Here is a 114725-nt window from a genome sequence, read left to right on the forward strand (position 1 = left end):
TGGCATTGACGATTGGCAGCAAGCCTGTGGCCTGGAGATGTTGGCTTCTCTGCTGGGAGATGGCCGTACTTCGCGGCTGGTGCATCTGCTGCGGGAACAGCGGGGCTGGGTGAGGGCCATTGGCTGTTCTTCGCTGGTGCTGAAGGAGGGGGGACTGTTTTGTATCGGCGCTCAGCTGGAGCCGAAGGATGTGGCGCGGGTGGAGGCGACGATCCTGCACGAGATTGAAAAGCTGCAGCAGGATGGCATTGGCCAAGCGGAGTTGGATCGCACCCGGCGTATGCTCATCCATGAGTTTCTGTTCTCCGCCGAGTCCCCCAGCCAATTGGCGGGCATCTATGGCTACTACGAGACGTTGGGCGGGGTGCAACGCATTCAAGAGTACCTGGAGCTGGTGCAATCCTTTACTCCGGCTCAGATCCGGGAGTTGGCCCAGCAGTACTTGTCTCCGGAGGCTTATGTAGTCACCGTTCTCAAGCCGACTGCCCTGGATACAGCGGCGGCTTCGGAGCTGCAACTGGCCTGTCGGTGAGCGCTGCCTCGACGCTCTGGACTCTTGACTTTCGGATTTTGGACGGGATCCCTTGCCTGCATGAACTCTGCTCTGCTTGCCACCCAACGTGGCCGTTTACAGCGCGTCCTTTTGGCCAATGGCATCACGCTGTTGCTGGGCCAGAACCCAACGGTGGAGATCTTAGCTGCCCACTGTTTTTTCCGCGGTGGTAGCCGGGCAGAGCGGCCGCAACAGGCGGGGGTGAGCCACTTGATGGCGGCTGTCCTCACCAAAGGTACGCATCGGCGCAACTCCCAGGCCATTGCTGCTGCGGTGGAATCGCTGGGAGCCTCGCTATCGGTGGACAGTTCTGCCGACTATTTCGAGGTGAGCCTGCGCTGTGTGGCTGCCGATTTCCCGGAGTTGCTGGATTTGCTTGCGGAGACGCTGCGGGATCCCAGTTTTCCTGAAGAGGAGGTGGCGCGAGAGCAGGGGTTGATGCTGCAGGCCATTCGCGCCCAGCAGGAACGGCCTTTCAGCCTAGCTTTCGATCAGGTGCAACAAGCCCTCTATGGGGATCATCCCTACGCCCTGCCGGGGTTGGGACGGCTGGAGACGGTGGGATCCCTGACCCGCGAGGATTTGGTGGCCTATCACGCGGCCTACTGTCGTCCAAATGGAATGGTGATGGTGGTGATCGGCCCAGAGCCGCCGGAGCAAATGGCTGCCCAGGTGGAAGCGGCTTTGGGGGACTGGGTTGTTCCCGGCCCCTCTCCAGAGGATCGGGATGTTCCCCTGCCCCCTCTGAGGGATCCCCAACCGCTGAGGTTGCCCCAGCCCACTCAGCAGACAACAATCTTGATTGGGTTTCGCGGATCCCCTGCTGCTTCTGCGGATTATCCGGCCCTGAAACTGTTGGCCACCTACTTGGGCAGCGGTCTATCCAGCCGTCTGTTCGTGGAACTGCGGGAGCGCTGTGGCCTGGCCTATGAGGTCTCGGCTTTTTTTGCCACCCGCCGGGATCCCGCCCCTTTTGGGGTTTACATGGGCACTGCAGCAGAGAACACCCAGGTGGCTCTGGAACGCCTACAAGCAGAAATCCACCGTCTGCAGGCCAATCCCCTCGATCCGGCAGAGGTGGAAATGGCGCAGCGCAAACTTCTGGGCCAGTATGCCCTCAGCAAACAAACCAATGCCCAGGTGGCTCAACTGGCGGGCTGGTACGAGATTTTGGGCTTGGGCATGGAGTTTGACCGGCAGTATTTGCAGAGGGTCAGGCAACTCACCCCAGAGCAGCTCCACCAAGCCGCAAAGACCTACCTGACCCCCCCGGCCATTGCTCTGGTGGGGCCGGAAGCCGCCTTGGCAGAAGCAGAGCCGATGTTTTAACTGCTACCACTTTTTATAGGGCAGGAACTTACCAGACATAATCACCTTAACACGATCTCCTTTAGGATCCTCTTCCTTTTCTATGTCTAGGGTGAAGTCAATAGCGCTCATGATTCCATCGCCAAACTTTTCATGAATCACGGCTTTGATTGGCATGCCGTAAACTTGAACAATCTCGTAAAAGCGGTAAATTAAGGGATCCGTCGGCACCACTGGCCCTAAGCCTTTCAGTGGGCATTCGGTCAATTGTTTAGCGACAGCGGCGTCCAAGCCTAAGATTTCGGCAATTTTGTTTGCTTCTTCTGCGGAAGCACTGGCCTGACGATAGAAGACCGCTGCAATCCACACCTCATCCCGGCCTATTTTCTCTTCCAAGTCAGCAAAAGTTAATCCCCTTTCAGCTTTGGCTTCCAAAAGCTTTTTGGTGATTTCGGGAATGGCTGTACTCATCATCGACTCCTAAGTTTTAGCTGTGCAGGCAACTCAATCTGGATTTACCACCCAAACCCGAACCCGCGATTCCTCAGTGGCACAGGTTTATTGGGAAAAGTGATGCTCTATTCAGAATCTGCTGCTTTTTTCCTTAATCATACGTAAGGAAGCACTTCTTAGGGCAGGAAGATACGCTATGTCTTCAACTCAATTCTGTAGTTTCAGCTACAGCAAGAACATCAGTCCCGCTATCTCGCTTGCAACATTTCTCTAATCTTTGAGATGCTCTACTTGTAGCTCCTCACTCTGAGGATCCTTGGAAGCGGAGAAAAAGGTGCTAGGCTTTGCGTTCTGCCTGTATCGGCGCCCCCTTCGGCGGCCCCTGCGTACCCACCACGGACTGTGGTCCGTGCGCGAAGGGATCCTGATCCGGCTTACAGATCGGGAGACAGGCTGTCAGGGATATGGGGAAATTGCTCCCATCCCTTGGTTTGGCAGCGAAACCCTGGAGCAGGCTCTGGAGTTTTGTCGGCAGCTGCCCCCTCTTTTGTCGGAGGCGCATATTTTGGGGATCCCAGAAGCACTGCCGGCCTGCCGGTTTGGGTTGGAAGGCGCTTGGCTGGCCTGTCGGGATCCCGATTGGTTGAACAAGGATCTCTCTCTACTCTCTTTCTGTGAACTTTTGGGGGAGACCCTGCCGCCGGAATCTTACAAGGACTCCTACAAGGACTCCGTCCCACTCACGCGGTCGGTGTACAAGCTCAAGGTGGGGAGGGATCCCATGCAGCAGGAGTTGGAGAAGCTGGAGCAATGGCTGGAGCGGTTGCCACCAGGATCCCGTCTGCGTTTGGATGCCAATGGGGGGTTAACGCTTGCGGAGGCCCACCGGTGGCTGATGGTTTGTGATCGGCTCAACCAGGCCTCGCCGGTCAAGATTGAGTTTTTGGAGCAGCCTCTGCCGCCGGATCAGCACGCCCATTTGGTGGAGCTCAGCCGCCAGTACCAAACCCCCGTTGCTTTGGATGAATCGGTGGCCTGCCTGGAGCAGTTGCAAGCGATCCATCGGTCAGGATGGAAAGGGATCCTGGTGGTGAAGCCGTCTCTGGTGGGCTCCTGCATTGCGCTGCGAGAGTATCTCAGCCGCCATCCCGGCCTGGATCTGGTCTTTTCTTCGGCGCTGGAGACTCCCATCGGCGCCTGGCATGGACTGGCCTGGGCGGGATCCCTGCAAGCCAAAACCGCCTCTCCCCGGGCCGTGGGATGGGGGGTAGGGGAGTTTTTCCAGGAAGGGGATCCCCTGACCTTGACCCAGCTCTCAGCCCAGGAGCGGGCTGCCCTCATGCAGGCGGTGTGGGAGCGCTACAGCCGGCCCTAGACTGCGGCGGCCTGTTGTTTGGCGTATTCCTGCCGCAGATAGGCCTGGATAAAATGCATCAGCTCCTCCGGCTCGCCGTTCATAAAGGCCTCGACATTGTAGGTTTCGGCGTTGGTGCGGTGATCTTTGATCAGCTTGTAGGGATCGAAGGTGTAGGTGCGAATACGCCCCCCAAAGCCCTGAGTCACCATCTCGCCGCGAATCTCGGCCAGCTTTTGTCTGCGTTTTTCTTCTTCCATCTCGATCAGCTTGGCCTTCAAGATCTGGATGGCCCGCTCTTTGTTTTGCAGTTGGGAGCGCTCTTCGGTACAGCGCACGGCAATGCCGGTGGGCTTGTGGATCACCCGCACTGCTGTTTCCACTTTGTTCACGTTTTGGCCACCTGCTCCACCCGAGCGGGAGGTCTCGAACTCCAGATCTTCCATCTTCAGCTCATACTCGCTTTCCTCTTCCAGGATCGGCATCACCTCTACGCCGGCGAAGCTGGTTTGCCGTTTGCCGTTGGCGTTGAAGGGGCTGATGCGCTCCATCCGGTGGTTGCCCTTCTCGGCAGAGAGATAACCATAGGCGTAGGGGCCTTCGATCAGCAGGGTGGCGGACTTGATGCCGGCTTCGGCACCTTCGGAGTATTCCGAGAGGCTGACCTTGTAGCCCTGGTTTTCGGCCCAGCGGGTGTACATTTTCAGGAGCATTTCCGCCCAGTCCTGGGCGTCGGTTCCCCCTGCGCCGGCGGTGATGGTGAGGATGGCACCGTTTTTGTCGTAGGGGCCGGAGAGCAGTTGCTGTAGCTCCCACTGGCTCAACTCCCGCTCCACCACTGCCAGGGATCCCGCTGTCTCGGCTAAGAGTTCCGGATCGGGCTCTTCTTGGAGCAGCTCGAGGGCGCTGACGGCATCTTCTAGGCGATCCTTCCAGCGGTGCACCTGATCCCAGGAGGCCTTGAGGCTGTTGAGCTTTTGCAGGTGGCGGCGGGCTGCCTCTACATCATTCCAAAACTGCGGCTGCGAGGCTTCTTGCTCTAGGATGGCAATCTGTTGCTCCAAGTGGGGCAGGTCAAAGATAGTCCTGAGCGTTGCTCAGGCGCAAGGTGAGCGATTCTAGGGTGCGTCTTAGATCGGCAAGTTCCATAGAGAGCAGCAAACTGTTTGCGCGTCGGATCCCATCCTAACCTGTGGGCCGGCAACTCAACCAAGAGATGGAGCCCTTCTGTGGGGCAGTTCCTGGCCGTTCCCATTGCAACAGCATTGCGATCCCTTGTCCATAGCAACAACCCCGCCAGAGGCAGGACGGAGTCCTTTGGCTTCTGCCGAAAGATCCCTGTTGAGGTGGCTCAAGCCTATAGCAGAATAAAGAATTCGGTTTCGGAGGCTGCGATGCTGAAGGTCTTTTCCTTGCTTTCCGGGCTGGTTTTGGCGGGAGGAGTGGCTGCTTTGGCCATCACCAATCCCACCTTAGAAGAGTACAGAACCCATGCAGGGCAACAACTGGCTGCCTACGCTACGCGAGAATACTGCGCTCAGATCCCGTCTTTCTTGGTCACTTTGATTGAGGAATGTCATGCCCTTGTCCGAGAGCTCCAGCCCGAACTAGAAGCTCTGTTCATGCGCCAAACCCGCCGGCAGAATTTTATCCTTTTCAGCCTCTACACCACCGATTTGTCGTTGCTCAACTTTGGCCCGCTGGGGATCTCCTTGCCCACCTACCACTTTGAAACCCTTGCCGTGGCTGGGCAATTTTATACTTATGAGACTCGAGAGGGGAAAGTTGACCCCTAGCCACCATGGCAACCTTAGGGATCAGACAGATCCAAAAGAATCTCAAACCCAAAAGGGAGGCTAGATCTGGGCCTGTTCCAACAGGGTTTGCAGCTCTTCCAGGGCCAACTGGGCCGACTGGGCCTGCTGGTAAAGGGATTGCACCACCTCAGCGCTGCTCTGGGCCGATTGCAGTGTGGATTGGCTCTGGCGCTGGATACGCTCTGCTAGGCCGCGAATGCGGTTGCTGGCTTCAGTGGTTCGCCCGGCCAATTTGCGGATCTCCTGGGCAATGGCTCCAAAGCCACCGGCACCACCGCTGCGGTTGGCCTCTACAGCCGCGTTAAAGGAGAGCAGGCGAATGTATCCTGCCACCTCCACGATCAAATCCACGATGGTGTTGATCTCCTTGAGCTCCCGCGACAACTCCTGGCTGTTGTCGGCAATTTCCTGAACTAGGCCGCGTACGGCTTCCACGCCTTCAAAGGTAGCGGCAAAGGTGGATTTGCCTCTCTCAGAGAGCACAGAACTGATTTCAATGATGCGGGCGTTAAGGCGAGCCAACTCCTCGGAGCGCTGTTGGGCCCGGCGACGTTCCATGTCTAAGGCCAGGTTTTGGTTGAGGATCTCGGCTTTTTGTCGCTCCAGATCCCGGGCATACTGGAGGCTGCGGTTTTTTTCCTGCTCCAGCTCTGCCAAGATCCTTTTCATCTCTTCCTGCTGCTCCTGTAGCTTGCGCTGGGTGGCCAGATGCACCTGGGCCTGGGCCACCAACAACACCGGCACATCGAGAAGGCGGTAGTCCTGGGATCCCAGTTGAACCACCACGGGGTCATAGACGGTCTCTTCGGGCCGTTGGAAAGCTCGGTCGGCTGCTTGGATGACATCGCAGTCGCCGGGGAGCAAGAGAAAATCCCGGCTATGGAACTCTACCATGGAGCTGATGGGCCGCTTCAAAAACACATCCAGGCCGTAGGGCTTGCTAAGCATCCACTCCAGAATGGCGCGGCGGGTCAACATTCCCCGCACCTGTGACCGCTCGTCCAGCACGATGACTCCTGAAAGGCTGCTGTCATCTTCTAGGCGGCGCACCACGTTCTCACAAGGGGTGGACTCGCTCACCTGAAACTCCACCAAGGCCAAATCGCGCAGCTTGGTGTTGATCGATAGGGTAGGAGTGGGTCGATTTGTCAGGGTAGCCATCACAGGGATCCTCGGCACACGTTGGGTACAGATGGGTTGGATGCTAATGTGTAGAGCAACACAAAAAGTCGGCCCTAAATCGGCCTTTGATGGGGTGATTCCTGCAGAAAATCGACCACCTTCAGTTTGCCCTGGGATCCCATCTCCTGCCCATAGGATTTTGCAGAATTGTGCGGGAAGGATGGCCTGGGATCCCTTCTTTGCAGTTTGCGGGGATGAATCCCTTTGGAGCTGAATGTTCTGGGTTGGTATCTTGGATCCCTGATTGATCTGGAGCTGGATTTAGCGGGTTTCTGGATAGCGGTGGTAGATTTCCAGAATTTCGCTGCGTCCTCGGTTAAAGGCGGCCACCACTTGCGGATCGAAATGGCTGCCGCTGTTGTCTTCTACAAACTGAAAGACCTCATTCAAAGCCCAGGCTTCTTTGTAGGGGCGACGGCTGGCCAAGGCGTCGAAGACATCGGCCAAGGCCACAATCCGTCCCTCTAGAGGGATCCCTTCTCCTTTGAGGCCGCGCGGATACCCACTGCCGTCGAACTTCTCGTGGTGGGTCAGAGCGATGATGGCGCTCTTTTGCATCAGCTCGGAGTCGGACTTGCTGAGAATTTCGTAGCCAATCTCAGGGTGGCGGTTCATGATCTGCCGCTCTTCTGGGGTCAGACGCCCCGGCTTTTGCAAGATGGCATCCGGGATCCCGATTTTGCCCACATCGTGCATAGGACTGGCGTAGAAGATCAGCTCTTGCTCATGGCTGGATAGGCCCAAGTGCTTGGCGATGATGCGAGAGTAGTTGCTCATCCGCTTCAGGTGAAAAGAGGTATCTTGATCCCGGTATTCTGCGGCCACAGACAGACAGAAGATGGTCTCGAAGTGGGCAGATTTGAGCTCTTCCCGCAATTGGACGTTTTGATAGGCAACCGCCGCCTGGGAGGCCAAGGCTTCTGCCACGCTAACTTCCAGCTCAGAAAAAGGTTGGCTCCACTCAGCCACCTGGTCAGGAGCTAGGGGGGTGGGGTGATCCGGCTTTAGGCGGTTCAACAGTTGTAGGGCGCCGAGGATCTTTCCTGAGGGATCCCGCATGGGCACAGTGAGCAAGGAGCGGGTGCGATAGCCGGTCTGCCGATCCACCTGTGGGTTAAAGGCATAGGGCCGGTCGGCGGGCAGGCGGTAGACATCTGGCAGATTCAGGCTCTCCCCGGTGAGCACCACATAGCCCACAATGCTGGAAGGGCTGAGGGGCAGGCGCAGATCCCGCAGCTCCTCATGGCGGTTGACCACGAAAAAGCGCAGTTCCTCCCCCTCTCGGACAAAAAGGCTGGCCCCATCACAGTGGGTCAGTTCTCGGGCTTGAGCAACAATCAACTCCAGCAGCCGCTGCAGATCCGTTTCTGAGGAGAGGGCGATCCCCACTTGAATCAGACGCTGGCTGAGGCGCAGGGCATCCGAGGCATCGAATTCGGTTGTGCTGGGGTGAAGACCGAAGGGGGTGGGCAGGCTCATAGCAGGGTTGGTCAGAAGCGTTCACATTAAGCGTTCACAATAAACAATGGCGGAGTCATTCGCCCCCAAGAGTTCTCCTGCCGCCGGCTGGGTATCCGAACCTCCGGGGCGATCAGCAGCCCGAAAACACGCCAACACCACTCCAAGCAGCGATGCCTTACTTTAGCTCGAGGAGGCGAGAAACGTTGTGACCCAGGTCAAGCCCAAGGGAACCGATGAGATTTCCCTGCAGCTCGTTGTGGGCCTGGGCAATCCCGGCCCTCAATACGCCAATACCCGCCACAATTGCGGCTTTATGGTGGTGGATCGGCTGGCGCAGCGCTGGGGGATCCCGTTGGTTTTGGAGAAGCGATTCCAAGGTAGCTACGGAGAAGGTTTGGCTCTGGGGGGGAAGCGGCGCTTGCTCAAGCCGGAAACCTACATGAACCGTTCCGGCCAATCGGTGCGGGCGGTGCTGGATTGGTACAAGTTAGATCTCGCCTCTGTGCTGGTGGTGTACGACGATATGGATCTGCCGCTGGGTCGTCTGCGCCTGCGGGGATCCGGTTCTGCCGGTGGGCACAACGGCATGAAGTCCATCATTCAGCACTTGGGGAGCGAAGGGTTTCCGCGGCTGCGTTTGGGGGTGGGCAAACCCAAGGGCAGCCAAGATGTGGTCGGGCATGTGTTGGGGGGATTTGCGCCTGCAGAACAAGAGGTGCTGGAGCGGGTGTTGAATACGGCGGTAGAGGCCGTGGAGTGCTGCTTGCAAGAGGGACTGAGGACAGCCATGAACCGCTTTAATCCTCTGGATCTGTCTGGGCCATCGTCCGATTTGGATGGATCCAACCCTGCACCGGGCCAAGGCGAGGCTTCCTCCTGAGGAGCAGCTTGTCCTGGATTGCCGGTTCTGAGGGGTTTTCCAGGAGAGGAAGTGGTAAGGGCTTCGTCCTGCTCATGGAAACGTCTGTGGAGACAATACTCCAGATAAGTATCAATTATCTGGACTATCCACCGATGGAGCCAGAGCAGCCCACGAAACTCCAATAGCGAAAGCGGAACAAAGCCCCTAATCAGATCCAAAGCCCCGTCTTGCCCCGCCGATCCTTCGCCAACTGCCCCAAAGAAGGCATAATCGGGTTGCGCAGTTGCCGAGCACCCAACCGTGCTGCAGTCTGCAGTGCCCTGCTCCAAGAGGCGTTGCGCCGCCGGGCTGTTCACCCAAATCGCCAAGGGATCCCAAACCAGCAGCAGTAGGATCCCCGTCAAGAGGATGGGCAGCCAGCGTTCACTCAGCGTGCGTAAGAGGAGATATCACCGTTAATCCTCGCGGTAGATCGAGACAGAGTGCATGGCACCTCGGATCCCAAGCTGAGAACCCGCACCGCCATCAATGTAGCCATTGCCAACCAGAGCAACTTCATCGGAAACCATTCTGTTGGCATCAGCGGGACGGAGTCCTCATAAAGTGCCGATGCAGGCATTGCAAGCAGATCGCCATGAGGGTTAGCCTTTGTAACAGTCTTCTGACAGAGTGATTGCCTGACCAGAGCCGCTCTGCTTGTGCCAACCCAAGACAATAAATAATAGATGTAGTCCGCCTGAGGTTGAGATCTTGCTGTTGAATTGCTGGGATCCCGTATTGCTTGCCGTCGAAGCCGCTGCCCCCCTTGAACCGGAAGGGGCTGCCAATCTTTTACCCCTGATCTTGGCGGCGGTGCTGATGGCTCTGGTGGTCATCTATCTGGCCAGCCGTATTGCCGGAGAAATCGCCGTTCGCCTCGGCTTTCCGCCGGTGCTGGGAGAATTGCTGGGGGGCGTTACGGTGGGAACCTCCGCTCTGGGGTTGCTTGTCTTCCCGGAAGGACAAGTTTCCGGCCAAGAGCTGCACGCCTTGGCCCAATCCTCAGCACTGATGCAATTTCTGCAAGCCACTGCCGGACTCGACGAGGGATCCCTGGTACAGGTGTTCTCCTCCCAAAGCCAGATCATCGACATCCTCTCCGAGATCGGGGTGATCATCCTCTTGTTTGAAATCGGCCTCGAGTCGGATCTGGCCGAGCTGTTGCGGGTCGGCCCTCAAGCCGCAGCCGTAGCCATCATCGGCGTTGCTGTGCCCTTCCTGGCCGGAACACTGGGCCTACTCTACCTGTTTCATGTGCCCGTTATCCCCGCCGTATTTGCCGGCGCTGCCCTCACAGCAACCAGCATCGGCATCACCGCCCGCGTCTTGGCCGAGCTGCAAAAACTCACCTCCCCAGAAGGACAGGTGATCATCGGCGCCGCCGTCTTGGATGACGTGTTGGGCATCATCATCTTGGCCGTGGTGGCGGGCTTGGCCAAAAACGGAGAAGTCAACCTTTCCGATATCGGCATCATCATCCTCAGTGCCATCCTCTTCTTGGTCGGCTCCATTGTTTTGGGGCGCCTTCTCAGCCCCTACTTTGTGGCCCTTCTCAACAGCCTGAAGACCCGAGGTAACCCCCTTCTGCCCGCCCTCGTGCTGGCCTTTCTGCTGGCTTATGTGGGGCAAATCATTCATCTAGAAGCGATTTTGGGCGCCTTTGCCGCTGGCCTGATCTTGGCCGAAACCGAGAAACGGCAAGAGCTGGAAGAACAGATCAAGCCCATTTCCGACCTACTGGTGCCCATCTTCTTCGTCTGCGTTGGGGCCAAAACCAACCTTGCCGTACTCAACCCCACCCTCCCCGTCAACCGAGAGGGGCTGATCATTGCCGTCTTCTTGATCGGAGTTGCCATTGTGGGCAAGCTAGCAGCGGGCTTGGGGGCCTTTGGCAAGCCGGGCATCAACCGCTACGCCATCGGAGTGGGCATGATTCCCCGGGGTGAGGTGGGCCTGGTGTTTGCCGGTGTGGGGGCCGCCAGTGGGGTTCTCTCCGATGCCCTCGATGTCAGCATTATCGTCATGGTGATTGCCACCACCTTTGTCGCTCCCCTCTGGCTGCGGGGAGTGTTGATTGGGGAAGCCAACTCCTCCCCCTCCCTCCTGGACTTGCAGGCAGAAGCGTCAGAGCAAGAGCGCAAAGGCGGCGCCGACGAGACTGCATCAGCGCTCCCAGACTCAGAACGGGTGGGCATTCCTGAGGGCTAAATTATCTCAGCTTTCCCCTCAAACGCCCCCAGAGGGTCTGGAACAGCAGCCGCAGCGGATTGCGGCGTTGAGGCTTCACGTCAATTCTCTCCGTCGTCTCCTCTTGGGGCAAAATTGCCTGCATCGAGGGCGGATCAAACCGCTGCATGGTTGTGGAGCGCCGATCCACCACCTCCGCCTTCACGCTGCGAAAGCTTACAGACTGGAGATACCGCTGAAAATCTTCGTCTGACAACTGGCGAATGCAGTACTGCATCCGCACCTGATTCCCCAACAGGATCTGATCCCCATCCTTGAGATCCCAGCTCAAACATCTCTGCCCATTCACTGAGACGCCGTTGGTGCTGCGCTTGCCCTCGATATTGCCGTCCAGCAGCCGGTAGGTATACTGGCCATCTTTTTGGGGTAGCCGCAGCAGCAGCGCGTGTTGCCGGGAAACCGCCGCCGAATCGATGACAATTGCATTGCTGGGATCCCTGCCAATCGAATAGGTGGCAGCACTGAGGGCCACAGCCCGCCGTCCTTGTTCATCATCGATCACCAACACATGCCAGATTTGGGAGGGGGAAGACTGTGCGCCGGTAGCCATGGTCTGGGGCCTTGAGGGGGAGCTGGGTTGACCGTCGAAGTTGCAGTACAGGCTCCTTTCCCGTTAGCGGGCTGGCAGCCACACCTCAGCCATTGCCCAACCCTCGGCGAACCGCTGTGGGAAGAAGCTCAACGAAGGGGAGACTCGGCAAGAGAGGGGCTTTCCCCCATAATAGTAAGGCAGAGCTTCTGCAAAAAAAGAGGATAGCTGAAACGTGAACACGACTCCAACCCCAACCCTCCTCGAAGCCCTTCCCCCGATCTACCCCGGCGTTGCCGTGCGGGTCATCAACCCCAACGACACCTACTACTGCTTTGAGGGCCAGGTACAGCGGGTTACCGACGACCATGCCGCTGTCCTCTTTGAAGGCGGCAACTGGGATAAATTGGTCACCTTCCGCCTCACAGAATTGGAAGTGGTGGACAAATCTCGCCCCTAGCCCTGCTCTTCCCTGTCCCTCTTGGAACTTCCCCATGCGCAGCCATTGGCAGGAACCTTTCCTCTGGATCCATGCCGCCGGCATCCTCCTCTTCCCCTTGTGGGTGGGGCTGACCCTGATCGGGCTGGCCACAGGGGATCCCCTCCTGCCGGTGGGGGCAGAGCAGGCTTGGGTGGCCGTGGTGGGCATTGGGCCGGTCTTTGCTATGCAGTGGCGCAAACCGTTTGACATCTTTAGCGTGTGGGTGGCCTCTGTCCCCCCAGAAGAACTTACCCCCGACCAGCGCCGCATCTTGGCCGCCTTCCTCAGCCCCGAACACAAGATCTTGACGCTGTTGGCGGCAATCCTGATGCTGGAAGTCGGTGAGCGCCTCTACGACTTTGCCCCCCTCTTTGCCCCGCTCACCCCTGGCAACGGCACCCGCCTGGCCGGCCTGGCCATAGCCGCCTTCGGGTTTTGGGGATCCAACCTATTCTTGCAGATCCCCATTGCAACGATACGGGTACTCCTCCTCAGCGAGCCGGAGCTGGCCCAAATGGATCCCGTCCCCGTCGAAGAGATCGAAAGCCGCTTCTCCGTCATCGGCGATCGCCGCAGCCCACTCCTGCAACGGCTGTTGCGCCGCATCTCCGGCCAGGATTCAGAAGGCACCTCGAAAGACCAAAAAGACAAGGTTAAAAACAGAGCGGCAGAAAACCCCCAGCCGGAATCCGAGAAGCGGGATCCCTCTGGGGAAGTTGCCATGCCGGCCCCTGAAACTCCCCCCGATCCCACCTAAGGCAAGCTTCCGCAAAAGCTGTAGCTCAATGTTAGATTGGAAGCAATCCAAGTAGATTGGAAGCAATCCAAGCCCTGTGAAATCCAACCATCGGCATTCCCCTGATCTTCGAGGCTACCGCACCGGCAATGGCGAGCAACTTTTCTTTCCGCTTCAAGCAATTTACCCAACGCCTCAGAGAAACCACCCAACTTCCCCAGTTTTTCACCGATCAAGCCACCAGTGAAACCCAAAACCTCGCTCGGGAGTTGGCTTTGGTTGGGGAATACGCCACTCAGCTTAGCCAAGTGGTGATGGAGGTGGACTTTCTCAACCAGCTCTACACCCGTCTTTTGAACGAGCGGGAAGTGTTGCAGCAGGAAAAAGATCACTTGGAAGCGCGGGTCTTTGAGTTGCAACAGGAACGCAACGAGACAGAGCCCCAGGTGATGTATTTGCGAGAGCAGCTCAGCCAGGCCAGCTTTCAACTGGAACAAACTCAAAACCGGGAACGCAGCCTTAGCGAGCGAGAACGACAGTTGTCGGAAATCGTAGCCCAACTGGAGCGCCGGCGGGCTGTACTCAACCAAGCCATCGAAAACCTCACCAATCAAGAGGCCGATTACACCGTTCGCACCAAAGAACTGGAGGCGGTCGTCCGGGAAAACGAAAAGAAAGCCAAGCAGTACCTGGAAGCTGCCAACCACTACCGCGCCTACCTGGAAGAGCTCAATGCGCAAGTGCAAGAAACGCAAGCCAAGCTGAGAAGCCTTGGTGTCGAGCCCAAGCCCGCCGACCTGCCTCGACTTGAGGATCTGGAAAAACCCACCCCCATCCCAACACCGCCTCCTGCTTACACGCCGCCCCTTCCCCAACAGCCCCCTCCACCCCAGCAGAGTGGCTATTGGTCAGATAGTCCTTTCGACGACGACCCCTGGGGATAGACCGTCCTGCCAGGATCTATAAGCCAGCTTTGCGACAAAGCTCAGTCCTCTCTGCCCGAACTGGCCTTGGGGATGCCTGGGCGCTCACGTACCCTGGAAGAAACCTGTTGCAAGGGATCCGCAGGATCTCCACTGGGGATCCCGAGCCTCGAGATTCAATATTCAATTCGATGGGTTTCCTGCCCGGCCAAACCTATGGAACCGACCCTGCCGGATTTACAGGCCCTTAGCCAATGGGATCGACAGTTCTGCCAGTTTGCTGCCCAGCAGCAGCTCCTCAAGCCCAAACAACTGGCTTTGGCCCTGAAGATCCAGCGGCAGCAGCACGGCCCTCTAGCCTTGATCCTCTGGCAGTTGGGCTTTGTGGGCCTGCAACACCTGGCTCAGTTCTGGGAAAAAATGCCCGGCGGAGCCGAGTCCGAACTGCTCGAAGACAGGGCCCTCGGTGGATGAAAGGTGCCCCCTTCCCTCACTTGCTTTTCCGCCAGAAGAGAAGAAGCAAGCAGATCCCTCTTGCTACCCAACGCTGTCGCCACCAGGCAGCACCTCTTTGGGATCCTCCGGCGGCGGCAAATGCGCCAGATCCACAGGCGAAGGGGATCCCCCCAAAATTCGCACCTGGATCCCTTTGATCACGACATAGAGCACCGGCACCACCAGCAAACTGAGCATTGTCGAGACGAACATGCCGCCGATCACCGCCGTGCCCAGAGACTGACGGCTGGCGGCCCCGGCCCCGCTGGCCACTGCCAGCGGGAAAATGCCCAGGATAGTGCTCAGGGCGGTCATCAGAATGGCGCGGAAGCGCGTCTCGGCTGCTTGGGTGGCAGCTTTGAGCAGTGGGATCCCTTGGGCAACCAACTGGTTGGCAAACTCCACAATCAAGATGGAGTTTTTGCTGGCCAGCCCGATCAACATCACCAACCCGACTTGGCAGAAGACGTCGTTGGTCAAGCCCCGCAGCAGTTGCGCCAAAAGAGCCCCAAGAACCGCCAGCGGCACCGCCAACAAAATGATCAAGGGATCCACATAGCTCTCAAATTGCGCCGCCAGCACCAGGAAGACGAACACCGAGCCCAAAGCAAAGATCAGCGGCGCCTGTCCTCCCGACTCGATTTCTTCCAGCGACAGGCCCGACCACTCGAAGCCAAACCCCTGCGGCAACAACTGGGCGGCCAGCGTTTCCATTGCCCGAATCGCTTGCCCTGAGCTAAAGCCCGGCAGGGCGCTGCCCTGAATTTCCACCGAGCGGAAGAGGTTGAAGTGGTTGATGATGGCCGGGCTGGTGGTCTCCTCCACCTGAACCAGGGTGCTCAACGGCAAGAGCTGCCCCTGCCCACCCCGCACGTAGAACTGGCCGATGCTTTCCGGGTTACCTCGGAATGCTTGATCCGCCTGCACATAGACCCGGTAGTTGCGGTTGAACAGGTCGAAATCATTGACGTAGGTGCCCCCCAGCAGCGTCTGCAGCGTGCCGAAGACATCCGACAGAGGGATCCCCAACAACTGGGCCATCTCCCGATCCACCTGTACTTCTAGCTGCGGCGAATTGGCGTTGAAGGTGGGCGGGTTAATCCGCAAGCCCAAGGGGGGTTGGCCCGGCGGGGGCGGCGAGTTGCCCACAAAAAACAGGGTGTTGGCCGTCTGCTCCAAGAGGTTGAAATCGTTCACCCCCCGATCCTGAAGCTGGAAAGTAAACCCGCCCGCAACCCCCAAATTGGGAATGGCCGGCGGCAGGATCGGGATCACCAATGCGCGGCTGATCCCGCCCAAAAAAGGCCCAAATAGCCGGTTGACAATCGCTTGCGCCGATTGCTCCGGTTGCCGCCGCTCTTCCCAGGGCTTGAGGGTGGCAAAGATCAGCCCATTCCCCGGCGAGGGCCCGGTAAAGCTGAACCCCCCCACGATCACCCGATTTTCGATCTCAGGGATCCCCTCCAAAATAGCGGCGGCCTGCCGGATCACCCTGTCGGTATAGTTGAGGGAAACCCCCGGCGGCCCCTGGACAATGGTGATGAAAAAGCCCTGATCCTCATCCGGCACAAACCCCGTCGGCACAATTTGGAACAGCCAGTAGGTGAGGCCCAAACAGGCAATAAACCCCGTCACCACCAACAGCCGCAGCTTCACCACCAGCTCCAGCAGGCGGCAGTAGGCCGCTCGGATCCCTTCCACGGCGCGGTCAAACCAGCGCAGCAGCCAAAACATCTGCTCTGAGCGGGGGCGAATTAGCAGCGCCGACAAAGCCGGAGCCAAGGTAATGGCATTAAACGTGGACAGCGAAACCGACACGGCAATGGTGACGGCAAACTGCTGGTAGATGCGACCGCTGGTGCCAGGAAAGAAAGCAACAGGCACAAATAGCCCCAGCAGCACCAGCGTCGTGGCGATCACCGCCCCCAACACCTCGTTCATCCCCGCCGAGGCCCCCTGCAGAGGCCGCATGCCGCGGTCGCGGATGTAGCGGGAGATATTCTCCACCACCACAATGGTGTCGTCCACCACCAAGCCAGTGGCCAGGGTGAGGCCGAACAGAGTCAAAGTGTTGATGGAAAAGCCAAACAGGCGCACAAAGGCGAAGGTCCCCAGCAGCGCCACCGGAATTGTAACGGTGGGAATGAGGGTGACGCGCCAATCTTGCAAAAAGATGAACAGTACCAGCACCACCAGGGCAATAGCCTGCAGCAGGGTAAAAATCACCTCCTGCACCGACTCGGTAATGAACAGGGTGGCGTCGAAAGGGATCTCGTAGATCAAGCCGGGCGGAAAACTCTCCGCCAGCTGCGCCAACGTCTGCCGCACCTGCCGCGACACCTCTAGGGCGTTGGCATCCGGTTGTTGGGTGATGGCGATCCCCACCGCCTCCTGCCCCCCGATGCGGAAGAACGTATCGTAGCTTTGGGCCCCCAGCTCTACCCGGCCCACATCGGCAATGCGCACCAAGCTGCCATCGGCGTTGGCCTTGAGAACGATCTGGGCGAACTCCTCCGGCTGCGACAGCCGCCCCGTGGCCTGGACGCTGATCTGAAACTCCTGATCCGGGGGGCTGGGCTGGCCGCCAATTTGGCCGGCGGGCACCTGGATATTCTGCTGGCGCACTGCGTTTACCACATCCAGAGCTGTCAGACCATAGCTGGCCAGCCGCGTCGGATCCAGCCAGATGCGCATGGCATAGGTGCGCTCCCCGAAAATGATGACATCGCTGACGCCGCGGATGCGCCGCAAAGCATCCCGCACAAACAGCTCCGCGTAGTTGCTCAAAAACAGCTCGTCGTATTCCCCCGCCTCTGAGCGCAGCGCCAACACCAGCACAAAGGCGCTGTCGCCGGCCTTTTCCACGCTGATGCCGTTTTGGATCACCTCCGCCGGCAGCCGGCCCTGGGCCCGCGCCACCCGGTTCTGCACATCCACAGCCGCCGTGTCCAGATCCCGATCCGGGCTGAAGGTGACGGTGATCTGGCTGGTGCCGTTGCTGCTGCTCACCGAGGCGATAGACCGTATACCCTCGACGCCGTTGATCTCCTGCTCCAGCACATTGGTTACCGCCGTCTCCACCGTCTCGGCGTTGGCCCCAGGATAAACAGCAGTCACCCTCACCGCTGGCGGCGCCACCTGTGGGTAGTAGTCCACCGGCAGTAGGGGAATGCTCACCGCCCCCACCAGCACGATCAGGATGGAGCAGACGCTGGCAAAAACAGGGCGGCGAATGAAAAAGTCAACAAACATAGTCCAGCGCAGTGAGGAGTGAAAGGGGATAGCTGAGTTGGGAAACCGCCGGAGAGAGAGGACCTAGGGCGGGGATCCAGGAGGTCTCCCTCCCCCTTGTGGCTGCATCCTCTGCTGAAAAAGCACCTCATCGACAATCGGGGCGCCATCGCGGATTTTCTGCAGGCCGCTCAGCACAATTGGCTCATTGGCCTCCAAACCCTCCAGCACCTCATAGCTGTTTCCGTAGATGGATCCCAGCTGCACCGGCCTTTGCACCGCCACCGCCCCCGGGGGCATGCCCTCTGCTGGCGGCTCCGTTGTCTGCACCGTGTAGACAAAGGTTTGCGCCCCCAAGCGGGCCACCGCCGTCACCGGCACCAGCAAGGCCGGCCGCTCCTCCCAGATGACCCGAGTCCGCACAAACTGGGCCGAGCGCAACTGGCCGGCAGGGTTCTCCAGAAGAGCCTTGGCCAGCACCGATTGCGTGGCGGCGTTGGCTTCGGGAGCAATGAAAGAGATTTGGCTGCTGCCGATCACCTCGCCGCGGCTATCCAGGATCTGCACCGGCGTGCCAATGCGCAGCTGGGGGGCCCGCTGCAACGGGATGTTGAGGTTGAGCTCCAGCGCCTGGGTTTGGGTCAAGGTGGTCAAAACCGTCTGAGGCGTCACGTAGTCCCCTTGCCGCACCAAAACATCCCCCACAATGCCCGCAAAGGGAGCCGTGACCTGGAAAAACTGCAATTGCACCTGCTGCCGCTCCGCCTCGGCCTGGGCTTGCTGCACCTCCCGCTCTGCCCGCAAGATCGCGGCCTCCTGAGCGCGGATCTGCTCCTGTTGCGCCGCCAAAGCCGCCTCCGCCTGGCGCAGGTCGCGGCTGGATTGATCCGCTTGCGCCTGGCTGATGGCCCCCTCGGCCAAGAGGCGCAGGTTGCGCTCGTGCTGCTCCCGGGCAAACTCCGCCGCTGCCTCCAGCCGCATCCGATCCGCCCGCAACTGGCTGAGCAGAGCACGGCCGCTCTCCAGGTTGGCTTGGGCTGCGGCAATCCCCGCCGTTTGGCCGGCCACCGCCGCCTGTTGCTGCCGGCTGTCGATCTCAAAGAGAGGGGCTCCGGCAGCCACCTGGGATCCCAGCTGCACGAACACCTGGGTCACCTGTCCACTGACCTGAGGGCGGATACTGGCCACCTGCTGGGATCCGAGGCTGGCCATGAACTCTGAGGTCTCTTCGATTTGCTGTTCCTCTACCCTGCCGACGGCCACTGGTGTGGGTTGGCCTTCTCCGCCCCCTTCACCCCCCATGCTGCGAGGTGGCCCGCCGGGCCGGCAAGCAGCTACCAAGAGAGAAAGGCACAACAGCGGCAGAGCTGTTCGCAGTTGCATCGTGAACCTGCCTCCCTAACGGCTATCCCAACAGAGGGATCCCACCTCTGCATTGACTCAATCAACCAGGGTACTGAGACTGTGCCCTGCTGCGCCTGTGCAAAAGCGCTGGCCATCCTTCCCAATCCAGAGCTAGGGTGGATGCGTGACATCCTCCCGGCGCTCGTCCTGTGGATAGAGCGCGGGCCACCCTTCCCGTCAGCAGAACGGAGTCCTTACCTCGCGGTCGGGCATTCCTGCCCCACGCCACTTGTCTGGGTCTACAACCCCCGACAGACCGACTGAACAGGCAGTTTCCCTTCCCCAGCCTCCCTGGCTACTGCCAGCTTGCAAAACAAGTCTAATCCACAGGGAAGTCTAATCCACAGGGAACGGTGCATCGGCAGGCAGGATGGACTCCTGCACCCAGGAACCCCTGTCCACCGGCCAAGAGCAAGATGCTATCCACTCGTTGATTTCCGGCAAAGTGTAGTTGTATACGTCCCGGCCAATCTCCAGCCACGCCAACAGCAAGGCCTCCGTCCCGCTACCGCGAGCGGCTTGTTGGGAGGCATCTGGATCAATCCGGTACTTGTAGGTTACCGCCAGCATAAGTAGGTTTTACTACAGATTTCGCTCAGAGGTATGGCGGGGATCCCTGTATCCCGGTGCTCACCCTGCGGGTAGAGTGCAGGACTGATTGCCCCTGCACCTCCGTTAGTTAGCAGATGCGGGATCCTCACCAGTGCGCCGTTGGCCACAGTCTACGGCCCGCTTTGCGAATAGCCGTTTGGGCCATCCCAATCCCAAAGGATCCCATCTCTGCACCCCAAAGTTGCCAAAGTTGAATGAAGCTTATGATTCAAGCCGAGCCAAAAAGATTCGGCACAATGGGGAGAGCCATTTCACCAAGCTGTTGAGGACATCGCTATGGCCTACAAACTCTGGATCGACGGCGAATGGGTCGATAGCCAAGGGGGGGGGTTGATGACCATCGAGAACCCGGCCACCGGCGAGAAACTGGCAGAGGTGGTGGATGCTAGCCCTGCCGATGTGGATCGAGCGGTGCAGGCCGCCCAAACAGCCTTCTACGATGGCCGTTGGTCGAAACTCACCCCCGGCGAGCGCTCCCTGGCCCTCTGGAAATTGGCGGATCTAATCGAAGCTCGCGCCGCCGAATTGGCTCGCTTGGAATCGGAAAACACTGGCAAGCCCTACGAGTTCCTCAGCTTGGGGGGAGATTTGCCGTTTGCGGTGGATAATCTGCGTTTCTTCGCCGCTGCCGCCCGCGACATCCATGGCTTTAGCGCCGGGGAATATGCCAAGGGCTACACCTCCCTCTTTCGCAAAGAGCCGGTGGGGGTGTGCGCGCAAATTACCCCCTGGAACTATCCGCTGATGATGGCCGTCTGGAAAATCGGCCCCGCCCTGGCCGCCGGCTGTACGGTGGTGCTCAAGCCCGCTCCTGCCACCCCCCTGACCACCCTGATGCTGGGAGAACTGATCGCCGAGGCTGGGATCCCGCCCGGGGTAGTCAATATCGTTACCGGAGGCAATGCCACCGGCCAAGCCCTGGTGGAGCACCCCCAGGTGCGCATGGTCAGCCTTACCGGCTCTACCGCCACCGGCAAGCAGGTGATGCGGACAGCGGCAGATACCCTGAAGCGGGTGCATTTGGAACTGGGGGGCAAAGCGCCGTTTATCGTCTTCGAGGATGCGGACGTAGAGACCGTTGCTGCCAAGGCCACATTTGCTGCCACCGTCAATACCGGCCAAGACTGTACGGCAGCCACCCGCGTCTATGTGCACGAGAGCAAGCTGGCGCAGGCGCAAGAGGCCATTGTAGAAGCCATGCGCAAAGTAACGGTGGGATCCCCTTTCGAGGCGGGAGTGGAGATGGGGCCTTTGGTCTCAGCAGCCCAGCGGGAGCGGGTGATGGGATTTGTGGAGCGGGCCAAAGCAGAGGGAGCCAAGGTGCTGACCGGCGGTCGGATCCCTTCCCAGCTTGCCCAGGGCTACTACTATGAACCCACGGTGATTGCCAATGTCGATCAAAAAGCGGAGATCGTACAGAGTGAGGTTTTTGGGCCGGTTCTCACGCTCGGCTCGTTTCGCGAAGAAGCGGAAGCGCTACGCTTGGGCAATGACGTCCTATACGGGCTGGCGGCTTCTGTGTGGACTCAAGACATCGGACGAGCGATGAGGTTGGCCGCCGATCTGGAGTTCGGCACCGTCTGGATCAACGACCATATTCCCATTGCCTCTGAGGCCCCCCATGGCGGCTTTAAGCAATCGGGATTTGGCAAAGATCTCTCGGCAGAAGCGGTGCGCGACTACCAAATCACCAAACACGTGATGATTGCAACCCGCTGAAGTGATGCCCATTTTGAACAGAAGATGACCACCAAACAACGGCGGCTCACCAGGGGTATTCCCAGTCGCCGTAGGCCATTGGTGGCCTTGATTCCGACCTACCCCTTCCCCTTGGGAGAGGGCTTGGGGAACTGTCTGGAGCCGGTTTGGAACCTGATACATTCACGCTGAACTCTCCTGAACATGGTTCAGGAAAGAAGCGATCGCATCCTGCCTATCTCTGTTCGCGTCAGCGGGACGGAGTCCAAACAGGAAGGCGGTATCCCGCAAAGCCCTGAGGAATACCCCCCGAGCGCTTTCCCCCTTCACTTCCCGGCAACCGTTGCGGTGGACTCAAGGATCAGGGGGAAACTTGGTCTACTATATCCCTCTCAATGACTTTTGCCAAACCGCCTAAAGCTCAGTAAATTCAGCAAAGTTCAGGGTTTTGGGGGTTAGAGGCATGCTCCCCAGAAAATCTCAGTTGCAAAGGCGGTGCGGAGCACTCAAGCGATAGACTGGGGTGTACAGCTCCCGCTCCGCTGCGAATCTGCTCGATTGAACCGTTGCTCGCCAAGCCTACCCGCCAACCATGGAATCCGCAACTCTATCCGCTCCTTGTACCTTTCCCCTCACCGCTGTAGTGGGGCAACAGGCGGCCAAGCTGGCTCTGCTGCTGGCAGCAGTGGATCCCAGCCTAGGGGGGGTGGTGCTGGTGGGGCCTCGCGGCACCGCCAAGTCGGTTTTGGCCAGAGGGATCCACGCCTTGCTACCGCCCATCGAGGTGATTGCGGGATCCTATTGCAACGACGATCCAGCTCAGCCGGATACCTGGTCCGACTGGGCCAAGGCTCGCTACCCAGCCGGAGAGGTGCCGCCCACCCAAGTGATATCGCCCCCCTTTGTCCAGATTCCCCTGGGCGTGACCGAAGATCGGCTGCTGGGATCCGTCGATGTGGAGGCCTCCATCAGGCAGGGGGAAACGGTCTTCCAGCCAGGGCTCTTGGCTGCTGCCCACCGGGGCGTGCTCCATGTGGATGACATCAACCTCTTGGACGACGCCATCGTCAACTTGTTGCTGACGGTGGTGGGGGATGGGGTCAACCGCCTGGAACGGGAGGGGCTGAGTCTGCAACACCCCTGCCGGCCTCTCTTGGTGGCCACCTACAACCCCGAAGAGGGATCCCTGCGCCCCCACCTGCTGGATCGCCTGGCACTGGTGGTGCCGGTGGGGCAGGAGCTGAGCCTAGAAGAGCGAGGGGAAATTGTCCAACGGGCAACGCAATTTGTCGATGCTCCCGAGCCCTTCCTGGCCGAGCACCAGGCGGAACTGGAGGAAATCCGCACCCGCATCCTCCTGGCGCGGGAGTGGCTGCCCCAGGTCAAGCCGCAGCGGGAACAGCTCCTCTACCTGGTGCAGGAGGCCATCCGCGGCAACGTCCAAGGGCACCGGGGAGAACAATTTGCCCTGCGAGCCGCCTGTGCCCTGGCGGCGCTGGAGGGGCGGGATCGCCTCCTGGCCGAGGATCTGCAGCAGGCCGTGCAGCTGGTGCTGCTGCCCCGCGCCCGTTACGACCCCGACCAGCCCCCGCCTCCCCCCCCACCCCAATCCCAACAGCCCGATCCTTCCCCAAGCAATTCCGACGACACCGGCGAGGACCAGGAGGAGACGGATCCCCAGCCGGAAAGCCTCAGCCTGCCGCAGGAGTTTTTTTTCGATCCTGAGCAGGTGGCCCTGGACCCGCGCCTGCTGGCCTTTGCCCAGTCCCTCAACCAGCAGGGAAAAACGGGATCCCGCAGCCTGGTGTTCAGCGCCGACCGGGGCCGTTACATCAAGCCCATCCTGCCCCAGGGATCCAACCCCCGCGTTGCCGTCGATGCCACCTTGCGAGCTGCTGCCCCCTATCAGAAAAGCCGCCGCCAGCGGCAACCGGGACGTAGCGTGATTGTGGAGCCGAGCGATATCCGCGCCAAAAAGCTGGTTCGCAAGGCCGGAGCCCTGGTGATCTTTGTGGTGGACGCCTCCGGCTCCATGGCCCTCAACCGCATGCAAGCGGCCAAAGGTGCCGCCCTGCGCCTGCTCACCGAGGCTTACCAAAACCGTGACAAGGTGGCCCTCATCGCCTTTCGTGGGGAAACTGCCGAAGTGTTGCTCCCCCCCACCCGCTCCATCGAGCTGGCCCGCCGCCGTCTGGAATCCCTGCCCTGTGGCGGGGGATCCCCTCTCGCCCATGCCCTCACCCAAGCCGTGCGCATGGGAGTCAATGCCCGCACCGCTGGCGATGTAGGTCAGGTGATGCTGGTGGCCCTCACCGATGGCCGGGCCAACATCCCCCTCAGCCGCTCCTTGGGACGGAGCGACAGCAAAAGCCAGTTGGGAGCGGATCCCATCGACCTCAAGCAAGAGCTGCGGGAGATCGCCCTGCGCATCCGCGCCCTGGGGTTGAAGCTGCTTTTGATCGATTCCCAAAGCCGCTTTGTAACCACCGGCTTCAGCGCCGAGCTGGCGGAATTGGCGGGCGGACGGTACTTTCATCTGCCCCGTGCCACCGACCAGGGGATCGCAGCCGTGGCCCGCTCGGCTATGCAGGAGGGACGCACCTACCCCTGAGAGAACAGCCTCTCCGTTGGCAAAGGTTGTAACTTTTCTTAATGGTTGGTTATGATCCCTGTAGGCGAACTTCACCTTGTCCCATGGCTACAGGACTCCTGCCCCAACTTTCCCTCCAGAATCCCATGGCTGTCGATTGGGTTAGCCGAGGGGTAGGCGCAGCCATTCGTGCCCTCTTTAAGCATGCAGAGCGGCTGGAGGCGCGCGTGCGAGTGGAGCCTGTTGCCAAATTGTTGCAGGGTCGTATCGACAGCTTTGAACTGTTGGGCCAGCATCTGCAGATGTACAACGGCCTGAGGCTTTCGGCTCTGGAGCTATTCTGCAATGCGGTGGCCATCGATTTCAGCCAAATTTGGCAGGGGAAGATCAAGCTGCGCCAGCCAGTACAGGCCACAATGCGCGTGGTGCTGAGCGAAGACGATCTGGCGCAATCGTTTAACACACCTTTTGTGCTGAATAGGCTGGCCTTAGGAAAGCAGGATGATAGCCCCCTATCCTTCCATCACGTCCATATCAGCATCACCCCGGCGCGACGACTGCAATTCCAGGCAAATGTACAGCAGGGAGAAGCCAGGGCTTTCTGCGTCGGTTTTTCCGCCCAGGTTGAGGTGCTGGAGCGGCGTCGCATCCGCTTTACAGATCCAGTGTTTGAAAGCGGTACAGAAGAGGAGCTAGCCTTGAGCCAAGCTTTGGTACGCTGCCTGAATGAGCTTCTGGATTTGGATCGGCTCGCCTTGCGAGGCACTGAGCTGCGGGTAGACCGGGTGAACTTGCAGCCCCAGCAGATGATCCTGTACGGCAGTGCCACCCTAGCGCAATTTCCCACACGCCAACCCCAATGGGAAAGTGCTTGACAGCCTTTGGAAGGGCGGCTACGCTCAATAGTGGTGAGGAGTGAAGAGAAGAAGCCTCTGGGGTCGAAACACGGACAGACGCCCAGGGGTTTTTTCATGCCTCAGGAGCTTGAGAGCTCCGCTCTGCCCCTCGATCTTGATCTGTTGAACTTGTAGTCCTTTGACCCAAACTGGGACACTACACCCAAAACGTTGGTCGCGTCGTCGCGTCAGCGTTGCCGAGCAATAATGCATGCGGCCAAAGGCTTTTCTCAATGGCCCAGGCGCCTCACCCTAACCTGAAACGACTATGATTGCTCAACGTTGGTTACGCCTGGGGATCAAGCTGTCTTTCTTTGCCGTGATGTCCACAGCTTTGCCAACCGGAATACGGCGCGGCTTCTCTAAAGAATGGGGTAGCTGGGTATCCTAAAAGCTGGGGTTACGGCATCCTTCTTTATTCATGGGGATGAAGTGGCTCAAGACATAACGGTCATTCTAAGACCTAGGAAAGAACTCTTCAGCCTTGACCGTGAGGGGATGTTTATTCTTTGCCTACGGTTGGTTCACTATTTAAGCAGGTCTTGTCAAAGCGAGCGCACCGAGTTTGAAACAGCAACCACTCCGCGTACTTGAGTTTTGGCGCCGCCGCTTTCCCCACAGCTTGCGCACCCAGGTGGCATTGGTCATTGCCAGCCTTTCGTTCGTCCCCAACTTGGTTTTCATCCTGTCGGTGCAGTGGATCTGGCCCGACACGCAGTTCAGCACTGAAGGGATCCTCCTGCTGCTGCTGTGGATCCCGTTGCTGGCGGTGCTGTCGGCGGTGGTGGGCTATGCTCTGTCCTCCATGATTTTGCGCCCCCTCACCCTGCTGGCCCGCGAGTTGGCTCATTTGGAAACCTTGATTAACCAGCCCGCCCGTTGGAATCTGCTGCTCCGCCCCGGGGATCCCCAGGAAGCCCTGATCTTGCGGCAGGCTTTTGCCCAGTTGCTGCGCCAGATCCAGATCGATCAAATGCGGCGAGAAGCCTTTACCGCTACCCTCGTTCACGACCTCAAAACCCCCCTCATCGCCTTTGGGCACCTGCTGAGCGCCTTTAAACAGGATCAACAGCTCGAGCCGGAGCAACGTCGCGCTCTGCTGGATCGCATCCTGCAGGAAAATCAACACAATCTCTCTCTGGTGCAGAAAATGGTGGAGGCTCACCGCCTGGAGCGGGGAGAGATCGAGTTGCATCCTCGGCCTTGTGATCTGGGATCCCTGGCCAGAAAGGTGGCCGAGCGCATGGGATCCCTGGCCCAGGAGCGGGGGATCGATCTGCGAGTCGAAGGAGAAGGGTGGGGCAACGCCGATGAGGCAGAGCTGGAGCGGGCGCTGGTGAATCTGGTGGACAACGCCTTGCGCTACGCACGCCATGCGGTGGTGTTAATCGTCAGCCCCCACCAGATCCAGGTGCAGGATGATGGCCCCGGCTTGCCGGCTCCCCTAGAAGAGTTGGCCCAACCCTACGTGACCCAGCCCATTCACATTGCCGGCCACCACTACCCAACCGGCTCAGGAGGTCTGGGGCTATATATCGCCAGGCGCATCCTGCAGGCCCACGGGGGGGACTTGCGGTTGGTCGAGACGGGATCCCAAGGGACTGCTCTAGCCCTGGTGTTGCGGTGACATACTCCCGACCCCGACTGCTGGCAGTACGGAGCGGGCTTCTCGCTTCATCGGGGAGCCTACGCAAGAACCCTCCACGAGCAGACACGGAATGCCCTACCGCGTAGTTGCACCAGATTCCGGCAAAAGCCGTTTTGTGCAACTACTCCTATCATACACCATGTGGGGGTATCTGTATCCCGGCACTGACCCTACGGGTACAGTGCGGGGCTTAGCTACCCCCACACCCCCATAAGCTAACCCAATAGATTGGTGCTGAACAAGACTGGTGTAGTCATTTTAAGTGACATACTCCCGCACTCATGTTGATGCAAAGCGCTCCGCGCCGCTAAAGCGAGAGAGTGCGGGCTTCAAGGACTCCGTCCCGCTGACGCGAACAGTGACTCCGGTTAGCGCTCCGCGCCGCTAGCGCGAAAAGGACATTTCCTGGGCTTAAGGACTACGTCCCGCTAACGCGAAAAGGACGAGATGCCCCGCCCCTGTACTTGATGTCTATAGCGGCAGTGTATAAAACCCCGCTACTTTTTATGGCACCAGTAAGGACAAAACATCATGTCCCCGCCTTTCATCCCGACCCTCACCCTGGATAGTGAATAGTGGATAGTGGTTAGTGGATAGTGACTATTCACTATTCACTAGCCACTAACTAATAGAGGGCGGGGCTTCCCGGCGGTGTAGCTAGCGGTAACTAACGGGGGTGCAGGGGCAATCAGTCCTGCACTCTACCCGCAGGGTAAGCACCGGGATACAGGGATCCCCGCCATACCTCTGAGCGAAATCTGTTGAGCGAAATCTGTAGTAAAACCTACTTATGCTGGCGGTAACCTACAAGTACCGGATTGATCCAGATGCCTCTTGCTCTTGTCCGGTGGACAGGGGTTCCTGGGTGCAGGAGTCCATCCTGCCTGCCGATGCACCGTTCCCTGTGGATTAGACTTGTTTTGCAAGCTGGCAGTAGCCAGGGAGGCTGGGGAAGGGGAACCACCTGTCCAGTCGTTTTGTCGGGGGTTGTAGACCCAGACAAGTGGCGTGGGGCAGGAATGCCCAGCCGCGAGGTAAGGACTCCGTCCTGCTGACGGGAAGGGTGGCCCGCGCTCTGTCCGTAGGACGAGCGCCGGGAGGATGTCACGGTGCATGAAGGGTGGGATCCTCTGCACAAGCGTTCGTGAGGTTGGGTTCATGTCTTCCGTGCTGTGGCAAGCGATTGGGTATGCCTGTGGGATCTCGCTGGGGCTCCTAGGCTTGGTTGCCCTGGTCAACGTTCTTGTGGGGTGGCTGGATCGGCAGACCTCAGAGACTCCGGAGGAGCCGACCGAGTCGCCAGAACCCTGCAGCACAACGGAGGGATCCCCGTCGGCATGAGTGACAGGGTTCGCGTTCACGTCTGGATACGGGGGCGGGTTCAGGGCGTGGGGTTTCGCGCCCACACCGAAGCGATGGCTCTCCATGCGGGTGTTCAAGGGTGGGTGCGCAATTTGCGGGGTGGTCGTGTAGAGGCTGTTTTTGAAGGATCCCCTGCCGCAGTGGAGGCGATGCTGCGCTGGTGCCAACAGGGCAGCCCCGGTTCGGTTGTGGAGGCCATTGAGCAACGTTCCGAGCCGCCGGAAGGTCTACCCACTTTTGAGATTCGCCCTACCGTTTGAGGAAGTTTCGCTGTTCTGAGGATCTGCTTCAAGCTGGGCTGCTCCGGCCTCGTCCTGGGTTCTGGGCTGCCGTCCCCAGAAACTGTCTGTGAGCTGGGATCCCCAAGGTCGCACTAGAATGGTTACACTGCCAGTTTTTCCCATCCCATGACTGTTGCTGCCCCCGCCAAAGTGCAATATGAAGCTGTGATCGGGTTGGAAGTTCACTGCCAGCTCAGCACCCGCTCCAAGATCTTCTCCAGCAGCGCGACAGCCTTTGGCGCTCCCCCCAACACCCAGATTGACCCCATCTGCATGGGCCTGCCCGGCACCCTGCCGGTGCTCAACGAAAAGGTGCTGGAGTACGCGGTCAAAGCGGGTTTGGCCTTGAATTGCACCATTGCCCCCTACAGCAAGTTCGACCGCAAGCAGTACTTTTACCCCGACTTGCCCAAAAACTACCAAATCTCCCAATACGACCTGCCGATTGCTACCCACGGCTGGATTGAGATCCAGCTCAGCGACGGTCGCACCAAGCGCATCGGCGTCACCCGTCTGCACATGGAAGAAGACGCGGGCAAGCTGGTCCACGCTGGCAGCGACCGCCTATCGGGATCCAGCTACTCTTTGGTGGATTTCAACCGGGCGGGGGTTCCCCTCATCGAGATCGTCAGCGAGCCGGACATCCGCAGCGGGGAAGAGGCAGCCGAGTATGTGCAAGAGCTGCGCCGCATCCTGCGCTATGCCGGGCTGTGCGATGGCAACCTGCAGGAGGGATCCCTGCGCTGTGATGTGAACATCTCGGTGCGTCCGCTGGGATCCCAGACCTTTGGCACGAAGGTGGAAATTAAAAACATGAACTCCTTCAACGCCATCCAACGGGCCATCGAGTACGAATTCAACCGCCAGGTCAAGGCTGTGGAGGCAGGCGAGCGGATCGTGCAAGAGACCCGCCTCTGGGAAGAAAACAGCCAGCGCACCATCAGCATGCGCAAGAAAGAGGGATCCAGCGACTATCGCTATTTCCCCGAGCCCGATCTGCCGCCCATTCGCGTTACCGAAGCGCAGAAAACCCGCTGGCAGGCAGAGCTGCCGGAATTGCCCGGTGTGAAGCGGCGACGTTATCAGGAGGTGTACGGCCTCTCGGTGTACGATGCCCGCTACCTCAGCGATGAACGCAACACCGCCGAATACTTTGAAGCCGTGATCGCCGCCGGTGCCGACCCGAAAGCAGCCGCCAACTGGATGATGAGCGACATCGCCAGCTACCTCAACACCCACAAGCTGGACTATCCCGACATTGCCCTGAAGCCGGAGACCCTGGCCGAGCTGATTGGCCTCATCGAGCAGGGCACCATCTCCAGCAAAATCGCCAAGGAGATCCTGCCGGAACTGCTGGAAAAAGGCGGGTCGGCCCGCGCCCTGGTGGAAGCTAAGGGCATGACCCAAATCTCGGATAGCGCTCTGCTGGGGCAGATGATCGCCGAGGTGCTGGCAGAAAACCCCGAGCAACTGCAGCAGTATCGGGGGGGCAAAACCAAGCTCTTCGGCTACTTTGTCGGGCAATTGATGAAAAAAACTCAGGGACGGGCAGATCCAAAGCTGGCCAACGACCTGCTCAAGCAACACCTCGACGGCTAGCTGATACATTTACGCTGAACACTGCTGAACATCACTGTTCAACTATGCAGCGATAGCATTCTGTTTGTTTCCAAACAGAATGGCGGTATCCCGCAAAGCTTTGAGTAGAATACCCAAAGCGCAGTTTCCGTGTCGTCTTACTACCAATTTTCTGCTTTGCTTTGGCTACCATGTTGGCAGACTCGAAAGTAAACAGAAAGATCAACTGGTAGTAATCCGTACTGAACATATTATACATTATTTTCAGTATAGTTGAGCTTATCATTGACTAGAGTCATGCTCCAAGCATCGGTGAGGGAATAGCCCAACTCCTGCATCATGCGCCGCAGCAGGGGCAAGCTCAGCCCGATAACATTGCCGGGGCACCCCTCGATCCGCTCCACAAACAGGCTGCCGCGGCCATCGATGGCAAAACAGCCAGCACAATTGAGCGGCTCACCGGTGGCCACATAGGCGCGGATTTCCTCGTCGCTGGGCTTGGCAAAAAACACCCGCGTCACCGCATAGTGGGTGAGGCGGCGGTTCTGCTTCGTGTCAATCAAGGCATGGCCTGTGTAGAGCTCTCCCACTTCGCCCCGCATTTGCCGCAGGCGCCGTTCCGCCTCTAGGGCATTGGGCGGCTTACCTAGGATCTCGCCATTTAGGTAGAGCACAGAGTCGGCCCCCACGACCAAGACGGGCTCCGGTTGCTGGGCCGCCACCACTTCGGCTTTCGCCGAGGCCAGCTTCTGCACCAGCTCCACCGGATTAGAGCTCTGGATTTGGCTTTCGTCGAAGTAGCTGGGTTGAACGCGATGGGGGATCCCGGCAGCCTTTAACAATTGGCGGCGGGCAGCGGATTGCGAGGCCAGTACGATAGGAGGCAACATCGACTCAACACCCAAAGCCTGGACGTTTGCTGGATGGAAGTTCGCTCCATGAGCTAGTTTCCATTAGCTTAGTTAGTATGCGCCTGATGGGCGTTGAAAGGAAACTCTCCCGATATCTTCCCAGCCGGATCCTGTTTGTGACCACTGTACCCTCACAGGCCCCCACCCCAACTGATCTCGATCTTGCCCGTTCCGGGATCCTCCAGCGCTATTGGGGGGATCAAGACACCCCGGAAAGCCGCTGGGTGAATTTGTTGGTGGCGGTGTTGGTTTTCTGTTCATCCACCTTCTTTGTGGTGGAAACCTATCCCATTCCCCCTGAGGTACGTCTTGGGCTGGAGCGGGTGGATCGCCTCATTCTCGGCCTGTTTGTGGTGGAATATCTGCTCCGACTGGCAGCGGCCCCGCAGAAGTTGCGCTATGTCGTGAGCTTGTATTCGCTCATCGATTTGCTCGCCATTTTGCCTTTTTTTGCCGGGCTAACCGATATTCGCTTCATTCGCATCTTCCGTTGGTTTCGCATTTTGCGGCTGCTGCGCCTGGTAGAGGGCAAAACCCTGTTTGGGCAAGTGATCTCCGCCGATAGCCGCATTTTGCTGCGCATTTTCTTCACCCTCTTTGCCATTGTTTTCGTCTACTCTGGGCTGATCTATCAGGTAGAACATCCAGTGAATCCTGGTGTTTTTGCCACCTTTTTGGATGCTTTCTACTTTTCCGTCGTTACCATGACCACGGTGGGGTTTGGGGATCTCACCCCCACTTCTGAGCTGGGCCGGCTGCTGACAGTGTTGATGATCTTGACGGGCATAGCCCTGATCCCTTGGCAAGTGGGGGAGTTGATCAAGCAACTGGTAAAAAGCGGCAACTCGGTACAGTGGGCCTGCCCAGGCTGTGGCCTCTCCCAACACGATGGGGATGCCCAATTCTGCAAACGCTGTGGCACACTGCTCTATCCAAGGGATTGAGGCTGTTGGCCAATTTGGGGCAAAGACAGGATAGGCTAGGACGGGTTGCAGGAGGATCTGCGATGTTGGCCCACCCCGAGCTAACCATCCCCGGCAAGCTGAACGTGAAGGCGGGCGTGGCGATGCTGGTTGCCGCCATTGTCCTCGGCTGGATCCTCAGCCAAGTTCAGCCGTTGCCGCTCGCCCCCCAGGAGGCTTCGGGGATCCCTGCCGAGCCCCTCCTCTGGCAGGAGGTGCCCAAACAAAAGTACGCCTGGCACATTTGCTACGCCTTTTTGGGCAACATGGGGTTGATCAACATCGGCGGCGGACTGGCCCTGGTGGTGCTGGGATCCCGCTTTACGGCTGGGCAAATGCTCTCGCAAATTCTCCTGTTGGGGGGAATGCTGCACCCGGCTTCTTGGGCTTTGGTGGCCCTGACGGGGCTGGAAGGGTGGGGCTGGCTGGGTAATGCCGGAGCCGCAGCGGTGGCGGTGGTGGTGATGGTGTTGTTTGTTTACCTGGTCTTGGCCACCTGCCGTTCCCTACAAGCCGTCCGAAGGCTGACCCAATCCCGAACCTGCCGTTAGCCCCAGTTGGGGAAAGCTGAGAAATCGTTTAAGATCGTTAACGGCAACACTCTAAACAACCGGACGGTGCTCTGCATGGCGGTGCAAGAGGAGGTTTTTTTTGAGGGCGGCCCCCACAGTGGCGATTTGGTGTTGAACTCCTTCATTGGGGCTACACTTGTCGGCTTGCCTCTGTTTGTGGGGGCACTGGTGCGCAAGCTGTGGGTACACTATCGGATTACCAATCGTCGCATCACCGTGATCGGGGGGTGGGGCGGCAAGGAGCGCTCAGACGTGATCTACAGCGAGATCGCCAAGGTGGTCATGGTGCCACGGGGCTTGGGCGTGTGGGGAGATATGGTGCTCACCCTCAAGGACGGCAGTCGCCTGGAGATGCGGGCCCTGCCTCGCTTCCGCGAGATCTACAACTACATCAATGAGCGGATCGACGAGAAAGCCAAGCAGGTGAGCGGCCCAATTGGCAAAAAGCGCCGCTCTGCCAAGTCCTGACAGTGCCTGAGCCTTGGGGATCCCTTCCTGTGGCTGTCCCCACTCTTCCCAGCCGGGATCCCGCTTGGCCTGAGCGCCTGGCCCTGGTGCACGAGTACCTGATCTGGCCGGGGGGATCGGAAAAGGTTTTGCAGGAGCTGGTGGCCTTTGCCCCCCAGGCCCCCCTTTACGTTAGTCTCTTCTCGGCTCACACCCTGCCGCCGAGCTGGCAGGAGCTGTCGATTCACACCTCTTTTTTGCAAGGCTGGGCCAAGTGGCTGGGGGTGCTGCGCCCTGATTACCATGCCCGCCTCAAGTATCTGCTGCCCTGGATGCCGTTGGCCTATGAGAGCTTCGACTTTTCGGGGTATGACTGTGTGATCTCCAGCAGCCACGCCTTTGCCAAAGGGATCCTGACGGGAGCCTCTACCCTGCACCTGAGCTACATCCACAGCCCCACCCGTTACCTGTGGGAGAACCGGGAGCTGTATCTGCAGCGAGAAGGGCTGGGGAGAAGCGGGCCTGTTGGCGCAATTGGCCAATGGCTGCTGCACCGCTTGCGCCAATGGGATTTTCTGGCAGCTCAACGTCCAGATCTGTTGATCGCCAACTCCCAGCACATTCGCCGCCGCATTGCCAAGCTCTACCGCCGCGAGGCTGTGGTCATTTATCCGCCCGTTCCGCTGCAGGGGTTGGAGCCGGTGGCGGATCCCAGCGCCGATTATGACCTGGTGGCAGGCCGACTGGTGCCCTACAAACGGGTGGATCTGGCGATTGCCGCCTGTGAACGGCTGGGTCGTCGGCTGCTGGTTGTGGGCGAAGGGCCGGAGCTGGCTCGGCTCAAGCGACTGGCGGGGCCGCAGGTGGAGTTTTTGCCCCATCAGCCCCCCGATCGTTTCCGGGAACTGCTAGCCAATTGCCGGCTGCTGCTGTTCCCCTGGGAGGAGGATTTTGGCCTAGTGGCAGTGGAGGCCCAGGCCTGCGGCCGCCCCGTGGTTGCCCTCAACCGGGGAGGTGCCCAAGAGACGGTCATCCACGGCCAAACCGGCATCCTCATTCCCGAGGCCAGTGTGGAAGCGCTGGTGGAAGGGCTGCGGCAGGCGGATCGACAGGAATGGGATCCGCAGCGGATTCGGGCCCATGCTCTGCAATTTGCCCCAGAGCGGTTTCATGCCCAGCTGGGAGCCCTGTTGCGCTGGGCTTGGCCTCGTTTTCAAGCTGGAGAACGGTTGGATCCCCGAGAATGGAGCGCTCAGTAGGGCCGCCGCTGCACAAAAGTCGGCAACTCAATCCGGTTGCGACTGCCCGTTTCCCCTCCTGCCCGTGAAGCGGCCAAAGCGGAGCGTTTCAGGAGCCTTTCTGTCCGTTGGCGCCAGCCGAGCGGGGCACTTTCTTCCCGCTCGTCCAGGGTGAGCGGCGGGATCCCTGGGGTGGGTGTTCTCCAGGTGGTGGCCGGGGAAGGAGCAGACTCGTCAGCCGCGGCAGGAATCCGTTCCTGGGCCCGATGATTCGACCTGGGCTCGACAACCGCTGGCTGAGGGGAAGCGGAGGCCGACTGACGCAGTGTGGCCAGTTGCTCTTCCAGTTCTTGATTGCGCTGCTGCAGCAGGGCCACTTCCTTTTCTTGGGTTTGCGCGTAGGCGTGGGCCTGCACACACTCGGTTTTCAAAGCCATCACCTGCTGCTGCAACTTCTCGATTTGCTTTTGGCTGACCAGATGATGGGCCTCGGCCAGTTCTCGCCCCCGCCGGGCTGCTTCCAGGCTTTCTCGGGTGTCCTGCACCTGCTGCTGAACTTCCTGCCACTGGGCAAGGGTGGGACGCTGGGCCAACTCTTGCATGAGCTGATCCCGCTCGGCTCGCAAAGCACCAAGCTCGCGGGTCAAAGCCTGCACCTGCTCCTCCAGGGCAAGGATTCGCTGCACCTGTGAGGACTCTGTTTCCCTGAGGTGGGCGGCCTGGGCTGCTTCCGCTTCCAGCTTGGCAATCTGTTGGGCTTGCTCGGCCTGCTGCCGCTGACTCTGCTGCAGCTCTTCCAGCAAGGTGGCCCGCTCGGCCTTAGCAAAAGAGGCCTGTTGGCGCAGATGATCCAGCTCCGCCTGCAAGCGTGCCCATTGCTCTGGGGTAGGACGCTCTTCCAGTTCGCGAATACGTTGCCGGGCGGTGTTCAGGTCAGCTTCCATGTGTGCCTTTTCGGTTTCCAGATGGGTCTTCAAGCGCTGCCATTCGGCTTCCGCTTGGCGGTGGGCAGCCTCTAGCTCCGCCCGTAGGGTTTCCAGTTCTTGTGCAGAAGGTCGAGCAGCCAACTCTTGGATTTGCGCTTGCAATTGTGCTTTTTCCTCCTCTAGCTGCTGTACACGGAGCTGCAGTTGGGCTTGCAAAAGCTGCACCTGCGGCAACTTGACGGCGTATTCTCCCAATTGGTTGGCCTGCTGTTTCAGCTCCAGGAGCTCCTGCTGCAGTTGGTAAAATCGGGCCGGATCGACGCGCCGCTGCAATTCCGCCTTGAGGGTTTCAATTTCCGTCTGACTGGTTTGCAACTGCTGCTGCAGAATGTGGTAGTGCTCCAGCGTTGGACGGCGCTCCATTTCCCACAGGAGATTCTGCAGTTCTTCGATGTGCTGTTGCTGAAGCTGAAAAGCCTCTGGGGTAGGGCGCTGGGCCAGCCGCGCTTTCTCCTCTTGACACGCTTGCAAAGCTTGATCCCGCTCTTGAATCTGGGCCTGTGCTTCCAGCAGTTGATGTTCCAGGCGATGGATGCACTCAATCTGCTGCAATGACAGCGCTTCCGATTCGGCGAGGGATCGCTCTAGGTTGCGCACCCGCGCCCGCAAGGCTTTTAGCTCCTCTTCCCCTTCCATATCCAGGCTGCTCGACAGGTTATGGGCCTTACTGTAGCAGATGGTCTGGATGAAAATCCAGCTCGCCACTATCTGTAGTGTAAATTTTTAGCTTTTCCCAGAACCAACACTAACTCTGTTGCCCCCGCCCTCTATACTGAGAAGGTGAGTTTTCAGATGAACCCTGTGATGAAGCTGGGATCCAAACCTTGGGGATGGGTGCTGGGCCTGCTGGGCGTGGCCTTGGTCGGTTGTGGTGCCGATGCGCTGACGGCCAGTACTCCGCTGCCGCCTTTGATCACCAGCAGCGATATTCCTTCTGTGGTGAATCGGAACGGCTTTTTGGAGCTGGGGGTCTCGGTATCGGTGCCGGGGCGGATCCCGGCGGAGCTGGCGTTTCAGGTGTCGTGGTCAGGGATCGAGGTGCAGACGCTATCGGCAGCCCAGGTGAATTGTGTGTCTGGAGAGGAGTTCTGTACAACCCGCTTCCGCATTCGCCCTCCCCTGAGCTTGGTGCCCGGCTCCTACCTGCTCAGCTTGCGGGTCTTCGACCGGTTGGGTCAAAGTGCTGCGGTGACCGGGACGGTGCTGCTCAGGGATCCCTGAGGTCGCCCTATCCTTGCCCAGCCTTGAGAAAGCGGTGCGGTTCCCGTTCCCATAAGCATTGCGTAGCAGTAGGTAGCAGTATGAGGTGCCGTAGGCATAGCACCTGATACATTTACGCTGAACACTGCTGAACATCACTGTTCAACTATGCAGCGATAGCATTCTGTTTGTTTCCATTCGCGTCAGCGGGACGGAGTCCAAACAGAATGGCGGTATCCCGCAAAGCTTTGAGTAGAATACCCAAAGCGCAGTTTCCGTGTCGTCTTACTACCAATTTTCTGCTTTGCTTTGGCTACCATGTTGGCAGACTCGAAAGTAAACAGAAAGATCAACTGGTAGTAATCCGTACTGAACATATTATACATTATTTTCAGTATAGTTGAGCTTATTATTGACTAGAGTCATGCTCTGCCCAAGCTTTGAATGGGTAAGGGATCCCTTCAGCGGGGGGGAAATACTTTTTGGCGAACATCGTCGGCGAAAGCTTCCACCGCTTCTCGGATCGCCTGTCTCAAATTGGTATAGGCCTTGGCAAAAGGGGGGAGCCGCTCGCTCAGCCCCAGCAGGTCGTGGGTGACCAAAATCTGACCATCGCAGGCCGGCCCGGCTCCAATGCCCAGGGTTGGGATCCCCACCTGGGCTGAGATTTGGGCAGCCAATTCCGCCGGCATGTGCTCCAGAACCAGGGCAAATGCCCCTGCTTGTTCCAGGCTGAGGGCCTCTTGTCGCAGACGCTCCGCCTCCGGAGTGGTTTTTCCCTGCTGGCGATAGCCTCCCAGTTGATGTTTGGCCTGCGGAGTGAGGCCGATATGACCCAAAACCGGGATCCCCCGCTGCACCAGAAAGGCCACCGTTTCCACCATGTCGGGGTAGCCCCCCTCCAGCTTGACCCCGTTGACTCCTGCCTCCTTCATCAACCGCCCTGCTGAGAGGAGAGCTTGTTCTTTGTGGACTTGATAAGTCAAGAAGGGCAAGTCGGCCACCAAAAAGGCCCGTTCTACCCCGCGGCGCACCGCCTGGGCGTGATGGAGCATCTGTTCCAGCGTCAGGGGCAGGGTGCTGGTATACCCCAAGTGGGTCATGGCCAAGCTGTCGCCCACCAGGATCAAGTCGATCCCAGCCTGATCCAAAATCTGAGCGGTGGCGTAGTCGGCAGCCGTGAGGGCCACCAAAGGTTGACCCGCCTGTTTGGCCTGGCGAAAGTGGTGAATGGATAGAGCAGCCATATCCCTATGATCTCATCTGGGCGTTCCCGCCAGCGGTGCGGAGCACTTTCCCATCAACCGCATCCCGTGGGGGAAGCAAGCTTGGCTTTGAGGCTGGGAAGAAGCAGGAGACTCGGTTTGCCGTTAAGATGGTAAAGCCCCACAGCTGACTGGAAGGGTGACAGAGTGGTTGATTGTGACGCTCTCGAAAAGCGTTGTGACTGCAAGGTCACCGTGGGTTCGAATCCCACCCCTTCCGTCTTCAGGCATACAGTTTTAGAACGCCTTTTTAGAACGCCTTGCCCAGCTAGGGCCTCTGGGATTTTTGGGGATCCCACCCAAGCCCTTCGCATCAGCGGTGCGGTTCCCCCATAACACTTTGGCATGGAGCCAAGGTCAAGGTTGGATGGGGTTCTTGGCCTTTCTTCTAGAGTCTTATGTTCACCGCTCCTGCTCTCTCTGCCCAACTGCATCCGCTCATTCAGGGCTTATCTGAGGCAATCCTGAACGTTTGGGGATCTACCCTCACCCTAGCCCCCTATCCTCTGCCTGAAGATCTGGGCTACGTGGAAGGCCGCCTAGAGGGCGAAAAATTGCAAATTGAAAACCGCTGCTACCAAGGGGATCCCTTTCGCAAACTGCACCTGGAGCTGGCCCAGGCCGGGCAGAGCCTGGATATTCTCCATTGCGTTATGTTTCCGCAGCCGCAGTACCCGCTGCCGCTGTTCGGTTGCGACATTGTGGTCGGTCGCGGACAGGTGAGCGCCGCCATTGTCGATCTCTCGCCGGTGACCCCCAGCTTGCCCGATCTCTATATCCAGGAGCTGGAAGCGTTGGGATCCCATCTGGCCCCTTTCCAACACCGGCGCCGGTTGCCGGAGTGGGGCACGATTTTTTCTCCCTACTGTCTGTTCGTGCGTCCTGCCGACGAAGCAGAGGCCGAGCGCTTTTTGCACTTTGCCCGCCGTTTCCTGGAAATTCACTGCCGGCTGGCGCAGCAGATCCCCCCACAGACGGATCCCGGCCAGATTTTGGCCCACTACCAGGGGCAGCAGCGCTATTGCAGCCAGCAACAGCAGAACGACCGCACCCGCCGCGTTTTGGAAAAAGCCTTCGGTCCCGCCTGGGCAGAGCGCTACATGAACACCGTCCTTTTCGATTTGCCTCCCAGTCCCGTGCAGATCTAGGCGGGATCCCCTTGCAGCCGCTGCTGGATGCTCAACGCCAATTTTTGCCCTAAGAACTCCGGCATGGTTGGAGTTGAATCCGGCCCTAGCAAGTAAAAAATGAAGCGCGTCTGCTTGCGGCGGAGCATCAAATTGAGGTTAACAACGGTCAAATCCTCCTGCGCAAGAACCGTCATCACCCGGTAAAACGCGCCCGGCTGGTTGTCCACATCCACCAAAAGTGTGGGCAAATGAAACACCGGGTCAAAATAAAAAGAAACCTGCACGTCTTTTAGTCCGGCCTTGAGATCAAACTCCAGCGCCAAGGTTTCATGAACGCGAAACACACCCGCCAGGCATTCGTGAATAGCCCGTTCTAGGCTGAGCTTGGTTTGGGAAGATAGGCTGTGGCCATCGCGGGAGACAATGGTGCGGATAAACACCAGGTGCGGTGAGTAGATCTGCCCATAGAGATGAATGCCATGCACCGAGAGATTAAAAGCAGTGAACACCCCAAACAGATCGCTGAGCAGGGAAGGTCGATTACGGTAGGCCAGACAAACCACCGTCTTGCGACCTTCGTCCTGCATCTGTACCACCGCCTTGCGGGTCTGGTAGAGGGTGTAAGCCAAGCGCAGATTTTGGGCCTGTACCTCGCTGCTGACAAACTGGCTGTAAAAAGGCGGAAAGCTCTGGTTAAAACGCCGCATCAGAGCGGATCGCGTCAGCGGGACGGAGTCCTTGCGGGTGCTGACTTTGAGCGGCTGAAGATCTTCATGGGCAGCCCTCTTCCGCGCTTCCCGATCCCCGGCAACTCCTAGAGAAGCCACCTTGGGCTGGGGAGTGCCCTGCTGTGCTGATTGCTCATCAGTTGACATCGACCTCGCCACCTGCGTTGCTCCTTCTCCATCGTTGCTCAGTACGCCCCAGCCAAACCCCATCTATCCGCAAAATCACTGAGGCTCGGAACGAATGTCAACGCTGCATCCAATTCTTGTTCAATGCTTTTGGACTTAATCTATCTCACAGGGCTGAGCTGGTCATCCAAAGAGCCGCTGAGGGGCATCCCCCAATTGGGGGGATCCTTCCCTTCTTCGCTGCTGAACCGACGCTGTGAGCCTTTCAATCCCAGAATAGCCAGAATAAGCCTAAACTATGAATTGAGCAGAGCGCTGCAATTTTTGATATAAAGTGCCGCATTGAGTGCTGGCCGGCTGGGTGACATGAAGCGCTATCTTGTTGGCCATCACTTTGGTTTTTCCCTAGGTTTGTGAAGGGATCCCTGTGAGCAGAACTGTTGCCAATCCCACTCCGTTTTCGCCCGCACAAGCGCCGGACCCCGCTGGTGCTTGGTGGGATCTCAGTCTCATCACTTCCCCTGCCCAAGAAGACCTGATCTTTTGGCGGCTGGAGAGTTTTGGCTGTCGGGGCATGACCAGCCAAGCCTATGGCGAAGATCAGATTTGCATTCACGCCTATTTGCCTTGGCCTCACGTCAGCCTCCTGGATTTGGCAGCCCTCTCCCTGCGCCTGCAGCAAGATGCCCTCATTGCCGGTCAGCGGGTTCCGAAGCTGCGCTGGGAACGCATAGAGGCGGAAGATTGGAGCAGCAGTTGGAAGCAGCACTGGCAGCCCCAATGGGTCGGGGATAAGTTGCTCATTTGTCCGGCCTGGCTGGAGCCGCCCCCTCACCCCGGTCGGCACCTGTTGCGGCTGGATCCCGGTATGGCCTTCGGCACGGGCACTCACCCCACCACGCAGCTCTGTCTGGAGTCGCTGGAGATGCGCCTGGAGGGCGGCGGGGGTGCCGAGGGAGTGACTGTGGCCGATGTGGGCTGTGGATCCGGGATTCTGTCGTTGGCGGCGGCCCTGTTGGGGGTGAAGCGGGTGTTTGCGGTGGACATCGACCCCCTGGCGGTGCAAGCCACGATGCACAACCGCGATCTCAACGGCCTGACGGATCGCATTGTGGTCGCTCAGGGCAGCCTGGAGCATATTCCCGAAATGGTGGATGGGCTGGTGTGCAACATCCTGGCAGATGTGATCCTGGATATGATCCCGGAGTTTCGGCTGGTGGTGAAGGAGGGGGGATGGCTGATCCTCAGCGGCATCCTCATCGAGCAGGCCAAGTTGGTGGCGGAGATGCTGGAGGCCAACGAATGGGTGGTGGCAGCCCTCTGGCGACGGGGGGAATGGTGTTGTCTGAACGCACGCATGACCTGAGCGCTTTGCCCCGATTGGCGATTGACCCAGCGCAGCGGGATCCCAGCGGTGTTCTCCATTTAACTGGTCTGCAACAGCACTACTTGCAGCGGGTACGCCGCCTCAGGCCAGGGGATCCCTTTTTGGTTTTGGACGGCTCAGGCAAGCTGTGGGCGGCCCGTTGGCAAGCCCAGGGATCCCGAGTTGTGGGCGAGGTGGAGGTGCTGCCGCGGGAATTGCCTGTTTCTTTGCATCTGGGCTTGGCAGTGGTCAAAGGGCAGGGGTTTGACGAGGTGCTCCGCCAGGTTACCGAGCTGGGGGCGGCGCGCATTACTCCCCTGCTGACAGAGCGCACCGTGTTGGAACCGGGATCTGGGCGGCAGGAACGCTGGCAAAAAATTGTGCGGGAGGCCGCAGAACAATGTGAGCGGTTGCGCTGGCCTCAGGTCGATCCCCCCACCCCTTGGACAAGTTGGCTGGCGGAGCTGCAAGCCGTTCGCGCTACTCGGACGGAGTCCTTTTGGTGGGGTATAGCCGTGGCTCGGCACAAAGCGCCCCCGCTGGTGCAAGCCCTGCCAAAGCTCAGGGATCCCGTCTTGGCCATAGCCATCGGCCCAGAGGGGGGCTGGACCGTTGCCGAACGTCGGCAAGCTGAGGAATATGGGGGAGTGTCCGTCTCCCTTGGCCCTACCATCTTGCGAGCTACCACCGCCGCTGTTGTTGCCACCAGCCAAATTGCTGCCACCTACTCCTGGTTGGACTCGAGCTTGGATCGGGGTCATTTGGCTCCGCTAGCGACGGGGAGTGTTGTCGCCGATAATCAATAACTAGGCCGTTTGCGTCAGCGGGACGGAGTCCTTTGACGAGAACAGCCATTGGCATAGCAGGCGGCCAGGCCCACCCCAGGGAGGGAGAACGAGAATGGAGATGATCCAGGCGGTGCGGGGCACCCGAGATATTCTGCCGCAGGAGGTGCGGCTCTGGCAGCAGGTGGAGGCCAGCGCCCGAGAGATCCTGGGACGGGCCAACTACCAAGAAATTCGCACCCCCATCCTGGAGTTGACGGAGCTCTTTGCCCGCAGCATTGGCAGTGCCACCGACGTGGTGGGCAAGGAGATGTACTCCTTCAGCACCCGTGGCGAGCAAGAGGTGAGCCTGCGTCCCGAGAACACGGCGGGCGTGGTGCGGGCCTACATTCAGCACGGGCTGCAAACGGCTGGAGATGTGCAACGCCTCTGGTATTGTGGGCCGATGTTTCGCTATGAGCGTCCCCAGGCGGGGCGGCAACGCCAGTTCCACCAGTTGGGGGTAGAGCTGCTGGGCAGCCGGGATCCCCGCGCCGATGCGGAAGTCATCGCCTTGGCCTGGGAGCTGTTGCAAGCGGTGGGGGCGGAGAACCTGAGCTTGCGGCTCAATTCCCTGGGGGATCTGCAGGATCGGCGGGCCTATCGCCAGGCCCTGGTGGACTACCTCACTCCCTTGCGGGAGAAGCTGGATCCTGACTCACAAGAGCGTCTCACCCGCAACCCGCTGCGCATTCTAGACAGCAAGGATCCCCGCACCCGCGAGATTGCCGAGGGGGCCCCCAAGCTGCCGGATTACCTCGGCCCAGAATCGCGGGCTTTCTTCGAGCAGGTGCAAGATCACCTGCAGATGTTGGACATTCCCTACCAGTTGGATCCCTACTTGGTGCGGGGCCTGGACTACTACACCGACACCGCCTTTGAGATCGTCTCACCTGACTTGGGATCCCAGAGTACCGTCTGTGGGGGCGGTCGCTACGACGGCTTGGTGGAAGAGCTGGGCGGGCCTTCAACCCCAGCGGTGGGCTGGGCCATCGGCATGGAGCGGCTGGTGCTGCTGTTGCAAAAGAAACAAGGGGAGGCTCCGCCAGCACCGGTCGAGGTTTACGTGATCTCCCGTGGGGCGAAGGCTGAGGCCCAATCCCTCCGGATCGCTCAAGCGCTGCGCCGAGCCGGTTTCTGCACCGAGCTGGATCTGAGCGGCAGCGCCTTTGGCAAGCAGTTCAAACGGGCCAGCCGCAGCGGCGCAACTTGGGCTGTTGTGCTAGGGGATGCGGAAGCTGCAGCCGGAGAGGTACAGCTTAAGCACCTGCCTACAGGGCAACAGCAAACCCTTTTGCAAGCCGATCTGATTCAGTATCTGGCATCCCATTCGGGTCAGCAGTGCGGAGCACCTAAGGTGATGGAGCCATGTTGAATTTTTGGGTTCGGCGGGACGGCCAGGAAGACTGGCAGCCAGTACCAGCCGAGGGAGCAGTTCTGGAAGAAGATACCTACACCATTGTTGCCCGTTCGCCCCAGCCCCACTTCACCATCACGGTGGAAGTCCGGCAGCGTCCTCTAGGGCCACAGAATCAGGGCCCCAACACCGGCACGACTCCTCCACAGGTCCAAACCCGTTCTGTGCGCACCAACGATGAAGGGATCGGCATTATTTTGCCTGCCAGCCGCCTCACCCCTGGGTTTTGGGAATTGCACTGCCGAGATGCCGACTTGATCGCAGAACTGTTCGGTGAAACCGAGTTGGACAATTGTCTCCGTTTTCAGGTTGTGCCTGCCCCTCTGGAGCCGGAACGAGGGATCCCTGCCCCGGTGGCTGAAGAGGCCGGGTTTGAGCCCCCCCAGAAAAAAGAGGTCGCCATCCCGCCAGAGCTGTTTTCCCTAATGCACAGTGAATTGGAGGGATCCCCGGAGGAGGTGCTGGTGTTGACGGGGCGGATCGGCTGCAGCGGCGAGCTGCGGGTACGGGTTTGGCAGGAAGGCGAGGAGAGCACGGTTTTCGAGGGGCAACGGCTAATTCAATTTCCCGCTGAAGCCCGAACGGCGGTGTTCAGCATTCCCATCACCCTGCCAAGCCGCGTTTGGACCCGTCCTTTGCGGGGGGAACTGGCCCTCACTCCCTCTTCCTGGCGGGATGCAGACCGGCCTTCCCAGCCCTTGACGATTCCGTTTTCCGTCCGCTGTCGAGACCTTCGCGTCAGCGTTGCGGAGCAACAAGGCGGAGAGCTGCCTCCCGCCTCCCCTCCGCGTCAGTATTGGGGAGCAACAAACATCCCACTGGCCCGGTTGCGGGAAGACCCCCCCTTAACCTTGCTGTCTCCCGAACGCACCCTGCAAAAGCTGTTGCGCATCTGGCAACACAGCGCCCCCATTTCCGTCAGCGTTGCCGAGCAACAGCGAGAGGAGGACTCAGCTTCGCCCGTTCAGCCCGCCGAGACCCAAGCCCTCCGCTCCTTCCCGGAAAAGGATCCCCTGCCATCTGCGCCCAACCCCTCCGCTCAGCCCCTACCCGAAGCAGAGACGGCAGAGTTGCCATCGCCCATCTCCTCCCCTTCCCCACCACCCCAAGCTGAGGCCATCTTGCCAACGCAAGCGGCAGCCGGGATCCCGAGTAGCCCTGTAGCTCCCTCTGAAAACTCGCTGCTGCCCCCCGCTCCGCCTGGGGTTTGTCCAACTCCCCAACTGGTGGTGCCCGAGCAACTCCGAGCCGGAGACAATTTCGATGTGGTGTTGCGCTTGCCCCCCACGACCAACCCTGCTGCAGGCCATCAAGCCCCTTTTTGGATCAAGTTTTGGGTGAAGCACGGGCGCACCCGCTCGTTGGTGGATGGCCCCCGTTGGTTGCTGGACTTCTCCCGTGACGAGCAGGGGCAGTGGCAAGCCCTCACCCGCATGACCATCCCTCCCGGAGTCCCTGAGCTGATCTTTGAAGCTTGGGCCGTCAGCCCGGATCGTCAGCAGCAGAGTGACCGAGTTACAGAGCGCCGCTCCATACTGCCTTGAAGCCTGGCTCAGTCGCTGTCTTGGACGGAGCGCACCATCAGCACTGGGCAGCCGATGTGCACCCGCACATAGTCGGAGATGGAACGCCCCAGCAGCCGATCCAAATCGGGAATGCTGCGGGCAATGGTAGGTCGGCGGTCAGGGGATCCCATCACCAGCAGATCGGCGTTGCTCTCGGCGGCTAAGCGGACAATTTCTGTGCCCGGATCCCCGACGGCAGTTAACACTTGGTGGCCGATTTGCCGGCTTTTGAGGGTATCGATTGCCCGATCTAGAGCCTCATCTCTACCTGGGTTGTCGGCATCCAACTGCACAGAGGCCAGGAAGATCTGGGCCCCTTGAATGCCGGAGATCAAGTCAAGGGCCGTGGCAAAGGCGGCCTGGGCGGCGGGGGAGTTGTTGAGGGCCACCATGACGTGGCTGGGGTATTTGACGTAGGCGTCGTCTTTGACCAGCAGCATGGGGCAGGAGGCAAGCTGGAACACGTATTGGCTCACCGAGTTCTGCAAAATGGCCATGATGCGGTTGCGCCCCCGCGATCCCATGACAATCAGGGGATTGGGTAGAGATTCAGCCACCTGCAGCACCACCACCTTGGGATCCCCTTCCACCAGTTGGGTGCTGATCTTTAGCCCTGGGCGGGGGGGGAAAGTCTGCAGGGTTTGGGCCAGCAGTTCCTGCCCCTTTTGCCAGGCAGCCCGCATCTCCTCGGCAGAGGTCTGGGAAGGCACCGCATGCAGCAATGTCACGTGGCACTGGGCAAAGGCCGGCAGAGACAGAAGGGTATGCACCATTTGCTCGGTGGGGCCGCTGCCGTCGATAGCGGCAATGAGGTTCTCAAATCGAGGCATGGGATCCGTTCTCCGGGCCGTAGTTTGCCAAGACTCATCCTAGATCTGCCCCTGCGGATCCCTGTTACCGTAGGGGATGTCCTGCAACATTTTGTTGGGTTTCAGTAACTTAGCCACACATAGCCGGTGAAGCCGCCGCCGGCGTTGGTGTTGCGACCGGCCAGGAACTGAAACCCCCCCAAGCCCAGCGTTAACCCTCCCTCCAGCCGCCAGTTGAGCTGGCCCGAAAGCTTGAGGTTGTCGTAGTCGGGATCCTGAACGGCCAAATCCCCGAACAACAAAGGCGCGCCGTTGCCCAACGTAAAATCCCCATCCAGGGCCAGGATGGCCTGCAGCTCAGGAGTCAGGTCTGCCCCGAAGGTCAGGTTGGCCTTGACCCGATCCCCGGGATAGCCCAAGTAATCTCGGAACGTGAGGCAGGAGTCGAAAAAGGCGGGCAGGGATCCCAACTGGGTATTGGCCGCCGCCCCAACTTTGAGATCGTAGCCGAAAACACCGTACCCCAAGGGCAGGGGGATGTCTTGGGTGGCATATCCGGGCGGGATCAAGGCCGTTAGCTGAGCCGAGAAGAAGGGATCCCCGTTCCCCCAAGTATGGCGCAGGCCCAGTTCCAGATCCCGCAGGCCCTGGTTGCGCTGGGTAACGGTGTCAGCCCCGCTGGCAAAGCGATTTTCGATGAAAACGTAGCTGGTGTTGAGGTTGAGAGTGAGCTGATCGCTAAGGCCCGTCTCCGCAAAGAGGTTGAGGCGGGTTTCCCCATATTCTGAGAGAGCAGGCCCCAGTTGCCCCCCCTGGTCAAAGCGGGTGCGAGGCCGATAGACCTCCGGCTGCAGCGAAAAAAAAGTCTTGCCGGCACCGCGGGGAAAACCGCATCCTGCCCAGGCCGGCAGCTCCGGCGGCATTGCACTAACCACTAGACTCGCCAGCAGGCTTGCCCTCAGAAATCTCAGCTTCTCCATGGCAGGGATCCCGGCAGTTTCAGGGGGATTGTATCCCCAGGATCAAGCTCTGGGCCAAGATCCGGGACAAAACCGGCTTTGGAACGACTGCTAACTATGAGGTGGCAGCCGGTAGGCCCACCTGTGCCCGGAATTGGCGAGCGGCGGTCAGCGCTCCGAAGGGATCCCCCTTATACAGGCCGTAGTGCATCAAGGACAGGTGCCGCAGCCCCAGTTGAGACACTTCCTGCAGCCACTCCGGCTGGCTCATGAGCTGAAAGTCTGTATGGACGGTGTCGGCCCGTCCGCCGCTGGGGTGCTTGTCCTTAATCGATGGCTCGTAGTGGGCCAACATCAGGTTGGAGTGGATGGGGGAAAACAGGCGGCAACAGAGGCGGATTTGCTCTGGGTTACCGGGATCCGGGCCGTTCAGCTCTGGGTTAAACTCCCCTGGCCGCCGCTGGCGCATCGACTGGAAGGCGATCCCGTCCATCCGGCTCAGGGTCTCGGCAAAGGGCTCCACCATGCTGCGGCCTGCCCCCCGGGAAGGGTCGTCAAAGGTGGCAATCCAGCCCCCCCAGCACAGGGCTACTTCGGCTGCCGGCAGCCGCTCCTTGATGGCTTGGCGGGCTGTGAGGACATTGCGCATTAGGGCTTGGTAGTAGAAAGCAGTGTCGGCGTTGTAGGTATCTGCTGGGATCCGCCAATAGGAAAACTCCGTGGCCAGGCTCCAATAGGTAGGGCGGCCTTGGGGGTTGGCTTGAGCGATATAGCCGGCCAATTCGGCTACATCCTGGACAAACTGCTTGGAGATGTGGTAGTCGCCGCAGGGGCGGTGGGTGTCGTCTTCCCAGGTGATGATGTGGAGGGTATAGCCCCGCTCAAACCACTGCCGCAAAAGCCCGGCCTGGTGCCAGTTGCGCCAAAAGGAGAGATCCCCCTGGCGGTGATCAAAGCTGTTCAGCCAGCCGCTCAGGAAATGGGGATCCCACCCCTGCGCCACTGCCGCCACCTGCGGATCCGACTCGATTTCCCAGAGGAAGCGACCGGGATCCTCGCCAATGCCCACCTGCCAGCGGGCCAGCAGCTCTGACAAGTTCATGCTTCCCGTCTCGGCATTTTCCAGGCTGCGACTCCCCTGCTGACTCAAAAACTCCTGGCCACAGCCGGCAACCCCATAGGCAGCCAGCAGCGCTCCGCCCGCTTGCAGCACCTGTCGCCGCTGCCAGGATCGTCTCCTTTTCATCTCCTCTCCTCCTGCGGTTCCTCTTGGTGTTGGCGAGCCCACAGCCGCACTTGGGGGGAGCTATAAACCTCCCTGAAGCCCGGCAGCCCCTCAAAATTGAGCTCAGACCAAAATTGCAGGATGCGATCGGCGCTCCGCAAGGGATCCGCCAGCCCCGCTACCAAGAGGTAGTCCACCCTTTCCTGGGGATGCTGAAGGGCCAGGGCAAACTCGTACTGGTGAGGAGTAAGGAAAGAGCGGGGATCCCTTGCCCAAAAGATAGCCTCAAAGTGGATGTCGTCGTCCACCAGCACTTTTTGTCCGGGCAACAGGTGGCGATAGAGATACTGCCCAACCTGGCGCTTTTCCTGCCGCAGCCTCCGCCAGTCTTCTAGGGCTTGCCCAGCAGAGGTTACTTCATACAGGTTTTGGGCAGCTTCCAACTCGCCACTAAGGGGCACTAACCCTGCCACCAGCCGCTCCCAGAGATCCCGCTCCTCGGCCACCAGGGGCATGAGGAAACCCGGCTCTTGGCTCACCCCATAACCGGCAGTGAGGCAGTTCAACCCCAAGAGGGCAGTGATCAACAGGCGCTTAGCCCAGCCGAGGCCGGCTCCGTGACACAAGTAGGCGCCCATCAGCAAAGGCAGCGGCACCCAGAAAAGGCCAAAGCGGCTCAGCTCCCGCAAAAACAGCCCCTGCCCTAGAGAAGCCAGCAGGATGACCAGCGGCATCCCCCAGACCAGAGCCCATACCCAGCGACCCGGGCCTCGGCCCAGCAGGGATCCCAGCCCCAACAGCAGATAGGCAGGGTCCAGCACCGCCAGCCATTTCCCAGCCTCCAGCACCCCCCGCCAGCCACCCGCCTGCTGCAAGTCTTCCCGCAATTGCGGCAGCCGCAGACCGCTGCCCACCTGGTAGGTGAAAGCCCAGGGATCCCCTGCCGACAGCCAGTTCACGTACAGCCAGCTCAACATCAGGGCCAGGCTGATAAACCCTGCCACCAGCAGCGAAGCCAGCCGAAAACCCCAGGACTGTTTGCGAAAAGCCAACAGCAGCACCCCTGCCACCCAGGGCAGCAGCCACCCACTTTCCCAGCGCAGCACCATCAGGGGCCCCAGCGCCAGCCCAATGAGCAGCAGCCTCAGGGTAATAGGCAGCTCATCCCCTGCCGCCACTGACTTCCCCGCTGCTCGTTTCTCGTCAGCCAGGGGAAACAACAAGGCCATGTTTACCCCCAGCAAAAGCGAGGTGGCCGTCCAAGCGGGGCTGCGCAGCAGCATCAAGATCAAAGCCGGCTGCAGCATCATCAACAAACCCCATAGCCAGCGCCATCCCACCTCCACCGGCAAACGGCGTAACTGCCGCCACGTCCAGCCCAGCAGCAAAGAGCCCAAGATGGTCTGCAGCAACAGCGGGGATCGTCCCAGAATGGCCGTGACCATCACCAGCAAGGGAGGAAAGGTGGTGCCCACAATGGGCAGGCGCGGATCCGGCCCCAAGGCCGCCACGGATCCCTTATAGCCAAGAAACTGCATCTCCAAGCTCACCCAGCTCCAGCCTTCCTTCAAACCCCACAGAAGGCTAGCCAGCAGCAGAAACAGGATCCCGGTAGACCCGAAGAGCTGCAAGAAAGCCCTGAGCCTGTTGAGAAACATGGGTTACTTCAGTAGCTTCAAGAATTTAGAATTAATTGGAGATTAATTGGAGGGTAACTGGTTAAATCGCCAATAAATCGCCAATCGAGCCTCAAGAGCTATTTAGTGTTAATGAGAACATGTCTCAAGTAGGGCGTGGGGATGGGCTGACGTGTCTGGGCACTGGACACAGGGCTAGATTAGCATTCCCTGGCCTGAGAGACTTTATCTACGAGTTTTGGCGTAGGCCAATTCAGCCATATTGTCGATGAGGTGTTCTCGGATCCTGAGAGAGGATGGGGACGACTTTGCAAGGACATGATCTTATGTTGCAGGCTGTGCGGGACGTGAATGATGCAGCAGTTCCAGCGCTTGAGCTGGTACCCTCTCAAACAGAGACCCGTCCCTGGGGATCCTTCTGGGTTTTGGATGAAGGCCCGATGTACAAGATCAAGCGCATCGAGGTGAAGCCTGGCCATCGGCTCAGCCTGCAGATGCACTACCACCGCAGCGAGCACTGGATCGTGGTCAGGGGCACAGCGAAGGTTACCCGTGGAGAAGAGGTGATGCTGCTGAGCTCCAACGAGTCCACCTACATTCCCCCCTGCACCAAGCACCGCCTGGAAAACCCCGGCACCCTTCCCTTGGTGTTGATCGAGGTGCAAAACGGGGAATATCTCGGGGAGGACGACATTGTGCGCTTTGAGGATGACTACGCCCGCCAGTAAAGGGATCCCCTGGGCATCCGAATCCACGATTTGTGCGTACAGACCCCGAAAGCTTACAGATTTCTGCATGTCGGGCAAACCTGGGTCAGGTAGGCCAAGGGGCTTGCCTGCACTAGACAAGTGAGGGATAAGCAAGAGGGGGTCAAGGTGACGCAGAAGGCAAGGCAGTGGGCTTTGTGGGTTGCCGGTTTGCTTTGGTGTTGCGGGCCGACGGCTGTCCACGCAGCGGAAGTCATTTCTCTACAAAGGCTGGGCTACGACCGCTCGGTGCTGCTGCAAGGAGCTAACCCGCGTCTAGATATCGGGATCCCTGCCCCCCTCAACGGCCTTGACCCCGAGGCCAGCTTTGTGCAGTTGCGCCTGGATCCCTCGCCGGTGCTCAAGCCCACGTCCACGGTGCGGGTGCTGATCAACGAGGAGCTAATGGGCCTTTTTCTGGTGCGGGACCTGCGGCAGGAGCCGGTGGTGCGAGTGCCCATCCCCAGCTTGGCCGCTGGCGAGCGCTTTATCACCTTGTCGGTGCAGCCTTTCCTGAGCATCAGCGACGATATTTGCGCCGACTTGAATACCGGCAACCTGCTGCTGACGGTAGGGCGGGACAGTTTCTTTGAGCTGGCGCCCCTCGTTCCTGATGCCACGGTGGCCGGTTTTCTGGGCCGGCTGTATCCTCAGGTTACTTTGGTAGTGCCGGCTGACCTCACTCCTGAAGCGGCGGAAGCAGCTCTGTGGCTGTACAGCCTCCTTTCTCACCTGTTTCCGCAAACGCCCATCCTGTGGAGCAACCGTCCGAAGCAGGGGGCACAGGTGATCTTAGAGCCGGCCAATTTCACCCCCCACTTGCAGCATCAAATTACCCCAGAGGGATCCCGCCTGCGAGTGGCCGCCCGCCGGGAAGCTATTCTTGCTCTCTATGAAGAATGGAAGCGGGCGGGGCTGGTCAGCCGCGGCATCCAGGTGACAAGGGTGGCGGATCTGGAGAGAGCGCTCAGGGCCAACCGCCTTAGCTTGCGGGAGTTGGGTATTGTGGATCCGCTGCTGCGGGGGTTTGGCAGCCAGTCTTTGGTCTTCAACTTCAGCCTGTCCCAATTAGGGGGGCGGCCGCGGGATCTGGCGGCGCAACTAGACGTCATTATGAACCCGGTGGATGGCCGAGTGGGGGATCGCCTCACCGGCTACGTGTTCTTGAATGGCGTTCTGTTGCGCACCTACAACCTAACCGGGCGCACCCAGCTCAACGAAACTGTGACCCTGCCCACCCGCCTGCTGCGCCGCTTTAATCAACTGGAGCTCCGCTTTGACTATGGCGCCAGCCCCGGTAATTGCCAGGGATCCCTGACCCCGCTGACTTTGCAAGTGCGCTCGGATAGCTCTGGCTTTATCTGGAGCGGCTACCAAGCCCCCACTGGCGAGCTGCAGGAGATCCCGGCGGTGCTTCGAGGATCCGGCCAAGTGTGGGTAGGGGATCCCCAACTGCTGCCGGCTGCCGCCTACCTGGTCGGTGCCCTCAGCCGGCTGGCTGCCCGACCCCTGCTGCCCACCCTTGAGGTTTTGCCCAAAGAGGAAGCCAACCTGGAGACGGGGAACTTTGCCTGGCAGGTGATCGTGGCTGGGCCAGATCAGGTGGAGCTTAATAGCCCCATCCGGCTGGGATCCCAGTTTGAAATCATCAATCCCCTCAACCAGCAGGTTGCCCTGGCAGCTCAGCCCCAGGAGAATCTCGGCCTTTTGCAATACTTTCTCCTCCAAGGCAAGCCCACCCTTTGGCTTTCCTGGTGGGGATCTGACCCGGCTTTGGCAGAGCGCCTCAGCCGCGGCCTTGCCGATCCGCGCACCCGCCTGGCCAACCAGCTACAGGGAAACGTGCTCACCGCCTATGCCGCTGCCCCCGATCTCACCCAAGTACAGAGCTGGGATCTCACGCCAGCAGGCTATCGAGTGCGCTACCCTGGTCGCTTCAGTTGGCAGCTTTTGTTGTGGCAATACCGCTATTGGTTAGTGCTGCTGCTGGCCCTTTTGCTGGCAGTAGGAGCCTGGAATACCTACCAACGCTTGGCCCGCCGCCCTGAGTCGCCCACCCTTTCCTAGGGGGGTTGGCAGAGGACTTCCGGTTAAACCAGACTTGAGCCAAGCAAGGACTCCGTCCCACTTGCGCGAATAGGGTTTCCAGCCATGCTCCAGTCCCTCAAATCCTCGCTTTTGCGCACGGGCTACCTTACCCGGCAGCAATTGGCTAAGGCTGAGGAGTATCGCGAAGCAGCTAGTTGCTCCTTGCCTAGGGCTCTTTGGAGCTTGCGAGTCATGCACCCGGGCAAGTTTGTCAACTTGTGTCGCCAGATTCTGGACCGGCCTAAGCTGAGAGACTGGCTGCTCAAGCACTCCCTAGATCCAGAGCTGCCTTGGCTGATCGAGCCTATCGATCTGGTGCCGGTGCGCTTTTTGCCCTGTGGCTGGCTCAACCCGCAAACTGTTGTGGTGGCCACTGAAGAGCCGGGCTTCCCCGCCATTTGGCAGGCTGTGAAACGCCTGTGCCCGGAAGCAGAAAAACTCTGGGAGATCCCGGCCACTGAAAAGCAGATCCTGACGGTCATCCTTGAGCGCAAGCTGGCCGCCGAGCTGCTGGGCAGTCGTCTCACTCTGGAGCAGTGGCAGCAGGCTTTGGACATCCGCCGCCGCACTGGATCCAACCTGGGGCAAGTGCTGACCCGTCTGAGCTATCTCTCGACTCCCGAGTATCTCAGCATCCTGGCCCATCTGCTGGGCTATCCTTCCGTCTCGGAGCTGATGGGGACAGGGCTGCTTTACCGCGACGAGAGCTTGAGCCGCCAGTTCGAGCCCGAGCTGATGATGCGCCACCTCTTCTACCCCTTGAACTGGACGGATGAGAACACCCTCACCGTGATGGTCAGTGACCCCCTGGACTGGGCGGTGGATGAGATGCTCTACAGTTGGCGGCCAGGGTTGCGAATTGAAAAGGTGCTGGGCAGCGAGCAGGATATCACCCAACTCCTCAGCAAAGACCAGGGATCCCGCTTCAGCCAAGAGGCGGTGTACAAGCTCATGGCCCGCCTGCCAGAAGAATCGGCCTCGCGGGTGTTTACCCCCTCTCAGATTGCGGTGGGCTACGGCCTGCTGCTGCTGTTGCTGTGGGGGTTGGCCACTGCTCCCTGGACGACCCTGACCATTTTGGTGCTGCTGATCAATCTTTTTTACGTCGCTTCGATCCTGTTCAAACTGCTGCTCAGCCTAGTGGGATCCGCCGATCGCTTCCACCAGATTACCGATGAGGAAGTAGCCGCTTTGGATGATCGCGACTTGCCCATCTACACCATCCTGGTGCCGGTCTACAAAGAGCCGGAAGTAATGCCGATTTTGATCAAGTCTCTCTCCAAGCTGGATTACCCCCATGAGCGCTTAGATGTGCTCATCTTGCTAGAAGAAAACGACCGCGCCACCATTGAGGCGGCCCGGGCTGCCAAGCCCCCCCGCTACGTGCGCCTGCTCATCGTGCCAGATAGCAAGCCCAAGACCAAACCCAAAGCCTGCAACTACGGCCTGGCCTTTGCCCGTGGCGAATACCTCACCATCTACGACGCCGAAGATATCCCCGACCCCGATCAACTGAAAAAGGCGGTTGTGGCCTTCCAGAAAGGGGATCCCAGCTTGGTCTGCGTCCAGGCTGCCCTCAACTACTTCAACCGCAACGAGAACTTCCTCACCCGCATGTTTACCTTGGAGTATTCCTATTGGTTTGATTATCTTCTGCCGGGTTTGGAAACTCTCAGAATGCCGATCCCCTTGGGTGGCACCAGCAACCACTTTCGCACTGACCGCCTGCGGGAGCTGCAGGGATGGGATCCCTTTAACGTCACCGAAGACGCCGACTTGGGCATCCGCGCCAGCCAGCACGGCTATACGGTGGGGGTGATCAACTCCACCACTTATGAAGAGGCCAACTGCGCTGTTAAAAACTGGATCCGGCAGCGCTCCCGCTGGATCAAGGGCTACATGCAAACTTGGCTGGTGCACAACCGCAACCCCCTGCGCTCCTTGCGCAAGCTGGGCCTCAAAAACTGGCTATCCTACCAATTTTTTATCGGGGGCAGCTTCTTTACCTTTCTCACCAGCCCCATCATGTGGCTGCTGTTTATTTACTGGCTGCTCACCCGCGCCCATTGGCTGCAAAACCTATTTCCCAGTTGGCTGGTTTATCTGGGCTTGTTTAACCTCCTGGTGGGCAACGCCATTGGGATTTACCTGAACCTGGTCGCGGTCTTCCGCCGCGGTTACTACGATCTGGCTTTCTATGCTCTGCTCAACCCCATCTACTGGCAACTGCACTCTATGGCAGCTTACATGGCCCTGTGGCAGCTTTTCACCAAGCCCTTCTACTGGGAAAAGACCATCCACGGCCTGAGCAAGTTTACCCACGCCAAAGTCCAGGAAGCTGCTCACAAAGCAGCCTAGGCTACTGAATCGGTTTCCCAAGCAGTGGCGACGAAGTGAGGCCAGCCAGCACCCCTCAGAAGCTGTAGTCCGAATCTACGATCACAGCACAACCACTGGGGTGAAGACAGCTAGCCATGATCACCTTGACAGAAAAGTTGCCCTCGTAGGGCGCCTGCACGATGGGGAAATCGTCCAACAGTTCGTCTGCAGCCACCACCTGACCGCTGGCATCGTAAAGCACCAGATCCACATCGAAGCAATCCTGGTCGCACTGCGCCCAGATGTTTTCACCTCGGTAGAAATAGCCTGTAACTACGGTCGATTGTCCATTAAGAAGCCACAAACTACGGCTCTGAGCCCAGGCGGCAGCGCCCCCGATAACTGTGGCCGCTCCTATTAAGCTTGCCACCAACCAGCCCCGCACCGAAGCCATAAGACTGCCCTCCTACTGAAAAACGGAGAAAGAATAGATTTTCTACAGGGATCCACCTCAACGCCCACACTCTAGCACCCAGATCCGTTTCTCCCGAATGATTCAGATCACGTTAAGGATCTTAAGAATCTCATGCTGAAAATCGCGAAAAAGAGTTACAAAAAAAGGGATCCCGAGTAGAGCAGGGATCCCTCAATTCTGACCAGAAATCCGGCGAAGCTCCCGCATCGGTCTGGCCGACTTCTCATTGCGGCAAATTCAGTTCCCCCCTTCGCCCCAAGGGATCCGTCAAAACACTGCCGGCGGGGCCTTTGATTTGAATGGTGCAGCGGCTGCCGGACACTTCAATAACGTTGTAGTTGGGCACCGCCAGCTCCAAAAAGCGCAGGTTGCCTGTGGTTACCCCTGGGATCCCGCTCACTTGCGGATTGGTCGGGTTCACCGGTGCCAAAAAGCCGTTCACAATCCGGTAATACAGGCGGCTGGCATTGGGGATCCCCAGTTGATTGCCCAGCTCGTCAATGCTCAGGGCCGTAACGCTCCGCCCGGTGGGGCCAGTCCACACTTCCCAGATGGGGTTGCTGCTGCCGGGGTTGACCTGTCCGATGAAGCCGGCGTGGTTGTTGCCCGTCAGGAACACCACGTTGCGGATGTTGTTGCTCTCGATAAAGTCAATGACTTCCTGCCGCTCCAGCCAGTAGCCTTCCCAAACATCGTTGGAGCGGAAATAGGTCACCGTGATGGGAAACTCGCTGACGATGAACTTGTAGGTGGCGGTGGAGTTGCGCAGGCCGTTGAACAGCCACTGCTTCTGCGGATTGCCCAACAGCGTGCGCGGCGTGCGGCGCAGCAGGTTAAACAGGGCTTGCTCGGAGCCGGGTGGGCCGAAGAAAAGGGTTTCCTGTTCGGGCGTAAGACGAATGCCAGCCAGCTCCAAAAAACGCTGACGGGTCAGGCCGGGGGGCAAAATGGGCAAAATGGGGGTCACGGCGGCCAAATCCCGGTACTGGCGCAGATCCAGGATGAAGACTTCGGCATTGGCCCCGTAGCGGAAGCTGCGAAACAGCCGATCCCGGCTATCCACACCGGCCACATCTGTCAGGTTGGGGGTAATGGGGTTGTATTCAAAAAAGGCTTGGTAGCCGAGCACCTTGAGATCTTCCACATCGCGGGTTTGCCCGGTGGTGTCGTTCAGCTGAGTGGCCCGGCCACCGCGGGCCTTCTGGCCACTGTAGTTGTCAATTACCTCGTGATCGTCCCAGTTGACAACAAAAGCAGTCCGGCCAAACAGTTGCGCGAACTCCCGCCCGGCATAGTTGGGATCCCGCTGATCCCGGTAGAGGCTGCGATAGAACTCCAAGTTGCCGATGGGATCCAGCCCCAGCCAGAAGCGATCGGCGTAGACAGTGTCGCCGTTAAAGGAAATGAAATCGATATCGCCGCGGCTGACTTCTGCCAGCATGGCTGCCCCAATAGGAAAGGGAGGCTCGTTGGCACAACTGATGTGTAAGAAGCGAATGGGTCGTCCATCCCCAGGAGCTGGCAGGGTGCGAAACTGGCCTACAGGGCTGGTAAACCCCTCGCTGACAAACCGGTAGAAGTAGCGCTGCGCTGGCCTCAAGCCGGTGACGACGGCACGAGCAATGTAGTCGCCTGGCTCAGTGCGGTAGTTGCGGCCCGCCACACGGCGAGCAGTAAGCGAAACTTGTTGCGAAATGGGGTTGAACTCGGAATTCTCAGCCACCTGCAACGTCACCGCAACCGTGTCTGTTGCACTGGCCGGGATCACCCGCGTGGAAAGCACCGCCCCTTCCGAGGTGGGATCCCCGGCAAATACCCCTTGAGGGAACCCGGGCTCTCCCAGGGGGGGAATGGAGGAACTGGAGGTGCCTCCACAGGCAGCCAGGGCGGCTGCCCCACCTCCAAACATCAGCAACTGCAGGAAAAAGCGACGGGAACGCAGGGAACTCATAGGGCCCACCTCAGGGACACAGGCAAATGTAAAGGGATCCGCAACAAAAGCCAATCGCCTTTTTAGTCAAGCACTTTTGCCCCCAAGCTGAGGTTGTGGGCAGGTGAAGGCTGGGTTAGGGTTGGTTTAACGGCTCTGACCCCTGCGCCCAGGTTCCCCACGGCCTTTTCACAGAGCTTGCTGAGAAGGCTAAAATTTCATTACAGTTTTTCCTGCTTTTGCCCCATTTTTGCGGTTTTGCGTTCCTTAGACTTCTTGTTGACCCTGCCGAAGGAGGGATCGTCGTGGCTACGGAGACTCTGGTCAAGCCTTCTGTAACCCCGAAGCACATGCCCATGTACCGGGTGTTGCTGCACAACGACGATGTCAACACCATGGAGTACGTGGTGCAGGTGCTGGTCAAGGTGATCCCATCCATGATGCCGCCGCAAGCCACCGAGATCATGCTAGAGGCCCACAACAACGGTGTTGCTGTGGTGATCGTGGTGCCGCGGGAGCACGCGGAGTTTTACTGTGAGCAGTTGCGTCAGCACGGCCTCACCAGCTCCATTGAGCCGGAACGCTAAGCAGGAGCGGTTGGGGTGGGCCTGCTGATTGCAAAACTCAAGGCTTTGCCCTTGCCGCTGCGGCTGTTGCTGTTTTTGGGGATCCCCCTCCTAGCCTGGCTGCCGTGGGTCGGGCTGGGGGGGTGGTTTTTTCCGGAAGCGCGAGCCTACCTGTGGCTGCCCCTGTATGCCTTGCTGCTAGCCTGGCTATGGGTGTGGGGATCCGGGTTTGCCGCCTATGGACTGGATGGCAGTTGGCCTTGCCGAGGCGGGATCCTGTGGGGCCTGGGGATAGGTGTGGGCGGGCTTTTCCTGCTGTTTGGCCTAGAGGGATCCCTGGGTTGGCTGAGTTGGAGGGCGGTAGGAGGGGGATCCCTGCTGGTCTATGGGTTGCTGGGGTTGCTTTTGGGCTTGGGGGTGGCGCTGGCGGAGGAGCTGTTTTTTCGCGGCTGGTTGCTGCAGGAGATGCTGCTGGACTACGGTTGCAGCACTGCGGTGTGGGGATCCAGCTTCCTGTTTGCTATGGCCCATTTCCTGAAGCCTTTGCCTGAGATTCTCGCCACCTGGCCGCAATTTCCCGGACTGTGGCTGATGGGGCTGCTGCTGGTGCAGGCGAGGGTCTGGAACCAAAACAAGCTGGGCCTTAGCCTAGGGCTGCACGCGGGTTGGGTATGGGGCATGGCCTGGGTCAACAACTTGGCCTGGATAGACTACACCGGCAGGGCGCCAGCGTGGCTAACGGGGATTGGTGGCAACCCCTTGGCGGGCCTGATGGGCTTGCTTTTTCTAGGAGGGACTTTCGCATTTCTCAACGGCCTGGCTCAAGCTGGCTGGCTACCGGCAGACCTGGAAAAGCGTTGATTGAGCTGATCGATAAAGAATAACCTACTCTCCCCAAGGCCCTTCCTCGTAGTAGGCGGTCACCTGCTCCTTGGGCGGCTGGGTAAGCAAGCTTACGCCAATTAACACCCCACTGCCGATCACCACTGCCGGGATTACGGGTAACCAGCCCCCTGTCCAAGCCCGCGGCAACAGACCCGACAGCCAACCTAAAGTCAGGCCACTGGAGACGAGGGCCCCGGCTACAGCCCCAGCGCGGGTAGCCCGCTTCCAGTACAGGCCGGCTATCAGGATTGGGAACAGCATGGCATTTCCCTGAAAGCTCCAGGTGGCGATCTCCACAATCAGCCCCGGCGGGTTAAGGGCAATGGCAAAAGAGGCCAAACCGATCCCCAGCACCACCCAGCGTCCCAATTGTTCTTCTTGGTGGGGGGAAAGCTGGCGCCTGAAGAAGGTAACCACCAGATCCCGCGTCACTAGGGAGCTGGCGGTGAGAAGCTGGGAGTCAGCTGTAGACATGAGAGCAGCCAGGGCCGCCGTAATCACCACCGCTGCTACGCCGCTGGGCAGGGTTTGCAACATCATGGGCATAATCTGATCCGTTTTCTCCAGGCCGGGAAAAGCCAGGCGGCCCCAAACCCCAAGAAGAGCTGCCGGGAAAAAGACCAGCAGAATCAGCAGCGGCCAGACTACCATCAGGGTCTGGAAGGGCCGGGCACTTTTGGCCATGTAGAAGCGCTGGAAAAATTGTGGGAAAAGGGGAGTGGCCATGAAAAACAGCAGTTGATTGCCGAGTAACCCTTGCCAGCTCCAGCGTCCTTGGGGGCCGGGCAAGCTCAGCCAGGGATCCAGTTCGCTACCCGCTTCTCTCCCTAGGGAGAAAGCCACTGCAACAAAGGCCACCCCCATCCCCAGAATCAAGATGATCCCCTGCACCACATCCGTCCAGACCACCGCCTGGGATCCGCCAAAGAGCACATACCCCAAGATCACCAGCGCCACCACCACCGCCAAGGGCCAGTAGGGGATCCCCTCCCCCAACACCGCCGCCAGGGTGCGGGCTCCGCCAATGATCTGGATGCTGATGTAGGGGGCGGTAAACGTCAGGGCGCTAAGGCAGTAGAGTAGAGCCAAAAGAGGGCTGTTGAAGCGGTGGCCGAAAAACTCCGAAGGGGTGATGAAGCCAAAGTGTTGGGCTGCTAGCCATACCCGGTAGCCCACCCACAAAAACAGCCCCGAAATGAAGGCGGTGGTCACTCCCACCCCCAGGAAGATCCCTAGGCCGTGGGTATAGGCATCTGCCGGCACCCCAATGAAGGTAAAGGCGCTGAGCAAGGTGGCCAGCGTCGTCAAAGTTAGAGCCAGGGATCCCAGACCCCGCCCCGCCAAAAAGTAGCTAACCGGATCCCGACCGCTGTGGCGATAGCTCCAGAAGCCGATGGCTGCCAGCAGCAGCAAGTACACCCCCACCACACCCAAACTTAAAATGCTGTCAGTCATCTCCAGGCCAGCAAACGCGCACAATGTAAAGATTCAAGGGCACCAGCAGCAGCACGGCCAGCCCTGCCCCCCAGTACCAAGCAGGGATCCCCAATACCTGCGGCTGGGCAGAGCGGATCCCTGCCCAGGTCAACAGCCACAGCAGGGGATAGGCCCCCCACACCCAAGCTTGGCGCATCCGCCCAAACCGCAGCTGCCTTGATCCTTGAAGGTTACCGGCGGGATCCAACCCTGACATCTGCCCATCTCCTGATTTTTTGCCACGGGTTCCTTTTGCCGATTATTTAAGATACAGCCACTGTTGCGCAGAGCTGAAATTGTCTTTCTCCACTTCCCCTTCAGATCCTGCCGGCAAGGTGGAGCCTTTCCGTTGGCCAAAGCGCGGAGAACCAGAGCGGCCTTATTGGCTAGCTTGGGCCCGCATCAAAGGGATTGGCCCCCACCGGCTCAAGCGGCTGGCGGAGTTTTTTGGATCCCTGGAGCGGGCTTGGCAAGCGGATGCCCCGGCCCTGCGGCAGGTGGAAGGCATTGGCCCCACCCTGGCCCAGGCTATTGTCTCTGCCCGTCCTGGCCTTGATCCCGAGCAGATCCTGGAGGAAACTCTCAAAGCGGGGATCCCCTTTCTCACGCCTGCAGATCCGGACTATCCGCCGCTGCTGTGGGAGGTGCCAGATCCCCCGCCCATTCTCTATGCCCTAGGAGAATGTCCCAATTGGCAACAGCCGGCTATTGCCATCGTCGGCACCCGCGCCCCTACGGCCTACGGTCGACAGTGGACCCAGAAAGTCAGCGCTGCCCTGGCGGAAGCTGGCTGTGTGGTGGTCTCGGGGCTGGCAACGGGGATCGACGGCATTGCCCACCAGGCCTGTCTGGATGCCGGCGGCAAGACGGTGGCCGTGGTGGGAACGGGGGTGGACAAAGTTTACCCAGCTCACCATCAAGCTCTCTACCGGCGCATCCTGGCCCAAGGGGCCATCCTCAGCGAATATCCCCCCGGCACGCCACCGGCCAAGGAGCATTTTCCCCAGCGCAACCGCATCATTGCCGGCCTCTGCCGCGCCACTTTGGTGATGGAGGCTCCGGAAACCTCGGGAGCGCTAATTACTGCTCACCTGGCCAACCACTACGGTCGGGAAGTGTATGCCCTGCCGGGGAACATCGACACGGCAGCAGCCCGCGGCTGCCTGCAGCTCATCCGCGACGGCGCCGGCATGATCCTGGGGATCGAGGAGCTGTTGAAAGACTTGGGCCTCCTCCAGGGATCCCCTGTGCTAAAGCAGCCCTCGTCCACTGGCCCCAGCGATCCCCAACAGCAACTGCTCTGGCAGCTGCTAGGGGAGGGCATCCTCAGCCTCGATGCCCTGGCCCAGGCTAGCCAGATGGATATTGCCACCCTTTCCAGTACCCTGCTGCTTATGGAATTGGAAGGCTGGCTGGTACAACTGCCGGGGATGCGCTACCAGCGGGCTCGCTGAGGCTGGATCCCTGCACTGCTTCTCCGATAGGAGCACGGCAAGCGGGATCCTCGTGGCGGGGGTTGTTCACATAGGTGCTGACCGGATAAGCCGCCATGGCTTCTGCCGGGTAGGGGCGGAGCAAGGGCAAAAGCAGCTTGGGATCCTGCACCTGGGGATCCAGCCAAAGGTCGTAGTCGTTTTCCGTCAAAATCACGGGCATCCGCTCGTGAAAAAGCCGCATCAGGCGGTTGGCAGCGGTGTTGAGGATGGCACAGGTTTCCACCTCCACCCCCTCTGGACTGCGCCAGCGTTCCCAAATGCCGGCAAAGGCAAATACCGGTCGATCCAGCAGGTGAAACCAGTAGGGTTGTCTGCCCTTCTTGCCTGTACCCTGGTCGGCCCACTCGTAGAAGCCATCTGCCGGGATCAGGCAGCGACGACGGCGGAAAGCTTCGCGGAAAGAAGGCTTCTCGGCCACCGTTTCAGAACGAGCATTGATCAACCCGGCCTTGGCGGCTTGGCTCCAAGCGGGGATCAGGCCCCAGCGAAAATGGGTTGCCTTGCGCTGAAGGGATCCCGCCACCACCGCCAGCACCGGCTGAGAAGGAGCGATGTTATACCGGGGGACAGCTGCCCTTTCTTGGGCTGCCGCCGGCAAGCCGAAATGCTGCATCAGCACTTCTGGGGCCACTGCCAGGCTAAACCGTCCACACATGTTTGTCCTCCAGTCGCTCACCCCAAATGGCCTGCCGACAGGATCCCCTAAACCTTGGTGGAAATGCCCAGCAGTTGCAAGATCCCGCGCAGGGGAATCTCCACCCACTCGGGGCGGTGGTTCAACTCATAGCCCAGCTCGTAAATGGCTTTTTCCAGCAGATAGGCGTCCAACAACACCTCTATCTCTTGCAGGCTGCGGGGCAAAAAAGCCGCTTGGGAAGCCACCTGCAGATATTCGGCCAAAAAGCCCGCGCAGACCCAGCGGTGCCAAAACTGGGCCCACCGCATCATGTCGGGGCAGTGGTCGGCGCAGACCAAGCCGCTCTCCAGTTGCTGGCGCAAGGCGGTGTGGACGGCGTAGTGGAAGGATCGCAGCATCCCCGCCACATCCCGTAAGGGGCAACGCTTGAGACGCCGTTCGCCCAAAGAGCGGGCCGGCTCCCCTTCAAAGTCGATGATGACAAAGTCTTTGCCGGTAAACAGCACCTGGCCCAGGTGATAATCCCCGTGGCAGCGGGTACGCAGGGCAGTGATCTTCCGCTCCAGGATCAGGCGGAAGCGGCTCATGATTTCCCCTTCTTGGTCGCAAACAGCCCGAGCCAAGTTGGCCTCTGCTTCCGGCAGCTTGGGGAGCTGCTTATAAGGACTCCGTCCCGCTGACGCGAACAGCAGCGGAAACACCTGCCCCACCAAGTTGCGCATGGACTGGTAAACGGAGCGCTGGTACAGGCTGGAGAAAGGCTCCGGGGCAAAGTCTTTGTTCTCCGTATCGGCAGCCAGGGCGATGTGCAGCTCGGCGGTGCGCTTGGCCAAGATCCGCACCGATTCTAGGTAGCTGCCGATGGTGGCGTAGGCCAGCTCCGGCAAGGGCTGTTGGGAAAGCTCCAAGAAGGATCCCTGCGGCACGGGCACGGGATCCACCTCTTGGTAGTGAACCAGCACCGCCTCAAAAAATTGCCCCAGGCTGTCTAGGGTATAGTGCCAGGCATCTCCCTCGTTGGGGATGTACTCCTGCAAAATGGCCAGGGTAATGGGCTGATCGGCGGGATCAAACCCACGGGCCCCGCGACGACGGCGATACTCCAGGGATCCCAGCAGCCGTGGCACGCGCACCTGGGGATGGTGCTCCAGCAGGTAGCGGCCTATCTCCAGCTCTGGGTTTACCCCCTCGGCCACCCGGTGGTAGAGCTTGAGGAGGTAGTGGTTGCCATAGACAACGGAGGTGTAGCTCTGCTCCGCCTTGAGGAGGCGGGGTTCCAGGTCATGCTCAAGGGCAGCAAAGCTAGTGGCCCAGAGCTCTCCCTGACGGTGACGCAGGCGGCCCTGCTGGGCAATTAGCTGCAGCAGCCGCAGCAAGAAGCTTTTGTCAGCCAGAGCGTTGAAAATTACTCCCGCCGGCCCTCCGGCCACTTGCACAGGGAGGATGACCGCCTGGGGCATCTCTAGGCGCAGGTGTACGGCTGCTTCTTGGGTGGCATAGCCCACAGGGAGAGAGTAGAGCTGCGTATCGCCCTCGATAAACTCGGCCTGGAGAAGCAAGATCTGGCTGCCCAGCAAGGACTCCTCTTCTCGGCGGCAGGGGATAGCCTGCAGGATATGGATCGCCTGGAGCTGGCGGTTTTGGGAGCCAAACCAACGACAGCGGTAGAGGTAGTCCGCCAAGACTGCCTCCAGCTGCTTTTGGCTTTCCCCTTGCAAGAGACTGTCCCAACTACCACTTTGAACAACCAGAGGACTACCACTTTGAACAACCAGAGGGACCAGGCGTTCCTGCTCCTCCGCTTTGCTGGGGCTGAGGTGGATGGTCTCCGTTTTGGGCTCAAGGGAAAACCAGTAAAAGGAATGGGGGCCTAGCGTTAGGAAATAGGGCAGTCGCCCAATAGGGGGAAACTCGGTGTGGCCAAAGATCTCCACCGGGATCAATCCTTCCCACGGCGATAGATCCAGCCCCACCCACTGGGCGTAGCGGGAGAGATTGGCCACCACCAAGATGCGCTCGCCGCGGTAGGCTCGCACAAAGGCAAGCACCTTGCGGTTTTCTGGGTGGAGCAGCTCAAAGGAGCCGCGGCCAAAAGCTTGGAATCGCTTGCGCACGGCGATGAGCCGCTTCATGGTCCACCACAGGGAATGGGGGTTGTTTCGCTGCGCCTCCACATTGACAGCTTCGTAGTGGTACTCGGCGTCGATGACGATGGGCAGGTAGAGCTTCTGGGGGTTGGCCCGCGAAAAGCCGGCGTTGCGGTCGGCGCTCCACTGCATGGGGGTGCGCACGCTGTTGCGATCCCCCAGGTAGATGTTGTCCCCCATGCCGATCTCGTCCCCGTAGTAGATGACCGGCGTGCCGGGCAGAGAAAACAGCAGGCTGTTCATCAGCTCGATGCGGCGGCGGCTGTTGCCCAGCAGGGGGGCCAAGCGGCGGCGGATCCCCAGGTTCACCCGCGCGTTGGGATCCTTGGCGTACACCTGGTACATGTAGTCCCGCTCCTCGTCAGTGACCATCTCCAGGGTGAGCTCGTCGTGGTTGCGCAGGAAGAGGGCCCACTGGCAGGTTTCAGGAATGGGAGGGGTTTGTTGCAGGATGTCAATGATGGGGAAGCGATCCTCCATCTGGATGGCCATAAACAGCCGTGGCATGAGGGGAAAGTGGAACTCCATGTGGCACTCGTCCCCATCGCCGAAGTAGGCCACAGCATCTTCTGGCCACTGGTTGGCCTCCGCCAGCAGCATGCGGCCAGGATACCTTTGGTCAATGTGTCGGCGCAGAGCCTTGAGAAAGGCATGGGTCTCCGGTAGGCTCTCGCAGGTGGTGCCCTCCCGCTCGTAGAGATAAGGCACCGCGTCCAGCCGCATGCCGTCTACCCCCAAGCTCAGCCAAAAGTCCACCACCTCGAACATGGCTTTTTGTACGGCGGGGTTGTCGTAGTTGAGATCTGGCTGGTGGGAGTAAAAGCGGTGCCAGTAGTAGGCCTTGGCCGCTGAATCCCAGGTCCAGTTGGAGGCTTCAAAGTCTTGAAAGATAATGCGGGCCTCTTTGTACTTTTCGGGGGTATCGCTCCAAACGTAAAAGTCCCGCTCGGGGGTGCCGGGGGCAGCTCGTCTGGCCCGCTGAAACCAGGGGTGCTGATCCGAAGTGTGGTTGAGGATGAGCTCAATGATGACGCGGATCCCCCGCTTATGGGCAGCCTCCAGAAAGATCTTGAAGTCCTCTAGGGTGCCCAAGTCAGGGTGAACACTGGTAAAGTCAGAAACGTCGTAGCCGTCATCTTTTAAAGGCGAGGGGAAAAACGGCAGCAGCCAGACGGCTGTAATCCCCAGTTCTTGCAAGTAGTCCAGCTTTTCGGTCAGGCCCTGGAAGTCGCCCACGCCATCGCCGTCGCTGTCGAAAAAGGCCCGTGCCGGCAGCTCGTAGATGATTGCATCTTTGTACCAAAGGGGGTCGTGGGTGAGGGGGGAGATGAGGCTGCGCAGAGGGGCTCGGATCATCATGTCGGTCATGTCGGCAACAGAGACAGGATTGGGACACCTTGGCAACCCTAGCCGTTGAATGGGGATCCCCTCAATAGGCTACAGCCTTCTCTTGGGTGCCAGGGATCCCCGGCGTCGGTTCAGCTAGAAATCGCAGGAGCCCCGCACTGTACCCGTAGGGTCAGTGCCGGGAGGAATGCGAGGTTACAATAGAACCATGACCCAAGTCCTGACCGTCTCCTGCAAGCTCAAGGTAGCCCAGTCGCAAGCTGCCAAATTGGACGCGACGATGGAGGCTTTTGGCCAAGCCTTGAATTGGGTCAACCAGAACACGCCGGAGAAGATCGTCAACGCGGTCAAACTGCAATCCCTTTGCTACTACGAGACTCGAGCCCGGTTTGGCTTGTCCAGTAACTTGGCTCAACAGGTGTGCAGACGAGTAGCGGGTTCCCGCAAAGTGGCTAAGCAGAAAAAGCGTCCCGTCAAGGAGTTTAAGAGCGGCTTTGTTACCTACGACGCCCGTATCTTTTCGTTCCGTCAAAAAGACTGGACGGTGTCGCTGACCACGGTGGAAGGGAGAGAACGCTTTGAACTGGCCATTGGCAACTACCAGCGTGGGATGCTGGCTGGTTCCAACCCCAAATCCGCCACCCTGGTCAAGCGCAAAGATGGCTCCTACTCCATCCAGATTTGCGTAGAGAAAAAGCCACCCAAGCAACAAGATACCGACAAGGTGATCGGGGTGGACTTGGGAAGGACAGATATTGCCCATACGTCAGAGGGGGACAACTGGAATGGACAGCAGTTGAACAGAGTCCGCGACCGCTACTCCCGGTTGAGGGCGGTACTCCAACGCAAAGCCAGTAAGGGCACAAGCAGTTCGCGGCGCAGATGCCGTCAACTGCTGCAACGGCTGTCTGGCAAGGAGAGGCGCTTTCAGGCGTGGGTCAATCATCGCATCTCCAAAGCTATTGTCTCTAGGGCAAAGACCACAAACAGCGCTATTGCCCTGGAAGACCTGACAGGGATCCGGGAAAGGGTCAATCAACAGCCACGCAGCAAAGCCGAAAGGCGCAGGGCCAACAGTTGGGCGTTCTACCAACTACGTCAGTTTCTGGAGTACAAGGCGAGGGCTGCAGGGGTTTCTCTGATTCTTGTTCCGCCTGCCTACACGTCGCAGACCTGCCACCGGTGCTTGCACATTCATCCCGACCCTGCGCAATCCTATCGCACTGGGAAGCAGTTTAAGTGTGGACACTGTGGATGGGAAGGAGATGCGGACTTGAATGGTGCAAACGTAATTGCGCTCTTGGGGGCTGTCGTAAACCAGCCTAGAGGTTCGGGCCTGTTTTGTTCTCTGGTAGAGCAGAGCAGGCTCAGGGCTACTGAAAGCCCGCTCCGTACCGCTTAGCGGTCGGAGCCGGGTAGTTTACGCAATGCCACTCCGCTTCTGGGCTTCCTTGCGGGAGACGGCCACGTGGCGCAGGCCGGCCCGGAGCAGCTCCTGCTCGATCAAGGCAAAAAACCGCTGCCGATCCCCGCTTCTCACCACCGCCAAATGATGGGCTTCCGCCAAGGCGATGGGGTAGCCAAAGCCCTTGTGCACTTGGCTCAGCACGCCTGCCAAGGCCCGCTGCAGCAACTCCGCATCCTGGACCACCCAAGCGGGAAACTCCAGGCGAGCAATTTCGGCTTGGCCCAGGGATCCCTCGCCAACATTGAGGTAACAACAGTGGACGTGGTGTTCCCCGAAGGTGTCCAACACGCTGGCGCCGCTGCGCCAAAGGGGGCTGCGCTCTCCCGGCTGCAGCAGGGATCCCCAAAAGACGCGGTCTGCCAGGGGGGCGAAGGGATGGCAGGGAGGAGACTTCTCGCCGGGACAGTAGCGGTAGCAGTCACAGCCCAGGTACGGGCACAGCCCCAAGCGCAGGTAGTTGAGGGTTTCGCTGCTGCGGGAGGCGCTGATGTAACCCACGAGAGGAATGCGGGCCGCCCGCAACTGCTCCAAGGTCGCCAGAATGGGATCCAACCAGGGGCGCCGGGCCGACTGGGACAGAGGTTCCAGTCCCCAAGGGATCAGGGATCCATCCAGGAGCGCCAGCGTGGTGCGGCGACGGGGCACCGACAGGGCCAAACGAGCCAGCTCCTCCAGTTCCGCTTGGGAGCGTCGTAAGGCCAGTATCTCTTCCAGCCCCAACGAGGACTCCGTGCCGCTGGTAGGATTGCGTTCACCTGGAGCGCGCTGCGGGCGAGAGTCTCGCCGGTTAAGGGGGGCCCTCGGCAACCCTTCTGCCCGCGGTTCCGAGAGAGGGGAGTCTGAGCGGTTTTGCTGGGCAAGGGGCCCATCTCCATACAGCAGCAGGGGCTGGCTGTCCAGGAGCGGCCACTCCTGGGTGCCGTAGTGGAGAACCACGCGCCCAACATTGATCAGCGAGCAGTAGGCAATCTCGTGGTGACTGGGCAAAATCTGGGATCCATCCGTGGCCACCACCGTGTGTCGCCCCTGCAGAGGCTCGACCTTGGGCAGGGATCCCCAAGCTTCCGGCGGCTCGGCGGGGCTGGCGCAAACAAACGACAGATGGGATCCCCACTCGGCCCAGCGGGACTGCCAAACCTGCGGCTCCTGCTGCCAGCGCTCGAAAACTTGCCAGGCTTGGCGGAGGCGTTCTTGGCTGGCTTTCGACTCCTGTTGCAGGTGCCGGGTGAACGCAGGAATTTGCCCGCTCAGCTTAACCAGATCCAACATGATGGCCGCATCAGCCCTGCATGGCAATACGGCTGCCAGAAGCGGAAGAAGCCACATCTTGTCCTTCTGAGGAGTTGAGCAGCTCTTCCAGCGGAAACTCCCCGTAGACCTCGCTGCTGTTGTTGGGACTCTCCTGCAGGCGAACCCGATGCAACTGCACCCCCAACTCCCGCAGGGGCAGAGTCAGCAGCCGCTGGATGTAGAGGGCGATGTTTTCGGCAGTAGGCACCACCTGGGCAAAGTAGGGAATGTCTTTGTTCAAAAAGGTGTGATCCAGCGGCTTCACCACCTGCTCCTCGATCAGCCGCTGCAGGGCCGCCAAGTCCACGATCATCCCCGTGCGCGGGTCGATGGATCCCTTGACGGTGATCTCCAGGCCGTAGTTGTGGCCGTGGCCGTGGGGACGGGCACAGAGGCCGTAGATGGCGCTGTTTTCTTCAAAACTCAGGTGATCCAGAGCCAAGCGGTGGGCGGCGCTGAAATGGGTGGCAACAGTCAAGTAGGCTTGCATGGCTTCTCCTCGGTATTCGGCCCAAAGCTCAGGATCTTCGTACAGACGGACGCTGGTTAGGGGCAAGGCATCGGCCAGGCGTTGCCAAATCACGTAAGCGATAAACTCGGTAGTGGGCAAGGTTTGGGCAAACTCCGGCCAAGCTTGATTTAGATAAGCAAAGTTGAGATCTTGAATCACCCGCTGCCGGATCACCTGCTTCACCTCCGAGAGGTTGAGCACCATCCCATAGTCATCCACCTCACCACTCATGCCCACCTCCAGCACATAGTTGTGGCCATGGCCGGGAAAACGGGCATTTGGGCCAAAGCGGGCTAAGTTCTCGGCTTCTGAGAGTTCGGGCAACCAGTACCGATGGCTGGCGGCAAATTGCGCACGGCGGTAGATTGTACAGATTCTGGACATGAGTGGAGAGGAGAGCATCTGCCGGGGGATCCACCCTTTAGCTTGACACACTCCCCGGCCCAGAGGGTGGAAATTCTCAGCGGCCCTCAGCCTACCCTCCCAGTGGTCTTGCCGTCATCTCTGTCCTGCGCCAGGTCAGGCACTTGCCCTGCCGACCGGGTCGGCCTGTGCATACCCTCATTTCCCAGAAAGCATTTCGAGCAAGGTTTTGGCGGCATTGTGTCCTGAGAGCCAAGCCCCCTCTACGCGCCCTCCGGCGCACCAATCGCCAGCACAAACCAAAGGCAATCCCTCAGCAGCGGAAACCGGCACACGGGTGCTTAAGCTGGCCAATCCCGTGGTTTCCAAAGGCAAAGCGTAGCGCCAACGGTGCACCTGCATCCATTGTGGCGAAGCCAACCAGGGATCCAGCCGTTGGGCTGCGTGGGCCAGCAATTCTCGACCGGCCTTTTCCAGCTCAGAGGGGCCGGCCTCCAAGTACAGAGATGACCACTCCGCCCCCCCATGCAAGACCACCACAGGCGGGAGCGGCTGCAGGCGCTTGCTGCTGTCCAGTCCCAGCCAGGCCAACATCGGATCCTCCAAGCACTTGATCCCCTTCCAAGGCGGCGTATGCTCAGAGTAGCCCGCCAAAACCGCAAGGCAGGGTTGATACTGGGCGGATTCCAGCAGAGGCAACAGGTTTTCAGCCGAAGGGATCCCTTCCCGGAGCAGGGGCAGCAACTGGGGGGCCGGAATTGTCGCCACCAGGGCAGCAGCCTCGTAGCATTGGCCGTTCTCCGCCCTCAATTGCCAGCTTGTTGCCAAAGGTTTGAGGCTGACCACACGAGTTTGGGTGTGTACCGACAGCGGGGCAGCCAAGTGTTTGGCCAGCATTGTCATGCCCTGGGGGCAGACATAGCGCGGTTTTTCATCGTTGGGATCCTCTGGGCGCAGCCCTTCTCGATCCAGCACATGCAGCGAGCGCGTCCATTCCGCCAGCAGCCCCAGGCCCAGCAGCTCCTTCACCCAGCGATAAAAGCCATCCGAATCGGCAGTCAGGTATTGAGCCCCATGATCCACTGGCACCGTTTGCCCAGCGTGCTCAACTCGACGGGTGGCCATGCGCCCGCCCAAGCCCGCCGATTTTTCCAGCACCAGAACCCGCAGCCCCGCCCGCAGCAGTTGCCTTGCACACACCAAACCGGCCACTCCCGCCCCGATGACAATCACATCGGCGGATGTTGAGCGGGCTCCCTCGGAAGGGGTTACCGCTGCCTGGGTTGCTTCGCCTAGCATACTGAGCCTGCCAGCTGTGACCGGATCCGCACGTTCAGCTCCCGCCTCTGCCGAAGGGGTTGTTGCCCCTCTCTCCGAAGAGCTTGGCTTCTCCCTTGATGGCAGCCTTGATGATGTTGTAGGCAGCCCAGGCAACCACCAAAACAATGGGCGACAGAACGATCAGCGGACGGAGATCAATGTCCATGGTTTTCATCCCCCCCTAACATAGATTGATTTACCGACTGCTTGGAACAAGAGCCTCCAGGGTTGGCCACCGCCAGAATCCCGATGGGGTGAAACCGTTTTCGACTCTGGATCCCGCATAAGCTGAGGTGCAACTCTGGAAAGATGGCTAAGTCCAGAATAAACCCAAATGGGGATCCCTACCGGCTAGACTTTGCCCCATCTGGGCTGCCAAGGCGGGAGCCAACAGGCCCACACTGAGAATCGCGTCCAGAACTAGCGCACCCACCAGGGATGTGCAATCGACCCCGATCAACCGCTAACTGCCGCCAAAGCCAGCAACCGAGCCAGTTTGATATTGCTGCCCATGAGAGGATCCCTGTTTTGGGGAGTTCCCCGGAGCCCATCTTGGCGCCCCTCTGCCTTTCCGAGGGTTTCTAAGCTGTTTCTAGACCATTTCTAGACTGCGGTGTTCAGTCTAGGGTGAGATGCCTGGGCCATTGAGGAAAGCCTTTGGCCGAGTGCATTACTGTTCCGCAACGCCGACGCGACCAACGTTTTAGGTGTGGGTGCAGTGTCCTAGTTTGAATCGAGATGACCATCATGACTGTGCGCTAGAAAGGGTTGTCTCTCGGCTCTCTTTCAGTTGCTGTAGATTTTGCCCAGGGCAGCCGGCGGACGAGTGCGGCGGGTGCGGCTCAGCACTCCCGATAGAACCCCCATCGTCAACACAAAGGGCAACGCCTGGATCAACACGGGCGGCATCACATCTCCCCCTTGCAGTTGAATGGCCAGGGCGTCGGTGGCCCCAAACAACAGCGTCGCGCCCAGGATCCCGAAGGGGTGCCACTTGCCAAAGATCATCGCTGCCAAGGCGATAAGGCCCTTTCCTGCTGACATGTTGCGGACAAACTGGTTCAAAAAGCCAATGGAAAGGTAGGCCCCCGCCAGGTCCTCCAACAGGCCGGAGAGCAGCACCGCCGCGTAGCGCATACCCAGGACATCCACCCCCATGGTGGCAGCAGCCTGAGGATGCTCTCCCACCGCTCGCAGCCGCAAGCCCCAGGGTGTTTTGAACAGCAACCACCAGGAGATTGGCACCAACAGAAAGGCCAGATACACCAAGGGGCTAAACCCATGCCACAGCGGCAGCCGATTGACAATTTCTTGAGAGTTGGTGGTGTTGCCGTAGAACGATTGCAGCACCAGCGAAGGCACGCTCATGGCCAACAGGTTGATGGCAGTGCCGCTGACAATTTGATCGGCTCTGTAGCGGATGCACATCAGCGCATGCACAAAGGCAATGGCCACCCCCCCTAAGGCGCCGGCCAACAAACCCACCCAAGGGATCCAACCCACCTGAGCTGCTGGAGTCTGGGCCAGAAGGGAAGCTTCCAGGCGTTGGGTGGTTACCGCCGCCGCCAAAGCCCCAAACAAGATGATCCCCTCCAGGGCAATATTGACCACGCCGCTGCGTTCGGAGTACATGCCCCCCAAGGCCGTGAGCAACAGAGGGGTAGTGGAGCGCAGGGTAGCCGGGATCAAAGCCCAAAACAGAGTTGCCATATTGCTCCGCAGCGCCAGCACAAACGAGATCTCCGCTCAGAGGTACTCAAGTTGAGCGTTCATCGCAGTCCATTTCCACCTGGGCTGCCTGCAAGGGATCCGTGAAATAGCCGGGCAACAGGCCGCCTGCAGCAATGAAAAGGTGTAGGTGATCAAGTCCACTTTGGTGCTCAGCTTTACAAAAAAAGGCGAATCGGGCGAGGAGCCTAAGCCGGGCCGCAGCAACCCCACCACCACCGCCCCTGCTGCCACCGCCGCCCCCAAGGCAGTCAGGGGGACGATGATCTGCCGCCGCCGCACCAAAAAAGCTTTTCCTCCCGGCAACTGCAGCCGCCCCAGCAGCAACAGCAGCAGGGCATAGGCAAAGCTGGCATAGCCAGCCAAAGAAGGGCTGAACCGCCGCAACGGCAACCGAGCCGGCGGGATCCCTTCCGCCAGGGCCGCCCCATTCACCGCCCCCACTGCCCCATAAAACCAGAGCAAGCCCAGCCCAAATAGAACCAGACCGACCACTCCCAAGCTGTACAGCCAGCGGGCCCGCACTTGCCGCTCCTTGATCCCCAGAGCCAGACATGACAACAGCGCCAACAGCACCCAGGCCCAGCTCAACCCTGGGATCCAACCCACCGCCAAAGTCTCCGGGATTCCCAACTGCTGCGGGTCGATGAGGCCAAAGGTTCCCGCCAGCACCCCTGCTCCGCCGAACTCCCGCCTCAGCATCCACTCAGCATCCACTAAGGGCAGAGCAAAAACAGCAAAACGGCGCTCAGATTGGTCAGCAACAGCAGCATGGGCAGAGATTCAGCAAAACCAAAGGGAATAATCCGAAAAGATAGCAGCCAGCCCTCTTCTCAGCTCCTCAGCTCAAGACACTTCTCACGGGAAAGTGCTCCGCACCGCCGTCGCGAACGAGGCCAGTTGGATCCGTTCTGGCCTCAGGTCTCGAATCAAAGTAGTGCGCAGAGGTGCTGGGATCAAAATCGCGTGTGAGCAAATCTGCCAAAGCTGCCTGCTGCTCTGGCGTAAGCCGCCGCAGATAAAAATCCAACTGCCGGCTCACCGTGCCATTGTGAGCAAACTGGGCCAGATCCTCCACGGGCAAGGAGAACTCAATCAAACAAAGGCGGCAGAAACACCCCCAAGCGCTCTGCACCCCCCATCTGGCCCAGACCGAAGAAAACTGTCCCCAATCCCAGAGCCAAGGCCAACAGTCTCCGTGGCCAGTTCATGCCTAGAGTACTCCCTTCGAACTGGGGATCCCTTCTTGTCGGCGGGGATCCCGTTCTACGGCCATGCGCAGGGCGCGGGCAAACGCCTTAAAACTGGCCTCGACAATATGGTGGGCGTTGAGGCCGGCAGCCTGGCGAATGTGCAAAGTGAGCTGGGCGTGGTTGACCACCGCCTGATAAAACTCCCGCACCAACTGGGTTTCGTAGCGGCCAATGCGCTCTGTGGGCAGCTCCAGGCCATAGCTGAGGTGAGGGCGACCCGAAAAATCCAGCACCACCTGCACCAGGGCTTCATCCAAAGGCGCCCAAAAATGGCCGAAGCGATGAATGCCCCGCCGATCCTGCAAAGCCTGCGCCAGAGCCTGTCCCAGCGTGATGCCCACATCTTCGTTGGTGTGGTGATCGTCGATGTGCAGATCCCCTATGGCCTTGATCTGCAGGTCGATCAGCCCGTGGGTGCTGAGCTGGGCCAGCATGTGATCCAAAAAGGGGATCCCAGTATCGATCTCATGGCGCCCGCTGCCATCCAGGTTCAGATGAATTTGGACATCCGTTTCTCCAGTGCGACGGTGAACAAGGGCAGTTCTGGGGTGGAGCAGGCGCGAGGAGTCGAGGGCAGTCATGGGAAAAGTATCGAAGCAGGCGGGAAGTCCCAGCTCTAGGATCGCACAAGCCCGCCGCCATCGACACCTTCACCCATGCAGCAGGTGAGAATCCCTTCTCTGCCGGGGATCCTGATCCCAGCCCCCTGGACACGGGGATAGGTGTGACAGGGATCCCCTACAGGCAAGCCGGTGGGGCCGATCCTCTGCGCCCTCACCCCTTGGGAGAGGGGAGCTAGCAGGTTCAGCGGGATTTGAAATAGCCTATAAGACAGCTTCTCCCGAAATCGCTGTAGATTGCTGAAGGAAATTGTTGAAAAGGGGGTTGCCGTTTGCAAGATTGGCAGCAGATTCAGCGCGCCCTCAAGCAACACTGGGGTTACGAGAGGCTGCGCCCACCCCAGGATCAGGTGATCCGCGCTCTGCTGGACAAGCGCGACGCGCTGGTGGTGTTGCCGACGGGGTTTGGCAAATCCCTGTGCTTTCAGCTAGTAGCCCTGCTGCAAACAGGGGTGACGCTGGTGGTCTCGCCCCTGATCGCCCTGATGGAAGACCAAGTTCAGGATCTCTGGAAACGCAAGCTGCCGGCGGCCTGTCTCCACAGCGAACTGGATCCGGCCCTGCGCAAGCGGGTGTTGAAGGCCCTTGAGGAAAACCGACTGCGCCTGCTCTATTTGGGGCCGGAGACTCTATTCAGCCCCCCCGTTTGGCAACGGCTGCAACAGCCTCAGGTGCACATCAACGGCCTGATCGTGGATGAGGCCCACACGTTGGTGCATTGGGGGGGATCCTTCCGGCCCGACTACCGCCGTCTGGGATTGCTGCGCCCGGCTCTGGCCCCGGTGAAGCCCTCCTTTCCCATTGCCGCTTTTACCGCCACGGCTGACCCCCAAACCTGCAGCCGCCTCAGCCAAATCCTAGAGCTGCGGGATCCGGAGTGCATTCGCGCCGATCCCCTGCGGGCCAATATCTCCCTCAATGTCGCGATAGCCTGGAGCCCGGCGGATCGTCGTCGCCGTCTGCTGCGATTCCTGGGCGAGAATCCCGGGTCGGGTCTGGTGTATGTGCGCACCCGGCGGGATGGGGAAGAGCTGGCCGAGTGGCTGGGCCGACAGAACTTGAAAACCGCCACCTATCACGGGGGGCTGGAAGCGCGATCCCGCCGCCGGCTAGAACGATCCTGGCTGCAGGGGGAACTGCGCTTTCTGGTCTGCACCAACGCCTTCGGCATGGGGATCAACAAGCCGGATGTGCGTTGGGTGCTGCATTTTCATCCCCCGCCCAGCTTGATGGATTATTTGCAAGAGGTGGGACGAGGCGGTCGGGATGGTGGCCCTTGTCGGGCCCTGATGCTGGTCTCGGAGCCGACGGGCCTGCTGGATCCCAGCGATCGCCGGCGCCAAGCCTATTTCTATTCCCAGCAGGAGCGCCTTCAGGCCCGAGCACGCCACCTGCTGCAAACCTTGCCTCAGCAGGGATCCTACGCCGACCTGCCGCCTGGAGAGGTACGGGTGGCCCTGGGTCTATTGCAGGAGATGGGCTGCCTGCACTGGCCGGATCCCTTTCACTTTCAGGTGTTGCACCGCCGTTGGCAGCCTTTAAGACGAGAGGATCCCTGGCAAGGGATGGAAGCCCTCATCCACGCCCGCGGCTGTCGGTGGCAGGCGATCTTGCCCTATTTTGGCTACCCTGGGGAGCAGCCCGGCCTGCCCTGTGGCACCTGTGACCGTTGTCGGCTTTCTCGTTAGCCCTCAACAGCCCGCTGCGAGCCGCAACCGGCAGGAGTGGCTATCATGATCTGCGTTTCTGCAAAGGGAGCAGTTCCCCTTGCTGACGAACTTTCGGCTGTGCCTATGAGTGTTTCCGGATCTCCGCTCGAGGAACTTGACCGACCCTTGTCCCTAGCCCGGCAGGTGGCGCAACTGTTGGTGGTGCCGGTCTCGGCCCGTCTGGGATCCCAGTCTCCTCCCCGAGAGATCCTCAAACGGCTTATCCAGGAGGTGGGGATCGGGGGCATCTGGCTCACGGATGGCCACGTGGCCGAGGCCCTGCTGCTGATCGAGGAGGCCCAGTCTTGGGCGGCTCTGCCCCTTTTGGTGGCAGCCGAGGTCGGGCGGGGGCTGGCCCTGCAGGGGGCGACCCCTTTCCCCCATCCTCTAGGGTTGAGCCGCCTGGGGGTGGAAGCCGAGCGCTGGGCCGAGCAGTGGGGGCGGATCACGGCGCGGGAGGCGGCAGCCATCGGCATCAATTGGCTGCTCAGCCCGGTGGCAGAGCCGCTGGGGGAAGGGGCGCTGGCGGAGGATCCCCTGTCTGCTTTGCAACTGGCGCGAGCTTTTGTGCGCGGATGTGAGCAAGCCACCCCGGGCAGCACAGGCGGGATCCTAACCACAGCCAGCTCTTTTCCGGGCAAAGGCTGGAGGGATCCGGTTCAGGCCGGACTGAAGCCATCCCCAAAGACAACAGACACCCCCTGGTGCCCCCGATTAACCCTGACCCTAGCCCAGCTCCAAGAGGGACCTTGGCTGCCTTTTCGAGGTTTGGTGGAGCAGGTGGGGGCGATCTTGGTTTCCCACGTGGTGCTGCCGGAGTGGGATGAGCGCTGGCCTATCACCCTGCTGCCGGGGCGGCTGACCCAACTGCTGCGCCAGGAATGGGGGTTTGGTGGGCTTATCGTCGTGGATAGCCTCGATCAAGGCTTTCTGGCAGAGCTGGCCGTTCGCGTTAGCGGGACGGAGTCCTTTCCCAACTCATTGGCCGTGCGGGCTTTCCAGGCCGGTGCCGATCTGATTCTGACCCCCCCCGATCCGATGGCATCCTTGGCAGCCGTTTTGGAAGCGGTGCAACAGGGATCCCTCAGCACAGACCAGCTTGCCCAGTCGGTGACGCGGGTGCTGCGGGCCAAACAGCGACTCCTACCCGCCGCCTCAGCTCTCCTCCAACAGGTGTGGCCGGCCTTGGCGGAAACCGACTTCAGCGCCCTTGGCGGATGGATGGGGGCCAGGGATCCCACGGATCCGGCCCTCAACCGTGGCTCTCCCGCCGAGCAACTGAAGCCTTTGCTGCTGGGGGATCCCATCCCCAAGGACTCGGCGTTGGGAAAGTTGTTCAACAGGCGCTCCAGCCTGCCCTCTGCTCTGCACAGAGCCGCACAGCTGGGATCCCTCTTGGCCGAGAAGGATATCGCCCCCTGTCAAGCGGCTATGGCCCGCGGTGGCGTGGAAGGAGGCCGGCCCCTCAGCCCGCCCGCAGAGCCCGGATGGTTGAACTGGATCTGGCAGGATCCCCCCTTGGGTGCTGCCGATGTGCAGTTGCAGTCTCCCGCCCTCCATGTTCCGGCTGCCCTGGGCATGCTTCCTGTGCTCAGCGATGCCCTTACCCCCCTGCCTTGGTTGGAAGCCGCTCTAGACAACGCCCCAGGGTTGATTTTCCAAGGTTTCCTTGGGAATCCCTTGCCCAACTATGTGCTGGATTGGCTGCAACAGCATCGGGAGCGGGTGGCAGCCGTCGTCATTTATGGTAATTTATCTCTCTACCGTCGCCTGCGGGCGCACTTTCCATGGGCCAATGCCATCCACAGCCTCAACCGGGATCCCTGGGCCCAAGCGGAGGTGATGGGGCGGCTCTTTCCCAACCGTTCCCCCTCAGAGGGATCAAAGTCTCACGTGGCCCAGCCAACCATTAAGAAAAAGTAAATACCTTTACAGATTATTGGCAGGGAAAGGCTCCTGAGTTATCGTGTTGGTTGAAATGTAAAAGATTGAAACGGTTTCTCTCAGCGTTGTCTGTGTCTCCCTCCCTCTCAGAGACCACTCAATCCCGCAGCAGCCAGTCATCAACTGGCAGTTGCGTCGGCTTTGAGCAAAAGCGACTTCAGCCTTCATCCCAACAGCGTTTACAACCCTTCCTCAAATCCTTGCAGCGATTTTTTACAAGTGTCTGGGCTCAGAAAACTCGGCTGGGTCTTGCCCTCCTCGGCCTAGGGCTGGCGATATTGACCTGGGCTTGGCTAAGTGCTGAGGCTCGTCTGGATCCCTACACGGAAGCCGTCCTCAGCTTACAGGGGCAGGTTAGCCATGGTGCATCCTTGTTTGCCCTCAACTGTGCAGCCTGCCACGGAGAAGAAGCGGATGGGCGAGTGGGGCCCAGTCTGCGGGGGGTGAGCAGCCGCCGCTCGGATCGGTTTATTATTCAGCAGGTGACCGGTGGCAAAACGCCTCCCATGCCCCAGTTCCAGCCGGATCCTCAGGAGATGGCAGATCTGCTCAGCTACTTGAAAACCCTCTGAGGCCGTTTCATGGGCCTGGCCCAGCAGCTTGCTTGCTATGCTCTCTGGCTGGCCGCCGTATTTGCTTTTGCGGAATGGCTGCGCTCCCGGCAGGTGGACGGGGAATGGGTGCGCAAGGCCATTCACATTGGTGTGGGCAATATCATTTTGTTGGCTTGGGCTTTGCAAGTGCCTCGCTGGCTAGGGGTGGGATTCTCTCTGGTGTTTGCCGGCTTGGCGCTGCTCTCCTACCGGGTGGCCATCTTGCCCAGCTTGAATGGAGTCGGTCGCCGCAGCTTTGGCACCTGTTTCTACGCCGTCAGCATTGGCCTGCTGCTGTTTTGGTTTTGGCGTCCCCAGCGACAGGTCTTCGCGGTGATCGGCATATTGGTGATGACGTGGGCCGACGCCTTGGCAGGGTTGGTGGGCAAAACTTGGGGCCAACACCCCTACCAACTGGGATCCATTCAAAAAAGCTGGGAGGGATCCCTGACCATGTGGGCGGTGAGCAGCTTGGTGATCGCAGCTCTGCTGCTGGGGTACTTTGGCTTCTCTCTCCCTTTGCTCGGAGTGAGCCTTTTGGTGGGAGGGATGGCTATGGGGCTGGAGGTGTTCTCTTGGTGGGGGTTGGATAACCTGACCGTGCCCCTGGCCAGTGCCGGCCTCTGTTTCGTCTTGATCCAGATTCTCAATTATTTGTAACGCTTGCTACGGAACGTTCCTCTCCGGTTCCCGGCGGTATAGTGTGGAAACAGCCCTTGCTTCTCTTCGCCATGGCTGCAAGTCCTGCGCTGGCCTCTTCTGCCCCTCCCTCTCCCGCCCATATCTGTCCCCTTGCCCAGGCCTGCAGCTACCTAGATTGGGCAGCTGGCGAGCTGAAACTGGATCCCGGCTGGGTGGCGATCCTCAGCTAGAAATTGCAGGAGCCCCACACTGTACCCGTAGGGTCGGTGTCGGGAGGAATGCTATAATAATAATGCGGGCACCAGAAACGGTTGTTTAAGGCACTGGTAACGGTCGATTGGGGGTGCTGTAAACCACCCCAGAGGCTCGTGGTTGGCTTGCTAACTGCAGGGCTACTAAAAGCCCGCTCCGTACCGCCTAGCGGTTGGTGTCGGGTAGTTTACGACCTGGAAATGTGCCCTTATGGGCATTCCCTACGGTGGGGCCAAAGGGGGGATCCCTATCGATCCGAGGCGTTATTCGGTCTCGGAGCTGGAGCGCATTACCCGCCGTTATACCAGCGAGCTGATCAAGGATATCGGCCCTGCAGAGGACATTCCCGCTCCAGACATGGGAACTTCTGCCCGTGAGATGGCCTGGGTGATGGATACCTAGTTCTATGAATGTCGGGCATGCGGTGCCGGGAGTGGTGACGGGCAAACCTCTCTCGAGTGGGGGATCCCGAGGGCGAGAACTGGCCACCGGACGGGGGGTGATGATCACGGTACGGGAAGCCTTGGCCCGACATGGTGGATCCCTGGCAGGGGCAACGGTGTTGATCCAAGGCTTTGGCAATGTGGGCGGGGCAGCGGCCAGCTTGCTGCATCAGGCAGGAGCCAAAATTGTGGCGGTTTCCGGCAGTTCTGGGGGCCTTTATAACCCCAAAGGACTGGATATCCCCGCCCTCAAAGCCCACATGAAGGAACAGGGAGGCCGCATGGCGGGCTTTCCGCAAGCTGAGCCCATTAGCAATGCCGACCTGCTGGTGCAAAAAGCGGATGTGTTGATCCCTGCTGCTCTAGAGAACCAAATTACCGAAGCCAATGCCCACCAAATTCAAGCCCGGATCGTGGCAGAAGCTGCCAACGGGCCAACCACTCTCGCCGCCGACCGGATTTTGGAATCGCGAGGGATCCAGGTATTGCCGGATATCCTAACCAATGCCGGTGGGGTAGTGGTGAGCTATCTGGAGTGGGTGCAGGGACTCTCTTACGTCTTCTGGGATGAAGAGCGAGTTTATCAAGAAATGGAAGGTCTGATGGTACGTGCCTTTGAACGGGTGGTGCAGGAGGCAGAACGGCGGCAAGTGTCGCTGCGACTGGCTGCCTACACCCTGGGGGTAGGCCGAGTGGCCCAAGCCCTACAGGATCGCGGCCTTTACCCGTAGACCGGGAACTCTTGGCTCAACAAGCCCACTTGCCAGGGTTCGGCTGCCCAAACTCTGCTGGAGGTAGTCCTTTTCTCAAGCCCGACGGCGTTCTTGCTCTTCCTGCTGCTGCCATTGCTTGAGCAGCTCTTTTGCCGCCTGTGGGGTAAAGTAGTCCAGCTCCATCAGCTTACGGTAGGTCAGAATTTGCCGCATCTCCAGGGGCATGTCTGCTTTTTGGTAGAAGTAGCGAATGCGATTGATGTTTTGCTCCATTTCGGTAAACTCTTGCTCCCGCTTGATCTGCCTTTCCTGCTTGAGCACTTCATGGGGAGCGGACAGGCGGCTGTAGTTGGGGATCCGTTGCGTGCCTGTGGTTTTGCTGGCAGCAGGCAGACGGTGGCCTCCGGTTTGTCGGCTGTTGGCCTTGTTGGAGTTGAAGAAGAAAGAGAGCATCGGCAAACCTCACACAAACAGATAAACGGCGGCAGCTTAACGCCAAGTCAACAATATCAAGTTTAGGTGAAGAAGCCTGTGATCCAGATCCTTCTTGGAAAAACCCGTACTTCCGGCGCGGCGCTGTATCTCTCTGCTTTTCCCACCCCCGCGGATGGTCAAGGAAAAGCTGGGGTTTGGCCTCAAGCCAATCTATTCATGAGTCCAGCCTACCGTGTTTACACGGAAAATGACTGAGATCACGTCCGAGAGTACAAGGCATTTAAGTATCTTCACGTCCTTTTGTTCGGGATCCCTGTATCGGATGTACTTTCCCGCAGGCCGCTACAGGTGGGATTCATCTCCGCTCAGCAGCCAAGTGACCGATACCCCCAACGCCTTGGCAAAGGCCACCAGTTCCTTGTCGATGACGCGCCGTTTTCCCTTTTCCACCTGGCCAATCTTGACGTAGTCCAACTGCACACCGTACTTGGCCAAGCGACCCGCCAGTTGATCTTGGGTGAGTTGCAGCTTCTCCCGTACCCAGCGCACCCGTTCCCCAATCAAGTTGGCCGATGGATGGTGCCGGTCGTTAGACTCCATAGGAGCAGAAAGCCGTAAATATTCTTTTCCAGACTGAGGAAGTTGAGGGATCCTCACATGGTAGCCTGAGCTGGCAAGGTTCCCTTTTCCTGGGATCCCACCCGGCAGCCGTTGAGCTGACTGGCTCAGGAACAATCTTATCTCAAGGTCTAGATCGAAAATCGCTTACCGCTTTTTGGCGAGCGACCCCTTGCCTGCAAAGACTTGGCGGACGGGACCCCTGCTGTTCCCGCATCCAAGCGGAAAAATCTCCGGACAAAAAAGAGGGTCATGATCGATTTTCGCTCGCAGCAGCAGCAGAAACCTTTTTAGACTAGGAGATGAAGTTCTCTCCTCACCTGGCTGTGGTTTTTTCTCGTCCTCATCCTGAACACTCTGTCTCTTCGCCTCAGGAGTTCGACGATCTCTGGTTCGACCCCGAGTCTGCCCCTCAAGACGACCTCGCAGAAGTTGATCCAGAGCGGGTTGCCGGCGGATCCCGGTTGAATGAAGACGCTGTCGATCACTACCTGAATACCATCGGTCGCGTGCCCCGCATCGATCACGCTGAGGAAATTGAGCTGTCGCGCAAAATTCAGCAAAAGCTCCTCATCGATCAAGCCCGGCAGGAATGGCGGCAACAGCGGGGGGAGGATCCCAGTGACGAGGCTTTGGCCGAGGCCCTGCAGATTTCCGTATCCACCCTACGCTCCCGCATCCGACAAGGGGAGCAAGCTCAACGCAAGCTGATCAACGCCAACCTGCGCCTGGTGGTCAGTGTTGCCAAAAAATACCTCAATCGGGGGGTGCCCTTTTTGGATCTGATCCAAGAGGGCAATATCGGGTTAATTCGGGCCACCGAAAAATTCAATGCGGAGCGGGGGTTTCGCTTCAGCACCTATGCTCATTGGTGGATTCGCCAAGGCATTACCCGTTGCATTGCCAATCAAGCACGGACGATTCGCCTGCCGGTACACATGGTCGACAAAGTGCGCCTGCTCAAGCGCACCAACCGCGAGCTGATGAAGCTGCAGGGGAGGCGGCCCACCGAAGCGGAGCTGGCAGAAGCCTTGGGCATTAAAGTCAAGAAACTGCGCATGATCCAACAGGCTGCTGCTTTGCCCCTGTCGCTGGATGTGCCGGTCGGCCAGGAAGGAGAAAGCCGCCTTGGAGATTTGCTGCAAGATGAGCGGCAAGAGCAGCCCTTTCAAGGGATCCTCGTGCAATCGATGCAGCAGGATGTGCGTTCTGCCATGCAAACCCTGAAGCCGATTGAGAGGCAAGTGCTGGAGTTGCGCTATGGGTTAGACGGGCAACAGGCGAGAACCCTGCGGGAGGTGGGGGATCACTTCAACCTAACGCGGGAACGGATTCGTCAGATCGAGCGGGATGCCCTGCGCAAGTTGCGGGTGGGCTATTCTTCGCGGGCTTTGGCTCAGTACATTCGCTAGTGGCTACAGACCCACAGACCGATTTCCTGGCCAGCTTCTGCCCAGGGATAGCCTTTTTTCAATCTTCTTGGGTTGAACACCATAGCCCCTTGCAGCGGCGATGATAAGGATCCCTTATCCCCTGAGCCTATTGGGGCTGATGACCCCCCGGCTACCTCATCTTCACGACCAGAGCCAGTGGGAAGGACTTTGGCAGCTAACCTCTTTGGTCGTTGAGGAGTTGGCTGATCGGTTTCCTCTGGCGCTCAGGCATTGTAGTCATTCCAAACGAGATTGAGACACTCCCGCTGCCGCCCAAACGCTTCGCGCCGCTGCCGCGACCCCTCTCCCAGGGGGAAAAGGATTGGTCCGCTGGCTTGACTTCCCAGAGGTGCCTAGGATTCGGAACACCTGTGCGCCGAGAAAGAAATTCTTAAAAAGCCTTCGCCAGCCACAAAACCGCATTTAGGATTGGCTTCGAGGAATAGTCAGCGAGTAACCTGCGTCTTTGTTTCCAGATGGCCCGATACCAAGCCGGCTAGGCTTTTTCAGCCCAGCCTCTTTTTCAGTGCAGATGCTCGAGTCGTCAGCCCAGTCTTTGCTATGCCTTCAACTGCAATGGATTCTTCGATCTTTCATCAATCCCAACCTTCTTCCCAGCGGAATCCTGTGCTCTCAGACAAGCTTTCCCTGCGTATGGGACAAGCCCTACTGGGGTTAGCATTGGCCACTTGGCTGCTGATGGGGTTAGGCAGTGCCACCCGCGTCATGAATGCTGGGCTGTCCTGTCCAGATTGGCCCCTTTGCTACGGGGCAATTGTGCCCAGCCAGCAGATGAACCTGCAAGTCTTTTTGGAATGGTTTCACCGCATGGTGGCTTCTGGGGTAGGCTTGGCTACGCTGGTTCTGATGGGGTTTGCTTGGCTGAAGCGTCAGGCATTGCCTGCGTGGCTGCCCTGGGGTTTGAGTTTGGCTTTTGCCCTGGTCTTGGTGCAAGGGATCCTGGGTGGGCTGACGGTCACGGAGCTGCTGCGCTTTGATATTGTGACGGCCCACTTGGGCACGGGCCTGCTGTTTTTTGCCACTTTGCTCACCCTGGGATTACTGATCTGGACAAGAGCCGGTTCTAAGGACTCCATCCTGCCGCTGCGACTGGGTGAAGGGCCATTTTCCGTCGGCTACTTGCCTTGGCTGGGCTTGGGGGCGGTGCTGCTGGTGTATGTCCAGAGCCTTCTGGGCGCCTTGGTGGCCTCCCAATGGGCTTTGCATCAATGCTTTGCTGCCGGCGAGCTGTGCTGGGTGATGAATAGCCACTTGCTGGGGGTTGCTCCGGCCACCCTTGGGGTGTTGGCGGTAGCGGTGGCCACCGGGCTGCGGCGTAAGCGGATCCCCCGCCTTCTCAAGTTCTTGGGCCATGGGTCTGTTGGCCTGCTGTTGGCCCAGGTGGGGATCGGTGTTTTGACCTATCATTACCGGCTGCAGGTAGAACCCCTAACGGTGGCCCATCAGATGATGGGGGCAGCTTTGCTGGCCTGTCTGCTGGGTTTTACGGTGCTGGCCTGGCGAATGCGAACCCAGGGGGAAGAAGGCCAGTGGATGGCCATGACCGCAGAAATGACCGGTGAGTGAATTTCATGCAAGATAGCGTTTTAGTCGACCGTCAGGCTTCCTACCAGAACCCGATGGGGGGGATCCCCTCTGAGCAGAGCCCATGTGCTCTGGGGTGCGAGCGCCAGGCGCTTGTCCGGGTTTTGCGCAGCTACAGCCAGTTGGTGAAGCCCAAGATCATCGCCCTCTTGCTGATGACGACGGCTGGGGCCATGTGGATGGCAGGCAACACCGACCCGTTCAGGTTTTTCATCACCCTTTTGGGGGGAGGAATGGCGGCGGCGGCAGCCAACGTCATCAACATGGTGTATGACACCGATATCGATCGGATGATGGAGCGAACCCGCCATCGTCCCCTGCCTTCCGGTCGAATCCGGGCGCGGGATGCTCTGATTTTTTCGGGGATCCTGGCTTTGGCTGCCTTTGGGTTGTTGGCTATTTTCACCAACCTGCTGGCTGCCGGTTTGGCCATGTCGGGGATCCTGGTGTATGTGGGGGTCTATACCCACTGGCTGAAGCGTTCCAGCACGCAAAATATTGTCATCGGTGGAGCGGCAGGAGCGATCCCACCTTTGGTGGGCTGGGCAGCAACCACAGGCGAGCTCAGCTGGGCCGCGTGGGTGATGTTCGCCATCATCTTTTTGTGGACTCCACCCCACTTCTGGGCTTTGGCCATTCTGAAGCGGGAAGACTATGCCCGTGCCGGGGTGCCGATGCTGCCGGTGGTCGCGGGCGAAAGACTCACTGCCGCACAGATTTTGCTCTACGCGCTGCTGATGGTTCCGGTCAGCCTGTTGCTGGTTTACCCCTTAGGGATGCTGGGATCCTTTTATCTGAGCGTCGCGGCGCTGCTGGGATCCCTCTTGGTTTGGAAGGCGGTGCAGTTGCTGCAGGATCCCTGCGACCGAGATCGGGCGGCCTCGCTCTTCACGTTTGCCAACCTGTATCTGCTGCTGTTGTGCGGGGCCATGGGTCTGGATAGGTGGTCGTTAACCCACATCCTCTGGAGCCAGGCCACTGCGTCCCTCCAAGGGATTTACACCACCCTCATAGCACTGGCCAGCTGACTTGCGCGAATGGGGGATCCCTGGGTTGATAACCCCCGTTGGCCAGCCGGTTTTTCCTCAAAATTGCGGCCCATTCTCAGAGAGTGACACTCCATACCGTGCAGGGTAGAATGAGCCAATCATTAGCCAACCAAGACACACCCGGCCATGACCAATGAGGAAATTGAGACGCGGTTTGTCCAGTTGGCCGAAGCTGTGACCAGGGTGGCCAATACAGTTGCCCAGGTTACCGATGCTCAGCTTGCCTTGCAGACCCTTTCAGGGCGTCTCGCCGAAGTCGTCCTGGAGTTAAGGCAGGAAGTGCGAGAATTGCGGCAGGAGCTGAGAGAATTGAGGCAGCGGCAGGCTGAATCGGATCAACGCTTTGAGGTTCTCCTTCAGGAAATCCGCTTCTTAATCCGCCGTCAGGGAGAGGGGCAAGCGTGAGTTGGGAAATCGCCTGGTGGAAGCCCCTGAGATAGGTCAGGATCCTCTCCGTGGAAAGGGTGAAAACAGCGGAGGATCCCTTGCTGCCTAAGGTTTGCTCCCAAGCAGAATACTTTCATTATTTCAAACAGCAATGAAACGGCTTGCTGCGTCGATCCCTAACTCCCCTCTCCCAGGGAGAGAGAAGCCGGAGGTGAGGGAAGGCCGCCTTACAGGAGAGGAGTTGGGGGTAGATTTTGCCGAGCCTTTGTGGACACTTAAGAAGCCCAGAAGCCTTGCTGGATAGGACTGTCTGGGCTTGGGGAGATGTTGCTGAACCGTTTCGCAACGCATAGTCACTTATCTCACCGTCAAGGTGAAACAAACAACCGCTTGCTTCCTGCTAAGGCCTCCGGCCCGCTAGCGCAAGCAGTAGAAATAGATGGTAATAGAAGCCACGACTGCTATCGGCCCTCTGGGGATGGAGCTTAGCGGACTTGAACCGCTGACCCCTTCAATGCCATTGAAGTGCTCTACCAACTGAGCTAAAGCCCCAATCACTTGGCTTCGAGCCAGAATCCCGCTCAAGGATCCTACCCTCTACTCCAGCTTACACTGGCAACCTGCAGAAGATGCCTCAGCGGTAAAAAACGCTGGAACCTGATCGTAAATAAGTGGAGGATCCTTGTCAATAGCTTGGATGGCTCAACCGAGATGAGGAGTTTGCTTGGTTCTCAGCCTTTTGGTGTCAGACGTTGCGAGAAGCCCGCGGGGTGGTAGAACGGAGTCAGTGGCAATTGAGGGGCCTGTGACACAAGAAACTCAGCTTAACCGCATTTTGGCGGCTTCTTTGCTGGTCGTCTGCCTTATTGCGGCCATTGTCGGGGGCACGCGCCCTGCCCCAGAGCCTACCCGAGGCGGGGTTGGCCTAGAGGCTGCACGGGGGGCGGAGCGCATCGAGGTGGTCACCCTGGAAGGAACGATAGGCGGCCCAGGGAGTTCGACTTTGGTAGGCCTGCCCACTTCTCCTGTGGAACAGTTGCGGGAGGCAGCACGGGATCCCTCTGTCAAGGCTGTATTGCTGCGCATCAACAGTCCCGGCGGAGCTGTGGGATCCAGCCAGGAACTCTACCGTGCCGTAACTGCTCTGCACGAGGCGGACAAGCCGGTGATCGCTATCCTAGAAAACATTGCTGCCAGTGGGGGGTACTACGTGGCCAGCGCTGCCGACAAAATCTATGCCAACCCTGGCACCCTGACCGGCAGCATAGGGGTTATCATCAGCGGCCTCAGCTTTGGTAAGTTGCTGGAGAACTACGGCATAGAGCCGCAGACCTTCAAAACCGGCGAGTACAAAGACCTTCTCTCTCCTTTCCGCAGTGCCACTCCTCAAGAGCAGCGCCTTCTGCAAAACTTGGTGGAGGATACCCTCGAGCAGTTCATTCGCGATGTGGCCCAAGGACGCCAGCACTTGCCAGAAAAGGCAGATGAGGTGCTGGAAGCAGAGATGATCGCGCGACGGCAGAGCTTGGATGAAGACCGGGTGCGACAATTGGCCGATGGACGCATCTTCACCGGGGCGCAAGCTGTGGAGGTGGGCTTGGTGGATGCTTTGGGGGGGTACACGGAGGCGGTGGAGGATCTGCGGCGCATGACCGGGGATCCCTCTTTGTCGCCGGCGGGTGAGGGAGAGGGCTTCCAACGAGTACTGCGACGCCTGTTAAGCCAAGGACTGTCCTCGCAAAGGCAAGCCGCTTGGCTGGGCCGGCTGTTGGAGAGCAACGAGGCTGTTGGGATCCCAGACGTGCCGTTGCTGTGGATGGCGCCGGAGTGGACTTTGCGCTAAACCTAAATCTAATCAGGACGGGTTTTGGGTGTGGGGGGTGAACGGTGAATCGAGAACCGGTTGCGCCGGCGGCGCAGGGCACTTTGAGAGCAGCTGCTCTGGGAGTGCAGGGCAATACTTGGAGAGAGGGATCCCAGAAGGCCAATTCCTTGGCGGAGCTGGATTGGGCCATCGACCTGGAGCTGTTGACCAGTCGGGCTTGGGTGGAAATTGACGCAGCCCAGCTGCGAGAAAACCTGCGGCTGTTGCAGAGGCGCCTAGGCTCAAACGTCGAGATCTGGGCGGTGGTGAAGGCCAATGCCTACGGGCATGGGGCGCAGTTGGTGGCTCCCGTGGCTGTTGCGGCTGGGGTCAAGGGGCTATGTGTGGCCACCCTGGCCGAAGGGATCGAGTTGCGGCAAACGGGGCTGCAGGCTCCGATTCTGGTGTTGGGAGCTTTGAATACCTGGGCAGAACTACAGCAGGCCATGGCAGCCCGGTTGGAGGTCAGCCTCACCTGTGCAGACCAAATCCCGCTGATGCGCCAGGTAGCCCGTTGGGCCGGGCGCCCCGTCCCGGTGCATGTCAATGTGGATACGGGTATGACCCGTTTGGGGATCCCCTGGAAGAAAGCTGCAGCCGTGTGGGGGCAGATTTGTCGGATCCCGGAGCTGGAAGGCTGTAGCTTGTTTTCCCATTTGGCGACGGCGGACGAGCCCCATTCTCCGGTCATGGAACAGCAGCACGCCCGCTTTGCCCAGGTGGTGGAACAGATCCGCCAAGCCGGGGATCCCTTACCGGCGCTGCATCTGGACAACTCAGCCGCCGCTCTGGCCCATCTCCACTACTCCCGTGTGCGCCTGGGACTGGCCCTCTATGGCTTGTCGCCTGCCCCCCACTTGCAACTGCCGGGTCTGCAGCCGATTCTGCGGCTCAAGGCGCGGCTGACCCACATCCAAACTGTGCCTGCCCAGACCGGAGTGAGCTATGGGCATCGCTACATCACCTCTCGCCCCAGTCGCATTGCCACTCTGGCCATCGGCTATGCGGATGGGATCCCACGGCGGCTTTCCGGCTGGCTGCGAGGATGGGTGCGCGGCGGCTTGATCCAACAGGTGGGCACAATCACGATGGATCAATGTATGTGGGATGTAACCGAGAGGCCGGATATCCAGGTGGGGGATGTGGTGGAGCTGCTGGGCCCCAATCTGGCAAATGCGGGTTTATCTGTGCAGGATTGGGCCGATCAGTTGGGTACTATTTCCTATGAGTTGCTGTGTGGACTTTCTGACCGTCTGCCAAGAGTGTTGGTTAATTCTCTGGGTTTTGATGATGCCTGACACGACAGATTGGATTGCCTCAAGCACGGATAGGAGCGGGCCAGAGGCTGTTCGCGTCGGCAGCAGGGGATTTGGCTTGACGTGTCAACAGAGAGTAGAGCAGCATCGAAGGTAATCGAGGGCACTCCTGATCACTGAAAACAGTGACTTGGCGGCGGATTAGGTTCCCATTGGGAGGTAGCGATGGCGGAGCAACATAAGCCTCTGAAGAGCCTGGAAAATCAAATGGAACGGGCTGTTCTGGAGATGGTCAATGAAATCCTGCTGATGGAGAGTCAACAGCGCTACTGCTTCTGCGAGAAATTCTGTAACGATGCTGCCGCCCTGGCTTTGAACAACCTCCAGCCTCGATACGCCACCAGTTTTCACGGCTCTCTCCGAACTTTAGAAGCCATTCAAGCGGATCAGGAGTTGCAGAGGCTGATCCGGTTAGAGGTGGTGAAGGCCATGGACAAGGTGGCGGCCAATCCCCGTTGCCCGGAGCCTGAATGTCCTTTGCTGCTGCGCGACGCCGAGACGATAGAGTTAGAACTGGCCCCTAGCGACAATTGAAGGAATGGCTCTGATGGAGCTGCGCTCCGCTGGCGCGAACGTTTCCCCTTCGCCGGTGGCCTTTCTTGGCCCTGCTGGAACCTACACAGAGTTGGCAGCTTTGCTGGCCTGCCCTGAGCAGCCTCACCTGCACAGCCAGGGATCCCATCCCTTGGTGCCCTACCCAACGATCAGCGCCTGTTTAGAAGCGGTAGCTGTCGGCCAGCAACAATGGGCGGTGGTGCCGGTGGAAAACTCGGTGGAGGGGGGGGTCTCGATGACCTTAGACGCCCTCTGGCAACTGGAGGGGCTAGGGATCCGACAGGCGCTGATCCTGCCCATTCGCCATGCCCTCATCGGACGTGCCTCGCGGTTGGAGCAAATTGAGCAGGTCTACTCCCACCCGCAAGCTTTGGCCCAATGTCAGGCTTGGCTGAGATCCCATCTGCCCCAGGCCACTTTGATCCCAACCCGCTCGACCACCGAAGAATTGGACCGCCTGCAGGAGCAGCCCAACGCCGCCGTCATCGCCTCAGAACGAGCTGCCACCCTCTACCAACTGCCGGTCTTGGCCTGCCCGATCAACGATCACCCCGACAATTGCACTCGCTTTTGGGTTATTGGCCGTGCGCCGCTCTCGCGTTCCGGTCAACAGGGTGAAACCTCTGCCGATCCTGCTTCTCCGGGGGGATCCCATACTTCCTTAGCCTTCAGCCTCCCCCACAACGTGCCGGGAGCGCTGCTGAAACCTCTGCAAGTGTTTGCGGAGCGAGGCCTGAATATGTCTCGCATTGAGTCGCGCCCCACCAAAAAATCGGCAGGGACGTATGTCTTTTTTGTCGATTTGGAGAACCCTATCGGCCAACCCTATTTGGATGCCGAGGTGGTTGCGGCGCTGGAATCAATTGCTGAAACCTTGAAGCTCTTCGGCAGCTACCCTGTGCATGACCTCTGCAAACAAGGGGATCTATCCCAAGTAGCAAAAGCCCTGCCCTCTGAGGGGAAAGCGCGTCCAACGTAGAATCGAAATGACCAAGGACTGCTGTCTTGAGCGCTCAGGCAGACCAGGATCACTTCACAGGGCTCGGTAGCTTTGCCAAGCTTGCCAAAAAATGTAAAGAGAAAGAATGGCCAGGAAGCCCCGAAACAACAGACTGACGGTTTCATCGGGCAATTTGGGCAGGGTGCGTGTGCTAATCTGTACACCGATTAACCCCCCTGTGCCCAAGATTAAACCAGGGATCCAGAGCACATTTTGGTGGATAGTGCCGTCCCCCAACCCCAGGCCATTCCAGATCCAATCGCTGAGGCCCGCATGGCTGGCAGTGGCAGCAACTGCTGTGATTACAATGGCCCCCAGACTGGTCTGAATCGCCACTTTGATTGTCTCTTTCAGCAGCAGGATCTGCATTGGCACCAGGATCACCCCACCGCCGATGCCAAACAGCCCGGCCAACAAACCGGCAGCGCCACCGGTCAGGGCGCGGGCTAACCAGGGAGACATCTGTCCTGAGGACTTCGCACCACTGTCGCGAACAGCAGCAGGCGGGAACTCTGTCTCCAGGGCTTGGGTGGCCACCTTTTTGCGCAGCTCCACCAGATAAGTGTTGGCCAGCAGCAACACCCCGAAGGCTGTCAACAGCAGGTAGCTGGGAAGGCGACTGGCGATGATCGCCCCCACTTGGGCCGTAAGCAATGCGGGGATCCCCAGCAGGATCACCCGTTTCAGATCCAGCATGCCCATCCGCCAGTTTTGGATGCTGCCCGCAATCGATGTCATAACGATGGAAAGGTTGCTGGTGGCTGCAGCTTGAACCGGTGGGATCCCCAAGCTGACCTGTAAGGGCACCAGGATCGTTCCACCGCCAATGCCCAGAACCCCGGCTAGGATCCCTGCCACCAGGCCGCCAATTGCCAAGGCCAACTCCATCCCCTACCACTCCCCACCGCTGCCCTATCTTGCTGGCCAAAAAGCCGCCATCATCGTAACATTCTCCAGTCCTGGCAAGACTAGCAGGGATACATCGGTCGAGAAGCCTTGGGTGTGGGGTTGAAAAGAGGCGCATCATAATAATGTTGGACAGTAAATAACAGTAAATATTGGACAGTCGTACCGCCTTGGTGCAGATCGCGCCAGCATGTCAACTTCATCCATAGGCAAGGAAGCCTTCATGGTTGCCATCCATCCGGCAAATGATCTGGGTGCTCTGAAAAATCCGGGTTCCACGGCAAGAGGATCCCAGCCTGCTTGGTGGCCTCCATCTGGGCGGCAACAGGGAACTGTGGCCCCTCTGCAACCTCTGGGGCTGGTTGCTTTGGAAGGTTTGGCCACCTGGGGAGATCGCCTGTTGGGCTTGGATCGGGTGAGGGGCTATTTGGTGGAAATTCAAGAGCACAACACCCTGCTGCTCAATCCCCATCATGTCCATTCTTTCCAAGGCGCTTACGGTTTGTGGGTAGAGTCAGAAGGGGATCAAGCGTGGATTTGGCTCAGTCGGGAGCAAGAGGGGCAAATCTTGCGCATTCCCATGTCCGCTCTGCAGCAACCGGGATCCCTGGAAGCCTTTCCAGTGTGTAGGTGCCCCTACCCTATCGAAGGGATCGCCCTCTGGAGCGATCCCCACACGGGAAACCGCTACCTCTATGCCACCTGCTACCGACGGGGAAAAATCCTGCAACTGGATCCCAGCCGTGGCCTTATTGTGCAGGAGATGCCCGCCCCTGGGGTTGGCCGAGAACAGATTGCGGTGCAGGGAGACTACCTCTGGGTGAGCGATCGGGTGGAAGAGACGATCTACGTGCTGGAGCGCCAGACCGGGCGAGAACTGGCCCGTATCCTCACCCCTTCTCCTGGGCCGACAGGCTTGGCCCATTGGCGGGGGCAACTCTGGGTGGCCTATGCCCACGAAGAAGCCTACATCCACGACAACCCCAACGCTCCAGATCCCTTGTCGGTGGCCCTGCGCGATAAAACCTGGGTGGCCCCCCTACGCCTGCGGCCTTTGGATCCCCCTAGCTCCCCCGACCCCTCTGGCGGCAGTGGAACCGAGGCCGAGGATTCCCCCATTGCCTGTCCGGTAGTTTTTCAGCCCCAGTGTCTGGGGGAACGCGCCACCTACACCCTCTCCCACGGCTATCGGGTGGAGCTGACCTATGTGGAAGAAATTGCCCAAGAAGAGCCGCGCTTCCTGCCCGATTTGGTCTGGCGAATTGCCTTGCCCTGCAACAGCCTTCGCCAACGGGTGCGCAGCCTGCACTGGGTAGGTCTGCCGTTTGAAGTGGAAGAGCAATCTGGCCAACAGGTGGCGGTGTTTTCGCTGGGATCCCTGGGGGCCCATGAGGTGCGCTTGTTTGGCTGGCGGGCGGTGCTGGATCTCTACAGTATCAAGTACTGCATCGATCCACTGGATGTAGAGGCTGCCGTTTTGCCCAGGGAGCTACGGGATCGCTACTTGGTGGACGATGACTACCTGGCCATGGACACCTCGATTGTCCGAGAGGCAGCGCGGCTGGCCGTTGGCAGCGAGACCAACTTGCTGCGCAAAATGCTCAATATCCGGGCCTATGTTTACGACAAGCTCTCCTACCGGGTCACCTCTCGCATTGATCCGCCGGATGAGGTTTTGCGGCGTGGCTCCGGTTCTTGTGGCGAATATGTGGGGGTGCTGTTGGCTTTGGCCCGCCTCAATGGGATCCCTTGCCGCACGGTGGGGCGCTACAAATGCCCACCTCACCCAGAACTGAAAGGGATCCCGCTGTTTCCCCAGTACAACCACGTGTGGATTGAGTTTTATCTGCCCGGCTGGGGTTGGGTGCCGATGGAGTCGAACCCCGACGATCGGGGGGAGCGCCCCTATTCGCAGCGCTACTTCATGGGCTTGCCCTGGACCCATGCCGAGATCGCCAAAGGGATCCCTTTCGAGACGATCAACACCGACCAAGCCTCAATTGGGGAGCTGGCCATTAACCATGTGCAGTTTCGCATCTTAGAAGAAATTTGAAAGGCGAATAGAGTGAGAAAACGGGCCTGAGATTGGCCAACACTGCTCCGGGAGTGATTTTTGCCGAAGATAACAATGTGGCTCCTGATGTGGTGTGGGTAAGCCGCTCTCGGCTGAGAACAGCGTTAGGGGCGGATGGCAAACTGATACATTTACGCTGAACACTGCTGAGCGTTACTGCTCAGCGGTGAAGCGATAGCATTCTGTCCGTTTCCGTTGTCGCTACGCGACGCTAACGCGACCGCGTCAGCGGGACGGAGTCCAAACAGAAAGGCGGTATCCCGCAAAGCCCTGAGCATAACACCCAGAGCGCCTTGCCAATCTCGTGGTAGCCTATGGTTGCACTTTGGGCATCTAAACACCTTTGCGCCACCCAACTTAGTGTGGATGTGCCCGCACTTGGTACAGGTTTTGCTGGTGTACGCTTCCGATACTTCCACGACAACCACGTTTTTCTTTTGGGCTTGAAACTTCAGGAACTGCTTGAACCGATAGTGCGCCCAGGTGAGCATCGCCCTCGCCGTCTTGCTACCAAACTTCCTCCCCGCCTTGGCAACCATCTTGGCTGACTCGAAAGTAGGGAGGAATATCAATCGGTAGTTATCCGTCAGGAACGCCGCTACCTTACGATGGCACTCGTCCACCAAGTTCCTGATTCTCTCCCGCAGACGAAACGCCGCTTGCCGCATTCGCCTACGCTTGGGCCTCGGCGCTTTACTCAGCCTAGACTGCAGATCGTCTAGGTGGTAGCACAGCCGAGTGATTCTGCCGAAGTCCCCTTTGGCAATATCTACAAAACCTGCCCCATCAAACCCTGTAAGGAAGCTTCTTACCCCAGAGTCAAGCGCAATCACCCCCTTTGCTAACGAACACTGCTCGTTCACGGGCTCAGGGAAGATGGCATACCATCTGTCTTTCGCCCGCATTAGCTCAGTCCCACGTGCCCATTCTCTGGGCATCTCCTCGGATGCACGGAACGCCAAACCTCGGGTGAGTTTCGGATACCACGTCCCATTGCGAAAGTTGCCGGCGTTGAATTGCAGCGTATGCGACCTGTCCCGCACACTGCGAAACCTCGCGTCTTTGCTTCGGCGAAATGCCAACCACGCCTCGACGACCGCGTTCTGCTTGATGTGGCAGGGGGCGTCCTTCACCCACTCAGGCAGGTCGGAGCGCAGGATGATGTCCCGCAGCTTTCTGGCCGTTTTTGGGGCACCATGCTGACGCTGATAGGCAATCGCTTGGTTGTAGCAGTACCGGCACGCCGCTTGCCACCGCTTCCAGACTTTAGCCAGCGCTGGCTCCGGATAAATCCGTATCTTTCTCGATTGCAGCCCGGTATTTTCTGAGTCCGTAGAGCCGACTGCTGAAGCAGTGCAGGATGGTGAGGATATCCTCAACCAGTTCCTGTTGGGGAGAAAGGTGATCGTCATCGAGAACCAAGATTTCGCATCCGTATTGACGGCAGTACCACTCAACGAACTCAAATCCAAACCGGCAGAGTCGATCCCGGTGAGCGACCACAATTGTTCCGACATCTCCCGCACGAACTCGTTCCAATAAGGCAAGGAACTTCGGTCTTTTGAAGTCGAGACTGCTGCCAATCTCTCCGACCACCTCGGCTCCAGGATAGAGGTTAACCAGTCTTGCAATCTGTCTCTCCAAGTCTGGCTTCTGTCCTCGACCGCTGACTCGGGCGTACAAAACGACTCGCTTGGCCTTTTTGGGCGCTCTGATGTAGCTGTCGAGGTCATACCTTCTCGCCCTACCGGATGGTGTACGTACTGCATGGATCCAGCCCTTCTGTTCCCATCGCCTCAAGGTGTGGAGACACACCCCGAAATAATCCGCCGCTTCTCTCAGTTTTACATATCTAGCCATGCCAAGCGGCCATACTGAACATACTGTACATTATTTTCAGTATAGTCCAGCGTATCATTGACTAGAGTCATGCTCCACAGTGCCCCAGAATCGGCGGTAGGAGTGCTGAGCCCTGGAGCTCGCAATATTGGCCAAGATAAGCAAACTAAGCTCAAGCTTTACAGTCGGCTTGGGCTACAGGAGTATTGAGTGGTGGACTGGCAACAGCAACAAATAGAGCTGCACTCCGCGGGCGCGAATGTCGCTTTTTCTTCCCCAGCCTGATGCTGGAATGGCTATGGGCCAACAACAGGGCTCTGCCCCCATCTGGGGCTTGCGTTAAAGACTAGGATAGGAGACTACGGCGGGGCTTGGCTTCGCTCCAGGCACATCCATCCAAAGCAATCCGCTCTACCTCCGAGGCCAGCCTCAATGCTTTCAGGGCCTGTTCCCCACCTACAGAAGGTTGGTTGCCCCCCCGCACGCAATTGATGAAGTGCTCCAGTTCGGCATGCAGCTTGTCGATATTGTCGGTGTGGACTTTCTCAATCAAACAATCCCGCTGGTAGGGCATTTGGCCGTAGTCGCTGGTGCTGCCGACGGATCCCTGGCGGTACACCGAGATCTCATTGTGTAGAAAATCCGCTTCTACCAAGGCATTCTTGCAGTGGACGGCAATTTTGCGCACCTTGCGGTGGGTGACCTTGCTGGCAGTGAGGGTGGCGATGGCACCGTTGGCAAAAGTGAGAGTAGCCGTGACGTAGTCCAGGTAGCCCAGCTTGGAGATGCGGTTGCCGCTGGCGGTAATCTGGGTCACGGGAGATGGGATCAGCTCCAGCAACAGATCGATGTCGTGGATCATCAAGTCGAATACCACCGACACATCGCTGGCGCGGTCGGAATAGGGGCTGAGACGGTGAGCCTCGAAAGCCAGAGGTTCTTCACTTTGCAAGACTTGGCCCAGCTTTTGGAAAACAGGGCTGAAGCGCTCGATGTGCCCCACCTGCAAAATACAATTGCAATCGGCAGCTCGGTTCACCAGCGATTCTGCTTCGCTGATGCTGGCAGCGATGGGCTTTTCGATCAGCACATGTACCCCGGCCTCCAGGCAGGCCATACCCACCTCATGGTGCAGAACCGTCGGCACGGCAATGGCCACGGCAGCTACGTGGGGCAGCAGATCGCGGTAGTCCTCATAAAAATGAACGCGGTGGCGGCTGGCCACATCCAATCCCCGTTCCACGTTGATATCCGCTACCCCCACGACCCGCACATCCTTCATCAGGCTGAAAACGCGGGTGTGGTGCTGGCCCATGTTGCCTACCCCGATCACCCCAACCGGGACAGCTTGCTCTGAATAAGCCAGTGGACGGCGGGGAGAGTTGGCAGAACTCGGGCAGGATCGGGCCATGACGTTTCCACTACCTCCACCACAAGGGTTTCGCGAACCTCGCTCCATCTTTCGGTAACGGAGCGCCGCATTTCACGAAACAAACTTCACAAAGCTTACCATGCCTCCCTTAGATCCAGTTCAAGCCGGGGATGGGCGGCAGGTGCAGCGGGGGCTGTTGGCAGGATTGGGGGCTGAAACAGAACAGCGGCACCGGGCTAGAGCGAAACCACATGCGGGCGTAGAATCCGCTTGGACTGAGGGGCAGGCCAAGCCAAACGGGGAAAAAGAAGACAAAGGACGCCAAAACCAAGGCCACCGCCGTGATGCTCGCCCCGCGCCAAAAGCGGCGATAGCTCTGCCAGCCCAGCAGCACCAACCAAGCCAGGGCTAGGGTGCTAAACGCCAGGGCGCTCATGTAGTGGTAGATAAAAACGCAGCGGCTGACCCTAAACCAAGGCAGGTAATTGGCCGCATAGCCGATCAAAATGAAGGCTTCGAGACCGTGAAAGTGGCGGATCCCTCGCCAGACAAGCACCAAGATGGATCCCGTCCCCAGCCACCACAGCCAAGGATTGCCCAAGCCATGAACAGCTTGCCAGAGGTTGCCCTGACTGCCGAAGTAGTAGGCCACGGGGCGGCCCAAAATTGGCCAGGACCAAGCTCCTGCCGAGGCCAAGGGCGTAGTCAGCCAAGGACGCAAAGCCGGGAACCAAGCCACCAGGGATCGCAAGCTGGTGGAGCAGTAGGGGTGAACAGGGGTCTCTTCGTTCACCACCAGGTGGGCTGCCATGTGGCCGCCGTAGATGGATTGGTTGATGAGCACCAGGGATCGGAAATAATTCTGGATGCCCGTCCAGCTCCAATCCAGAGTTAGTCCCTGTTGGGGATTCAGCTGCAGGTGCGGGATCCACTGAATGGCGTAAAAGGCCAGCGGAGCGAGGATGAAGCAAAACACATAGTGCCACCAGCGCAGATGACGAATCTGGCTCAAAATGCCCAACCGTGGGATCCACTGCGGGCGCAGCCAGACCACTCCCCAGACGAGGATCCCCAACAGAGCAAACATGAAGGCAAACCAGAGGCCATTCCACTTCACCGAAGCTGCCGCCCCCAACAGGATCCCGGAGCAAGCAAAGTGAGCAGCCCGTTGCCAACCTTGGTTTTCTAGACCTCTGAGCAACAGAATGGTCGCTGCCAGCCCAAAGGCTACCAGATACACGTTGATCAGGCCAAAGCGGGATTCCACCAGAAACACCCCATCGGTCAGCAGCAAAACCCCGCTCAACAGAGCAAAGCCCACGTGGTAGGTGAGGCGGTAGGCTAAGCCGGTCAGCAACAGAGGGATCAGGGATCCGCAAAAAGCAGTGGCGAAGCGGAATCCCCACTCGTTGCGGCCAAACACCTGAATGCTAAGGGCAATGAAGTACTTGCCCAAGGGGGGATGCACATCGTAAAAAGCCTTGCCATCCAAGTAATTCTGGGCAAACTCCGGGAAGTACACCTCATCGAACACAGGTGCCGGGAACTCGTCCAGCCGCCACAGGCGCAACCCCAGACCCACCAGAAAGATCCCCAGCGCTCCCCATACCAGCCACTGTCGGGATCCCACAGCACTGTGCGGGGATCCGAGGATGGGCCCAGACAGCAGCAAGCTGCCCTGAGACCGCTCCGGCCCGGGGTCAATGGGGGTTGGCTCTCCAGTCATGGATAGGGCACTCTCAACACTCCGGCGAGGATCCCCAGGGATCCCCAGTGTTACTTTAGCCGACCGTGAAAGTCTAAGCGATTCCAAAGCAAACCACTGCTAGACTGTAGAATTGAATACAAAGTTGGCCAACTTCTGGCCAGTACCCTGTCTGCGCTGGCGCTCCTGAGAGCGGGCGTTTGACGTTCGGTCATCTCAGTGGGGAGGAGACACCGTGGCGACTGGTGGATATGCGTTGGTAGACAGCCTGCACCGGCATGGGGTGCAACACATCTTTGGCTATCCGGGGGGAGCCATCCTCCCCATCTACGACGAGCTGTACAAAGCCGAGTCTCAGGGGCTGCTCAAACATTACCTGGTACGCCACGAACAAGCGGCTGCCCACGCCGCCGACGGATATGCTCGCGCCACCGGCAAGGTGGGGGTGTGTTTTGCTACCTCTGGCCCAGGGGCGACCAACCTGGTGACGGGCATCGCCAACGCCATGATGGACTCTGTACCCATGGTGGTCATCACCGGGCAGGTGCCCCGCCATCTGATTGGCACCGACGGCTTCCAGGAGACGGACATCTTTGGCATCACCCTGCCCATTGTGAAGCACTCCTACGTGGTACGGGATCCGCGCCAAATGTCTCGGATCGTGGCAGAGGCTTTTCACATTGCCGGGACAGGGCGGCCCGGGCCGGTGCTGATCGACATCCCCAAAGATGTGGGCCTGGAAGAGTTTGACTATCAACCCGTCAGCGAGATCAACATCCCCGGCTACAAGCCCACCGTGCGTGGCAACCCACGGCAAATCCACACAGCGGCCAAGCTGATCCTGCAGGCCAAGCGGCCCTTGCTGTATGTGGGAGGTGGGGCGATCATCTCCGGTGCCCACGCCGAAATTGCCGAGCTGGCCCACACCTATCGGATCCCGGTGACCACCACCCTCATGGGCAAAGGGGCTTTCGATGAGAACGATCCCCTGTCGGTGGGGATGCTGGGCATGCACGGCACGGCCTATGCCAACTTCGCCGTCACCGAGTGCGACCTGCTCATTGCGGTGGGGGCCCGCTTTGACGATCGCGTGACCGGCAAGCTAGATGAATTTGCCAAGCACGCCAAAGTCATTCACATCGACATCGACCCAGCCGAGGTGGGCAAAAACCGTGCGCCCGATGTGCCGATTGTAGGGGATGTGCGCACTGTTCTGGTGGAGATGCTGGCTCAACTGAGCAAAATGCCTTCTACTCCAGGCCTAACTCAGGCCTGGCTGGATCGGATCGAGCGCTGGAAGCGGGACTATCCCCTGCAGGTGCCCAGCTACGAAGGCGTGATTGCCCCCCAACAGGTGATCGATGCCTTTCGTCGTCATGCTCCCCACGCCTACTACACCACCGATGTTGGCCAGCATCAGATGTGGGCGGCGCAGTTTCTGCGCAACGGGCCGCGCCAATGGATCTCCAGTTCTGGGCTGGGCACCATGGGCTACGGGTTCCCGGCGGCGATGGGGGTCAAGGTGGCCCTGCCGGATCAAGAGGTGATCTGCATCAGTGGCGACGCCAGCTTCCAGATGAACATGCAAGAGCTGGGCACAGTGGCTCAGTACGGCATTGCCACCAAAGTGGCCATCATCAACAACGGCTGGCAGGGCATGGTGCGGCAGTGGCAGCAGGCCTTCCACGGCGAGCGCTACTCCCACTCGGATATGTCTCCCGGAATGCCGGATTTTGTCAAGCTAGCCGAGGCTTTTGGGGTGAAAGGGATCCGCGTCGATCACCCCGACCAACTGGAAGATGCCATCCAGGAGATCCTCAAGCACGAGGGGCCGGTAGTGGCCGACTTTGTGGTCAAGCGGGACGAAAACTGCTACCCGATGGTGCCTGCCGGCAAAGCTAACTATCAGATGATCGGGCTGCCGGAGAAGCGGCAACTGGAACAAGCCGCCGAGCTGATCTACTGCCCCAATTGCGGCACCAAAAACCCCACCCTGCACAAGTTTTGCGCCGAGTGCGGCACCAAGCTCTAGAATCGGTGGCCTGGCCATCCGGCTAGGAAAGGTGGGATCCCAAGCTCTCTCTGCCGACTCCTGACCCTCACCCCCAGCCCTTCTCCCAAAGGGAGAGGAGAGTTGGGATCAACACTGCTTAGAGGGGTCGGTAAACCCGGTAGTTGATATTGGGGAAGATGTTGTCCATGTATTCCACCTTGGCCAGCCACTGCTCCTCTTCAGGGGTGGCTTTTTCTCGCCGAAACTGACCCTCTTTGATCTTCTCGTAGAGGTGGTTGAAGCGCAGCAGATGGGACTTGGTGCGGCGCACTGCATAGGGAACCATCGTCCCTGTGCGCATGATAAAAGCCCAGTCAGACGATTGAGCCAGTAGCAATTCTCGCGCCGCCTGGTTCAAGGCCCGCCATTCTAGGTCATCGGCAGGCTCGCGACGGCTCAGCTCGATCATCCGCTCGGTGGCCTTGTGCAGGTGGGGGTAGATCCAGGCGTTGGTGGGGTTGAGCCAGTACTCGTGGAAGCCGCGCGCCCCCCAACTGGACTGGGCAGGTTTGCACACCTGCTGGGTGGGGTTCTCCCGCAGGTACTCCGCCAGGTGAGTCATGCGGTAGGTGTTTTGGTCGAAGTAGCTCTTGCGGATGAGAAAATCCAAAAACCAAGGGCCCTCGTACCACCAGTGGCCGAACAACTCCGCATCGTAGGGGGCCACCACCAGCGGCGGGCGGCCCATGACGCTGTACAAATATTCGATTTGCCGCTGGCGATTGAACATAAAGTTGCCCGCATGCTCTGCCGCTTTCTCCCGCGCCCAATAGGGGTCGTAAAGCTGCTTTTGCCCCAGGTCCAGGTTGCGCCCGGTGATGCGGTGGTACTTGATGCCGGTGTTTTTCCGCTGGCCGTTGGGCATGATGTAAGGCTTGATGTACTCGTAGTCGGCCTCATACCCTAGGTCTTTGTAGAACTCGCGGTAAACCGGATCCCCTGGATAGCCCACCTCTGCCGACCACACCTGCTGCGAAGACTCGTGATCCCGACCGAAAACGGCGACGCCGGTCTCGGTAAAAATAGGGGCGTACATGCCGTAACGAGGCCGGGGCTTGGCGTAGAGAAGACCATGGGCGTCGGTGATCATGTAGCGCAGGCCGGCATCGGCAATCATCCGCTCCAGCCCTTGGTAATAGGCGCATTCCGGCAGCCAGATCCCCCGCGGCCACTGGCCAAAGTGTTCGTTGTAGTGCTCGCAGGCTACGATAAGCTGGGCCCAAACCGCCTGCGGGTACATCTGCATCAAGGGCAGGTAGCCGTGGGTAGCCCCACAGGTGATGATCTCCAGGTTGCCGCTGTCTTGAAACTGCTTAAAAGCCCGCACCAGATCCCGGTCGTAGCGCTCCCAGAGATCCCGCACCATGGCAAATTGCTTGATGTAGTGCTCGGCCAGGTAGCGAATGTGGCCGTTGGTGGTGTTTTTGTCGTACTCCAGTTGGGCCAGTTCTTCTAACTTGGTCAAGTAGTGGTCGTAGCGCTCCTGCAGCAAGGGATCCCGCAGCATCGACACCAAGGGCGGCGTCAGGGACATGGTGAAACGAAAGTCGATGCCATCTCGCTGTAGCCCCTCGAACATGTGCAGCAGCGGCACATAGGTCTCCGTGATGGCTTCGTAGAGCCATTCTTCCTCCAGCACAAAGTCTTGCTCAGGGTGGCGCACAAACGGCAGGTGCGCGTGGAGTACCAAGGCGAGATAACCCATGGCAGCCGGGGATCCTTACAGACAGGGAAAGATAACGGAGCAGACTTACCCTTCTCAGCAGCAAATCTGTAGAGAAGGTTAAGCCCAAGATTGCTACCTATCGTCCAGCATTTCGTCCTTGGGGTCAAGAGCTGGGATCGCTGGGGATCGCTGTTGGGCTCAGCGGTGACGAATGAAGTCGTAGATCTCCAGATACTCCTTGCCAGGATAGTTCCAGGAGTAGTCATAGCTCATGCCTTGAATCTGCAGTTGACGGAACTGGTCAGGAGCGGTGTACCAAAGGTCGATGGCCCGATCCAGAGCCGACTCCAAAGCAGCTGGATCTGTGTGATAAAAGACGTAGCCGTTGCGTTGCTCGGGCAATTTGTGGGGATCGTAGTCGCGGTCGAAGACGGTATCCACCAGGCCGCCCACTCCTCTCACCACCGGAACCGTGCCATACTTCAAGCCAATCAGCTGGGTGAGTCCACAGGGTTCGTAGTGGCTGGGCACTACGATGATGTCTGCCCCCGCATAGATAAGGTGGGAAAGTTCTTCGTTAAAGCCCAACTCAATGTGAACATCGGGGTTGTTGTTGAGGTAGCTTTTCTCGTGGGCAAACCAAGCGCCGATCCCTCGCTCCGTAGCGGATCCCAGCAGAACAAATTGGGCATTTTTGAACAGGGAGCGGTAGATGGCATGATGCACCAAATGCACGCCCTTTTGCTCGTCCAATCGCCCGATATAGGCCACGATAGGCTTGTCAACATCCTGCAGTAGCAGCCGATCCCGCAGAGCTTTTTTGTTTTTAGCTTTATTTTCCAGCGTTTGAGCAGTGTAGCGCACGGGGATAAAGCGGTCGATCTCCGGGTTCCAAATGTCGTAATCGATGCCATTCAAAACGCCGCGAAACTTGTGCCGGTGCAAGTAGAGGGTATGGCCAAGTCCATAGCCGTAGTCGCCAAATTGCACCTCCAGCGCGTGATTGGGAGAGACCGTAGTGACAAAGTTGGAAAAAACAATTCCCCCCTTCATAAAGTTGAGAGAAAAGGGGTTGAAGTTATCGCGCAAACGGTCGTAGTGGAAGTAGTAGGGTTCGCGGTTGAGGCCGGTAGCCCAAAGAATCTCTGGGCCGCCAAAGCCTTGGTGTTTGAAGTTGTGAACGGTGTAGCACACCCGCTGGTTTCCCATGCCGTGGTACTTGTAGATCTCAAACAGCAGCACCGGTACCAACCCTGTCTGCCAGTCGTGGCAATGGATGATGTCGGGGCGCTTGTTGCTTTGTAGGAGAAACTCTAGAGCCGCCTTGCTGAAAAAAGCAAAACGCATGTTGTCATCCGGGCAGCCGTAATAACACCCGCGATTAAAGAAGTTGTCTCCTGAGTGAGGCTCAATAAAAAAGCAAAGGCGGCCATGCACCCAGCCGCAGTACACCGAGCAGTGAATGGCTCCCCCGTACCAGGGCACCCAGAGATCGCGATAGGCGTCGTGCAAACCCCAGATCTGGTCGTAGCGCATGGTGTCATACTTGGGCAAAACCAGCTCGACACAGTGCCCCCGCACTTCCAGCTCCCGGCTGAGGCCGTACACCACATCCCCCAGTCCCCCCGCCTTGATGACCGGGGCACATTCAGACGCAATCTGCACGATGTACATTTCGAGATCTCCTGTAGCAGAGCCTTACCTTTCTTCACAAAACGATAATCGTTTTTGGCCCCGACAGAACATCCCTCGCAGCGGCAAGGGATCCCCACAATTAGGGATCCTCACTTTAGATAACCTCTGGGCAGACTGGGTTCAGGCTCAAGCGGCGCCATTTGCTCAGGAACCTGATCTACGGGAGCAGCTCTCTACGGAATTAGGGTCATTTGATTCAAACTAGGGCCCTGCACCCCCACTCAAAACGTTGGTCGCGTCAGCGTTGCGGAGCGATAATGCACAAGGCCAGAAGGCTTTTCTCAATAGCCCAGGCGTCTTACCCTAACCTGAAACGGCTATGAACGGTTGACCCCGGCATATGGGCACCGTTCTTCGATCCGAGTGTGCAGCTCATCTTCCGAGAAAGCAGCAACCGAAGTACCCTGTTTAGGATCTAGGCATGCCAGAGAAGGGGGCCGGATGGATCCCGGCTTTGCCAAACCAGAACGTTTTTCACATGGGATCTATGAGCACCGTTCCTCAGGCAGGGATCCTTCAAGGTCACGCGAACTCAATACCACTGCTGAGCGTAAAGGCGCTGCACCAAATAAAACACGAATAGGTTGACATCCACGCGCCGCTCGTCGATCATAAAAGACTCGATGGTGCTGGCCGGGGATCCTTCGGTGGTACAGCGGAAGAACTTGCGGCCATTCAAGGATCCCTCAGCAAACAGCACGCTAAATTGCTTCTTGCCTCCTGCAAACGCGCCGACCAGCGTCTTGCCTTCCAGGCGCAGCTCCAGATCGCTGACTCCGCGCTTTTGAAAAGCCGCAATGGCCGCCGGGATCACCTCTTCCGTGATCTGTTGCTCGAAGGGCTTTTCTTCCTTAGCAACTTTTTTCGCAGCGGCTTTGGGGGAATCCTCAGCAGCAGGCTTGGCAGCTTCAGCGGGTTTCTCGGCAGCAGCGGCCTCGGGGGTGGGTTCTCCAGACATGGGGAAACGCTCCGACAATCAGATGGGTAAAAGCCTTAGATGCAGAACAATCAAAAACTCTGTCCAGAACCGGCAAAGAGCTAGCCCTTGGGGATGTATTGGCCGACAATTTCTTCAGCAGGGATCTGTGGAAAGCCCATGCTGAAGTTGGGGGCACGCCCCTGCAGGTTGTAGGCAATCTCCCCTTGCTTGAGCAGGGAGCGGATGAAATGTTCCAGGTCAGACCCAATGCGGCGGATGTTGTACTCGGTCAAATCTCGCCCTCGGTACTCTTCCACCAGTTCCTCGAAACGGGCATAGACCTTCTGGAGCGCAGCATCCGTCCAGACCAGCTCGTTGTCCGGATCCACATCGAGAGTAAACAGGTCGTCGCGGGGCACGAAGTTGTTGTCGGCAGTAACTTCACCGGCAAAGATATGGACGTGACGAGTGGTGCATTTCAGCATTGCGATGGCTCCGCTCCGGATCTAACCTGCTAAACAGCGTATCATTACCTAGCGCTTGTGGGGGATCCGCTATTTGCCCTCGACTTGTTCCGGCCCTCTCTATGTCTGCTGTTAATGTCTGCTGTTATTCCCCAACTGGAACGCCTGCACATAGAGGTGACCAACGTTTGCAACTTTAAGTGCGAGTTTTGTCCAGATGGGATCATGCAACGGCGGCGGGGGCACATGGAGCCCGCTCTGCTGGAGCAGATTTTGGAGGAAGTAGCGGCAACAGGGCTGGCCCGCGTGATGGCTTTTCACCTGATGGGGGAGCCGCTGCTCTACCCATACCTTTTCGAGGGTATTCGCAGGGCCGCTGAGCTTGGCCTTCGCCTGCACCTGACCAGCAACGGCAGCACCTTTGCCCTCTGGCCGGAGCACATTGAAAAGCTGAACCGCAGCCCCTTTGCTAAGCTAACCATTTCCCTGCAAACTCCCGATCCAGTCACCTTCAGCATTCGCGGAGCACCTCCCCGCCTCACGCCGGAGCGCTACTTTGCTGGGATTACCCAATTTCTGCAGGTGCACTTGCGCTCCTCCAGCCCTACGCAGGTGCATCTCAAATTCCTGGATACTAGCCCCCACCCGTTTTTGGTGCCGCATAAGGCTCTTTCGGTGATCGATTCTGCACAGCAGATGCGCGCTCAGCTCTCGGCTTGGGCCAGACGAGCTTTGCAAGGGATCCCGGATGCACCGGCTCTCGATTGGGTAGAAGCCCAGATTGCTACTTACCGACCGGGCCGCTGGCAGCAGATCCGCATCCATCCCCGCTTGGTTTTGGAAACGTTTCCCTTGGACAGTTGGGGCAACGTGGAGACAGACCGGGTAATCCCAGCTCGCTGGGGATACTGCAATGGCGCTTCCGGTCAGGCGGGGATCCTCTACGACGGCACGGTGGTGCCCTGTTGCAAGGACTATGAAGGGCAAATCCCGCTGGGGCAAGTGACGCTGGGGGGATCCCTGGCCGAGATTTTGCGGGGCCAACCGGCCTGTGCGCTGCGGCGGGGGTTCAATCGTCTGCAGGTGAACCATCCCGTTTGCCAGCGCTGTATGGGTGGAGACACTTGCATCAAAGCCTTGGCCAGACAAGTGGGTTCCGTTGTCTACTTCAAGGTGTATCGGCCTTGGAAACAGAGGCTGGATCCCGGTTGGGGACAAGTGTAGACAGTTTCGGGAAAAGTCAACGCCCCACAGCAGCGGTTTCCCTGCCGTGGGCATAGCAACAACGTGACTTTCTTTCGTGATTTCTTCTAAGGGGCTCACGCATTGGGAGGAAGTTCCAAGGCCAGCGGCCCCAGCAAGCCCTTGCGATAGTCGTTGAGAATTTGCCGTGCTGCCCGTTGAGGATCCCCTTGATACCGCCGCTCGGCCAACTCCTGCACTGCGGCACCACCGGGAGGGATCGGATCCGGCCAACCGTAGCGCCTTTGTAGGAGAGATCGGGCTTGGGGCTGCACCCTCAGCACTTGATCCAAAAAGTGGGCCGCCACCCGTTCGGGATCGTAGGCCGCTTCGCCGATGTCATCGCAGATGGCCAACAGAGAAGCCGCCTGTTGATCCGGCAGAGAGGGCGGTAGGATGCCCGGCGAGTCCAACAGATCCAACTCTCCCCCCAGCCGCACCCACCGCAGTTGCCGCGTCACTCCAGGACGTGCTGCGCTCTCGGCTGCCCGCCGCCCCAAAAGCCGATTCAGCAGAGCAGATTTGCCCACATTGGGAAAGCCCACCACCACCGCCCGAACGGCCCGCGGTCGCATTCCCCGCTGTTGACGCCGCATATTGACCGATTGCCCCAGTTGCAAGACCGCCTGCTTGAGGCGATTCACCCCTTCTCCTGAGCGGCCATTGGTGGGATAGACAGGGATCCCTTGCCGTAAAAAATACTCCTGCCAAGCTTTCAGATCCCCAGCCTCAATGCAGTCCGCCCTGTTCAGAGCCAGGAGGCGAGGTTTTTCCCCCAGCCACCGGCCCAGCTCAGGATGACGACTGGCCAACGGGATCCGCGCATCCAACACCTCGATGACTGCATCCACCCGCTGCAACTCTTCCCGCAACTGGCCAATTGCCTTGGCAATATGGCCGGGATACCACTGGATGGCCAGAGAACTCATGCCGCCAGAACCCTAGAAGTGGACAGCAGAAATCAACAGTGGGATCCAATCTAGCCCGATTCCCCAAAAGAGGCTCGACCTGCCGGCTGAAGTAGCCAATAATACAACGTGAGTGCCGCTGGGATCCCTTTCCTGGGCAACCTAATGTTTAACCAACGGGGGTGCGGGGGCAACAAGCCCCGCGCTCTACCCGCAGGGTTAGCGTCGGGATACATGGATCCCTGCATGCTATACCATTATCTTTTTTCTTTTTAGTACCCAGGAATGCTGGGGAAGGGAAACCACCTGTCCAGTTGTTCTGTCGGGGGTCGTAGACCTAGACAAGTGGCGTGGGGTAGGAATACCCAACCGCGAGGTAAAGACTCCATCCCGCTGACGCCAAGGGAAGCCCGCGCTCTGTCCGTAGGACGAGCGCCGGGAGGATGTCACGAATGCTAGGGTCTGTAACAGAGGGGAGCTTGCTCAAGATCGACAGGGATCCTCAGCCAGCCGAGCCAAAGCTTCCAAATCAGCACCCACCACGCGGTTGAGAATCCATTCGGGATGTTGCTGGGCACCCATGCGTCGATAGAACTCAATCGCCGGCTGGTTCCAATCCAAAACCATCCACTCCAGCCGCCCATATCCTTTGGCCACCGCCTCCTGAGCCACCCGCGCCAGGAGCGCTTTGCCAATGCCTCTGCCGCGAAACTCCGGCAACACGAACAGATCCTCAAGGTAAATCCCTGGTCGGGTCAGGAACGTGGAAAAATTGCGGAAGTAGAGGGCAAATCCCACCGCTCGCCCCTCCACTTCTGCCAACAACGCCGAGGCCAAAGCCTCTGGGCCAAACAAATAGTGGCGCAACAGATCAGCGGATCCCGTTACCAGGTGGCTCAGCTTCTCGTACTCGGCCAAGGCGCAGATGAGGTCAAACAAAACGGGCACATCTAAGGCAGTGGCAGGACGGATTTCCATACTTTTGCCTGGCTTCACAACCAATTCCTTGAATTTCCTGAGATACCGGCACGAGAACAGACCACAGTTTATTCTTGTTGTGGACAGAACGCCCAGGCAGCATCTTTTGGACGCGCAGCGTGGTGGGGGCAGCGGCAGGGGCCCAGAGGACTCACCGCACAAGGCAGGTAGGGTGACCGAGAAAAGTAACGGCAGAAGGGATCCCAGGGCAAGCCACAAGAGAGAGTTGGTACGGCCCGGTGGGCGCGCTCGTCCCGGATTGAGAAGCGACGGGATCCACTCTTTTCCAGCAGAGGGATCAACTGCGCCAAGAACGTCAGCCCTAACCACAAACCAACTCCCACTCAGCGCTTGCACAATTGCCCTCCCCCGTCGGCCAACAGCGTTGTCTTCCAACCAGAATCAGCCTCGGCCAGCCTGCTTGCCCAGGACTAGCGTGGCAGCCCGTTTTGGAGCTGTCCTTCCCTGCCGGCAAGAACCCGAGAAAAACCGATTAGAGTGAAATATGGACTGACCCGCTGAGCCTTCCGATTCCATGACCACCTCCACCCTTGATGCTGCTGCCATCCTTGAAGCGTTGCGCCCTGTTCAAGATCCGGAGCTGCGCCGCAGCCTGGTGGAACTGAACATGATCCGGGATATTCGCGTCGAGCCTGGGCGAGTGGCCTTTACCCTGGTGCTGACCACGCCGGCCTGCCCTTTGCGAGAATCCATTGTCGAGGAGTGCAAAGCTGCCATCCGCCAGCTGGCCCCCATCGAAGCCATTGATGTTACGGTAACGGCAGAAACCCCCCGTTCCCCTTCCCTGCCGAATCGCCAGTCCATCCCCGGTGTGCGCAACATCATCGCCATTTCCAGCGGCAAGGGGGGAGTGGGCAAAACTTCGGTGTCGGTAAATGTGGCCGTGGCGCTGGCCCAAAGTGGAGCGCGGGTGGGGCTGCTGGATGCCGACATTTACGGCCCCAATGTGCCGCTGATGCTGGGCCTGCAGGATCGGTCTCTGGTTGTGCAAAAACGGGAGGACGGCGGCGAGGATATCTTCCCCCTGGAAAATTACGGCGTCAAGATGGTGTCGATGGGCCTCTTGGTGGGACGGGATCAGCCGGTGATCTGGCGGGGGCCAATGTTAAACGGGGTGATCCGGCAATTTCTCTATCAGGTGCAGTGGGGAGAGTTGGACTACTTGGTTGTGGATATGCCCCCCGGCACCGGCGATGCCCAATTGACCCTAGTGCAGGCAGTGCCGCTGGCAGGAGCTGTGATCGTCACCACGCCACAATCGGTGGCCCTGCTGGACAGTCGCAAGGGCTTGAACATGTTTCGGCAGTTGGGGGTGCCCATCCTGGGTATTGTGGAAAACATGAGCTACTTCATCCCGCCCGACCTGCCGGATCGCCAGTACGATATTTTCGGCTCGGAAGGGGGAGAGACCACGGCCCGCGAGCTTGGTGTCCCGCTGCTGGGGCGGATCCCGCTGGAAATCGCCCTGCGCCAAGGGGGAGATATGGGTACGCCTATTGTCATCGGCCAACCTGAGTCGGCTTCAGCCCGGGCCTTGAAGCAGATTGCCAAAACCTTGGCAGGCCGCGTTTCGATGCTGGCTTTGGGGGCAGGCTAGAAGCGCTCTGCTTCCACCAACGAGACCCCGAAGCTGCGTCCCCCCACCACAATCCCCTCTTGGGCCTTGCCGCGCACGGTTACAGTGCTGTTCATGGCCGGCAGCCCCTTGTCGGTGATGACCCAAAGGGAACCGCTGTTGTCTTGGAGCTCATACACACCCTGGCCGAACACCCCTATCTGGTTCACCACGCGACCGCGGACATACACATCGGTGTAGCGGGAGGGATTTTGCTCTACGGTGGCGATGGGAGTTGTGCCGATGCCCAGACGCGCCAGTTGCCCACACCCTGCCAGGGCTAAGCTGAGGCCCAGCAGGAGCGCCAGGGATCCGCCGCGGAACGATTGGCCAAGTTGCTGTTTCATGGGTTGCTTCCATTACGAGCACCTGCTCCCACCATAGCAAGCCGGCAGCCGATCCACGGCCAAGTCAGAACTTCTCGCCAATGCCGAAGTGCAGTTGGCCTTGGCCAGCGCCACCTTGCCCGATGGCGTAGTCGATGCGCAACGGCCCCAAGGGAGATTGGATGCGAATGCCGACCCCCAGCCCCAAACCACTGCCCGGCTTGTTGCGCACCAGGGCAGGATTGCCGGCCACCGCAGCTCCACTGCCCAAATCGGTGCCGTAGTCGGCAAAGACCACTGCCCCCACCGGGTCGAAAATGGGAAAGCGCAATTCGGCGGTTGCGGTGGCAAAGCTGCGACCGGAACCGATACCCCCCTCGAAAAAGCCCCGCACCGAGTTGCCGCCACCAATGGCAAAAGCATCGTAGGGAGCCAAGTCGCCGATGGTCGTGCCTGCTCGCACATCAAAGGCCAATACCTGCGGTCGCTCGCTGCGGGTTTCAAACAGGTTGACGGGAATGAACTGGCTGTAGCCGGCCTCGAGGCGGTTGGCATTCAAGCCATTTTGAAACAGACGTACCGACTGTTCTGTGGAGATGCGAAAGACCGAGCCCTGGCTGGGGCTGTTGGGGTTGTCGCGGGCGTCGTTGACGAGGCCAAACCGCAAGGTGGTGTAGCTGTCTTGGCCGCTCTCGCTGAAGGTAATCGGGTTGCCCAGCACATCGAAGCGCTGCTGCTCCCCGTTGCTGTTGCGAGCTTCTACAAATTGGATGCGGGTGCCCAAGCTGGCCCGCCAATTGCCCCCAATCGGGCGAGAGAAAGTCACCCCGCCGCCAAGACGGTTGATGCGCACGGGATCCCCATTGGGCAGGGTGAATCCCTCATTAAAGACAAAGCTGGAGCTCTGCTGGTTGGAGATGTTGACGTTGTAGGAGGTGGGAATGTCCAGCGTGGCAATCCGCGGGTCGGTGAAGTTTAAGTCGAAGAGGGTTTCGTTGGTGCCCACCTGCACGTTGAAGCTGGCACTTTGGTTGTTGCCGCCCAAGTTTTGTTCGGAGACGTTGAGGCCGGCGAAGACCCCTGTGGCGGAGCTAACGCCGATGGTGCCGCCCAAGGTACCGGTGCGACGTTCTTCCACGTTCACCACCACCACCACCTTGTCGGGATCCTGGCCGGGGTTGAGCCCCACATTCACATCTTGAAACAGGTTGAGATTAAAAACCGCCTGCAGGTCTTCCTGGATTTGGTTGCGGTTAAACACATCCCCCGGCTTGGACTTCAACTCGCGGGTGATGATGAAGTCACGGGTTTTGGTGTTGCCCTGAACGCGAATATCCTCGATCACCCCTTCGGCGATTTCCAGGGTGATGGTGCCGTCTTCAGAGGAGCGCACATCCGTCACTTTGGCCAGCACGTAACCCTTATCGGCGTACCACTGCTCGATCTCGGCCACAGCCAGTTGCAGCTCGCCGAAGTTGAGCACCCGCCCTTCCTGGTCGGCAAAGGCGGCCCGCAGCACTTCCGGATCCAGAACTTTCGCCCCTTCTGTGCGCACCGCTTTGAGAATGGGGTTGGGCTTGACCTCAAAGGTGACCCGCACTCCCAAGGGTGTATCGGAAGGCACCGCCCGCACATCGGCAAACAAACCGGTGGCAAACACGGCATTGATGTCTTCCCGCAACTGGGATCGGGTGGAAACCTCGCCGGCGCGGGTGCGGATGACGCTGTAAACCCGGTTGATCAGCTCCGGATCTTCAGTGCCCTCAACCACTACCTCCGCTACCAACACTTCTGGCTCGCCGGCAGTGGGGGGTGGGGTGGGGGAGGGCTGGGCGGGGGTGTCGCCACCGGTGCGCAGGTCGAGGGTGCCGGGCTGAGGAACCGATTGCGCCCAAGCCGGGGATCCCATCAGCAGAGCGCTACGGGACGCTTCAGCAAACGCAAAAGCGGTGCAGAGCACCATCCCGCGGGTGAGCGCTGAAGTTAGCCAAGGGCGAAGTTGCCTGGAACGATTCATGGGGATCCCTCGCACACCAAAAAGCAAGATTGCAGAGCCGGGCCAAGCTTGCGTTAAAACCCTCTGCCGCCCAGCAGCGGACAATTGCCCTGGATTATATCAATCCCCATCCACCCAGATCCGAGCGTGGCCGCGAACCGGATTGCGGACTTGGGCAGTCTGGAGTGCAAAAAGCAGCCTCCCCCGCTCAAGGCAGGCGCAGGGATCCCCTACAGCGCTGGCCGCAAGACCTCGGCTCGACTTCCTCGGCAGCTAGGTTGACTTGGGAGTTGAGGATGACGACGGTGATGGGAGCAGGAGTGGGAGGCAAAGAGCGGCTGCTCCTCCAGCCCCAACTGTCGGCGTACTGTTGTGGGGGAACGTTGGGCAGGATCAGGACGGTGTTTTGCAGGACGTTGCTTTGCAGGGTGGTGGCGTTGCCGTTCAGGATCGCCATCTGCTGGGTGTGGGAAGTCTGAGCCAGGACGGCTGGAGCAAACCCGAAGCCGAGCAGAGCTGCCACTCCGGGGAGGAGGAGTTGGGTGGACAACATCGAGGATTCTCCACAAGACGCCAGGATGCCGACACTTTAGCTTGCTTTGCCCTCCGCTGAGTTGCCGCAAAAAAAGCTACGTGATGGGGAGGGATCCCTGCTGGGGACGTACAGCCGCGCGGCCCAAACCCACAAAAAGGCCTGCAGAGAGTACTCTGTGCAGGCCCGTCTTGCTCGTCTGGATTGTCTTGATGGAGCTCAGAAGGAGAAACCGGCCCCCGCTCAGGAGCCGCAGGGGAAAATCAGCTCTCCGGCTCAAACACCTTCAGATCCACCACCTTCCCCCCTTGGAAAGTCCAGTGGGCAAAGGTGCCGGCCACCTCCCCATTCTCATCGAAGTTGATGGATCCAGAGGCGCCGGTGTAGAAGATGTCTTCCCCTTTGCCGATCAGCTCCACCGCCTTGGCCCACTCTCCGGGCAGGATCTCGGTGCCGGGGGGATTGGCCACTTCCCGCAAAGCATCCCGAACAGCAGTGCCATCGGTGCTGCCGGCTTTCTGAATGGCCAGAGCCAGGACAAAAGCGGCATCGTAGGCGGTGTCGATGTAGGGGGTGGGGGGCAGCTCCCCGTAGGCGGCTTTGTAGGCTTCGGCAAAGATTTGGTAAGCCTTGCTATCGGTGAGGGCCTGGGGCGAAACGCCGATGGATCCCTCTAGCTTTTCGGCTCCCACCTGGGCTGCCACATCGGGAGAGCGCATGCCATCGGTGAAGACAAAGCGGTCAAACAGTCCTTCTTCCAAAGCTTGCCGCAAAATGACCACACCGTTTTCGGGGTAGCCGATCAGCACCAATGCCTGGGGATCCCCTTCCTTCAGTTGGGTCAGCTCACTGCGATAGGAAGCCTTGCCGGGCTCGTAGGGAACCGACTTGGTGATGGTGCCGCCCCGCTTTTCAAAAGCCGTCTTAAAGCTGTCGGCAAGGCCCTGGCCGTAGTCGTTGTTAATGTAAATAATGGCCAGGCGCTCCAGCTTCTCTTCACGGGTGATCTGGGCCAAGGCCACCCCTTGGTAGGCGTCGGAAGGAACCGTGCGAAACAGAAAATCGTTGTCCTCCAGGGTGGTGATGGTGGGGGCGGTGGAAGCGGGGGAAATTTGCGGGATCCGATTGGGAACAGAAACCGTCGTGGCCACCGGGATGGTGATGCCACTGCCCAAGGCGCCGATAATGCCGGTCACCTTCTCCACGTTGACCAACCGCTGAGCTGCGTCGATAGCTGGCTGAGCCGACGTCTGGTCATCCGCTTCGACCACTTGGGCAGGGGATCCCAAAATGCCACCGGCGGCGTTGATTTGGTCAATCGCCAGCTTGATCCCCTTGAGGCAGTTTTCCCCGAAGGCCTGCAGATCCCCGGTAAGAGACATCAAGGCCCCGATTTTGACCGGCCCTTGAGTGGCCTGCTGAGCCGTGCTGGGCAGCAGAGTGGTGGCAAGAGCAGCCGCCGTCAGGGCAGCCGCCGCTGCAAAGGCCCGTCGGGTGAGTTTATTCATGCGAGACATAGCCGACAACCTCCTGTGAGGGAAGGGAAAGTAGAACTCAGATCCCAAAGGTCAAGTAAAGTCAAGTGTTGAGTCGTAGCAGTCAGACGTTGACTCACCTCAAAGCGTTCCCCACTTCCTCAAGAAAAGATGGCTCCAGAAAACAGGCGGGCCAGACTCAGGATCTCGCCCGTTCCTTGGCTGCGGCCTCCAGGGGCAGTTGTCCCCCTGGGGATCCGGGAAGGATAATGGGCAAACTCGGCAATGGGCTCATTATGGGCTCATTATATGTTTGAAATACTGAACTCATCGGTCGGCGGGGTTTTCCCAAGGCAGCGGCGTGATTGTTATCGACGACATCTCCAAGCGGTTTGGCGGCATTAGCGCGGTGGATCACTGTTCCTTCCGCATCGAAACCGGTCGGATTACGGGCTTGATTGGCCCGAATGGGGCCGGGAAGACCACGCTTTTTAACATCATCGCCGGGTTTATTCGGCCCAGCAGCGGGCGCATCTGGCTGGATGGGGAAGACATCACCGGCTTGCCCCCTCACCATCTGTTCCGTCGAGGGCTGGTGCGCACCTTTCA

At 59.2% G+C, this 114725-nt stretch carries 99 protein-coding genes, 2 tRNA genes and 3 pseudogenes (2 of these 104 cut by a window edge); 55 read left to right on the top strand and 49 right to left on the bottom strand.

Annotated features, from left to right (window positions below):
• Both ACVW0C_RS01285 and ACVW0C_RS01290 read left to right on the top strand, forming a co-directional pair.
• On the top strand, nucleotides 1–532 hold the 3' portion of the coding sequence (locus ACVW0C_RS01285; RefSeq protein ID WP_457384076.1) for a M16 family metallopeptidase. The gene continues 773 nt to the left of window position 1, outside the view; the window shows 532 of its 1305 coding nt (coding positions 774–1305); its start codon lies beyond the left edge, outside the window; it ends in the stop codon at nucleotides 530–532.
• 60 nt (nucleotides 533–592) lie between these two features.
• The gene (locus ACVW0C_RS01290) at nucleotides 593–1882 is read left to right on the top strand and encodes a M16 family metallopeptidase (protein ID WP_457384077.1); all 1290 of its coding nucleotides are present in this window, start codon (nucleotides 593–595) and stop codon (nucleotides 1880–1882) included.
• 3 nt (nucleotides 1883–1885) lie between these two features.
• Here ACVW0C_RS01290 and cynS read toward each other — a convergent pair whose 3' ends face one another.
• Entirely contained in the window at nucleotides 1886–2332 is a 447-nt protein-coding gene (gene cynS, locus ACVW0C_RS01295) for a cyanase (RefSeq protein ID WP_457384078.1), read from the bottom strand.
• Between the two features lie 298 nt (nucleotides 2333–2630).
• Between cynS and ACVW0C_RS01300 the strand changes: the two genes are divergently transcribed.
• Entirely contained in the window at nucleotides 2631–3689 is a 1059-nt protein-coding gene (locus tag ACVW0C_RS01300) for an o-succinylbenzoate synthase (protein WP_457384079.1), read from the top strand.
• On the opposite strand, the gene prfB is transcribed toward ACVW0C_RS01300, so the two are convergent.
• A protein-coding gene (prfB, locus tag ACVW0C_RS01305; protein WP_457384080.1) for a peptide chain release factor 2 occupies nucleotides 3686–4817 on the bottom strand; the annotation gives its coding sequence in 2 pieces (ribosomal slippage) (nucleotides 3686–4744 and nucleotides 4746–4817; 1131 coding nt in all). The two genes, ACVW0C_RS01300 and prfB, sit on opposite strands and share 4 nt — an antisense overlap.
• Nucleotides 4818–5062: 245 nt before the next feature.
• Here prfB and ACVW0C_RS01310 point away from each other — a divergent pair.
• Nucleotides 5063–5464, top strand: coding sequence for a DUF4359 domain-containing protein (locus ACVW0C_RS01310; protein ID WP_457384081.1), 402 nt, complete (start codon nucleotides 5063–5065; stop codon nucleotides 5462–5464).
• A 60-nt stretch (nucleotides 5465–5524) separates the two neighbouring features.
• Here the strand turns inward: ACVW0C_RS01310 and ACVW0C_RS01315 are convergent, their stop codons facing one another.
• Together ACVW0C_RS01315 and ACVW0C_RS01320 are read right to left on the bottom strand one after the other, a co-directional pair.
• Entirely contained in the window at nucleotides 5525–6646 is a 1122-nt protein-coding gene (locus ACVW0C_RS01315) for a methyl-accepting chemotaxis protein (protein ID WP_457384082.1), read from the bottom strand.
• A gap of 282 nt (nucleotides 6647–6928) precedes the next feature.
• A complete protein-coding gene (locus ACVW0C_RS01320; protein WP_457384083.1) occupies nucleotides 6929–8146 on the bottom strand; it encodes an HD domain-containing phosphohydrolase in 1218 nt (405 codons plus the stop codon).
• 187 nt (nucleotides 8147–8333) lie between these two features.
• Here ACVW0C_RS01320 and pth point away from each other — a divergent pair, with 187 nt between their 5' ends.
• Together pth and ACVW0C_RS01330 are read left to right on the top strand one after the other, a co-directional pair.
• Nucleotides 8334–9008 carry an aminoacyl-tRNA hydrolase gene (gene pth / locus ACVW0C_RS01325; protein ID WP_457384084.1) on the top strand — a complete coding sequence of 225 codons (675 nt, stop codon included), beginning with the start codon at nucleotides 8334–8336 and terminating at the stop codon, nucleotides 9006–9008.
• A 759-nt stretch (nucleotides 9009–9767) separates the two neighbouring features.
• Nucleotides 9768–11237, top strand: coding sequence for a cation:proton antiporter (locus tag ACVW0C_RS01330; RefSeq protein ID WP_457384085.1), 1470 nt, complete (start codon nucleotides 9768–9770; stop codon nucleotides 11235–11237).
• 1 nt (nucleotide 11238) lies between these two features.
• Here the strand turns inward: ACVW0C_RS01330 and ACVW0C_RS01335 are convergent, their stop codons facing one another.
• A complete protein-coding gene (locus tag ACVW0C_RS01335; protein WP_414330833.1) occupies nucleotides 11239–11826 on the bottom strand; it encodes an FHA domain-containing protein in 588 nt (195 codons plus the stop codon).
• A 214-nt stretch (nucleotides 11827–12040) separates the two neighbouring features.
• On the opposite strand from ACVW0C_RS01335, the gene ACVW0C_RS01340 reads away from it, so the two are divergent.
• The 4 genes from ACVW0C_RS01340 (at nucleotide 12041) to ACVW0C_RS01355 (ending at nucleotide 14419) form a co-directional block, all read left to right on the top strand.
• A complete protein-coding gene (locus ACVW0C_RS01340; protein ID WP_414375012.1) occupies nucleotides 12041–12265 on the top strand; it encodes an NAD(P)H dehydrogenase subunit NdhS in 225 nt (74 codons plus the stop codon).
• Nucleotides 12266–12299: 34 nt separating this feature from the next.
• Nucleotides 12300–13043, top strand: a complete 744-nt coding sequence (locus tag ACVW0C_RS01345; RefSeq protein ID WP_457384086.1) for a low-complexity tail membrane protein — start codon at nucleotides 12300–12302, stop codon at nucleotides 13041–13043.
• A gap of 128 nt (nucleotides 13044–13171) precedes the next feature.
• Nucleotides 13172–13966 (top strand): hypothetical protein, encoded by a 795-nt coding sequence (locus ACVW0C_RS01350; RefSeq protein ID WP_414390040.1) that lies wholly within the window; start codon nucleotides 13172–13174, stop codon nucleotides 13964–13966.
• A 195-nt stretch (nucleotides 13967–14161) separates the two neighbouring features.
• A complete protein-coding gene (locus ACVW0C_RS01355) occupies nucleotides 14162–14419 on the top strand; it encodes a DUF2949 domain-containing protein (protein WP_457384087.1) in 258 nt (85 codons plus the stop codon).
• A 63-nt stretch (nucleotides 14420–14482) separates the two neighbouring features.
• Here the strand turns inward: ACVW0C_RS01355 and ACVW0C_RS01360 are convergent, their stop codons facing one another.
• The 3 genes from ACVW0C_RS01360 to ACVW0C_RS01370 all read right to left on the bottom strand — a co-directional run bounded on the left by ACVW0C_RS01360 (nucleotide 14483) and on the right by ACVW0C_RS01370 (nucleotide 19645).
• Nucleotides 14483–17692, bottom strand: coding sequence for an efflux RND transporter permease subunit (locus ACVW0C_RS01360; RefSeq protein ID WP_457384088.1), 3210 nt, complete (start codon nucleotides 17690–17692; stop codon nucleotides 14483–14485).
• Nucleotides 17693–17755: 63 nt separating this feature from the next.
• The gene (locus ACVW0C_RS01365; protein WP_457384089.1) at nucleotides 17756–19054 is read right to left on the bottom strand and encodes an efflux RND transporter periplasmic adaptor subunit; all 1299 of its coding nucleotides are present in this window, start codon (nucleotides 19052–19054) and stop codon (nucleotides 17756–17758) included.
• A 357-nt stretch (nucleotides 19055–19411) separates the two neighbouring features.
• Nucleotides 19412–19645 (bottom strand): hypothetical protein, encoded by a 234-nt coding sequence (locus tag ACVW0C_RS01370; RefSeq protein WP_457384090.1) that lies wholly within the window; start codon nucleotides 19643–19645, stop codon nucleotides 19412–19414.
• Between the two features lie 318 nt (nucleotides 19646–19963).
• Between ACVW0C_RS01370 and ACVW0C_RS01375 the strand changes: the two genes are divergently transcribed.
• The 8 genes from ACVW0C_RS01375 (at nucleotide 19964) to gatB (ending at nucleotide 29761) form a co-directional block, all read left to right on the top strand.
• On the top strand, nucleotides 19964–21406 hold the full coding sequence (locus ACVW0C_RS01375; RefSeq protein WP_457384091.1) for a gamma-aminobutyraldehyde dehydrogenase: 1443 nt from the start codon (nucleotides 19964–19966) through the stop codon (nucleotides 21404–21406).
• A gap of 24 nt (nucleotides 21407–21430) precedes the next feature.
• Nucleotides 21431–21577, top strand: a complete 147-nt coding sequence (locus tag ACVW0C_RS01380) for a hypothetical protein (protein ID WP_457384092.1) — start codon at nucleotides 21431–21433, stop codon at nucleotides 21575–21577.
• A gap of 400 nt (nucleotides 21578–21977) precedes the next feature.
• Complete coding sequence (gene bchD / locus ACVW0C_RS01385; RefSeq protein ID WP_457384093.1) at nucleotides 21978–23996, top strand: magnesium chelatase ATPase subunit D; 2019 nt, start codon at nucleotides 21978–21980, stop codon at nucleotides 23994–23996.
• A 125-nt stretch (nucleotides 23997–24121) separates the two neighbouring features.
• A complete protein-coding gene (locus ACVW0C_RS01390) occupies nucleotides 24122–24850 on the top strand; it encodes an LmeA family phospholipid-binding protein (protein WP_011432355.1) in 729 nt (242 codons plus the stop codon).
• Between the two features lie 586 nt (nucleotides 24851–25436).
• Nucleotides 25437–26498 carry a sensor histidine kinase gene (locus tag ACVW0C_RS01395; protein ID WP_011432354.1) on the top strand — a complete coding sequence of 354 codons (1062 nt, stop codon included), beginning with the start codon at nucleotides 25437–25439 and terminating at the stop codon, nucleotides 26496–26498.
• Between the two features lie 1179 nt (nucleotides 26499–27677).
• Nucleotides 27678–27860, top strand: a complete 183-nt coding sequence (locus ACVW0C_RS01400; protein WP_041436250.1) for a hypothetical protein — start codon at nucleotides 27678–27680, stop codon at nucleotides 27858–27860.
• On the top strand, nucleotides 27857–28141 hold the full coding sequence (locus tag ACVW0C_RS01405) for an acylphosphatase (RefSeq protein WP_457384094.1): 285 nt from the start codon (nucleotides 27857–27859) through the stop codon (nucleotides 28139–28141). Before ACVW0C_RS01400 ends, ACVW0C_RS01405 begins: the two co-directional genes overlap by 4 nt.
• Nucleotides 28142–28288: 147 nt before the next feature.
• Nucleotides 28289–29761: an Asp-tRNA(Asn)/Glu-tRNA(Gln) amidotransferase subunit GatB gene (gene gatB / locus ACVW0C_RS01410; protein WP_457384095.1), complete on the top strand. Its 1473-nt coding sequence runs from the start codon at nucleotides 28289–28291 to the stop codon at nucleotides 29759–29761.
• Between the two features lie 230 nt (nucleotides 29762–29991).
• On the opposite strand, the gene ACVW0C_RS01415 is transcribed toward gatB, so the two are convergent.
• Entirely contained in the window at nucleotides 29992–30630 is a 639-nt protein-coding gene (locus tag ACVW0C_RS01415) for a Maf family protein (protein WP_457384096.1), read from the bottom strand.
• A 137-nt stretch (nucleotides 30631–30767) separates the two neighbouring features.
• On the opposite strand from ACVW0C_RS01415, the gene ACVW0C_RS01420 reads away from it, so the two are divergent.
• The 4 genes from ACVW0C_RS01420 (at nucleotide 30768) to ACVW0C_RS01435 (ending at nucleotide 33891) form a co-directional block, all read left to right on the top strand.
• Nucleotides 30768–31595, top strand: coding sequence for an ion transporter (locus ACVW0C_RS01420; RefSeq protein ID WP_457384097.1), 828 nt, complete (start codon nucleotides 30768–30770; stop codon nucleotides 31593–31595).
• Between the two features lie 62 nt (nucleotides 31596–31657).
• Nucleotides 31658–32164 (top strand): hypothetical protein, encoded by a 507-nt coding sequence (locus ACVW0C_RS01425; protein WP_011432348.1) that lies wholly within the window; start codon nucleotides 31658–31660, stop codon nucleotides 32162–32164.
• Between the two features lie 75 nt (nucleotides 32165–32239).
• Nucleotides 32240–32653 (top strand): PH domain-containing protein, encoded by a 414-nt coding sequence (locus ACVW0C_RS01430; RefSeq protein ID WP_414331919.1) that lies wholly within the window; start codon nucleotides 32240–32242, stop codon nucleotides 32651–32653.
• Nucleotides 32654–32682: 29 nt separating this feature from the next.
• Nucleotides 32683–33891: a glycosyltransferase gene (locus tag ACVW0C_RS01435; protein WP_414344757.1), complete on the top strand. Its 1209-nt coding sequence runs from the start codon at nucleotides 32683–32685 to the stop codon at nucleotides 33889–33891.
• Here the strand turns inward: ACVW0C_RS01435 and ACVW0C_RS01440 are convergent.
• Entirely contained in the window at nucleotides 33885–35561 is a 1677-nt protein-coding gene (locus tag ACVW0C_RS01440; protein WP_457384098.1) for a hypothetical protein, read from the bottom strand. The two genes, ACVW0C_RS01435 and ACVW0C_RS01440, sit on opposite strands and share 7 nt — an antisense overlap.
• Nucleotides 35562–35648: 87 nt before the next feature.
• Here ACVW0C_RS01440 and ACVW0C_RS01445 point away from each other — a divergent pair, with 87 nt between their 5' ends.
• Nucleotides 35649–36077 (top strand): hypothetical protein, encoded by a 429-nt coding sequence (locus ACVW0C_RS01445; protein ID WP_457384099.1) that lies wholly within the window; start codon nucleotides 35649–35651, stop codon nucleotides 36075–36077.
• 440 nt (nucleotides 36078–36517) lie between these two features.
• On the opposite strand, the gene panB is transcribed toward ACVW0C_RS01445, so the two are convergent.
• A complete protein-coding gene (gene panB / locus ACVW0C_RS01450; protein ID WP_011432343.1) occupies nucleotides 36518–37303 on the bottom strand; it encodes a 3-methyl-2-oxobutanoate hydroxymethyltransferase in 786 nt (261 codons plus the stop codon).
• A 151-nt stretch (nucleotides 37304–37454) separates the two neighbouring features.
• Here panB and ACVW0C_RS01455 point away from each other — a divergent pair.
• Both ACVW0C_RS01455 and ACVW0C_RS01460 read left to right on the top strand, forming a co-directional pair.
• Nucleotides 37455–37541, top strand: a tRNA-Ser gene (locus tag ACVW0C_RS01455).
• A 178-nt stretch (nucleotides 37542–37719) separates the two neighbouring features.
• Nucleotides 37720–38469: a phycocyanobilin:ferredoxin oxidoreductase gene (locus ACVW0C_RS01460; RefSeq protein WP_457384100.1), complete on the top strand. Its 750-nt coding sequence runs from the start codon at nucleotides 37720–37722 to the stop codon at nucleotides 38467–38469.
• On the opposite strand, the gene ACVW0C_RS01465 is transcribed toward ACVW0C_RS01460, so the two are convergent.
• The gene (locus ACVW0C_RS01465) at nucleotides 38466–39326 is read right to left on the bottom strand and encodes a hypothetical protein (protein ID WP_457384101.1); all 861 of its coding nucleotides are present in this window, start codon (nucleotides 39324–39326) and stop codon (nucleotides 38466–38468) included. The two genes, ACVW0C_RS01460 and ACVW0C_RS01465, sit on opposite strands and share 4 nt — an antisense overlap.
• 406 nt (nucleotides 39327–39732) lie before the next feature.
• Between ACVW0C_RS01465 and prmA the strand changes: the two genes are divergently transcribed.
• From prmA to ACVW0C_RS01485, 4 genes are all read left to right on the top strand, one after another.
• Entirely contained in the window at nucleotides 39733–40671 is a 939-nt protein-coding gene (gene prmA, locus ACVW0C_RS01470) for a 50S ribosomal protein L11 methyltransferase (RefSeq protein ID WP_457384102.1), read from the top strand.
• Nucleotides 40641–41477 (top strand): 16S rRNA (uracil(1498)-N(3))-methyltransferase, encoded by an 837-nt coding sequence (locus ACVW0C_RS01475; RefSeq protein ID WP_457384103.1) that lies wholly within the window; start codon nucleotides 40641–40643, stop codon nucleotides 41475–41477. The genes prmA and ACVW0C_RS01475 overlap by 31 nt, the downstream gene beginning before the upstream one ends.
• 94 nt (nucleotides 41478–41571) lie before the next feature.
• Nucleotides 41572–42870 carry a histidine--tRNA ligase gene (gene hisS / locus ACVW0C_RS01480; RefSeq protein ID WP_457384104.1) on the top strand — a complete coding sequence of 433 codons (1299 nt, stop codon included), beginning with the start codon at nucleotides 41572–41574 and terminating at the stop codon, nucleotides 42868–42870.
• Nucleotides 42864–44456 (top strand): hypothetical protein, encoded by a 1593-nt coding sequence (locus ACVW0C_RS01485; protein ID WP_457384105.1) that lies wholly within the window; start codon nucleotides 42864–42866, stop codon nucleotides 44454–44456. The genes hisS and ACVW0C_RS01485 overlap by 7 nt, the downstream gene beginning before the upstream one ends.
• A gap of 8 nt (nucleotides 44457–44464) precedes the next feature.
• Here ACVW0C_RS01485 and ACVW0C_RS01490 read toward each other — a convergent pair whose 3' ends face one another.
• The 4 genes from ACVW0C_RS01490 to ACVW0C_RS01505 all read right to left on the bottom strand — a co-directional run bounded on the left by ACVW0C_RS01490 (nucleotide 44465) and on the right by ACVW0C_RS01505 (nucleotide 49128).
• Nucleotides 44465–45307: a universal stress protein gene (locus ACVW0C_RS01490; protein ID WP_457384106.1), complete on the bottom strand. Its 843-nt coding sequence runs from the start codon at nucleotides 45305–45307 to the stop codon at nucleotides 44465–44467.
• Nucleotides 45308–45408: 101 nt separating this feature from the next.
• The gene (locus ACVW0C_RS01495; RefSeq protein WP_457384107.1) at nucleotides 45409–46221 is read right to left on the bottom strand and encodes a hypothetical protein; all 813 of its coding nucleotides are present in this window, start codon (nucleotides 46219–46221) and stop codon (nucleotides 45409–45411) included.
• A gap of 139 nt (nucleotides 46222–46360) precedes the next feature.
• Nucleotides 46361–47491: a hypothetical protein gene (locus tag ACVW0C_RS01500; RefSeq protein ID WP_457384108.1), complete on the bottom strand. Its 1131-nt coding sequence runs from the start codon at nucleotides 47489–47491 to the stop codon at nucleotides 46361–46363.
• The gene (locus ACVW0C_RS01505; protein WP_457384109.1) at nucleotides 47488–49128 is read right to left on the bottom strand and encodes a hypothetical protein; all 1641 of its coding nucleotides are present in this window, start codon (nucleotides 49126–49128) and stop codon (nucleotides 47488–47490) included. The genes ACVW0C_RS01500 and ACVW0C_RS01505 overlap by 4 nt, the downstream gene beginning before the upstream one ends.
• 305 nt (nucleotides 49129–49433) lie before the next feature.
• On the opposite strand from ACVW0C_RS01505, the gene ACVW0C_RS01510 reads away from it, so the two are divergent.
• The 3 genes from ACVW0C_RS01510 (at nucleotide 49434) to ACVW0C_RS01520 (ending at nucleotide 54299) form a co-directional block, all read left to right on the top strand.
• Nucleotides 49434–49835, top strand: a complete 402-nt coding sequence (locus ACVW0C_RS01510) for a cupin domain-containing protein (RefSeq protein ID WP_457384110.1) — start codon at nucleotides 49434–49436, stop codon at nucleotides 49833–49835.
• A 147-nt stretch (nucleotides 49836–49982) separates the two neighbouring features.
• Complete coding sequence (locus tag ACVW0C_RS01515) at nucleotides 49983–51920, top strand: cellulose biosynthesis cyclic di-GMP-binding regulatory protein BcsB (RefSeq protein ID WP_457384111.1); 1938 nt, start codon at nucleotides 49983–49985, stop codon at nucleotides 51918–51920.
• Nucleotides 51921–52133: 213 nt separating this feature from the next.
• On the top strand, nucleotides 52134–54299 hold the full coding sequence (locus ACVW0C_RS01520) for a glycosyltransferase (RefSeq protein WP_457384112.1): 2166 nt from the start codon (nucleotides 52134–52136) through the stop codon (nucleotides 54297–54299).
• A gap of 55 nt (nucleotides 54300–54354) precedes the next feature.
• Here the strand turns inward: ACVW0C_RS01520 and ACVW0C_RS01525 are convergent, their stop codons facing one another.
• Entirely contained in the window at nucleotides 54355–54714 is a 360-nt protein-coding gene (locus ACVW0C_RS01525) for a hypothetical protein (protein WP_099812809.1), read from the bottom strand.
• 244 nt (nucleotides 54715–54958) lie between these two features.
• A complete protein-coding gene (locus ACVW0C_RS01530) occupies nucleotides 54959–56686 on the bottom strand; it encodes an alkaline phosphatase D family protein (protein WP_457384113.1) in 1728 nt (575 codons plus the stop codon).
• Between the two features lie 284 nt (nucleotides 56687–56970).
• On the opposite strand from ACVW0C_RS01530, the gene clpS reads away from it, so the two are divergent.
• On the top strand, nucleotides 56971–57252 hold the full coding sequence (gene clpS / locus ACVW0C_RS01535) for an ATP-dependent Clp protease adapter ClpS (RefSeq protein ID WP_414333897.1): 282 nt from the start codon (nucleotides 56971–56973) through the stop codon (nucleotides 57250–57252).
• 15 nt (nucleotides 57253–57267) lie between these two features.
• Nucleotides 57268–58092, top strand: a complete 825-nt coding sequence (locus tag ACVW0C_RS01540) for a CPBP family glutamic-type intramembrane protease (RefSeq protein WP_457384114.1) — start codon at nucleotides 57268–57270, stop codon at nucleotides 58090–58092.
• A gap of 24 nt (nucleotides 58093–58116) precedes the next feature.
• On the opposite strand, the gene ACVW0C_RS01545 is transcribed toward ACVW0C_RS01540, so the two are convergent.
• Nucleotides 58117–59571, bottom strand: coding sequence for a sodium:solute symporter family protein (locus ACVW0C_RS01545; protein WP_457384115.1), 1455 nt, complete (start codon nucleotides 59569–59571; stop codon nucleotides 58117–58119).
• Nucleotides 59564–59749, bottom strand: a complete 186-nt coding sequence (locus ACVW0C_RS01550; RefSeq protein ID WP_457384116.1) for a hypothetical protein — start codon at nucleotides 59747–59749, stop codon at nucleotides 59564–59566. The genes ACVW0C_RS01545 and ACVW0C_RS01550 overlap by 8 nt, the downstream gene beginning before the upstream one ends.
• A gap of 139 nt (nucleotides 59750–59888) precedes the next feature.
• Between ACVW0C_RS01550 and dprA the strand changes: the two genes are divergently transcribed.
• Nucleotides 59889–61046: a DNA-processing protein DprA gene (gene dprA / locus ACVW0C_RS01555; RefSeq protein WP_414350682.1), complete on the top strand. Its 1158-nt coding sequence runs from the start codon at nucleotides 59889–59891 to the stop codon at nucleotides 61044–61046.
• Here dprA and ACVW0C_RS01560 read toward each other — a convergent pair.
• Together ACVW0C_RS01560 and treS are read right to left on the bottom strand one after the other, a co-directional pair.
• Nucleotides 60985–61743 (bottom strand): SOS response-associated peptidase, encoded by a 759-nt coding sequence (locus ACVW0C_RS01560; protein WP_457384117.1) that lies wholly within the window; start codon nucleotides 61741–61743, stop codon nucleotides 60985–60987. The genes dprA and ACVW0C_RS01560 overlap by 62 nt on opposite strands.
• A 47-nt stretch (nucleotides 61744–61790) precedes the next feature.
• Nucleotides 61791–65228 (bottom strand): maltose alpha-D-glucosyltransferase, encoded by a 3438-nt coding sequence (treS, locus tag ACVW0C_RS01565; protein WP_457384162.1) that lies wholly within the window; start codon nucleotides 65226–65228, stop codon nucleotides 61791–61793.
• Nucleotides 65229–65427: 199 nt separating this feature from the next.
• On the opposite strand from treS, the gene ACVW0C_RS01570 reads away from it, so the two are divergent.
• Entirely contained in the window at nucleotides 65428–66621 is a 1194-nt protein-coding gene (locus tag ACVW0C_RS01570) for an RNA-guided endonuclease InsQ/TnpB family protein (RefSeq protein WP_457384118.1), read from the top strand.
• Between the two features lie 18 nt (nucleotides 66622–66639).
• On the opposite strand, the gene ACVW0C_RS01575 is transcribed toward ACVW0C_RS01570, so the two are convergent.
• From ACVW0C_RS01575 to hisB, 8 genes are all read right to left on the bottom strand, one after another.
• A complete protein-coding gene (locus ACVW0C_RS01575) occupies nucleotides 66640–67956 on the bottom strand; it encodes a DNA double-strand break repair nuclease NurA (protein WP_457384119.1) in 1317 nt (438 codons plus the stop codon).
• Between the two features lie 10 nt (nucleotides 67957–67966).
• On the bottom strand, nucleotides 67967–68872 hold the full coding sequence (locus ACVW0C_RS01580) for a 6-carboxytetrahydropterin synthase (protein WP_011432318.1): 906 nt from the start codon (nucleotides 68870–68872) through the stop codon (nucleotides 67967–67969).
• A gap of 177 nt (nucleotides 68873–69049) precedes the next feature.
• Complete coding sequence (locus ACVW0C_RS01585; RefSeq protein WP_457384120.1) at nucleotides 69050–70150, bottom strand: NAD(P)/FAD-dependent oxidoreductase; 1101 nt, start codon at nucleotides 70148–70150, stop codon at nucleotides 69050–69052.
• Nucleotides 70151–70184: 34 nt separating this feature from the next.
• Complete coding sequence (locus ACVW0C_RS01590; RefSeq protein ID WP_414330801.1) at nucleotides 70185–70337, bottom strand: photosystem II protein Y; 153 nt, start codon at nucleotides 70335–70337, stop codon at nucleotides 70185–70187.
• A gap of 620 nt (nucleotides 70338–70957) precedes the next feature.
• Complete coding sequence (locus ACVW0C_RS01595; RefSeq protein WP_457384121.1) at nucleotides 70958–71881, bottom strand: ABC transporter permease; 924 nt, start codon at nucleotides 71879–71881, stop codon at nucleotides 70958–70960.
• 36 nt (nucleotides 71882–71917) lie between these two features.
• The gene (locus ACVW0C_RS01600) at nucleotides 71918–72601 is read right to left on the bottom strand and encodes a hypothetical protein (protein ID WP_457384122.1); all 684 of its coding nucleotides are present in this window, start codon (nucleotides 72599–72601) and stop codon (nucleotides 71918–71920) included.
• A gap of 139 nt (nucleotides 72602–72740) precedes the next feature.
• Nucleotides 72741–72977, bottom strand: coding sequence for an alpha/beta hydrolase (locus tag ACVW0C_RS01605; RefSeq protein WP_457384163.1), 237 nt, complete (start codon nucleotides 72975–72977; stop codon nucleotides 72741–72743).
• A 135-nt stretch (nucleotides 72978–73112) separates the two neighbouring features.
• Nucleotides 73113–73733 carry an imidazoleglycerol-phosphate dehydratase HisB gene (hisB, locus tag ACVW0C_RS01610; RefSeq protein ID WP_457384123.1) on the bottom strand — a complete coding sequence of 207 codons (621 nt, stop codon included), beginning with the start codon at nucleotides 73731–73733 and terminating at the stop codon, nucleotides 73113–73115.
• Between the two features lie 311 nt (nucleotides 73734–74044).
• Between hisB and ACVW0C_RS01615 the strand changes: the two genes are divergently transcribed.
• The 6 genes and pseudogenes from ACVW0C_RS01615 to ACVW0C_RS01640 all read left to right on the top strand — a co-directional run.
• Nucleotides 74045–75460 (top strand): RecQ family ATP-dependent DNA helicase, encoded by a 1416-nt coding sequence (locus tag ACVW0C_RS01615; protein ID WP_457384124.1) that lies wholly within the window; start codon nucleotides 74045–74047, stop codon nucleotides 75458–75460.
• A gap of 147 nt (nucleotides 75461–75607) precedes the next feature.
• A complete protein-coding gene (locus tag ACVW0C_RS01620; RefSeq protein WP_457384125.1) occupies nucleotides 75608–77404 on the top strand; it encodes a glycoside hydrolase family 3 N-terminal domain-containing protein in 1797 nt (598 codons plus the stop codon).
• A 263-nt stretch (nucleotides 77405–77667) separates the two neighbouring features.
• Nucleotides 77668–77997 (top strand): c-type cytochrome, encoded by a 330-nt coding sequence (locus ACVW0C_RS01625; RefSeq protein WP_049749615.1) that lies wholly within the window; start codon nucleotides 77668–77670, stop codon nucleotides 77995–77997.
• Nucleotides 77998–78006: 9 nt separating this feature from the next.
• Nucleotides 78007–78678 (top strand): diacylglycerol/polyprenol kinase family protein, encoded by a 672-nt coding sequence (locus tag ACVW0C_RS01630; protein WP_414407111.1) that lies wholly within the window; start codon nucleotides 78007–78009, stop codon nucleotides 78676–78678.
• A 71-nt stretch (nucleotides 78679–78749) separates the two neighbouring features.
• Nucleotides 78750–78891 (top strand): annotated as a pseudogene (locus ACVW0C_RS01635) (glutamate dehydrogenase); the annotation flags it as partial.
• A 210-nt stretch (nucleotides 78892–79101) separates the two neighbouring features.
• Nucleotides 79102–80086: pseudogene (locus tag ACVW0C_RS01640) on the top strand (Glu/Leu/Phe/Val family dehydrogenase); the annotation flags it as partial.
• 75 nt (nucleotides 80087–80161) lie between these two features.
• Here ACVW0C_RS01640 and ACVW0C_RS01645 read toward each other — a convergent pair.
• Together ACVW0C_RS01645 and ACVW0C_RS01650 are read right to left on the bottom strand one after the other, a co-directional pair.
• Nucleotides 80162–80521 carry a hypothetical protein gene (locus ACVW0C_RS01645; protein WP_414351532.1) on the bottom strand — a complete coding sequence of 120 codons (360 nt, stop codon included), beginning with the start codon at nucleotides 80519–80521 and terminating at the stop codon, nucleotides 80162–80164.
• 324 nt (nucleotides 80522–80845) lie between these two features.
• A complete protein-coding gene (locus tag ACVW0C_RS01650; protein ID WP_041436246.1) occupies nucleotides 80846–81103 on the bottom strand; it encodes a helix-turn-helix domain-containing protein in 258 nt (85 codons plus the stop codon).
• 320 nt (nucleotides 81104–81423) lie between these two features.
• Between ACVW0C_RS01650 and ACVW0C_RS01655 the strand changes: the two genes are divergently transcribed.
• The 4 genes from ACVW0C_RS01655 to ACVW0C_RS01670 all read left to right on the top strand — a co-directional run bounded on the left by ACVW0C_RS01655 (nucleotide 81424) and on the right by ACVW0C_RS01670 (nucleotide 85613).
• Complete coding sequence (locus ACVW0C_RS01655) at nucleotides 81424–82533, top strand: RpoD/SigA family RNA polymerase sigma factor (RefSeq protein ID WP_457384126.1); 1110 nt, start codon at nucleotides 81424–81426, stop codon at nucleotides 82531–82533.
• A 675-nt stretch (nucleotides 82534–83208) separates the two neighbouring features.
• A complete protein-coding gene (locus ACVW0C_RS01660) occupies nucleotides 83209–84141 on the top strand; it encodes a COX15/CtaA family protein (RefSeq protein ID WP_457384127.1) in 933 nt (310 codons plus the stop codon).
• 53 nt (nucleotides 84142–84194) lie between these two features.
• On the top strand, nucleotides 84195–85187 hold the full coding sequence (locus ACVW0C_RS01665; RefSeq protein WP_457384164.1) for a heme o synthase: 993 nt from the start codon (nucleotides 84195–84197) through the stop codon (nucleotides 85185–85187).
• 147 nt (nucleotides 85188–85334) lie between these two features.
• Nucleotides 85335–85613: a hypothetical protein gene (locus ACVW0C_RS01670; RefSeq protein WP_414343242.1), complete on the top strand. Its 279-nt coding sequence runs from the start codon at nucleotides 85335–85337 to the stop codon at nucleotides 85611–85613.
• Between the two features lie 461 nt (nucleotides 85614–86074).
• On the opposite strand, the gene ACVW0C_RS01675 is transcribed toward ACVW0C_RS01670, so the two are convergent.
• Nucleotides 86075–86147: transfer RNA gene (locus ACVW0C_RS01675), tRNA-Ala, on the bottom strand.
• Nucleotides 86148–86400: 253 nt separating this feature from the next.
• Here ACVW0C_RS01675 and sppA point away from each other — a divergent pair.
• From sppA to pheA, 4 genes are all read left to right on the top strand, one after another.
• The gene (gene sppA / locus ACVW0C_RS01680) at nucleotides 86401–87438 is read left to right on the top strand and encodes a signal peptide peptidase SppA (RefSeq protein ID WP_457384128.1); all 1038 of its coding nucleotides are present in this window, start codon (nucleotides 86401–86403) and stop codon (nucleotides 87436–87438) included.
• A gap of 44 nt (nucleotides 87439–87482) precedes the next feature.
• Nucleotides 87483–88757 carry an alanine racemase gene (gene alr, locus ACVW0C_RS01685; protein ID WP_457384129.1) on the top strand — a complete coding sequence of 425 codons (1275 nt, stop codon included), beginning with the start codon at nucleotides 87483–87485 and terminating at the stop codon, nucleotides 88755–88757.
• 183 nt (nucleotides 88758–88940) lie between these two features.
• Entirely contained in the window at nucleotides 88941–89309 is a 369-nt protein-coding gene (locus tag ACVW0C_RS01690; RefSeq protein ID WP_414330167.1) for a late competence development ComFB family protein, read from the top strand.
• Between the two features lie 13 nt (nucleotides 89310–89322).
• On the top strand, nucleotides 89323–90309 hold the full coding sequence (gene pheA / locus ACVW0C_RS01695; RefSeq protein ID WP_457384130.1) for a prephenate dehydratase: 987 nt from the start codon (nucleotides 89323–89325) through the stop codon (nucleotides 90307–90309).
• 54 nt (nucleotides 90310–90363) lie between these two features.
• Here the strand turns inward: pheA and ACVW0C_RS01700 are convergent, their stop codons facing one another.
• Entirely contained in the window at nucleotides 90364–91218 is an 855-nt protein-coding gene (locus ACVW0C_RS01700) for a sulfite exporter TauE/SafE family protein (protein ID WP_457384131.1), read from the bottom strand.
• 352 nt (nucleotides 91219–91570) lie between these two features.
• Here ACVW0C_RS01700 and ACVW0C_RS01705 point away from each other — a divergent pair, with 352 nt between their 5' ends.
• Nucleotides 91571–93289 (top strand): transglutaminase-like domain-containing protein, encoded by a 1719-nt coding sequence (locus ACVW0C_RS01705; RefSeq protein ID WP_049749614.1) that lies wholly within the window; start codon nucleotides 91571–91573, stop codon nucleotides 93287–93289.
• A 152-nt stretch (nucleotides 93290–93441) separates the two neighbouring features.
• On the opposite strand, the gene ACVW0C_RS01710 is transcribed toward ACVW0C_RS01705, so the two are convergent.
• From ACVW0C_RS01710 to ACVW0C_RS01725, 4 genes are all read right to left on the bottom strand, one after another.
• On the bottom strand, nucleotides 93442–94689 hold the full coding sequence (locus ACVW0C_RS01710; protein WP_457384132.1) for an RNA-guided endonuclease InsQ/TnpB family protein: 1248 nt from the start codon (nucleotides 94687–94689) through the stop codon (nucleotides 93442–93444).
• The gene (locus ACVW0C_RS01715; RefSeq protein WP_457384133.1) at nucleotides 94577–95170 is read right to left on the bottom strand and encodes an IS607 family transposase; all 594 of its coding nucleotides are present in this window, start codon (nucleotides 95168–95170) and stop codon (nucleotides 94577–94579) included. Before ACVW0C_RS01715 ends, ACVW0C_RS01710 begins: the two co-directional genes overlap by 113 nt.
• A 325-nt stretch (nucleotides 95171–95495) precedes the next feature.
• Complete coding sequence (locus tag ACVW0C_RS01720) at nucleotides 95496–96560, bottom strand: Gfo/Idh/MocA family protein (protein ID WP_011432295.1); 1065 nt, start codon at nucleotides 96558–96560, stop codon at nucleotides 95496–95498.
• A 109-nt stretch (nucleotides 96561–96669) separates the two neighbouring features.
• On the bottom strand, nucleotides 96670–98247 hold the full coding sequence (locus tag ACVW0C_RS01725) for a phospholipid carrier-dependent glycosyltransferase (protein ID WP_457384134.1): 1578 nt from the start codon (nucleotides 98245–98247) through the stop codon (nucleotides 96670–96672).
• Nucleotides 98248–98458: 211 nt separating this feature from the next.
• Here ACVW0C_RS01725 and ilvB point away from each other — a divergent pair.
• A pseudogene (ilvB, locus tag ACVW0C_RS01730) lies at nucleotides 98459–100258 on the top strand (biosynthetic-type acetolactate synthase large subunit); the annotation flags it as partial.
• A 118-nt stretch (nucleotides 100259–100376) separates the two neighbouring features.
• Here ilvB and ACVW0C_RS01735 read toward each other — a convergent pair.
• The 4 genes from ACVW0C_RS01735 to ACVW0C_RS01750 form a co-directional block, all read right to left on the bottom strand.
• On the bottom strand, nucleotides 100377–101984 hold the full coding sequence (locus ACVW0C_RS01735) for a glycoside hydrolase family 57 protein (RefSeq protein ID WP_457384135.1): 1608 nt from the start codon (nucleotides 101982–101984) through the stop codon (nucleotides 100377–100379).
• Nucleotides 101985–102143: 159 nt separating this feature from the next.
• A complete protein-coding gene (gene glgA / locus ACVW0C_RS01740) occupies nucleotides 102144–103619 on the bottom strand; it encodes a glycogen synthase GlgA (protein WP_457384136.1) in 1476 nt (491 codons plus the stop codon).
• A 553-nt stretch (nucleotides 103620–104172) separates the two neighbouring features.
• The gene (locus tag ACVW0C_RS01745) at nucleotides 104173–104598 is read right to left on the bottom strand and encodes a DUF2996 domain-containing protein (RefSeq protein ID WP_011432290.1); all 426 of its coding nucleotides are present in this window, start codon (nucleotides 104596–104598) and stop codon (nucleotides 104173–104175) included.
• Nucleotides 104599–104678: 80 nt separating this feature from the next.
• Nucleotides 104679–105044, bottom strand: a complete 366-nt coding sequence (locus ACVW0C_RS01750) for an NAD(P)H-quinone oxidoreductase subunit M (protein WP_011432289.1) — start codon at nucleotides 105042–105044, stop codon at nucleotides 104679–104681.
• 114 nt (nucleotides 105045–105158) lie between these two features.
• On the opposite strand from ACVW0C_RS01750, the gene ACVW0C_RS01755 reads away from it, so the two are divergent.
• On the top strand, nucleotides 105159–106247 hold the full coding sequence (locus tag ACVW0C_RS01755) for a radical SAM/SPASM domain-containing protein (RefSeq protein ID WP_414330230.1): 1089 nt from the start codon (nucleotides 105159–105161) through the stop codon (nucleotides 106245–106247).
• Nucleotides 106248–106342: 95 nt separating this feature from the next.
• Here the strand turns inward: ACVW0C_RS01755 and ylqF are convergent, their stop codons facing one another.
• The 3 genes from ylqF to ACVW0C_RS01770 form a co-directional block, all read right to left on the bottom strand.
• Entirely contained in the window at nucleotides 106343–107194 is an 852-nt protein-coding gene (gene ylqF, locus ACVW0C_RS01760) for a ribosome biogenesis GTPase YlqF (RefSeq protein WP_457384137.1), read from the bottom strand.
• A gap of 462 nt (nucleotides 107195–107656) precedes the next feature.
• Complete coding sequence (locus tag ACVW0C_RS01765) at nucleotides 107657–108151, bottom strand: N-acetyltransferase family protein (RefSeq protein WP_457384138.1); 495 nt, start codon at nucleotides 108149–108151, stop codon at nucleotides 107657–107659.
• A 68-nt stretch (nucleotides 108152–108219) separates the two neighbouring features.
• The gene (locus tag ACVW0C_RS01770; protein ID WP_457384139.1) at nucleotides 108220–108495 is read right to left on the bottom strand and encodes a DUF6464 family protein; all 276 of its coding nucleotides are present in this window, start codon (nucleotides 108493–108495) and stop codon (nucleotides 108220–108222) included.
• A 191-nt stretch (nucleotides 108496–108686) separates the two neighbouring features.
• Here ACVW0C_RS01770 and ACVW0C_RS01775 point away from each other — a divergent pair, with 191 nt between their 5' ends.
• Nucleotides 108687–109769 carry an Mrp/NBP35 family ATP-binding protein gene (locus ACVW0C_RS01775; protein ID WP_457384140.1) on the top strand — a complete coding sequence of 361 codons (1083 nt, stop codon included), beginning with the start codon at nucleotides 108687–108689 and terminating at the stop codon, nucleotides 109767–109769.
• Here ACVW0C_RS01775 and ACVW0C_RS01780 read toward each other — a convergent pair.
• The 4 genes from ACVW0C_RS01780 to ACVW0C_RS01795 form a co-directional block, all read right to left on the bottom strand.
• Nucleotides 109766–110134, bottom strand: coding sequence for a hypothetical protein (locus tag ACVW0C_RS01780; RefSeq protein WP_414347463.1), 369 nt, complete (start codon nucleotides 110132–110134; stop codon nucleotides 109766–109768). The two genes, ACVW0C_RS01775 and ACVW0C_RS01780, sit on opposite strands and share 4 nt — an antisense overlap.
• Before the next feature lie 64 nt (nucleotides 110135–110198).
• Nucleotides 110199–112130 (bottom strand): BamA/TamA family outer membrane protein, encoded by a 1932-nt coding sequence (locus ACVW0C_RS01785; RefSeq protein ID WP_457384141.1) that lies wholly within the window; start codon nucleotides 112128–112130, stop codon nucleotides 110199–110201.
• A 187-nt stretch (nucleotides 112131–112317) separates the two neighbouring features.
• Nucleotides 112318–112662: a hypothetical protein gene (locus ACVW0C_RS01790; RefSeq protein ID WP_011432412.1), complete on the bottom strand. Its 345-nt coding sequence runs from the start codon at nucleotides 112660–112662 to the stop codon at nucleotides 112318–112320.
• A gap of 242 nt (nucleotides 112663–112904) precedes the next feature.
• Complete coding sequence (locus tag ACVW0C_RS01795; RefSeq protein WP_457384142.1) at nucleotides 112905–114158, bottom strand: ABC transporter substrate-binding protein; 1254 nt, start codon at nucleotides 114156–114158, stop codon at nucleotides 112905–112907.
• 319 nt (nucleotides 114159–114477) lie between these two features.
• Between ACVW0C_RS01795 and ACVW0C_RS01800 the strand changes: the two genes are divergently transcribed.
• Nucleotides 114478–114725, top strand: partial view of an ABC transporter ATP-binding protein gene (locus ACVW0C_RS01800; RefSeq protein WP_457384143.1) — the start only. Its footprint extends 571 nt past the window's final position; 248 of the gene's 819 nt are visible here — the first part of the coding sequence; the start codon lies at nucleotides 114478–114480; its stop codon lies beyond the right edge, outside the window.

This window comes from Thermostichus sp. OS-CIW-26, from assembly GCF_054058395.1.

Coding starts and splice junctions, on each gene's coding strand:
- ACVW0C_RS01290 (WP_457384077.1), top strand. CDS start 593: ATGAACTCTGCTCTGCTTGCCACCCAACGTGGCCGTTTACAGCGCGTC.
- cynS (WP_457384078.1), bottom strand. CDS start 2,332: ATGAGTACAGCCATTCCCGAAATCACCAAAAAGCTTTTGGAAGCCAAA.
- ACVW0C_RS01310 (WP_457384081.1), top strand. CDS start 5,063: ATGCTGAAGGTCTTTTCCTTGCTTTCCGGGCTGGTTTTGGCGGGAGGA.
- ACVW0C_RS01315 (WP_457384082.1), bottom strand. CDS start 6,646: ATGGCTACCCTGACAAATCGACCCACTCCTACCCTATCGATCAACACC.
- ACVW0C_RS01320 (WP_457384083.1), bottom strand. CDS start 8,146: ATGAGCCTGCCCACCCCCTTCGGTCTTCACCCCAGCACAACCGAATTC.
- ACVW0C_RS01335 (WP_414330833.1), bottom strand. CDS start 11,826: ATGGCTACCGGCGCACAGTCTTCCCCCTCCCAAATCTGGCATGTGTTG.
- ACVW0C_RS01345 (WP_457384086.1), top strand. CDS start 12,300: ATGCGCAGCCATTGGCAGGAACCTTTCCTCTGGATCCATGCCGCCGGC.
- ACVW0C_RS01350 (WP_414390040.1), top strand. CDS start 13,172: ATGGCGAGCAACTTTTCTTTCCGCTTCAAGCAATTTACCCAACGCCTC.
- ACVW0C_RS01355 (WP_457384087.1), top strand. CDS start 14,162: ATGGAACCGACCCTGCCGGATTTACAGGCCCTTAGCCAATGGGATCGA.
- ACVW0C_RS01360 (WP_457384088.1), bottom strand. CDS start 17,692: ATGTTTGTTGACTTTTTCATTCGCCGCCCTGTTTTTGCCAGCGTCTGC.
- ACVW0C_RS01365 (WP_457384089.1), bottom strand. CDS start 19,054: ATGCAACTGCGAACAGCTCTGCCGCTGTTGTGCCTTTCTCTCTTGGTA.
- ACVW0C_RS01370 (WP_457384090.1), bottom strand. CDS start 19,645: ATGCTGGCGGTAACCTACAAGTACCGGATTGATCCAGATGCCTCCCAA.
- ACVW0C_RS01375 (WP_457384091.1), top strand. CDS start 19,964: ATGGCCTACAAACTCTGGATCGACGGCGAATGGGTCGATAGCCAAGGG.
- ACVW0C_RS01380 (WP_457384092.1), top strand. CDS start 21,431: ATGACCACCAAACAACGGCGGCTCACCAGGGGTATTCCCAGTCGCCGT.
- bchD (WP_457384093.1), top strand. CDS start 21,978: ATGGAATCCGCAACTCTATCCGCTCCTTGTACCTTTCCCCTCACCGCT.
- ACVW0C_RS01390 (WP_011432355.1), top strand. CDS start 24,122: ATGGCTGTCGATTGGGTTAGCCGAGGGGTAGGCGCAGCCATTCGTGCC.
- ACVW0C_RS01400 (WP_041436250.1), top strand. CDS start 27,678: ATGTCTTCCGTGCTGTGGCAAGCGATTGGGTATGCCTGTGGGATCTCG.
- ACVW0C_RS01405 (WP_457384094.1), top strand. CDS start 27,857: ATGAGTGACAGGGTTCGCGTTCACGTCTGGATACGGGGGCGGGTTCAG.
- gatB (WP_457384095.1), top strand. CDS start 28,289: ATGACTGTTGCTGCCCCCGCCAAAGTGCAATATGAAGCTGTGATCGGG.
- ACVW0C_RS01415 (WP_457384096.1), bottom strand. CDS start 30,630: ATGTTGCCTCCTATCGTACTGGCCTCGCAATCCGCTGCCCGCCGCCAA.
- ACVW0C_RS01425 (WP_011432348.1), top strand. CDS start 31,658: ATGTTGGCCCACCCCGAGCTAACCATCCCCGGCAAGCTGAACGTGAAG.
- ACVW0C_RS01430 (WP_414331919.1), top strand. CDS start 32,240: ATGGCGGTGCAAGAGGAGGTTTTTTTTGAGGGCGGCCCCCACAGTGGC.
- ACVW0C_RS01445 (WP_457384099.1), top strand. CDS start 35,649: ATGAACCCTGTGATGAAGCTGGGATCCAAACCTTGGGGATGGGTGCTG.
- panB (WP_011432343.1), bottom strand. CDS start 37,303: ATGGCTGCTCTATCCATTCACCACTTTCGCCAGGCCAAACAGGCGGGT.
- ACVW0C_RS01460 (WP_457384100.1), top strand. CDS start 37,720: ATGTTCACCGCTCCTGCTCTCTCTGCCCAACTGCATCCGCTCATTCAG.
- ACVW0C_RS01465 (WP_457384101.1), bottom strand. CDS start 39,326: ATGTCAACTGATGAGCAATCAGCACAGCAGGGCACTCCCCAGCCCAAG.
- ACVW0C_RS01475 (WP_457384103.1), top strand. CDS start 40,641: ATGGTGTTGTCTGAACGCACGCATGACCTGAGCGCTTTGCCCCGATTG.
- hisS (WP_457384104.1), top strand. CDS start 41,572: ATGGAGATGATCCAGGCGGTGCGGGGCACCCGAGATATTCTGCCGCAG.
- ACVW0C_RS01485 (WP_457384105.1), top strand. CDS start 42,864: ATGTTGAATTTTTGGGTTCGGCGGGACGGCCAGGAAGACTGGCAGCCA.
- ACVW0C_RS01490 (WP_457384106.1), bottom strand. CDS start 45,307: ATGCCTCGATTTGAGAACCTCATTGCCGCTATCGACGGCAGCGGCCCC.
- ACVW0C_RS01500 (WP_457384108.1), bottom strand. CDS start 47,491: ATGAAAAGGAGACGATCCTGGCAGCGGCGACAGGTGCTGCAAGCGGGC.
- ACVW0C_RS01505 (WP_457384109.1), bottom strand. CDS start 49,128: ATGTTTCTCAACAGGCTCAGGGCTTTCTTGCAGCTCTTCGGGTCTACC.
- ACVW0C_RS01510 (WP_457384110.1), top strand. CDS start 49,434: ATGTTGCAGGCTGTGCGGGACGTGAATGATGCAGCAGTTCCAGCGCTT.
- ACVW0C_RS01520 (WP_457384112.1), top strand. CDS start 52,134: ATGCACCCGGGCAAGTTTGTCAACTTGTGTCGCCAGATTCTGGACCGG.
- ACVW0C_RS01525 (WP_099812809.1), bottom strand. CDS start 54,714: ATGGCTTCGGTGCGGGGCTGGTTGGTGGCAAGCTTAATAGGAGCGGCC.
- ACVW0C_RS01530 (WP_457384113.1), bottom strand. CDS start 56,686: ATGAGTTCCCTGCGTTCCCGTCGCTTTTTCCTGCAGTTGCTGATGTTT.
- ACVW0C_RS01545 (WP_457384115.1), bottom strand. CDS start 59,571: ATGACTGACAGCATTTTAAGTTTGGGTGTGGTGGGGGTGTACTTGCTG.
- ACVW0C_RS01550 (WP_457384116.1), bottom strand. CDS start 59,749: ATGCGCCAAGCTTGGGTGTGGGGGGCCTATCCCCTGCTGTGGCTGTTG.
- ACVW0C_RS01560 (WP_457384117.1), bottom strand. CDS start 61,743: ATGTGTGGACGGTTTAGCCTGGCAGTGGCCCCAGAAGTGCTGATGCAG.
- treS (WP_457384162.1), bottom strand. CDS start 65,228: ATGATCCGAGCCCCTCTGCGCAGCCTCATCTCCCCCCTCACCCACGAC.
- ACVW0C_RS01570 (WP_457384118.1), top strand. CDS start 65,428: ATGACCCAAGTCCTGACCGTCTCCTGCAAGCTCAAGGTAGCCCAGTCG.
- ACVW0C_RS01575 (WP_457384119.1), bottom strand. CDS start 67,956: ATGTTGGATCTGGTTAAGCTGAGCGGGCAAATTCCTGCGTTCACCCGG.
- ACVW0C_RS01580 (WP_011432318.1), bottom strand. CDS start 68,872: ATGTCCAGAATCTGTACAATCTACCGCCGTGCGCAATTTGCCGCCAGC.
- ACVW0C_RS01585 (WP_457384120.1), bottom strand. CDS start 70,150: ATGCTAGGCGAAGCAACCCAGGCAGCGGTAACCCCTTCCGAGGGAGCC.
- ACVW0C_RS01590 (WP_414330801.1), bottom strand. CDS start 70,337: ATGGACATTGATCTCCGTCCGCTGATCGTTCTGTCGCCCATTGTTTTG.
- ACVW0C_RS01595 (WP_457384121.1), bottom strand. CDS start 71,881: ATGGCAACTCTGTTTTGGGCTTTGATCCCGGCTACCCTGCGCTCCACT.
- ACVW0C_RS01600 (WP_457384122.1), bottom strand. CDS start 72,601: ATGCTGAGGCGGGAGTTCGGCGGAGCAGGGGTGCTGGCGGGAACCTTT.
- hisB (WP_457384123.1), bottom strand. CDS start 73,733: ATGACTGCCCTCGACTCCTCGCGCCTGCTCCACCCCAGAACTGCCCTT.
- ACVW0C_RS01630 (WP_414407111.1), top strand. CDS start 78,007: ATGGGCCTGGCCCAGCAGCTTGCTTGCTATGCTCTCTGGCTGGCCGCC.
- ACVW0C_RS01645 (WP_414351532.1), bottom strand. CDS start 80,521: ATGCTCTCTTTCTTCTTCAACTCCAACAAGGCCAACAGCCGACAAACC.
- ACVW0C_RS01650 (WP_041436246.1), bottom strand. CDS start 81,103: ATGGAGTCTAACGACCGGCACCATCCATCGGCCAACTTGATTGGGGAA.
- ACVW0C_RS01655 (WP_457384126.1), top strand. CDS start 81,424: ATGAAGTTCTCTCCTCACCTGGCTGTGGTTTTTTCTCGTCCTCATCCT.
- ACVW0C_RS01660 (WP_457384127.1), top strand. CDS start 83,209: ATGGGACAAGCCCTACTGGGGTTAGCATTGGCCACTTGGCTGCTGATG.
- ACVW0C_RS01665 (WP_457384164.1), top strand. CDS start 84,195: ATGGGGGGGATCCCCTCTGAGCAGAGCCCATGTGCTCTGGGGTGCGAG.
- ACVW0C_RS01670 (WP_414343242.1), top strand. CDS start 85,335: ATGACCAATGAGGAAATTGAGACGCGGTTTGTCCAGTTGGCCGAAGCT.
- ACVW0C_RS01690 (WP_414330167.1), top strand. CDS start 88,941: ATGGCGGAGCAACATAAGCCTCTGAAGAGCCTGGAAAATCAAATGGAA.
- pheA (WP_457384130.1), top strand. CDS start 89,323: ATGGAGCTGCGCTCCGCTGGCGCGAACGTTTCCCCTTCGCCGGTGGCC.
- ACVW0C_RS01700 (WP_457384131.1), bottom strand. CDS start 91,218: ATGGAGTTGGCCTTGGCAATTGGCGGCCTGGTGGCAGGGATCCTAGCC.
- ACVW0C_RS01715 (WP_457384133.1), bottom strand. CDS start 95,170: ATGGCTAGATATGTAAAACTGAGAGAAGCGGCGGATTATTTCGGGGTG.
- ACVW0C_RS01720 (WP_011432295.1), bottom strand. CDS start 96,560: ATGGCCCGATCCTGCCCGAGTTCTGCCAACTCTCCCCGCCGTCCACTG.
- ACVW0C_RS01725 (WP_457384134.1), bottom strand. CDS start 98,247: ATGACTGGAGAGCCAACCCCCATTGACCCCGGGCCGGAGCGGTCTCAG.
- ACVW0C_RS01735 (WP_457384135.1), bottom strand. CDS start 101,984: ATGGGTTATCTCGCCTTGGTACTCCACGCGCACCTGCCGTTTGTGCGC.
- glgA (WP_457384136.1), bottom strand. CDS start 103,619: ATGTACATCGTGCAGATTGCGTCTGAATGTGCCCCGGTCATCAAGGCG.
- ACVW0C_RS01745 (WP_011432290.1), bottom strand. CDS start 104,598: ATGTCTGGAGAACCCACCCCCGAGGCCGCTGCTGCCGAGAAACCCGCT.
- ACVW0C_RS01750 (WP_011432289.1), bottom strand. CDS start 105,044: ATGCTGAAATGCACCACTCGTCACGTCCATATCTTTGCCGGTGAAGTT.
- ACVW0C_RS01755 (WP_414330230.1), top strand. CDS start 105,159: ATGTCTGCTGTTATTCCCCAACTGGAACGCCTGCACATAGAGGTGACC.
- ylqF (WP_457384137.1), bottom strand. CDS start 107,194: ATGAGTTCTCTGGCCATCCAGTGGTATCCCGGCCATATTGCCAAGGCA.
- ACVW0C_RS01765 (WP_457384138.1), bottom strand. CDS start 108,151: ATGGAAATCCGTCCTGCCACTGCCTTAGATGTGCCCGTTTTGTTTGAC.
- ACVW0C_RS01775 (WP_457384140.1), top strand. CDS start 108,687: ATGACCACCTCCACCCTTGATGCTGCTGCCATCCTTGAAGCGTTGCGC.
- ACVW0C_RS01780 (WP_414347463.1), bottom strand. CDS start 110,134: ATGAAACAGCAACTTGGCCAATCGTTCCGCGGCGGATCCCTGGCGCTC.
- ACVW0C_RS01785 (WP_457384141.1), bottom strand. CDS start 112,130: ATGAATCGTTCCAGGCAACTTCGCCCTTGGCTAACTTCAGCGCTCACC.
- ACVW0C_RS01790 (WP_011432412.1), bottom strand. CDS start 112,662: ATGTTGTCCACCCAACTCCTCCTCCCCGGAGTGGCAGCTCTGCTCGGC.
- ACVW0C_RS01795 (WP_457384142.1), bottom strand. CDS start 114,158: ATGTCTCGCATGAATAAACTCACCCGACGGGCCTTTGCAGCGGCGGCT.